General features: G+C 64.9%; 107 protein-coding genes and 1 pseudogene (1 of these 108 running past the window's edge). 45 read left to right on the forward strand and 63 right to left on the reverse strand.

The genetic code is table 11. The annotated features are described in order from the left end of the window. Window positions 1–814: HNH endonuclease signature motif containing protein (locus K323_RS29080; RefSeq protein ID WP_022886743.1), on the forward strand; the 814-nt coding region annotated here is incomplete at its 5' end. A gap of 34 nt (window positions 815–848) precedes the next feature. Here K323_RS29080 and K323_RS0118460 read toward each other — a convergent pair. After that, window positions 849–1,064, reverse strand: coding sequence for a hypothetical protein (locus tag K323_RS0118460; RefSeq protein WP_157509501.1), 216 nt, complete (start codon window positions 1,062–1,064; stop codon window positions 849–851). 229 nt (window positions 1,065–1,293) lie between these two features. Here K323_RS0118460 and K323_RS0118465 point away from each other — a divergent pair, with 229 nt between their 5' ends. The 7 genes from K323_RS0118465 to K323_RS0118495 all read left to right on the forward strand — a co-directional run bounded on the left by K323_RS0118465 (window position 1,294) and on the right by K323_RS0118495 (window position 8,885). After that, window positions 1,294–2,796 carry a sugar ABC transporter ATP-binding protein gene (locus K323_RS0118465; RefSeq protein WP_022886745.1) on the forward strand — a complete coding sequence of 501 codons (1,503 nt, stop codon included), beginning with the start codon at window positions 1,294–1,296 and terminating at the stop codon, window positions 2,794–2,796. Beyond that, window positions 2,793–3,851, forward strand: coding sequence for an ABC transporter permease (locus K323_RS0118470; protein WP_022886746.1), 1,059 nt, complete (start codon window positions 2,793–2,795; stop codon window positions 3,849–3,851). Before K323_RS0118465 ends, K323_RS0118470 begins: the two co-directional genes overlap by 4 nt. Continuing rightward, window positions 3,844–4,956 (forward strand): ABC transporter permease, encoded by a 1,113-nt coding sequence (locus K323_RS0118475; RefSeq protein ID WP_022886747.1) that lies wholly within the window; start codon window positions 3,844–3,846, stop codon window positions 4,954–4,956. The genes K323_RS0118470 and K323_RS0118475 overlap by 8 nt, the downstream gene beginning before the upstream one ends. Before the next feature lie 39 nt (window positions 4,957–4,995). After that, window positions 4,996–6,087, forward strand: a complete 1,092-nt coding sequence (gene rhaS / locus K323_RS0118480; protein ID WP_022886748.1) for a rhamnose ABC transporter substrate-binding protein — start codon at window positions 4,996–4,998, stop codon at window positions 6,085–6,087. A 130-nt stretch (window positions 6,088–6,217) separates the two neighbouring features. Further along, entirely contained in the window at window positions 6,218–6,679 is a 462-nt protein-coding gene (locus K323_RS29085) for a histidine biosynthesis protein HisIE (RefSeq protein WP_022886749.1), read from the forward strand. Then, a complete protein-coding gene (locus tag K323_RS0118490) occupies window positions 6,676–7,437 on the forward strand; it encodes a ParA family protein (RefSeq protein ID WP_022886750.1) in 762 nt (253 codons plus the stop codon). The genes K323_RS29085 and K323_RS0118490 overlap by 4 nt, the downstream gene beginning before the upstream one ends. Next, a complete protein-coding gene (locus tag K323_RS0118495) occupies window positions 7,437–8,885 on the forward strand; it encodes an L-fucose/L-arabinose isomerase family protein (protein WP_022886751.1) in 1,449 nt (482 codons plus the stop codon). The genes K323_RS0118490 and K323_RS0118495 overlap by 1 nt, the downstream gene beginning before the upstream one ends. Here the strand turns inward: K323_RS0118495 and K323_RS27195 are convergent. From K323_RS27195 to K323_RS0118515, 4 genes are read right to left on the reverse strand one after another with little or no spacing between them, the layout of a single operon-like run. After that, complete coding sequence (locus K323_RS27195; protein ID WP_022886752.1) at window positions 8,882–11,509, reverse strand: alpha-L-rhamnosidase; 2,628 nt, start codon at window positions 11,507–11,509, stop codon at window positions 8,882–8,884. The genes K323_RS0118495 and K323_RS27195 overlap by 4 nt on opposite strands. Next, the gene (locus K323_RS0118505) at window positions 11,506–12,333 is read right to left on the reverse strand and encodes a carbohydrate ABC transporter permease (RefSeq protein WP_022886753.1); all 828 of its coding nucleotides are present in this window, start codon (window positions 12,331–12,333) and stop codon (window positions 11,506–11,508) included. The genes K323_RS27195 and K323_RS0118505 overlap by 4 nt, the downstream gene beginning before the upstream one ends. Continuing rightward, the gene (locus tag K323_RS0118510) at window positions 12,333–13,289 is read right to left on the reverse strand and encodes a carbohydrate ABC transporter permease (protein WP_157509502.1); all 957 of its coding nucleotides are present in this window, start codon (window positions 13,287–13,289) and stop codon (window positions 12,333–12,335) included. The genes K323_RS0118505 and K323_RS0118510 overlap by 1 nt, the downstream gene beginning before the upstream one ends. 57 nt (window positions 13,290–13,346) lie before the next feature. Next, window positions 13,347–14,696, reverse strand: coding sequence for an extracellular solute-binding protein (locus tag K323_RS0118515; protein WP_022886755.1), 1,350 nt, complete (start codon window positions 14,694–14,696; stop codon window positions 13,347–13,349). A gap of 104 nt (window positions 14,697–14,800) precedes the next feature. Between K323_RS0118515 and K323_RS30100 the strand changes: the two genes are divergently transcribed. Both K323_RS30100 and K323_RS0118525 read left to right on the forward strand, forming a co-directional pair. After that, the gene (locus K323_RS30100) at window positions 14,801–14,947 is read left to right on the forward strand and encodes a hypothetical protein (RefSeq protein WP_169515684.1); all 147 of its coding nucleotides are present in this window, start codon (window positions 14,801–14,803) and stop codon (window positions 14,945–14,947) included. A gap of 49 nt (window positions 14,948–14,996) precedes the next feature. Then, on the forward strand, window positions 14,997–18,362 hold the full coding sequence (locus K323_RS0118525) for a family 78 glycoside hydrolase catalytic domain (RefSeq protein ID WP_169515685.1): 3,366 nt from the start codon (window positions 14,997–14,999) through the stop codon (window positions 18,360–18,362). Between the two features lie 9 nt (window positions 18,363–18,371). On the opposite strand, the gene K323_RS0118530 is transcribed toward K323_RS0118525, so the two are convergent. Both K323_RS0118530 and K323_RS0118535 read right to left on the reverse strand, forming a co-directional pair. Next, window positions 18,372–20,111 carry an ABC transporter ATP-binding protein gene (locus K323_RS0118530; protein WP_022886758.1) on the reverse strand — a complete coding sequence of 580 codons (1,740 nt, stop codon included), beginning with the start codon at window positions 20,109–20,111 and terminating at the stop codon, window positions 18,372–18,374. 180 nt (window positions 20,112–20,291) lie between these two features. Then, window positions 20,292–21,299 carry a LacI family DNA-binding transcriptional regulator gene (locus K323_RS0118535; RefSeq protein ID WP_026851836.1) on the reverse strand — a complete coding sequence of 336 codons (1,008 nt, stop codon included), beginning with the start codon at window positions 21,297–21,299 and terminating at the stop codon, window positions 20,292–20,294. Window positions 21,300–21,483: 184 nt separating this feature from the next. Between K323_RS0118535 and K323_RS0118540 the strand changes: the two genes are divergently transcribed. The 5 genes from K323_RS0118540 (at window position 21,484) to K323_RS0118560 (ending at window position 27,764) form a co-directional block, all read left to right on the forward strand. Next, window positions 21,484–21,852 carry an L-rhamnose mutarotase gene (locus K323_RS0118540; protein ID WP_022886760.1) on the forward strand — a complete coding sequence of 123 codons (369 nt, stop codon included), beginning with the start codon at window positions 21,484–21,486 and terminating at the stop codon, window positions 21,850–21,852. Between the two features lie 154 nt (window positions 21,853–22,006). Next, on the forward strand, window positions 22,007–23,173 hold the full coding sequence (gene rhaI, locus K323_RS0118545) for an L-rhamnose isomerase (protein WP_022886761.1): 1,167 nt from the start codon (window positions 22,007–22,009) through the stop codon (window positions 23,171–23,173). A gap of 4 nt (window positions 23,174–23,177) precedes the next feature. Then, the gene (locus tag K323_RS27200) at window positions 23,178–24,080 is read left to right on the forward strand and encodes an alpha/beta hydrolase (protein WP_051147430.1); all 903 of its coding nucleotides are present in this window, start codon (window positions 23,178–23,180) and stop codon (window positions 24,078–24,080) included. Beyond that, window positions 24,077–26,113 carry a bifunctional rhamnulose-1-phosphate aldolase/short-chain dehydrogenase gene (locus K323_RS0118555; protein ID WP_022886762.1) on the forward strand — a complete coding sequence of 679 codons (2,037 nt, stop codon included), beginning with the start codon at window positions 24,077–24,079 and terminating at the stop codon, window positions 26,111–26,113. Before K323_RS27200 ends, K323_RS0118555 begins: the two co-directional genes overlap by 4 nt. A 178-nt stretch (window positions 26,114–26,291) precedes the next feature. After that, window positions 26,292–27,764, forward strand: a complete 1,473-nt coding sequence (locus tag K323_RS0118560) for a rhamnulokinase (RefSeq protein ID WP_026851837.1) — start codon at window positions 26,292–26,294, stop codon at window positions 27,762–27,764. A gap of 7 nt (window positions 27,765–27,771) precedes the next feature. Here K323_RS0118560 and pdxA read toward each other — a convergent pair whose 3' ends face one another. The 21 genes from pdxA to K323_RS0118665 all read right to left on the reverse strand — a co-directional run bounded on the left by pdxA (window position 27,772) and on the right by K323_RS0118665 (window position 49,923). After that, a complete protein-coding gene (pdxA, locus tag K323_RS0118565) occupies window positions 27,772–28,809 on the reverse strand; it encodes a 4-hydroxythreonine-4-phosphate dehydrogenase PdxA (protein WP_022886763.1) in 1,038 nt (345 codons plus the stop codon). Further along, a complete protein-coding gene (locus K323_RS27205; protein WP_022886764.1) occupies window positions 28,806–30,137 on the reverse strand; it encodes a four-carbon acid sugar kinase family protein in 1,332 nt (443 codons plus the stop codon). The genes pdxA and K323_RS27205 overlap by 4 nt, the downstream gene beginning before the upstream one ends. A gap of 18 nt (window positions 30,138–30,155) precedes the next feature. Next, window positions 30,156–31,388 carry a CaiB/BaiF CoA transferase family protein gene (locus K323_RS0118575; RefSeq protein WP_022886765.1) on the reverse strand — a complete coding sequence of 411 codons (1,233 nt, stop codon included), beginning with the start codon at window positions 31,386–31,388 and terminating at the stop codon, window positions 30,156–30,158. A 42-nt stretch (window positions 31,389–31,430) separates the two neighbouring features. Then, the gene (locus K323_RS27210) at window positions 31,431–32,459 is read right to left on the reverse strand and encodes an ABC transporter permease (protein WP_022886766.1); all 1,029 of its coding nucleotides are present in this window, start codon (window positions 32,457–32,459) and stop codon (window positions 31,431–31,433) included. A gap of 14 nt (window positions 32,460–32,473) precedes the next feature. After that, window positions 32,474–33,265 carry an HpcH/HpaI aldolase family protein gene (locus K323_RS0118585; RefSeq protein WP_022886767.1) on the reverse strand — a complete coding sequence of 264 codons (792 nt, stop codon included), beginning with the start codon at window positions 33,263–33,265 and terminating at the stop codon, window positions 32,474–32,476. A gap of 87 nt (window positions 33,266–33,352) precedes the next feature. Continuing rightward, on the reverse strand, window positions 33,353–34,948 hold the full coding sequence (locus K323_RS0118590) for an ABC transporter substrate-binding protein (protein ID WP_022886768.1): 1,596 nt from the start codon (window positions 34,946–34,948) through the stop codon (window positions 33,353–33,355). 74 nt (window positions 34,949–35,022) lie between these two features. After that, the gene (locus K323_RS27215) at window positions 35,023–35,787 is read right to left on the reverse strand and encodes an enoyl-CoA hydratase/isomerase family protein (RefSeq protein ID WP_022886769.1); all 765 of its coding nucleotides are present in this window, start codon (window positions 35,785–35,787) and stop codon (window positions 35,023–35,025) included. Beyond that, window positions 35,784–36,623, reverse strand: a complete 840-nt coding sequence (locus K323_RS27220; RefSeq protein ID WP_022886770.1) for an ABC transporter ATP-binding protein — start codon at window positions 36,621–36,623, stop codon at window positions 35,784–35,786. Before K323_RS27220 ends, K323_RS27215 begins: the two co-directional genes overlap by 4 nt. Next, complete coding sequence (locus tag K323_RS27225) at window positions 36,620–37,672, reverse strand: ABC transporter ATP-binding protein (protein WP_022886771.1); 1,053 nt, start codon at window positions 37,670–37,672, stop codon at window positions 36,620–36,622. Before K323_RS27225 ends, K323_RS27220 begins: the two co-directional genes overlap by 4 nt. Continuing rightward, window positions 37,669–38,889 carry a CaiB/BaiF CoA transferase family protein gene (locus tag K323_RS0118610; protein ID WP_022886772.1) on the reverse strand — a complete coding sequence of 407 codons (1,221 nt, stop codon included), beginning with the start codon at window positions 38,887–38,889 and terminating at the stop codon, window positions 37,669–37,671. The genes K323_RS27225 and K323_RS0118610 overlap by 4 nt, the downstream gene beginning before the upstream one ends. Further along, a complete protein-coding gene (locus K323_RS27230; protein WP_022886773.1) occupies window positions 38,886–40,367 on the reverse strand; it encodes an aldehyde dehydrogenase family protein in 1,482 nt (493 codons plus the stop codon). Before K323_RS27230 ends, K323_RS0118610 begins: the two co-directional genes overlap by 4 nt. Next, on the reverse strand, window positions 40,351–41,247 hold the full coding sequence (locus K323_RS27235; protein ID WP_022886774.1) for an ABC transporter permease: 897 nt from the start codon (window positions 41,245–41,247) through the stop codon (window positions 40,351–40,353). Before K323_RS27235 ends, K323_RS27230 begins: the two co-directional genes overlap by 17 nt. A 10-nt stretch (window positions 41,248–41,257) precedes the next feature. Next, window positions 41,258–42,040, reverse strand: a complete 783-nt coding sequence (locus tag K323_RS0118625; RefSeq protein WP_022886775.1) for an SDR family NAD(P)-dependent oxidoreductase — start codon at window positions 42,038–42,040, stop codon at window positions 41,258–41,260. 52 nt (window positions 42,041–42,092) lie between these two features. Continuing rightward, window positions 42,093–43,193: a tartrate dehydrogenase gene (locus tag K323_RS0118630; RefSeq protein ID WP_022886776.1), complete on the reverse strand. Its 1,101-nt coding sequence runs from the start codon at window positions 43,191–43,193 to the stop codon at window positions 42,093–42,095. Further along, window positions 43,190–43,621: a MaoC/PaaZ C-terminal domain-containing protein gene (locus K323_RS29090; protein ID WP_022886777.1), complete on the reverse strand. Its 432-nt coding sequence runs from the start codon at window positions 43,619–43,621 to the stop codon at window positions 43,190–43,192. The genes K323_RS0118630 and K323_RS29090 overlap by 4 nt, the downstream gene beginning before the upstream one ends. Then, window positions 43,618–44,526: an FAS1-like dehydratase domain-containing protein gene (locus tag K323_RS29095; RefSeq protein WP_169515689.1), complete on the reverse strand. Its 909-nt coding sequence runs from the start codon at window positions 44,524–44,526 to the stop codon at window positions 43,618–43,620. Before K323_RS29095 ends, K323_RS29090 begins: the two co-directional genes overlap by 4 nt. After that, the gene (locus K323_RS0118645) at window positions 44,526–45,002 is read right to left on the reverse strand and encodes a hypothetical protein (RefSeq protein WP_157509505.1); all 477 of its coding nucleotides are present in this window, start codon (window positions 45,000–45,002) and stop codon (window positions 44,526–44,528) included. The genes K323_RS29095 and K323_RS0118645 overlap by 1 nt, the downstream gene beginning before the upstream one ends. Before the next feature lie 318 nt (window positions 45,003–45,320). Beyond that, window positions 45,321–46,349: a LacI family DNA-binding transcriptional regulator gene (locus tag K323_RS0118650; RefSeq protein WP_022886780.1), complete on the reverse strand. Its 1,029-nt coding sequence runs from the start codon at window positions 46,347–46,349 to the stop codon at window positions 45,321–45,323. Window positions 46,350–46,425: 76 nt separating this feature from the next. Next, window positions 46,426–47,727 (reverse strand): hypothetical protein, encoded by a 1,302-nt coding sequence (locus K323_RS0118655; RefSeq protein WP_022886781.1) that lies wholly within the window; start codon window positions 47,725–47,727, stop codon window positions 46,426–46,428. Window positions 47,728–47,798: 71 nt separating this feature from the next. Beyond that, window positions 47,799–48,977, reverse strand: coding sequence for an enolase C-terminal domain-like protein (locus tag K323_RS0118660; protein ID WP_022886782.1), 1,179 nt, complete (start codon window positions 48,975–48,977; stop codon window positions 47,799–47,801). A 16-nt stretch (window positions 48,978–48,993) separates the two neighbouring features. Continuing rightward, on the reverse strand, window positions 48,994–49,923 hold the full coding sequence (locus K323_RS0118665) for a dihydrodipicolinate synthase family protein (protein WP_026851840.1): 930 nt from the start codon (window positions 49,921–49,923) through the stop codon (window positions 48,994–48,996). A gap of 200 nt (window positions 49,924–50,123) precedes the next feature. On the opposite strand from K323_RS0118665, the gene K323_RS0118675 reads away from it, so the two are divergent. Further along, entirely contained in the window at window positions 50,124–51,599 is a 1,476-nt protein-coding gene (locus K323_RS0118675) for an FAD-dependent oxidoreductase (RefSeq protein WP_022886785.1), read from the forward strand. Between the two features lie 40 nt (window positions 51,600–51,639). Beyond that, window positions 51,640–52,332 (forward strand): RraA family protein, encoded by a 693-nt coding sequence (locus K323_RS27250; protein WP_169515691.1) that lies wholly within the window; start codon window positions 51,640–51,642, stop codon window positions 52,330–52,332. Window positions 52,333–52,348: 16 nt separating this feature from the next. Here K323_RS27250 and K323_RS0118685 read toward each other — a convergent pair whose 3' ends face one another. From K323_RS0118685 to K323_RS0118700, 4 genes are all read right to left on the reverse strand, one after another. Then, a complete protein-coding gene (locus tag K323_RS0118685; RefSeq protein ID WP_022886787.1) occupies window positions 52,349–53,311 on the reverse strand; it encodes a Gfo/Idh/MocA family protein in 963 nt (320 codons plus the stop codon). A gap of 75 nt (window positions 53,312–53,386) precedes the next feature. Then, window positions 53,387–54,067: an aspartate/glutamate racemase family protein gene (locus K323_RS0118690; RefSeq protein WP_022886788.1), complete on the reverse strand. Its 681-nt coding sequence runs from the start codon at window positions 54,065–54,067 to the stop codon at window positions 53,387–53,389. A 95-nt stretch (window positions 54,068–54,162) separates the two neighbouring features. Further along, window positions 54,163–55,020 (reverse strand): hydroxypyruvate isomerase family protein, encoded by an 858-nt coding sequence (locus K323_RS0118695; protein WP_022886789.1) that lies wholly within the window; start codon window positions 55,018–55,020, stop codon window positions 54,163–54,165. Further along, window positions 55,017–56,003, reverse strand: a complete 987-nt coding sequence (locus K323_RS0118700) for an aldo/keto reductase (protein WP_033373617.1) — start codon at window positions 56,001–56,003, stop codon at window positions 55,017–55,019. Before K323_RS0118700 ends, K323_RS0118695 begins: the two co-directional genes overlap by 4 nt. Window positions 56,004–56,106: 103 nt before the next feature. Here K323_RS0118700 and K323_RS27255 point away from each other — a divergent pair, with 103 nt between their 5' ends. After that, window positions 56,107–57,066 carry a DUF4862 family protein gene (locus K323_RS27255; RefSeq protein ID WP_022886791.1) on the forward strand — a complete coding sequence of 320 codons (960 nt, stop codon included), beginning with the start codon at window positions 56,107–56,109 and terminating at the stop codon, window positions 57,064–57,066. A 23-nt stretch (window positions 57,067–57,089) separates the two neighbouring features. Here K323_RS27255 and K323_RS0118710 read toward each other — a convergent pair whose 3' ends face one another. Next, complete coding sequence (locus K323_RS0118710; RefSeq protein ID WP_022886792.1) at window positions 57,090–57,860, reverse strand: IclR family transcriptional regulator; 771 nt, start codon at window positions 57,858–57,860, stop codon at window positions 57,090–57,092. A 143-nt stretch (window positions 57,861–58,003) separates the two neighbouring features. Here K323_RS0118710 and K323_RS0118715 point away from each other — a divergent pair, with 143 nt between their 5' ends. The 4 genes from K323_RS0118715 to K323_RS0118730 all read left to right on the forward strand — a co-directional run bounded on the left by K323_RS0118715 (window position 58,004) and on the right by K323_RS0118730 (window position 61,712). Continuing rightward, window positions 58,004–58,876 (forward strand): transketolase, encoded by an 873-nt coding sequence (locus K323_RS0118715; RefSeq protein WP_022886793.1) that lies wholly within the window; start codon window positions 58,004–58,006, stop codon window positions 58,874–58,876. Then, window positions 58,873–59,859 (forward strand): transketolase family protein, encoded by a 987-nt coding sequence (locus K323_RS27260; protein ID WP_022886794.1) that lies wholly within the window; start codon window positions 58,873–58,875, stop codon window positions 59,857–59,859. The genes K323_RS0118715 and K323_RS27260 overlap by 4 nt, the downstream gene beginning before the upstream one ends. Window positions 59,860–59,868: 9 nt before the next feature. After that, window positions 59,869–60,723, forward strand: coding sequence for a fumarylacetoacetate hydrolase family protein (locus tag K323_RS0118725; protein WP_022886795.1), 855 nt, complete (start codon window positions 59,869–59,871; stop codon window positions 60,721–60,723). A 62-nt stretch (window positions 60,724–60,785) separates the two neighbouring features. Further along, window positions 60,786–61,712, forward strand: a complete 927-nt coding sequence (locus K323_RS0118730) for a 2-hydroxyacid dehydrogenase (RefSeq protein WP_022886796.1) — start codon at window positions 60,786–60,788, stop codon at window positions 61,710–61,712. A gap of 7 nt (window positions 61,713–61,719) precedes the next feature. Here the strand turns inward: K323_RS0118730 and K323_RS30285 are convergent, their stop codons facing one another. Both K323_RS30285 and K323_RS30290 read right to left on the reverse strand, forming a co-directional pair. Next, on the reverse strand, window positions 61,720–62,472 hold the full coding sequence (locus K323_RS30285; RefSeq protein ID WP_211219874.1) for a glycosyltransferase: 753 nt from the start codon (window positions 62,470–62,472) through the stop codon (window positions 61,720–61,722). Then, window positions 62,469–62,933 (reverse strand): glycosyltransferase family protein, encoded by a 465-nt coding sequence (locus K323_RS30290; RefSeq protein ID WP_211219875.1) that lies wholly within the window; start codon window positions 62,931–62,933, stop codon window positions 62,469–62,471. The genes K323_RS30285 and K323_RS30290 overlap by 4 nt, the downstream gene beginning before the upstream one ends. A 126-nt stretch (window positions 62,934–63,059) precedes the next feature. On the opposite strand from K323_RS30290, the gene K323_RS27270 reads away from it, so the two are divergent. After that, window positions 63,060–63,830: a FadR/GntR family transcriptional regulator gene (locus K323_RS27270; RefSeq protein WP_022886797.1), complete on the forward strand. Its 771-nt coding sequence runs from the start codon at window positions 63,060–63,062 to the stop codon at window positions 63,828–63,830. Between the two features lie 62 nt (window positions 63,831–63,892). After that, window positions 63,893–65,125: pseudogene (locus tag K323_RS27275) on the forward strand (alpha-hydroxy acid oxidase); the annotation flags it as partial. A gap of 347 nt (window positions 65,126–65,472) precedes the next feature. Here the strand turns inward: K323_RS27275 and K323_RS0118750 are convergent. The 6 genes from K323_RS0118750 to K323_RS0118775 all read right to left on the reverse strand — a co-directional run bounded on the left by K323_RS0118750 (window position 65,473) and on the right by K323_RS0118775 (window position 70,434). Next, a complete protein-coding gene (locus K323_RS0118750) occupies window positions 65,473–65,844 on the reverse strand; it encodes a type II toxin-antitoxin system death-on-curing family toxin (protein ID WP_022886799.1) in 372 nt (123 codons plus the stop codon). After that, entirely contained in the window at window positions 65,841–66,047 is a 207-nt protein-coding gene (locus K323_RS0118755; RefSeq protein ID WP_022886800.1) for a CopG family ribbon-helix-helix protein, read from the reverse strand. Before K323_RS0118755 ends, K323_RS0118750 begins: the two co-directional genes overlap by 4 nt. A gap of 62 nt (window positions 66,048–66,109) precedes the next feature. Continuing rightward, window positions 66,110–67,273 (reverse strand): glycoside hydrolase family 1 protein, encoded by a 1,164-nt coding sequence (locus tag K323_RS0118760; RefSeq protein ID WP_022886801.1) that lies wholly within the window; start codon window positions 67,271–67,273, stop codon window positions 66,110–66,112. A 61-nt stretch (window positions 67,274–67,334) separates the two neighbouring features. Beyond that, entirely contained in the window at window positions 67,335–68,231 is an 897-nt protein-coding gene (locus K323_RS27280; RefSeq protein WP_022886802.1) for a carbohydrate ABC transporter permease, read from the reverse strand. Beyond that, window positions 68,228–69,151 carry a carbohydrate ABC transporter permease gene (locus K323_RS0118770; RefSeq protein ID WP_022886803.1) on the reverse strand — a complete coding sequence of 308 codons (924 nt, stop codon included), beginning with the start codon at window positions 69,149–69,151 and terminating at the stop codon, window positions 68,228–68,230. The genes K323_RS27280 and K323_RS0118770 overlap by 4 nt, the downstream gene beginning before the upstream one ends. A 2-nt stretch (window positions 69,152–69,153) precedes the next feature. Further along, a complete protein-coding gene (locus tag K323_RS0118775; RefSeq protein ID WP_022886804.1) occupies window positions 69,154–70,434 on the reverse strand; it encodes a sugar ABC transporter substrate-binding protein in 1,281 nt (426 codons plus the stop codon). Window positions 70,435–70,588: 154 nt separating this feature from the next. Between K323_RS0118775 and K323_RS0118780 the strand changes: the two genes are divergently transcribed. Continuing rightward, entirely contained in the window at window positions 70,589–71,206 is a 618-nt protein-coding gene (locus K323_RS0118780; protein ID WP_022886805.1) for a TetR/AcrR family transcriptional regulator, read from the forward strand. Window positions 71,207–71,406: 200 nt separating this feature from the next. Here the strand turns inward: K323_RS0118780 and rocD are convergent, their stop codons facing one another. The 3 genes from rocD to ddaH (K323_RS0118795) form a co-directional block, all read right to left on the reverse strand. Continuing rightward, complete coding sequence (rocD, locus tag K323_RS0118785; protein ID WP_026851845.1) at window positions 71,407–72,654, reverse strand: ornithine--oxo-acid transaminase; 1,248 nt, start codon at window positions 72,652–72,654, stop codon at window positions 71,407–71,409. Between the two features lie 14 nt (window positions 72,655–72,668). Beyond that, a complete protein-coding gene (gene ddaH, locus K323_RS0118790) occupies window positions 72,669–73,541 on the reverse strand; it encodes a dimethylargininase (protein WP_026851846.1) in 873 nt (290 codons plus the stop codon). A 225-nt stretch (window positions 73,542–73,766) separates the two neighbouring features. Beyond that, window positions 73,767–74,624 (reverse strand): dimethylargininase, encoded by an 858-nt coding sequence (ddaH, locus tag K323_RS0118795; RefSeq protein WP_022886808.1) that lies wholly within the window; start codon window positions 74,622–74,624, stop codon window positions 73,767–73,769. A 178-nt stretch (window positions 74,625–74,802) separates the two neighbouring features. On the opposite strand from ddaH (K323_RS0118795), the gene K323_RS0118800 reads away from it, so the two are divergent. Both K323_RS0118800 and K323_RS28555 read left to right on the forward strand, forming a co-directional pair. Further along, on the forward strand, window positions 74,803–75,240 hold the full coding sequence (locus tag K323_RS0118800) for an Lrp/AsnC family transcriptional regulator (protein ID WP_022886809.1): 438 nt from the start codon (window positions 74,803–74,805) through the stop codon (window positions 75,238–75,240). 11 nt (window positions 75,241–75,251) lie between these two features. After that, window positions 75,252–75,731: a hypothetical protein gene (locus tag K323_RS28555; RefSeq protein ID WP_022886810.1), complete on the forward strand. Its 480-nt coding sequence runs from the start codon at window positions 75,252–75,254 to the stop codon at window positions 75,729–75,731. 28 nt (window positions 75,732–75,759) lie between these two features. Here the strand turns inward: K323_RS28555 and pdxR are convergent, their stop codons facing one another. Further along, a complete protein-coding gene (pdxR, locus tag K323_RS27290; RefSeq protein ID WP_022886811.1) occupies window positions 75,760–77,112 on the reverse strand; it encodes a MocR-like pyridoxine biosynthesis transcription factor PdxR in 1,353 nt (450 codons plus the stop codon). On the opposite strand from pdxR, the gene K323_RS29905 reads away from it, so the two are divergent. Both K323_RS29905 and K323_RS0118820 read left to right on the forward strand, forming a co-directional pair. After that, entirely contained in the window at window positions 77,113–77,430 is a 318-nt protein-coding gene (locus K323_RS29905; RefSeq protein ID WP_022886812.1) for a carboxymuconolactone decarboxylase family protein, read from the forward strand. It abuts the gene before it with no gap. A 28-nt stretch (window positions 77,431–77,458) separates the two neighbouring features. Continuing rightward, on the forward strand, window positions 77,459–77,818 hold the full coding sequence (locus K323_RS0118820) for a GntR family transcriptional regulator (RefSeq protein WP_022886813.1): 360 nt from the start codon (window positions 77,459–77,461) through the stop codon (window positions 77,816–77,818). A gap of 39 nt (window positions 77,819–77,857) precedes the next feature. Here the strand turns inward: K323_RS0118820 and K323_RS0118825 are convergent, their stop codons facing one another. The 4 genes from K323_RS0118825 to K323_RS0118840 form a co-directional block, all read right to left on the reverse strand. Continuing rightward, complete coding sequence (locus K323_RS0118825; protein ID WP_051147433.1) at window positions 77,858–78,817, reverse strand: MIP/aquaporin family protein; 960 nt, start codon at window positions 78,815–78,817, stop codon at window positions 77,858–77,860. Window positions 78,818–78,914: 97 nt separating this feature from the next. Then, window positions 78,915–79,883 carry an NAD-dependent epimerase/dehydratase family protein gene (locus K323_RS0118830; RefSeq protein ID WP_022886814.1) on the reverse strand — a complete coding sequence of 323 codons (969 nt, stop codon included), beginning with the start codon at window positions 79,881–79,883 and terminating at the stop codon, window positions 78,915–78,917. Between the two features lie 66 nt (window positions 79,884–79,949). Further along, window positions 79,950–82,742, reverse strand: coding sequence for an alpha/beta fold hydrolase (locus K323_RS0118835; protein ID WP_022886815.1), 2,793 nt, complete (start codon window positions 82,740–82,742; stop codon window positions 79,950–79,952). Then, entirely contained in the window at window positions 82,739–83,761 is a 1,023-nt protein-coding gene (locus K323_RS0118840) for a 3-oxoacyl-ACP synthase III (protein WP_022886816.1), read from the reverse strand. The genes K323_RS0118835 and K323_RS0118840 overlap by 4 nt, the downstream gene beginning before the upstream one ends. A 109-nt stretch (window positions 83,762–83,870) precedes the next feature. Between K323_RS0118840 and K323_RS29910 the strand changes: the two genes are divergently transcribed. Together K323_RS29910 and K323_RS0118850 are read left to right on the forward strand one after the other, a co-directional pair. After that, window positions 83,871–84,149 (forward strand): ribbon-helix-helix domain-containing protein, encoded by a 279-nt coding sequence (locus K323_RS29910; RefSeq protein ID WP_022886817.1) that lies wholly within the window; start codon window positions 83,871–83,873, stop codon window positions 84,147–84,149. Next, complete coding sequence (locus tag K323_RS0118850; protein ID WP_022886818.1) at window positions 84,146–84,535, forward strand: type II toxin-antitoxin system VapC family toxin; 390 nt, start codon at window positions 84,146–84,148, stop codon at window positions 84,533–84,535. The genes K323_RS29910 and K323_RS0118850 overlap by 4 nt, the downstream gene beginning before the upstream one ends. A gap of 29 nt (window positions 84,536–84,564) precedes the next feature. Here K323_RS0118850 and K323_RS0118855 read toward each other — a convergent pair whose 3' ends face one another. Then, complete coding sequence (locus K323_RS0118855) at window positions 84,565–88,254, reverse strand: bifunctional proline dehydrogenase/L-glutamate gamma-semialdehyde dehydrogenase (RefSeq protein ID WP_026851850.1); 3,690 nt, start codon at window positions 88,252–88,254, stop codon at window positions 84,565–84,567. 187 nt (window positions 88,255–88,441) lie between these two features. Here K323_RS0118855 and K323_RS0118860 point away from each other — a divergent pair, with 187 nt between their 5' ends. Beyond that, window positions 88,442–89,368 carry a LysR family transcriptional regulator gene (locus tag K323_RS0118860; protein ID WP_022886820.1) on the forward strand — a complete coding sequence of 309 codons (927 nt, stop codon included), beginning with the start codon at window positions 88,442–88,444 and terminating at the stop codon, window positions 89,366–89,368. A 143-nt stretch (window positions 89,369–89,511) separates the two neighbouring features. Here the strand turns inward: K323_RS0118860 and K323_RS0118865 are convergent, their stop codons facing one another. The 3 genes from K323_RS0118865 to K323_RS0118875 all read right to left on the reverse strand — a co-directional run bounded on the left by K323_RS0118865 (window position 89,512) and on the right by K323_RS0118875 (window position 93,167). Beyond that, complete coding sequence (locus K323_RS0118865) at window positions 89,512–92,223, reverse strand: DNA methyltransferase (protein WP_157509507.1); 2,712 nt, start codon at window positions 92,221–92,223, stop codon at window positions 89,512–89,514. 74 nt (window positions 92,224–92,297) lie between these two features. Next, window positions 92,298–92,567 (reverse strand): hypothetical protein, encoded by a 270-nt coding sequence (locus tag K323_RS0118870; RefSeq protein ID WP_022886822.1) that lies wholly within the window; start codon window positions 92,565–92,567, stop codon window positions 92,298–92,300. 186 nt (window positions 92,568–92,753) lie between these two features. Beyond that, a complete protein-coding gene (locus tag K323_RS0118875) occupies window positions 92,754–93,167 on the reverse strand; it encodes a RidA family protein (protein WP_022886823.1) in 414 nt (137 codons plus the stop codon). A gap of 156 nt (window positions 93,168–93,323) precedes the next feature. Between K323_RS0118875 and K323_RS0118880 the strand changes: the two genes are divergently transcribed. From K323_RS0118880 to K323_RS0118920, 9 genes are all read left to right on the forward strand, one after another. Next, a complete protein-coding gene (locus K323_RS0118880) occupies window positions 93,324–94,604 on the forward strand; it encodes a type III PLP-dependent enzyme domain-containing protein (protein WP_022886824.1) in 1,281 nt (426 codons plus the stop codon). A gap of 4 nt (window positions 94,605–94,608) precedes the next feature. Then, entirely contained in the window at window positions 94,609–96,222 is a 1,614-nt protein-coding gene (locus K323_RS0118885) for an N-acyl-D-amino-acid deacylase family protein (protein WP_022886825.1), read from the forward strand. Between the two features lie 107 nt (window positions 96,223–96,329). Further along, window positions 96,330–97,511, forward strand: coding sequence for an ROK family transcriptional regulator (locus K323_RS0118890; RefSeq protein ID WP_022886826.1), 1,182 nt, complete (start codon window positions 96,330–96,332; stop codon window positions 97,509–97,511). Window positions 97,512–97,565: 54 nt separating this feature from the next. After that, on the forward strand, window positions 97,566–98,918 hold the full coding sequence (locus K323_RS0118895) for an extracellular solute-binding protein (RefSeq protein WP_022886827.1): 1,353 nt from the start codon (window positions 97,566–97,568) through the stop codon (window positions 98,916–98,918). Between the two features lie 2 nt (window positions 98,919–98,920). Continuing rightward, window positions 98,921–99,925 (forward strand): carbohydrate ABC transporter permease, encoded by a 1,005-nt coding sequence (locus K323_RS0118900; RefSeq protein WP_022886828.1) that lies wholly within the window; start codon window positions 98,921–98,923, stop codon window positions 99,923–99,925. After that, window positions 99,922–100,821, forward strand: a complete 900-nt coding sequence (locus K323_RS0118905; RefSeq protein ID WP_022886829.1) for a carbohydrate ABC transporter permease — start codon at window positions 99,922–99,924, stop codon at window positions 100,819–100,821. The genes K323_RS0118900 and K323_RS0118905 overlap by 4 nt, the downstream gene beginning before the upstream one ends. A gap of 1 nt (window position 100,822) precedes the next feature. After that, complete coding sequence (locus K323_RS0118910) at window positions 100,823–102,094, forward strand: 6-phospho-beta-glucosidase (RefSeq protein WP_022886830.1); 1,272 nt, start codon at window positions 100,823–100,825, stop codon at window positions 102,092–102,094. Next, the gene (locus K323_RS0118915; protein ID WP_033373662.1) at window positions 102,091–103,110 is read left to right on the forward strand and encodes an N-acetylglucosamine kinase; all 1,020 of its coding nucleotides are present in this window, start codon (window positions 102,091–102,093) and stop codon (window positions 103,108–103,110) included. Before K323_RS0118910 ends, K323_RS0118915 begins: the two co-directional genes overlap by 4 nt. 108 nt (window positions 103,111–103,218) lie before the next feature. Then, on the forward strand, window positions 103,219–104,898 hold the full coding sequence (locus K323_RS0118920; protein ID WP_022886832.1) for a phytoene desaturase family protein: 1,680 nt from the start codon (window positions 103,219–103,221) through the stop codon (window positions 104,896–104,898). Window positions 104,899–105,016: 118 nt separating this feature from the next. Here the strand turns inward: K323_RS0118920 and K323_RS0118925 are convergent, their stop codons facing one another. Further along, window positions 105,017–105,877 carry an SDR family oxidoreductase gene (locus K323_RS0118925; RefSeq protein ID WP_022886833.1) on the reverse strand — a complete coding sequence of 287 codons (861 nt, stop codon included), beginning with the start codon at window positions 105,875–105,877 and terminating at the stop codon, window positions 105,017–105,019. A 100-nt stretch (window positions 105,878–105,977) separates the two neighbouring features. Here K323_RS0118925 and K323_RS27300 point away from each other — a divergent pair, with 100 nt between their 5' ends. After that, window positions 105,978–106,589 carry a GNAT family N-acetyltransferase gene (locus K323_RS27300; RefSeq protein WP_033373621.1) on the forward strand — a complete coding sequence of 204 codons (612 nt, stop codon included), beginning with the start codon at window positions 105,978–105,980 and terminating at the stop codon, window positions 106,587–106,589. Here the strand turns inward: K323_RS27300 and K323_RS27305 are convergent. Further along, window positions 106,586–107,479, reverse strand: coding sequence for an aminoglycoside phosphotransferase family protein (locus K323_RS27305; RefSeq protein ID WP_022886835.1), 894 nt, complete (start codon window positions 107,477–107,479; stop codon window positions 106,586–106,588). The two genes, K323_RS27300 and K323_RS27305, sit on opposite strands and share 4 nt — an antisense overlap. A gap of 101 nt (window positions 107,480–107,580) precedes the next feature. On the opposite strand from K323_RS27305, the gene K323_RS0118940 reads away from it, so the two are divergent. Further along, window positions 107,581–108,087, forward strand: a complete 507-nt coding sequence (locus K323_RS0118940) for an SRPBCC domain-containing protein (protein ID WP_022886836.1) — start codon at window positions 107,581–107,583, stop codon at window positions 108,085–108,087. 15 nt (window positions 108,088–108,102) lie between these two features. Here the strand turns inward: K323_RS0118940 and K323_RS0118945 are convergent, their stop codons facing one another. The 4 genes from K323_RS0118945 to K323_RS0118960 form a co-directional block, all read right to left on the reverse strand. Continuing rightward, window positions 108,103–108,660, reverse strand: coding sequence for a thioesterase family protein (locus K323_RS0118945; RefSeq protein WP_084697485.1), 558 nt, complete (start codon window positions 108,658–108,660; stop codon window positions 108,103–108,105). Between the two features lie 102 nt (window positions 108,661–108,762). Then, window positions 108,763–109,905, reverse strand: coding sequence for a bifunctional 2-methylcitrate synthase/citrate synthase (locus K323_RS0118950; RefSeq protein WP_022886838.1), 1,143 nt, complete (start codon window positions 109,903–109,905; stop codon window positions 108,763–108,765). Between the two features lie 9 nt (window positions 109,906–109,914). After that, on the reverse strand, window positions 109,915–110,814 hold the full coding sequence (prpB, locus tag K323_RS0118955; protein ID WP_022886839.1) for a methylisocitrate lyase: 900 nt from the start codon (window positions 110,812–110,814) through the stop codon (window positions 109,915–109,917). Then, entirely contained in the window at window positions 110,814–112,349 is a 1,536-nt protein-coding gene (locus tag K323_RS0118960) for an MmgE/PrpD family protein (protein ID WP_022886840.1), read from the reverse strand. The genes prpB and K323_RS0118960 overlap by 1 nt, the downstream gene beginning before the upstream one ends. 95 nt (window positions 112,350–112,444) lie before the next feature. Between K323_RS0118960 and K323_RS0118965 the strand changes: the two genes are divergently transcribed. Together K323_RS0118965 and K323_RS0118970 are read left to right on the forward strand one after the other, a co-directional pair. Beyond that, entirely contained in the window at window positions 112,445–113,080 is a 636-nt protein-coding gene (locus K323_RS0118965; RefSeq protein WP_022886841.1) for a LysE family translocator, read from the forward strand. Between the two features lie 93 nt (window positions 113,081–113,173). Next, a complete protein-coding gene (locus K323_RS0118970) occupies window positions 113,174–113,827 on the forward strand; it encodes an alpha/beta fold hydrolase (RefSeq protein WP_022886842.1) in 654 nt (217 codons plus the stop codon). Window positions 113,828–113,930: 103 nt separating this feature from the next. Here K323_RS0118970 and K323_RS30570 read toward each other — a convergent pair whose 3' ends face one another. The 4 genes in view from K323_RS30570 to K323_RS0118985 are tightly spaced (at most 43 nt apart) and all read right to left on the reverse strand, a layout consistent with a single transcriptional unit that may run on beyond the window. Next, complete coding sequence (locus tag K323_RS30570) at window positions 113,931–114,095, reverse strand: pyridoxine 5'-phosphate oxidase C-terminal domain-containing protein (RefSeq protein WP_245571026.1); 165 nt, start codon at window positions 114,093–114,095, stop codon at window positions 113,931–113,933. Window positions 114,096–114,098: 3 nt separating this feature from the next. Further along, on the reverse strand, window positions 114,099–114,578 hold the full coding sequence (locus tag K323_RS28560) for a pyridoxamine 5'-phosphate oxidase family protein (RefSeq protein WP_245571027.1): 480 nt from the start codon (window positions 114,576–114,578) through the stop codon (window positions 114,099–114,101). Further along, complete coding sequence (locus K323_RS0118980) at window positions 114,575–115,012, reverse strand: DUF1622 domain-containing protein (RefSeq protein ID WP_022886843.1); 438 nt, start codon at window positions 115,010–115,012, stop codon at window positions 114,575–114,577. Before K323_RS0118980 ends, K323_RS28560 begins: the two co-directional genes overlap by 4 nt. A gap of 43 nt (window positions 115,013–115,055) precedes the next feature. Next, window positions 115,056–115,343 carry the 3' end of an alpha/beta hydrolase gene (locus K323_RS0118985; protein ID WP_022886844.1) on the reverse strand. The gene runs 711 nt beyond the window's last position, so only the last 288 of its 999 coding nucleotides appear in the window; its start codon lies beyond the right edge, outside the window; it ends in the stop codon at window positions 115,056–115,058.

Genomic DNA, 115,343 nt, shown 5'->3' on the forward strand with positions numbered 1-115,343 from the left:
CGACCAAGACATTGAGAACCGTGAAGGCATCGAAGCCGGGGAGATCATCCCCGGCGCTGAACTCGACACCGAATACGCCGGCACCGCCCGGCCCATCGGCGAGAAAAGGGCAGACATCCTCCGCGCCGCTTTGGAACGCATCACCCGCGATGCCGACACTCCCACCCTCGGCGGTGCAGCCCCCACCGTCATGGTCCACGTCAACGCCCAAGACCTGGCCTCAAACACCGGTGTCGGCTGGATCGACGGTGTCGAAGACCCCATCAACCTGAAGACCGTGCGGCAAATGATGTGCGCCGGCGGCTACCAAACCATCATCTACGGCGATGACGGCGACATCCTCCACCTCGGCGGCAAACAACGCTGCTTCACCACCAACCAACGCAAAGCCATCATCGCAAGAGACGGCGGCTGCATCATCCCCGGCTGCAACGCACCCGTTTCCTGGGTCGAACTCCACCACGTCACCGAATGGGCCAAAGGCGGACCCACCGAAATCTCAAACGGCGTCGCCCTCTGCTGGTACCACCACCACAGCATCGAAACCTCCGGCTGGAAAATCCGCATGGTAGGCGGTGTCCCGCAGATCAAGGCCCCCTACTGGATGGACCCCACCCAAATCTGGCGGCACACCAACGGCCACCGCGCCAACCACACAACTGACCCGAGCAACAGCCGACCCGGCACACTCGGAAACCTCACCGCGTATCGCAACAACCTCGCCACCTACCGCGACAACCTCGCCCAAGGCGACCCTGATCGCACCGGTCAAGGCACAACTGCGCCTACCGACGGCCCACCCCGCCGCGAATAGGCCCCGCCCGCGCTGAGTCTCGGTTGTGTATCGTTCAGCCTGCCGCAGCGCCGCCGCTGCTGCTGCTGCTCACAGCTTGCCGTAGAAAACTGCCCTGGTCGATGTCCCGAGAGGCTTTGCGCAATGCCTCTGCAATCTCGGGATCGCTGCCCTCAAGATCCCTGGCCCGACGATCGATGGCTGCCCGGCGCGACAACAGGGTGATCAGCAGAACAACGCCAACCGAAACGATGCCCACTATCCACTCCATCGCGCGCCCCCCTCTCGGCGTGGTCCTCAGGCCATACCGCATTCGGATCATGAAGAAGCTGTCAGAAAGGGCCTCCGCGCCTTGACCGGCGCGATCGCCCGGTCATAGAGTGCAGTCGCCCGGATCGTCTTGAATCGATTCAGCATTGCACGAGAAAATACACCAAGCACCACGCACCACGCACTCCAGCACCCACAGCAGCACCTCACCGCGGAGGACCCGGCCCCCAATGTCACAGCCCCTGCTCTCCCTCACCGGAGCAGCCAAGACCTTCGGCCCCGTCGTCGCCCTCGCCGATGGAACCATCGAAATCCTGCCAGGTGAGATCCACGCCCTCGTCGGCGAGAACGGCGCGGGCAAGTCGACCCTGGTGAAGATCCTGGCCGGGCTCTACCACCCAGACGCCGGCGCGTTCACCGTCTCCGCCGCATCCGTCGCCTTTCGCAACGTCGCAGACAGCAAGGCGGCCGGCATCTCCGTCATCTACCAGGAGCCGACCCTCTTTCCCGACCTCACGGTCGCTGAGAACATCTTCATCGGTCGCCAGCCCAAAGGCGCCCTCGGGCTCATCAGCAAGAACCGCATGCGCCAGGCCGCACGCGATCTCTTCGCCCGCCTCGGCGTGCCGATCGACCCAGACCGCATCGCAGAGGGTCTCTCCATCGCCGACCAGCAGATCATCGAGATCGCCAAGGCGATCTCGCTTGACGCCAAAGTCCTGATCATGGACGAACCGACCGCCGCGCTCTCCGGTGTCGAGGTCGAGCGCCTGTTCCAGGTCGCCCGCAGCCTGCGCGAGGCCGGCGCAGGCATCCTCTTCATCTCCCACCGCTTCGACGAAGTCTTCGCCCTCTCCGATCGCATCACCGTGATGCGCGACGGGCGATACGTCGCCACGCACACCACGGCAGACGTGACGACGGATGCCATCGTGCGCGAGATGGTCGGCCGAGACATCGGCGCCCTGTTCCCAAAATCACACTCCGAGATCGGCGACGTTGTGCTCCACGTCGAAGACCTCGGCCGAGCCGGTGTCTTCACGAACATCAGCTTCGAGGTCAGGGCGGGCGAGGTCGTGGCCCTCGCCGGCCTCGTCGGCGCCGGCCGCACCGAAGTCGCCCGCGCCGTCTTCGGCATCGACCCCTATGACAGCGGCAGCGTCAGTTTCCTCGGCACCAGGCTGAAGCGGCACGACCCGCAAGCTGCCATCGACGCCGGCATGGGATTCGTGCCAGAAGACCGCCGCAAACAGGGTCTCGTCATGGACCTCTCCGTCGCCCGCAACGCCACCCTCACCCTGCGCAACTCGCTCGCCCGCTTCGGCATCATCAGCGCCGGTGCAGAGCGCCGCGCCGCCGAAGAGTGGACCGCCAGGCTGCAGGTCAAGACCGGCTCGCAGGAGTACGCGGTCTCCACCCTCTCCGGCGGAAACCAGCAGAAGGTCGTGCTGGCCAAGTGGCTTGCGACCGAACCGAAGTTCCTCATTGTTGATGAACCGACCCGCGGCATCGACATCGGCACCAAGAGCGAAGTGCACCGTCTCCTCTCCGACCTCGCCGCACGTGGCATCGCCATCCTGATGATCTCGAGCGAACTGCCAGAAGTGCTCGGCATGGCCGACCGTGTTCTCGTGATGCACGAGGGGCGCATCACCGCCCAGCTCGACAGGGCGGATGCGACGCCGGAGACCGTTATGCACGCAGCAACAGCATCCCTGGAGGGCGCGAAGTGACCAATACGCCCACAACTCAGTCCCCCGCCCCGCAGGGCCAGACCGTAGCACGGCCTGAGAGCAGGAAATCTGCACTCGGCAGCCTCATTCGACTCCGCGAAGTGCCGGTGACGGTCGCACTCATCGCGCTGGTACTCATCACCTACGCGGCGAACCCGCTGTTCCTCGGCGCGCAGGGGGTGAAGGACCTACTGCTGAACGCCACCATCATGATCATCCTCGCCGTCGGCCAGACGCTGGTCATCGTCACCAGGAACATCGACCTGTCCGTCGGCTCGATTCTCGGCCTCGTCGCTTTCTTCACCGGAACCCTGTTCGCGACGGTTCCCGGCATCCCGATCATCGTCGTCTTTGTTGCCGGCATGGCGCTCGGCGCCGTGCTCGGCGCGGTCAACGGCCTGCTGGTCACCGTTGCCAAGGTGCCCGCCTTGGTGATCACCCTCGGTACCCTCTACATCTACCGCGGCCTGAACAACGCCTGGGCCGGAGGAACGCAATACTTCGCCGACGACCGCCCGGATGAGTTCGGAGCGCTGTCGGTCGACACCGTGCTCGGCTTCCCGCTGATCACCCTCATCGCCATCCTCGTGGTCATCGCCGTTGCGGTGTACATGGTCGGCACCAGGCCGGGTCGCGACCTCTATGCGATCGGCTCCGACCCGGCGGCGGCCGAACTCTTCGGCATCCCCGTCGCGCGGCGCGTCTTCCTGGCCTTCCTGGCCAACGGCGTGCTCGCGGGGCTCGCCGGTGTGCTCTACGCCAGCCGCTTCAACTCTGTCGGTGCCACCACCGGCACCGGCATGGAACTCGACGTCGTCGCCGCAGCGGTCGTCGGTGGCGTCGCAATCTTCGGCGGCAGCGGCTCCGTTGCCGGAGCGGCCATCGGCGCGGTTCTGCTGACCACCATCACCAGTGCCCTGACGGCCCTCAGGGTCGACAAGTTCTGGCAGCAGGCGATCGTCGGCGTGCTGATTCTGGCGGCCATCGTCATCGACCGGCTCGCCGGCATCCGAACAGCCAGAAAGCTCAGAGAGAGCGAGGCGCGCGATGTCTGATTCCACCCGCACTGCCGCCGCCAATGCCAATGCCAATGCCAATGCTGCCGCCGCTCCGGCTGCAGACACCACCAAGACCATCTCCACGCTCGGCAAGGGCCGCACGGGGGCCGCGCGCATCCTGCTCGGCCGCGACGCCATCATGATCTACGCCGTTGTCGTGTTCGTGCTCTACGCGTGCATCGCCATCCCCCGGTTCGCGTCTCCGGTCACTGTGGGCTTCCTGCTCCTCGACGTGATCCCCGTGCTGCTCATCGCCCTGCCGATGACGCTGGTGATCATCACCGGCGAGATCGACCTGTCGGTCGCCAGCATCGCCGGGCTCACCAGCGCGCTGATGGGTGTGCTGTGGGAGGCCGGGCTCGACATCGGCACCGTTCTGGTACTCAGCCTGGTCGCCGGGGTGCTCGCCGGCGCCTTCAACGGATTCCTGATAGCGGTGGTCGGGCTTCCCTCGCTCGCGGTCACGATCGGCACGCTCGCCCTGTTCCGCGGGCTAGCGCTGGTCGTCATCGGCGACAACGCGGTGGCCAACTTCCCGCCTGAGCTGACCGGTCTCTTCACGTCGAAGCTCGGCGCAACCGGCATTCCGACCGTCATGATCGGCGTGGTCGTCGTCGCCCTGTTCTTCGGGGTTCTGCTGCACATGACGCCGTTCGGTCGTGGCCTGTACGCCCTCGGCTTCAGCAAGGAAGCGGCGACCTTCGTCGGTATCAAGGTGAACCGGGCCAAGTTCTGGCTGTTCGTCGGCACAGGTTCCGTCTCGGCACTCGCCGGCATCTACTGGACGCTCCGCTACTCGAGCGCTCGCAGCGACAACGCGAGCGGCCTCGAACTCACCGTGATCGCAGCCGTACTCCTCGGCGGGGTATCGATCTTCGGCGGCAAGGGGTCGATCCCCGGGGTCATCGCGGGTGTGCTTCTGATCGGCACGATCAACTACGCACTCCGACTCGGCCGCATTTCGGATGTCGTACTGATCATCGTCACCGGAACGCTGCTCATCGCATCCGTCGTCGCCCCCAGCATCTTCGCCGCATTCACCCGCTGGCAACACGACAGACGGGTGCGAAGAAGTCTTCCCCAGGCAGCACCTCGGGAGTAACCAACGCCTGCACCAGGGCGTTCTATGAAAGGAAAGACAATGGAGTTGATTCGCAATTACACCAAGCGAGGCAACACAGGGAAGCGTAGAGCCGCGCGCCGCATCGCGTCGTTCGCCGCCATCGCCACCTCGCTTGCCCTCATCGCCACCGGCTGTGCCAGCGGCGCCGACACATCAGGCGGAGGCGAAACCAGCGGCGACGCAGGCGGCGACCTCAGCATCACGTTCATCCCGAAGCAGTTGAACAACCCGTACACCGATGTTGTCCTCGGCGGCGGCGAAGAAGGCGCTGAAGAGGCCGGCTTCGCAGCGACCGAGATTGTCGGCCCGCTCGAGGCGAGCGCCTCCAGCCAGGTGTCGTTCATCAACGCTGAGACGCAGGCGGGCACCAACGTCATCGTCATCGCCGCGAACGATCCGGATGCCGTCGGCCCGGCACTCGAGGAGGCTCGCAGTGCGGGCGCCAAGATCGTGGCGTTCGACTCCGACACCAACCCGAAGTACCGCGACGTCTTCATCAGCCAGGTCGTGGCGAAGGGTGTGGCACTGATCCAGGTCAAGCTGATCGCGGAGCAGATCGGCGGTGCGGGCGAGATCGCCATCCTGTCGGCGACGGCAAACGCGACCAACCAGAACGAGTGGATCAAGTTCATGGAGGAGGAGTTGGCCTCCAACCCCGAGTACAAGGACATCAAGCTGGTCACCACGGTCTACGGCGACGACGACGACACCAAGTCGTTCCAGGAGGCCCAGGGCCTGATGCAGGCGTACCCGAACCTGAAGGGCATCATCTCGCCCACGACGGTCGGCATCGCGGCGACGGCTCGTTACCTGTCCACGTCTGAGTACAAGGGCAAGGTCGCGCTGACCGGTCTCGGCCTGCCGAACGAGATGCGTCCGTTCGTCAAGGATGGCACCGTCACCGAGTTCGCGCTCTGGGACCCGGCACAGCTCGGCTACGTTGCCGCGTTCGCCGGAAAGGCACTGGCAGATGGCACCATCACCGGCGCTGAAGGCGACACCTTCGAAGCCGGAGAGCTCGGCGAGCGCGAGGTCGGTGAGGGCGGCGTCGTCATCGTCGGCCCGCCGACCCAGTTCACGGCAGACAACATCGACGAGTACGACTTCTAATCGGCTGCATTTTCCGATAGTGAGTCACCGGTCCGGTGTGGCGAGTGCGCATGCATTCTCCATACCGGACCGGGTGTTTACTACTGTGGAGGAATGATCGATCGCGGTCGACCCATTGGAGGTTCACAGAATGGCGCAGGCGAAGACAGACAAGAAGAAGTCGGCTCCGAAGAAGTCGGCTCCGAAGAAGACAGCCCCGAAGAAGGCCACAGCGGGGAAGAAGGCAGAAGCGAAGAAGGCCCTCGCCCGCGCTGAGAAGTCGGTGCAGGCGGCCAATAAGGCTGTGAGCGTTTCAAGCAAGAAGCTGCGCAAGAAGGCAGTAGCACTGTCGAACCAGACCGAGAAGCTGGCGGCGAAGCACGCGAAAGCGGCACGGCAGCTTGCAACAGAGGCAAAGAAGGCAGACGCCGAGGCTGCGTCGGCACCGAGGACGGCACCGAAAACGGCACCAAAGACGGCACCAAAGAAGTCGCAGCCCGCCACCCCGACCCTGGTCGAATTGCGGCAGCAAGCCAAGGCGAAGAAGATCACCGGATACTCCCGCCTCAACAAGGCTGCCTTGCTCACGGCACTCAATTCGTCGCAGCCGTGAAAGTCGTCGCTGTCTACAGCACCAAAGGCGGTGTCGGTAAAACAACGGCGGCCGTGAACCTGGCGTGGGAGGCGGCAAAGGAGTTCCGGGTGCTGCTCTGGGATCTCGATCCCCAGGGGGCGGCAACCTTCCTGCTGCAAGTGAAGCCGAAGGTGAAGGGTGGCGTTGGCGCTCTCGTCGCCGGCAAGAACAAGGTGGCCGGCGCCATCCGCTCGACCAGTCACAACAACCTCGACGTGCTTCCGGGAGATGCGAGCTACCGCGATCTCGATCTCGTCTTCGACCACGCGAAGAAGTCGGAGCAGAGGGTCGCTAAGGTCCTCGAGCAGGTCGCCGACGATTACGATGTGGTCATCCTCGACTGCCCGCCCGGCGCGGCGCTGGTCGCTGAGAACGCGGTGTTCTCCGCGAACGCGGTTGTAGTGCCGCTCGTGCCATCGCCGTTGTCGATGCGATCACTGGAGCAGGTCACCCAATTCGTGGCGGAATCCGTGTCGACTGCTCCTGTCGTGGCGTTCCTGTCGATGGTCGATCGTCGAAAGAAGCTTCACAGGGAGGCGGTCGAACACTTGCCGCTGGCGCAGGCGTCGGTGACGGATGTTGTGGTTCCGGCCACCGTTCAGATTGAACGGATGGGCGCAGCGAGAGCACCGATCGCGAGCTACGCACCGGCCGTCGAGGCAGCTCTCGCGTACGGCGAGCTGTGGAAGCGCGTCCAGGCGACCGTGAAAGCCAAAGTGCGGAAGCGCAAGCACTGATGCTGAACCAACTGAGCGAGCTACTCGCGCCGAAGAAGCGTCGGCAGACCCGCATCGGTCTGGTCTCCGGCGGACTCGGCGCATACTGGCCGCAGTTCCCCGGCTTGCTGCCACAGCTGCAAGAGTCTGCCCGTTACGTGACCGGCCGGTTCAATGAACTCGACGCCGAGGTCGTTGACGCCGGCTTCATCTCCGACGCCCGCGAGGCCCAGATCGCCGCCGAGAAGCTGCGGATCGCCGACTGCGACATCATCGTCGTCTTCCTCGCCACCTACCTGACCTCGTCGATGGTGTTGCCGATCGCCCAGCGCGCGAACACCCCCGTGCTGGTGCTCGACCTGCAGCCGACAGAGTCGATGGACCACGCCACCTTCGACACCGGCGCCTGGCTCGCTTACTGCGGGCAGTGCCCTGTGCCAGAGGTCGCCAACGTCTTCCGCCGTGCCGGCATCCCGTTCCGTTCTGTCTCCGGTTACCTCCGCCAGGAGAGCGCATGGAACCGCATCGAGCGCTGGGTGCACGCCGCCGGAGTGCGCGGCACGCTTCGTAACGCCCGACACGGCTTGATGGGCCACCTCTACCCAGGCATGCTCGACGTCTCCACCGACCTCACCACCGTGTCGACGACGTTCGGTTCACACGTCGAAGTGCTGGAGTTCGATGACCTGCGCGAGCGGGTGAACGAGGTGACGGATGCCCAGGTCGCCGACCGCAAGGAGCTCGCCAGATCGCTGTTCACGCTTGACGACTCGGTGAACGACGAAGACTTCGAGTGGGGGGCGCGTGTCTCGGTCGGCCTCGACCGGCTGGTCGACGACTTCGATCTCGACTCCGTCGCCTACTACCACCGTGGGCTGAACGGCGAACTGCACGAGAGGCTCGGAGCCGGGATGATTCTCGGCTCGTCGATCCTGACGGCCCGCGGCATCCCGATGGCCGGTGAATATGAATTGCGAACCTCGATCGCGCAGCTGGCGGGCCAGGCGATCGGAGCCGGCGGTTCGTTCACCGAGATCCAGGCGCTGAACTTTTTCGACAACGTGGTGGAGATGGGCCACGACGGTCCAGCTCACCTCGCCGTCAGCGCCTCAGAACCGCTGCTGCGCGGTCTCGGTGTCTATCACGGCAAGCGCGGTTGGGGAGTGTCGGTCGAGTTCGACGTGAAGCATGGCCCGGTGACCACCTTCGGCGTCGGCCAGGACCGTGACGGCAGCTACACCTTCATCACTTCAGAGGGCACCGTTGTTCCCGGCCCGCTGCTCGCGATCGGAAACACCACCTCGCGTGTCGACTTCGGCGGCGACCCCGGCGTCTGGGTCGACGAGTGGAGCCAAACCGGCGTCGGCCACCACTGGGCACTCTGCGTCGGTCACCGCGCCGACGACATCCGTGCCGCGGCGAGCCTGCTCGGCATCGAGCACCGCCACGTTTCGCTGGGCCAGCTCTAGCTCTGGCGCCAGGCGCCCTCGAACTCGTGCGTGCCGTGGCCGACGGTCACAGCACTCGCGGCGCCGGGCATCCACACTTCGGCAGTGACTCCGTACGGCGCGGCGAGCGTGAGGGTCATTCTTACGCCTTCGAGCCGCCACGCAACGGCGATCTCACCGTACGGTGACAGATGCCTGACCGACGCACTGCTGAGGTCTCCGGTCACCAGCGGTCGCACCTCGATGGTGCGATACCCGGGCGAGGTGGGCGCCAGACCACCGACACAGCGGTGCATCCAATCGGCCACGGCACCGTAGGCATAGTGATTGAAGGAGGTCATCGTGCCCGGGTTGATCGATCCATCCGGCAGCATGGAGTCCCAGCGCTCCCAGATGGTGGTCGCGCCCATCGACACGGCATACAGCCAGGACGGGCACGACTCCTCAAGAAGCATCCGGTAGGCAAGATCGGCTCTGTCGACCTGCGACAGGGCGTCGAGTATGAGCGGCGTGCCCACAAAACCCGTGCTCACCCGGTATCCGGCGTGCACCACGAGTTCGGCAAGACGCCGCCCCGCGCCATCGCGTTGACGGTCACTTTCAAACAGCCCGCCGGCGATGGCGAGGGCGTAAACGGTCTGGCAATCGCTCTGCACAATCCCGGCGTCACTGACGTACGCCGACACGAACGCCGCGCGCACCCGCTCTGCGAGACCGGCGTATTCGTCGGCATCGTCCTGGCGCCCGAGGCGCGCCGCTGCGATCGCAAGGATTCGCGCAGAGCGCGCGAAGTACGCGGTAGCCACGACATCGGTATCCGCCTGCGCCTGCGCCGCGTCTTCAGGTGGGGCGGTCGGGTCGAGCCAGTCGCCGAACGGTCCGCCTGTGGTCCAGAGCAGGCCCTCCCCTGCCATCGCCCGCACCTTTTCGACCCACGCCCTCATCGACGAGTACTGCCGTTCGAGCACGCCGACGTCACCGTAGGCGAGATGCACCGCCTCAGGCACGATCGTTGCTGCATCACTCCAGGCAGCGGCGGCCGGGTCGACGTCACGCAACACATCCGGGATCACAAACGGCACTCCGCCGTCAGGCTTCTGTTCCGCAGCGAGATCGTCAAGCCAGCCCGAAAGGAATCCGGCCGTGTCGAACAGGAAAGTGGCCGTAGGGGCGAAGACCTGGATGTCACCGGTCCAGCCGAGGCGCTCATCGCGCTGCGGGCAGTCGGTTGGCACATCGAGGAAGTTGCCGCGCGTGCTCCAGACCACGTTCTCGTGAAGCCGGTTGACCCGATCGTCTGACGACTCGAACCAGCCGGTGCGTTCCAGGTCGCTGCCGAGCACGAGCGCTTCGACGTCGCCCTGCGCAAGACCGGGGACGCCGTCGATCTCTGCGTATCGGAATCCGTTGAAGGTGAAGGTGGGCTGAAGTACCTCTTCGCCGCCGCCGGCAAGAATATACGTACTCGTCGCCAGCGCACTGCGCAGCGGCCTCGTGCCGAGCTCGCCGTCTTCGAGCACTTCTGCGTGCCGTACGGAGACCTCGGTTCCGGCCGCGCCGCGCACACTCAACCGCACCCAGCCGACGAGATTCTGCCCGAAGTCGACGATCGTCTTGCCCGTGGGAGACGTGATGAGTTGCACGGCCTGGAGGGAGTCGACGACGCGCACAGGCGGCCCGGACGGCGCGACCAGACGTTCGAACCCTCCGGGTAGAACGTCGACGGTGTCGACAGGCTTGCCCTCCGGAGAGTCGGTGATGTGCAGGTCCTGCCGCTGACCGTCGTAGAAGTCGTCGAACAGGATACTGCTGTGCACGGCCCCCCAGCCGGCATCCGTTCCAAAGGTGGCCATCGTGCCGTCCGCGTAGACGACCTCGAGCTGGGCGAGCAGCGCCAGGCGATCGCCGTAGCTCGAGCGGTTGCCCGGCCAGACCAGCTGGCCTCGATACCAGCCATTGCCGACCAGCGCCTGCAGCCGGTTCTCACCAGCCTGCAGGAGCCCGGTGACATCGTAGGTGCGGTAGCGGAGCCGCTTCTCGTACGCAGTCCACCCTGGCGCGAAGTAGTCGTCGCCGATCCGCTCGCCGTTAATCGTGAAGTCGAGGATGCCGTGCGCCGTGACGTACAGCCGGGCAGACACCGGTGCGTTAGTCAGGCGGGCCGTGCCGAAAAGCAGCGGCGCACCATCCGTCAGCCCGCCGATGGTCGAGGGGCTCACAAGGTCTTTGACCCAGTCGTTCTGCTCGAGAAGTCCGGCCTCGATGTCGAGGGGAGCGCTGAAGTCGGTCCAGTCGCTTCCGCTTGCGCTTCCACGTCGACTACCGACGCGAACACTCACGCGCACTCGTTGACGGGAGACAAGGGGTGCGAACGGCCACGGTACGAAGAGCTGTTCGGCGGATTCAATGACTGCCGCCTCGCGCCGCCCGTCGTCCGTCTCGAGTTGTAGCTCGTAGCGTTCAGAGACCCAGTCGTCTGGTGCGGATTCGAGGCGCCATGACAGCCGAGGCCTGGCGGTGCCGATTCCCAACACGCCGGAACCGCTGAGATCAGTGAGGTACTCGGCCCGCGGTCTTGTGACAAGCGCACTCGAACGTGCGCTGACTCCAGGTGTCCCCGGCTGCGCCTGGAGCTCCCGCGTCACTCGAGCCCCGTTCCGGCGATGCCCTTCAGGTACCACTTCTGGAACACGATGAACACGATGAGAACGGGCAGCATGGCGATCACGGCGCCGGCGAGACCGACGGCAGGCGAGATCACGGAGTTCTCGCCGCCTGCCAGCGGTGCGAGGGCGACGTTGATCACGCGATTGACCGGGTTGGGGGCGATGACCTGCGGCCAGATGTACATGTTCCACGCGGTCAGGAAGCTGATCGAGCAGAAGGTGGCGAGCGCGGGCTTCGCCAGCGGGAGCGCGATGGAGGTGAGCACCCGGCCCCAGCTCGCCCCGTCGATGCGCGCCGCCTCGATGAGGCCGGCCGGCATGGTCGCGAAGAACTGCCGGAAGAGCAGGATCGCGAACGCACACTGTGCCGCCATCGGAATGATGAGGCCGGCATAGGTGTTCAGCCAGCCCAGCTGGAACGTCACGATGAAGAGCGGAATGAGGGTGAGGTTGCCGGGGATGAACATCGGAACGATCAGGGTCCCGAGCACGGCCGCGGACCACTTGAACGGAATCTTCGCAAGGGCGAAGGCGGCCGGCAGCGAGAGCAACAGCTGAAGGCCCACGATTCCCAGGCTGAAGATGAAGGTGTTGCCGATCACCTGGGGTGTCAGAAAGTTCCAAGCATCGACGAAGTTCTGCCAGATCGGAGTTTCGGGCAGGAGCTTCGGCGGAAAGGCAGCGACCTCTGCGGCGGACTTAAGCGAGCCTGAGACCATGAAGAGCAGCGGCGCGGCCATGATGAAACCGGCAAGCACGATCGCCACGTAACGCATGGCGGCGTGCAGAGGAGAAGTACGCATCAGCTGCGCTCCTTTCGGAATCGCACGATCATGCGCACGAGAATAACGATGACGATCATGAGGACGAGTTGGAATAGCGAGAGTGCACTCGCATAGCCGATGTCGCGCTCGGAGAACGCAACCTTGTATGAGTACAGTGCGATCGACTGGGTGCTTCCGAGTGGACCGCCGTCGGTCATGATGAGCGCGACCTCGAACGAGCCACTCACGAAGCCGACGACCTGGAGGACGGCGATGAGGATGGTCGTTCCCCAGACGTTCGGCCAGGTCATCGACCAGATCTGGCGCCACTTGCTCGCGCCGTCGAGTGAGGCCGCGGCGTAGATGTCATCTGACACCCGCTGGAGTCCGGCCATATATAGGATGATGACGATCGGGAGGCCGCCCCAGATCATCATGATGACGAGCGCGGGCCTGGCCCAAGTCAGGTCGGAGAGCCAGATCGGTCCATCGATTCCGATCCACGAAAGTGCCTGGTTGATGAGTCCCCTCTGACTGTACAGGTTGACCCAGATCAGCGAGGCGACGGCGGCCGAGGCGATCATCGGCGCAAAGAAGAAGACCCGGATCGCGGCGATTCCCGGCAGCTTCGTGTTGATGAGAACCGCCAGGACGAAGCCGATGAGGATCGTCGGGACGACACCCATCAGAACGAACAGCGCGGTGACCCAGAGTGCCTGCCACATGTCTTCGTCACCGAAGAGGCGGGTGATGTTGTCCAGCCCCACCCACTGCGGCGTACCGAAGAGGTCCCATTCAAAGAAGGTCAGAACTAGGCCGCCCACCGCGGGGAGGATCACGAATGCCGCAAAGGCCAACAACCCCGGTGTGAGGAAGGCGGCGGCCGTCAGCGCGTCGACACGTTTGGCGCGTCGGCTTCCTGGCCTTTCGGCCGGGACCGGTTTCTTCTCCTCGCCTTGTCGAGGCAATGGCATATCAAGGATTGGGGTCGACACGACGATCTCCGATGGTCGGGAACCGGGTGGGGCGCTTGGCCCCACCCGGACATCCGGTTACTTGCTTTGCTTCTCGATGGCGTCGTTGACGGTCTGCTCAGCCTCACCGAAAGCGTCTTCGATGGACTTCCCGTTCAGCAACACCTCCTGCGTCGCCTTCTTCGTCGCTTCGCTCATGGTGGTCGACGACGAGCCTGGCATCTGCGTGAGGAGCACAGCGGTGCGAGCCGACTCACCGAAGATGGCGATGCTGGCCGGCGGCGGGGTGCCGTCCTTCCAGATGCCGTTGTCGATGCCGTCGTCGGTCGGCGGGATGACACCGCCCACTTCCTGGGCGACCTTCATGCCGGTATCAGTGTCGTAGAACCAGCTCAGGAACGCCCACGCGGCATCCTGGCTCTTGCTGGTCTGCGCAATCGAGAGTCCGTAGGATCCGCCGCCGGCCGTCGAGTTGCCGTCAATCGTCGGGAGAACCTGAACGTCCCAGTTATCGTCGGTCATCGTCTCCTGCAGACCGGGGACCCCGCCACGAGACGCGATGGCCATTGCGACGTTGCCCGAATCGAACTTGAGCGTCGGGTCATCTGTTGTCGTCGTGTATGGGCCGGACGCCGTTCCGTACGCGCCAAGGAGCAACTCCCACGCCTCAAGGGCTTCTGGCTGACCGATGCCGGACTTGCCGGTCTCGGCGTCGTAGACCGTTCCGCCGAACGCCTGGATGACGGGGCCGAAAACGATCTGCGCTGTGCCGTCTGCGAGGGGAGCAGCAAGCCCAGTAATGCTTCCGCCGCTCTTCGTCTGGATCTCTGTTGCGACCCTGTACATGTCGTCCCAGGTCCAGTCAGCTTCCGGGTACTCGGTGACGCCGGCCTTGTCGAACGCTGTCTTGTTGAAGAACAGCCCGACAGAGTCTGCGCTCACGGGAAGACCGGTGATCTGGTCTGGGTTGTCGAGCGGGCGATACTGGCCGACGAACTGCGGGAGGAAGGACTCCTCATCGAGGTCGCCGAGCTTGCCCTCGGCCAGCCCCTTGGTCATGTCGAGCGTGACGTTGTTTGTCGCGAGCGTGTCTGCCAGGAAGTCCACGTTGAAGAAGACGTCGGGCAGTTCACCGCTCAGCCGGGCCGTTGCCAGCCCCTGTGCGTACTCTGCCGCGTCGTCTGTGGTGCTGCGAACCTCGACCTTGCGATCGGGGAACGCCTCCATGTAGGCGTCTGCGTACTGTTGGAACTGGGGCTCGAGGCCGGTGATCGTGTTGAGGACGATGGAGCTGCCGTCGACTTCGCCGGCAGCGCCGGCATCAGATGCGGATGCTCCGCCACAGGCCGAGAGCACGAGTGGAAGTGTGGCGACCACCGCGAGGGCTGCGAGTACTCTGCGAGGCTTGCCCGCTTGATGAGACATCATTGTCGTTCCTTTCATCGATGTGATTACAGAAGAGGTGATTACAGAACAAGTGATTGCAGTGCAAGTTTCACAGCGCTACGAGCTTCACAGCGCCGAGTGAACAGATGGTCGCCCTGACCGTGGCGGTCATGACCGTCTCTATTGAAACCTTTCAGATCATAATGTGGGAGTCTTTTCCGGTTGTCAAGCGCAATGCCGGAACGGATGATCACGATTATGATACGTTTCAATATCTTGCGCGAGCCGAGTGAGCTGAAAGAGCTGAGAGGCTTGATCGATCGACACGACGAAGGAGTTCTCGTGCCAAGTCTGGCCCCCACCACGCTGCGCGTTGACGGACGCGCAGCATCAGCTGTGTACCCTGACCGCTTCGTTGCCCTCGCGAGCGAGGGGGCGCCGCGATTGTCGTGGGTCGTCCCTCTGGTGCGCACCGGCCAGGCCCAGTCGGCGTTCGAGGTGCGGGTCTCCCGGGCGACCAGCGACCCCCGCGACCCCGACAGCGCCCTCGTCGACTCGACAGGATCGGCTGGGCCAACCGAATCGACAGGCGGCGTCGGCGGCAGCGGCAGCGGCAGCGGCAGCGATCCATTCACCGAACTGACAACCGCACTCGACCCCGATTCTGAGTATCTGTGGACCGTTCGCGTGCAGGGCGAGTTCGGCGATTGGTCGGGCTGGTCGGAGCCGTCCATCCTCGAAACCGGCCCATGGGCCTACGACGACTGGTCAGCCGAGTGGATTTCGCATCCTGCGTTGTCGACCCTGCGCCGAACGTTCCGCGTCGACGGGGCGATCCAACGAGCGAGGCTTCACCTCACAGCGCAGGGCCTGGTTCGGGCATCCGTCAACGGCGTCGCCGTCAACCCGGATGCCTCCGACCCGTCGCGCACAGACCTCGGCCGCGCCCTATACCGCAGCTATGACGTGACCGATCTGCTCCGTACCAATCAGGCCGGCACCACTCAGGACGGCACGGGCGAGAACACACTCGACCTCGTACTCGGCTCCGGCGAGTGGGAGAGGACCGGGCTCGACCCACGCGTGCTCGCCGAAGTGGTGGTGCACCTGGAGGGCGGCACCGTCGTGCGCGCGGGCACGGGCCCTGGCATGCTCTCCGCCGCGAGTGAGGTGACGGTTGAAGAGCCGTTCTATCTGGAAAGGCACGAGCGGGCTGGTGCTCCCCTCAATTTTCGCCAGGCAACGGCTGCTCGCGTACTCGAGCCCGCACTCTCGCCGGAGTCTGCCGTCACCCCTCCCCGTGACGTCGCTCCGGACCCGTCGCCGGCTGTGCACCGGGTTGCCGAGCACGGCGTCACCCTTCTCTCGCGCACGGGTCTCTCACGCACGGGTCTTTCGCGCGCTGGTCTCTCACGCACAGACGAGAGTCGCGTGTACGACGTGGGAACCAACATAGCTGGACGCACCAGGCTCAGAGTGACAACCGCGTTGCCGGGCGAAACCGTCATCCGTGTTGTCCACGGCGAGCACCTGGGCGCCGATGGACGACTCGACACCACCAACCTGACGATGCCATACGACCACGGGCGCGTTCGCCAGGCGGTGGAGTACGTCGTCGGCGGGCTGTTGGGAGCGGGAACTGCAGGCGCGATCCTCGAACCGTGGTTCTGCTATCACGGCTTCCGGTACGTCGAGATCCTGGGCCTGCCGGCCGACGCGGAGGTCACCCTCGAGGCCTGGAGCCTCCACTCCGACCTCGAGTCGACCAGCGGCCTGGAGACCGACGACCCGCAGGTCAACGCGCTGGTGCGGGTCGCCAGTCGCACACTGCTGAACAACGTGCACGGGATCCCTGAGGACTGCCCGACGCGCGAGCAGTCCGGGTGGACGGGAGACACGGCATCCGTCGCCGAGTTCGACTTCTCGGCGTTCGACATGCAGAGCTTCTTCACGAAGTGGCTCGGCGACCTGCGCACCAGCCAGCAAGTCGACGGCAGCATCCCGGCGATCTCGCCAGACATCCGTTCGCCCAGGATCACTCCTGACCCAGTGTGGGGCGCAGCACTCCAGCGAGTGCTGGTCGGTCACTGGCTGCACTACGGCGACGCCCGCGTGGTGCAGGACACGCTTCCGGCGCTGCGCCGCTGGGTCGACTACCAGCTGACGCTCCGCACCGAGGAGGGCGTAATCGGCAACTCGCAGATCAGTTACGGCTCAGACTGGCTCGCGCTTGTGCAGACCCCACCGCCCCTGCACCACACCCAGGCGACCATCGACAGCCTCGAATCGCTGGCAATTCTTGAAGAAGCGATTGGTGAAACGGATGCTGCGGCAGAGCGTCTCCGGGCCGCCGACGACCTTCGTGCGGCCGCGCGTTCCGCCTTCTTCGACGAGCAGCGCGACGCCTTCGGCAACGGAACCCAGGCGGCCGATGCGATCGGCATCGAGGGCCGGATCCTGGTCGGGAGTGAACCAGAACGCGCCGCCGATCGAATCGCCGTCGATGTGCGCGCACGAGGCAACCGGGTGACATCCGGCTTCGCCACCACTCGAACCGTCGTTCGGGCACTGGCACGGAGCGGACACTCCCAGGCGGTCTTCGACACCCTTCACCAGCTGGCCGAACCGGGGATCGGCGCCATGCTCGACCATGGGCCAGGCACGTTCTGGGAATGCTGGTGGATCGATCCGCTGAACACGGGAACGGGATCGCTCGACCACATCGGACTCGGCGGTCCGTTCGCCGGCTGGGCGTGGCAGTGGCTCGCCGGCGTGCGTCCGACGGGAGCCGGCTGGTCGACCTTTGTCGCCGAGCCGCAGTTTGTCGTCGGAGTGGATTCGCTGGCCCTGTCATCGCGCACCGTGCGTGGTGTGGTCGGCCTCGGCTACGAGATCGATGGAGAGGACATCTCCCTCACCCTCACGGTGCCGGTCGGCGCGCAGGCCGCGCTACGGCTGCCGGGGCGCCCCGAAGAGCTAGTAGGTTCTGGCGTTCACACCCGCACGATTCCCGTGTCTGCAGTGCGCGCGACGCATCAGTCACCGCCGCCGTTATCTCAGCCGGGCGAAGAGCCGTGGGCGCCGCCGTACCGCCCGGCGCCATCGCCGGACGTCGTCGGCGAGCGCGACTGGGCGGCGCGAAGCCTCGCGGCCGAACTGATTGTCGGCGACGGCGCCCTGCGGGTCGAGACCCTGGCGCACGGCCTCCGCTGCATGCCGGTGCCGCACGAGCAACCCGCTGGGCCGGTCGCACTCGTGCGTTCGCGTCACACCACTCCGGCCGGGGTGTCCGGCGAGGGAGCAGCTCTGACGGTTCGGGTGTCCCCCGGAGATGACGGCAACGAAGCTGACGGCAACGAAGCGAGCTCCGGACGGCAGCTGCCGAACGCCCGTTTTGTTTATGCATCCCTCGATCTGTGTCTTGAGAACCCACCACGCCCTCTCGAGAGTGTCATCACCGTGCACGGGGCGGATGGCACGAGCGTGCACGGCACCGGCATGCTCTGGCCAGCGGGGTGGAATCGTGTGACGGTGGATGTCTCCCATCTCGCGGCCCGCACGGCGATCGTGAGCGTTGAGGTCGGCATCCGGGTACGCGCATCCGGTGCAGACGCGACCAACGCCGGGCCATACGACGCCGCCCGGCAGACGCCACTCGCGTTCCACCTGGGAGAGGTCGGCTACAGCTCGGTTCGTCGCACCTGGTGACCACTCGGGTCAGAACGACTGGGCGCGATGGAGCCGGGCGTAGTATCCGTCAATCGCGCTGAGTTCGTCGTGGGAGCCGACCTCCACCACTCGTCCGTGATCCATCACCACGATGCGGTCGGCGTTGCGGATCGTGGACAGGCGATGGGCGACCACGAGTGAGGTTCGCCCCGTCATGAGGGTGTCGAGAGCGGCCTTGACCTTCGCCTCCGACTCGCTGTCGAGCGCACTCGTCGCTTCGTCAAGTAGCAGGATGCGGGGATCACGGATGAGGGCGCGCGCGATCGCGAGCCGCTGGCGCTGACCACCGGAGAGCCTCGCTCCCCGCTGGCCCACCATGGTGTGCCAGCCGTCTGGCAGCTCGTCCACGATCTCCGCCGCGTTCGCGTCGATGAGCGCACGGCGCACGCGATCCTCATCGACGTTCTCGAGGCCATACGTGACGTTGTCGTAGACGGATCCCTCGAACAGCACGGATTCCTGCGGCACAACCGACATGAAACGCCGCGATGTACGCAGGTCGAGGCGCTCCATATCGCGCCCGTCGAGCAGGATGCGCCCCTCGGTCGGACGGATGAAGCCGAGCACGAGGTTGATGGTGGTCGACTTGCCAGACCCTGATGCGCCGACAAACGCGACCGTCTCGCCTGGAGAGATGTCGAGGTCGATGTGGTCGATGGCAGGCCGGTCAGATCCCGGGAAGTGGAAGCCGACCCCCTCGAAGCGAATGTGCCCGATCACACGGTCGATGGTGGTCTTACCCTCGTTGAGTTCCAGGTCAGGGTCTTCGAGAACCTCGGCGATGGACTTCACAGACTCGAGTCCCTTGCTCAGGATGGGCGTCAGGTTCACGAGCTGCGTCACGGCAGAGGTGAGGGTGGCGAAATAGGTGCTGAGCAGCACCACCTGGCCGGGGGTGATGGGAACGATCTGTGACATCGCGGCCCAGCCGGCCAGGCCGAGGCAGAGGGTGGAGAGCACATTGAACGACACCCAGGATGTCGTCTCGAACCGACTGTTCAAGCGATCGAGCTGGAGCCCCGCTTGCTTGACGTTCTCTGACGTCTCAGCCACCCGCCGAAGCGCGGTGGTCTCGAGGCCGTGCGCGCGGGTGAGGGGAATGAGCGTCGCCATCTCACCGACGCGCGACGAGAGATCTTCCATTCGAAGGCGGAACGACTCGTTACGACGAGCGGCGCGACGGCGCATGCCGGCGACGAGCCCGACGCCGACCGGCACGGTGAAGGCGAAGACGACCAGGAACGCCGGCGCCTGGATCGCGGTCACCGTGATGGAGCCGATCAGGATGCTCGCTGAGACGGCCAGCACGGGGAAGATCTGTTGCATCAGCAGCTCGACGTTCTCCACGTCGCGCACAACCTTGTTCTGAATCACCGATGCACTCTTGCGGCTGTGGAAACCGATGGAGAGTCCCTGGAGACGAGCCGACAGGGTGTTGCGCAGGTCGGCCGCGACCGAACGGTACACCCTGCTGTACATGCGCACGTAAAGGATGTGGTTCGGGTAGTTCTGGGCAAGCACGACGACGGCGATCCCGACAAGAGTCCACAGTTGGAGATAGTCGGTGCCACCGATCACCGTGTCGATGATCTTTGCCGTGACCACCGGGATGAGCCATAGCGGGCTGTCTTTGAGGGCGATGAAGAACAGGGCCGCGAAGACTCGACGCCGGTACGGTCGAACCGCACTGCCGAGGGAGCGGACGGGGTGGGCCGCGCAGATGTTCACGATTTCTTTCGATCAGGTTGTCGAGCGGTTGGAGAGCGAACGAGCGAGCACGGCGCGGCTCACGATCCAGTGGCTCAGGGCGCGACAACACCGATTCTGAAAGGTTTCATGTCTGGCATCCTGTGCCATCCGGATTCGCCTGTCAACCCACACGGCAAAAGAACCGTTCGAACAGCGAACTCAGCGGGCGGTGCTCGCCCTCACGATTAGCCTGGGTGGCAACAAGAGGTGCTCATGTTCGTGCACGCCCCCGTTGGCCGCATGGTCGAGCACCAGACGAACTGCCTCTGTCGCAAGGGCTTCCCTCGGCTGGTGGATGGTCGTGAGCGGAACGATCGCCGATGCCGCGTAGTCGATGTCGTCGTATCCGACGATGGCGATGTCGCGAGGCACGTGCACGCCGTCTGCGAGTACGAGTGACTGCATCGCGCCGAGGGCCAGAAGGTCGTTGGCGCCGAAGATGGCGTCAGGGCGGGAGTCTCCAGGCAGGCCGGCGATCAGGTCGCCCATTGCCCGGCCGTCCGCAATCGTCTGGTCTGCGGTGTCGAAGTGCGTCAGGGTTGCCCCGTCGACCTCGTCGATCGCCCTGAGCGCTCCCTTCCAGCGGTCTTCGACCTGGTGGAGCGGGCCACCGAGGAAGGCGACCCGGCGGCGCCCGGTGTCGAGGAGGTGCTTGACGGCGAGATAGCCGCCGACATCACCATCGAGGGCAACGGAACAGACGTCGCCGTCGGCCGCGTGGATGTCGAAGAGCACCAGCGGCATCCCCCGACGCGTGAGCCGGTTCATCCGTTCAGTGGCACCATCGAGTGGGGCGATCAGCATTCCGCGAACCCGCTGTTCCTCGAAGAGGTCGATGTAGCGGTCTTCTCGCCCGTCGAGTTGGTCGCTGCTGCCGAAGATGACCGTGTGGCCGTGGGTCTCCGCAGCGGCTTCGCAGGCGTGGGCGAGTTCGGCCCAGAAGGGGTTGGCCACGTTGAGCACGATCATGCCGAGGGTCGTTCCGCCGCCCATGCGCAGCTGCCTGGCCAGGTCGTTGCGCACAAAACCGAGCTCGTCCATGGTTGCCTGCACGAGCTCCAGGGTGCGGGCCGACACGAGCTCCGGCTTGTTGAGCACATTGGAGACGGTGCCGACGGACACCTGGGCGCGCGCGGCCACCTCACGAATTCCTACGGGCCCGGTCACGTGCACCTCATCCAAGTTTCTCGCGCGACGCGCGGTGGATTCCATCATATGGATGCCGGCCGCACCGGCAGGACAACGGTGCCGCGCCATCCGCTGCTTGACGACGGTTCCGGGCCGGGGATAGTCTCTGATAGTCACTTTTGAAACGATTCACGATCCCCTCGTGGAGATGAGGTCCATCCGCATGAGCACGACCGCGCACCGCGTTTGCTTCCAGTTGCAGGTCAAACCGGAGAGTATTCCCGAATACACGCGCCGCCACGCAGCCGTCTGGCCAGACATGCTGCGCGCCCTGAAAGAGACCGGTTGGAACAACTATTCGATCTTCCTGCGGCAAGACGGCCTCTTGATCGGCTACTTCGAAACGGAGTCGCTTGACGCCGCGCAGGCCGGCATGGCGGCCACCGGGGTCAACGAGCGGTGGCAGGCCGAGATGGGCGAGTTCTTCGCCGATCTGGACGGGGCTCCAGACGAGGGCTTCCTGCAGCTCACCGAGATCTTCAACCTTGAGGACCAGCTGGCCGCGGTCGACGCGGGCGCGGCATCCGCATGACGGATGCCGGATTGCGGAGCCTGACCGTGGATGCCTTGTTGCGGATGCCCGGCTCCATGACTCGGCTCCGTGACTTAGCGCCGTGACTTGCCCAGTTTGAAACGATTCACCTATACTGTGTCAACAGATCATTAGCGAGAAAAACGAGACGACGATGACGACATTCGAATCCATCTCCTCCCAGCTCGAGGCACAGGCCATCGAGCTGCCCTCCTGGGCGTTCGGCAACTCTGGCACCAGGTTCAAGGTGTTCACCACGCCCGGCACGCCGCGCAGTGTCGAGGAGAAGATCACCGACGCGGCCAAGGTCAATGAGCTCACCGGGCTCGCCCCGAAGGTGGCGCTCCACATTCCGTGGGACAAGGGCGACGACTACGCCGCCCTGTCGGCGTTCGCCAGCGAGCACGGCGTCGCACTCGGCACCATCAACTCGAACACCTTCCAGGACGATGCCTACAAGTTCGGCAGCCTGACGCACACCGACGCATCCGTTCGCCAGATGGCCATTGACCACCACTTCGAGTGCATCGACGTGATGAACGCGACCGGTTCGCAGGACCTCAAGATCTGGCTCGCCGACGGCACAAACTACCCGGGCCAGGGCGACATCCGCGGACGGCAGGACCGGCTGGCAGACTCGCTCGCGCAAATCTACGCGCGCCTCGGCGACGACCAACGTTTGGTGCTCGAGTACAAGTTCTTCGAGCCGGCTTTTTACCACACGGATGTCCCTGACTGGGGCACCTCATACGCCCAGGTCTCGGCGCTCGGCGACAAGGCGATGGTGTGCCTCGACACCGGCCACCACGCGCCTGGCACCAACATCGAGTTCATCGTGGCCCAATTACTGCGCCTCGGAAAACTCGGCTCATTCGACTTCAACTCCCGCTTCTACGCCGATGATGACCTCATCGTCGGCGCGGCAGACCCGTTCCAGCTGTTCCGCATCCTCTACGAGGTCATCCGCGGCGGCGGCTACGGGCCCGGCAGCCCTGTCGCGTTCATGCTTGACCAGTGCCACAACGTCGAAGACAAGATCCCCGGCCAGATTCGCTCGGTGCTGAACGTGCAGGAGATGACGGCGCGAGCACTCCTCGTCGACGGCGATGCGCTCTCCGCAGCGCAGGAGGCGGGCGACGTGCTCGGAGCCAACGGCATCATGATGGACGCCTTCTACACGGATGTGCGCCCAGACCTGGCGGCCTGGCGCGAGTCGCGCGGCCTGCCGGCCGACCCCATGAAGGCTTACGCGGCATCCGGTTACCAGCAGAAGATCGCCGACGAGCGCGTCGGCGGCGCCCAGATGTCGTGGGGAGCGTAAGCGCATGACAGAGGCATACGGCGCCGCGGACGGACTCGTGCGGGTGTACCCGGCGGATTCTCACGGCGAGGCGGGCCAGGCAGGTCAGGTAGGCCAGACGCCGGCACTGGTGTGGGCGCACGGCGGCGGTTTCCGGGGCGGTGACCTCGACATGCCGGAAGCGCACTGGACCTCCGGCGCGCTCGCGGCGCGGGGCATCACTGTCGTCTCGGTCGACTACCGGCACGCGGGCGACGGTTTCCGCTATCCGTTGCCTTCCGATGACATCCTCACCGCCTGGGCCTGGACTCTGGATCACGCCGACGAGCTCGGCATCGACAAGAGCCGCCTCGCGATCGGCGGCGCGAGCGCCGGCGCCAATCTCGTGACGGGGGCTGTGCTGCGCATGCTCGCAGACGATACGCGGAGCCTGCCGCTGCCTGCCGGCATCTTTCTCGCCTACCCGACCCTGCTCGCCGAGCAGCCGGCACCGGATGCCGAGCTGGCGGCGCTGTTGGCCGCGAACCCCGCGGCCGCCCATGGCCCCTCCTACGTGCCCGATATGTACGAGAACTACTTCGGGGGTCCGGTCGATGACGCCCCGCTCGCGGTGGTGCCCGGCCGCGCCGTGGCATCCGACCTCACTGGCTTCCCGCCGGTGCTGATGATCAACTCCGAGATCGACCACCTGCGGGTCTCCGGTGAAGTGTTTGCCGCGACCCTCGCGAACGCCGGCATTCCGCTCGAGCTCGCGACCGAACCCGGGGCCCTGCACGGTCACCTGAACCGGCCGGATGAGTCAGCGGCATCCGACTCGATCGAGCGCATCGCGCGCTGGATCGCGCGCGGATTCGTTCCAGATACCTCGGTCAATCAGACCACTCCCAGCACCACCGCTCCCAGCACCACCGAAGGAAACCCCTCATGACGAACCAGGCCGCTGCCGACCTCATCGCGCGGTCGAACCGCCTCGGCGCGAACCCGCGCAACACGAACTACGCGGGCGGAAACACGTCGGCGAAGGGCATGGAGACCGACCCGGTTACCGGCGAGCCGGTTGAGCTGCTCTGGGTCAAGGGCTCAGGCGGCGACCTCGGCACGTTGACCGAGAAGGGCCTGGCGGTTCTTCGCCTCGACAGGATGCGCGCCCTCGTCGACGTCTATCCGGGCCTCGACCGCGAAGACGAGATGGTTGCCGCGTTCGACTACACGCTGCACGGCAAGGGCGGCGCTGCCCCCTCGATCGACACCGCCATGCACGGGCTCGTCGACGCCGCGCATGTGGACCACCTGCACCCGGACTCCGGCATCGCCATCGCGACGGCAGCCGACGGCGAAGCACTCACGACCACGATCTTCGGCGACCGCGTGGTATGGGTGCCGTGGCGCCGCCCCGGCTTCCAGCTCGGCCTCGACATCGCCGCCATCAAGGAAGCGAACCCGCAGTCCGTCGGCTGCATTCTCGGCGGCCACGGCATCACCGCGTGGGGTGAGACATCAGAGGAGGCCGAAGCCAACTCCCTCTGGATCATCGACACCGCTGCGGCCTACATCGATGAGCATTGCAGGGCAGAGCCGTTCGGCCCCACGCTCGAGGGCTATGGCGCCCTGCCGGAAGCCGAACGCCGCGCGAAGGCGGCCGCCCTGGCTCCCGCCATTCGTGGCCTGGCCTCAACCGACCGCGTGCAGGTCGGTCACTTCACGGATGACCAGGTCGTCCTCGATTTCCTGTCGAGCACCGAGCATACCCGGCTCGCCGCGCTCGGCACCAGCTGCCCAGACCACTTCCTGCGCACCAAGGTGAAGCCGCTCGTGCTCGACCTGCCGGCATCCGCCTCGATCGAGGACTCGATCGCGCGCCTGCACGAGCTGCATGACGAGTACCGTGCCGACTACCAGGCATATTACGACCGCAACGCCGATGACGGGTCGCCGGCCATCCGTGGCGCAGACCCGCTGATCGTGCTGATTCCGGGTGTCGGCATGTTCAGTTACGGTGCGAACAAGCAGACGGCGCGCGTTGCCGGCGAGTTCTACATCAACGCCATCAACGTCATGCGCGGTGCGGAAGGTCTCTCCAGCTACGCGCCCATCGACGAGGCGGAGAAGTTCCGCATCGAGTACTGGGCGCTGGAGGAGGCCAAACTTCAGCGGATGCCGAAGCCCAAGCCCCTCGCCACCCGCGTCGCCCTCGTCACCGGTGCGGCATCCGGAATCGGCAAGGCCATCGCCACCCGCCTCGCCGCTGAGGGCGCCTGCGTCGTCATCGCCGACCTCGACCTGGCCAAGGCTCAGGCCGCAGCGGCCGAGATCGGCGGCACCGACGTCGCCATCGGCCTGCAGGCGGATGTCACAGACGAAGCGCAGGTGCAGGCATCCGTCGACGCCACGGTTCTCGCCTTCGGCGGACTCGACCTCGTGGTGAACAACGCCGGGCTGTCGCTGTCGAAGTCGCTGCTCGAGACCACCGTCGCCGACTGGGACCTGCAGCACAACGTGATGGCCAAGGGCTCGTTCTTGGTGTCGCGGGCGGCGGCGCGGGTGCTCATCGACCAGAAGCTCGGCGGCGATATCGTCTACATCTCGTCGAAGAACTCGGTGTTCGCCGGGCCGAACAACATTGCGTACTCGGCGACGAAGGCAGACCAGGCGCACCAGGTGCGGTTGCTGGCTGCCGAGCTCGGCGAGCACGGTGTGAAGGTGAACGGCATCAATCCAGACGGTGTGGTGCGCGGCTCTGGCATCTTCGCCGGCGGCTGGGGCGCCAAGCGCGCCGCCGTCTACGGTGTGCCCGAGGAGGAGCTCGGCAAGTATTACGCGCAGCGCACGTTACTGAAGCGCGAGGTTCTCCCCGAGAACGTCGCCAATGCGGTGTTTGCCCTCTGCACCTCAGACCTCTCACACACCACCGGCCTGCACATCCCCGTCGACGCCGGGGTCGCGGCGGCCTTCCTGCGATGAGCATGCCGGCGGGGTACGGTCGGGCCGGCGGCGTTCCACTCGCCCAGAGTCGCCGTTCGCGCCCACAATCGCCGGCAGAGCGGCGACTCCCGGCGCAAACGGCGACACTCGGCGCGCGACGAGCCGCCAGCGTGCCCCCATCGAACACCCACGCGGCAGCGGCAGCGGTGGCCACAGCATGAGCGGCGGCAGGAGCTCCAGCGGCATCGTCGCAGCCGTCGACCTGGGCGCGACCAGCGGGCGCGTGATGCTCGGCCACGTCGGGCACAACGAACTGCAGCTGCGCCCGGTGGCGCGGTTTCCGAACACGCCGGTGCGCACGATCGACGGACTGCACTGGAACGTGCTCGACCTCTACCGCAATGCCGTCAGCGGCCTGGGCGCCGCCCTGCGCGACGAACCGGGAGTCTCGAGCATCGGCGTGGACTCCTGGGCCGTCGACTACGCGCTCCTTGCCGGGCAACGGATGCTCGGCAACCCGTTTCACTATCGTGACGAGCGCACGGCGGCGGGCGTTGAAGCCACCCACGCGGTCGTTGGTCCTGAAGAGCTGTATGCCGCCAACGGCCTGCAGTTTCTGCCCTTCAACACGCTCTACCAGCTCTCCGCCGAGCGTCTCGCCGATTCACTCGAGGGCGCAGACACCATGCTGCTCATTCCCGACCTCCTGAACTTCTGGCTCACAGGAGAGCGGTTCGCCGAGCGCACTAATGCGTCGACGACCGGGCTTCTTCGGGTCTCGGAGGACGACAGTTCGACGAGTGAAGCCCGGTGGGACGACGCACTCATCGAGCGGCTCGGATTCCCTCGCCACCTCTTTCCAGCATTGATCGATGCCGGCACCAGTGTGGGAAGCCTGCTCCCCTCCGTTGCCGAGTCGATTGGCGGCGCTCACAGAGCCGGGCGCTCGCTCGACGTGATTGCCGTCGGATCGCACGACACCGCATCCGCTGTCGTCGCCGTGCCCATGCGGAGTGAGGGCGCCGCCTACATCTCGTGCGGCACCTGGGGGCTGGTGGGGGTTGAGCTGGAGCGCCCGGTGCTCACCGAGGCCAGCCGCCGCGCGAACTTCACCAACGAAGGCGGAGTCGACGGCCGCATCCGTTTTCTGCACAACGTCATGGGACTCTGGCTGCTCAGCGAGTCGGTGCGCACCTGGGAGCAGGGCGGCGAGAGCATCGATCTGCCAACCCTGCTCGGGCAGGCTGCAGCTGTCACGACGCCGGTCACGGTGTTCGATGTCGACGACCCCGAATTCCTTGCGCCGGGCGACATGCCCACGCGCATCGCAAACTGGCACTCGTCGCACGGGTTGCCTGCACCGACAACCCGTGCCGAGTTCGTGCGCAGCATCATTGAGAGCCTCGCGGATGCCTTCGCTCGCGCCGTGCAGACTGCTGCAGAACTCTCGGGACGACGCGTCGATACCGTGCATATCGTCGGTGGTGGGTCGCAGAACGAGTTGCTCTGCCAGTTGACTGCCGATCGCACCGGCCTGCCCGTGCTTGCCGGCCCTGTCGAGGCGACCGCCATCGGAAACGTTCTTGTGCAGGCGCGGGCCCAAGGTTTTGTGTCCGGTGACCTTGAAGCTCTGCGTGCGCTTGTGGCCCAGGCGTTCTCGCCCCGCCGCTACGAGCCGCAGGCTGCCTGATCGGGCGTCAGCCCGCTTTCCGAGCGGACTGGGCCGTTCGCCACACGTGGTCCCAGCCAGGGGCGAGCTGTGCTGCGCGCTCCATTGCGAGAACCAGGCTCGCCTCCCGCGCAATCCCAGTCCCTGCGATGTCGAACGCGGTCCCGTGGTCGACAGACACTCTGACGACCGGCAACCCGACGGTGATGTTGACCCCGTCATCGCCATACACAGCCTTGAACGGCGCATGACCCTGGTCGTGATAACACACGACAACCAGGTTGTACTTGCCGCGCACCGCGGCGGGAATAAGCGCGTCGCCAGGCAGTGGTCCAACAACATTGAGCCCGCTGGCTCGCGCTGCAGCCACGGCAGGCGCGAGGATGTCGGCGTCCTCCGTACCGAACAACCGATTCTCGCCCGCGTGCGGATTCAGCCCGGCCAGACCGATCAACTCGTCCGGCTTCCCCATCGACTTGGCGAATGCGCCCGCGAGGTCGAGCACCAGGCGGGTCCGCTCGAACGTGATGTCCTCGATGGCCCTCCGCATCGAGACGTGCGTCGTCAGGTGGAAGAAATAGAGGTCTCCGGCGGAGAGGACCAGTGAGAAGTCCCTGACCCCGAACTCGTGCGCAAGCAGCTCTGTGTGTCCGGGCCAGGTGTGTCCACCCGCGTGCATTGCCGCCTTGTTCAGCGGGGCTGTGACAATCCCGTCCACTTCACCCGCGCGAGCCAGTCGGCACGCTTCCACCACGAAGCGGTACGACCCGTCGCCGGCTGCTGCGCTCAGTTCTCCGATCCGAACGTCTCGGAGCGAGGGTCCTGTCTGGATGAGGTCGATCGTGCCCGGTTCATTCCTGGCTTCCACCACGGACCCGATCACCCTGACTGCAGACGGGTCACCGCCCACATCGGCGACACCACGCCGAAGGGCCGCTTCGTCACCGATCACGACGGGAACACAGGTGGCGCGCAGGTCATCGTGCCACAGCAGTGACTTCGCCATGATCTCCGGACCGATTCCGGCCACATCCCCGAGTGTGACGGCGAGTTTCGGGCGTTTCATGTGTTTCTCCTTGTTAATGGTGATGGGTCGACCGAGCCGGAAATCAGTTCGGGGACGATCCCGGCAAGGATCTCCGATGCTCCGAAACCACCGGATTTCGTGACGACGGTGATGCCGTCCGCCCCGCCGCCCTCTACGACGCCGACAGGGAGACCCTCTCTGATCGATTCACGGACCAGGATGGAACGGGCACCGAGTCTGCCCAGTACTGCGCGTGCGCCCTCGCCGCCCACCAGCACCATTGCCGCGACGCGCGAAATACCAAAGACGGAGGCTGCCGCTTCGGCCAGCCCATCCGCCACTCTCCCTGAAATCGGGGCACCATCATCCGTTTCGTGCCCCCTGGCAGAGGACGATTGCAGAAGGGGAGCAACAACGATGATGACGGATGCCCGGGACGGCTGTTCAGCCAGCTTCCGTTCGATCCAGGGGGCGATTGCGTCGTCATCGAGCACAATGTCGAGCGGTGGCTCAAGGACCGATACGGAACCGGCAGGCAGGGAATTGACCAGCGACCTGTACTGAATCCGTGAAGCCTCATGCAGGGAACTGACGACGACCAGTACGCAGCCGACTGCTACACCATGAGTTGCGCGCGCGGTATGGTCGCGCCCCTCGACACCAGGCCACACTCGCGCCAGTGCCCTGGCGAGCCCTGCAGAACCCACCGGAATCGCCCTCGGCCCGCAGGCATCCACGAGTCGAGCGAGGGCAGCAAGATCCTCGTCTGCCGCGGCATCAACAACGATTGTGCGCCCGGCTCGGAGTGCGCGCTCCACCTGTTCCACATGCTCGGGTGTGGTTCCGCGCCCCAGCGTGATGCTCGTGCTGCCGGGAATCAAGTCCCCTAAGCGGTCGGAATCCACCGGAGTAACCGGATCCCGCCCAGCCTGAGTCGTTTCCACTCCTACCCCGTCGACAAGGAGCCGTCCCCCTCTGACCAACCGCCCCATTGACGGATAAGCGGGGCAGATGAGAGCGAAGGCACCCCGATGATGCGCACCCCAGGCATCGAGAGCGCCGATGATCTGGTCGGCCACAGATCCCCGCATCGTCGAGTCAATCTTGAGGAACAGGCGATCAGCACCGAACGCGGTTACCACGTCGACTGCCGACGAGGTCCTGGAACGTGCCGCGTGCGCGTCCAGGGCTCTGGCGTCGCTCACGACGGCCAGAGCAGAGCGCTTTTCGCTCAGGTCGGGCAGCCAGTCACCAAGCGCAATCCGAACCCGCCATCCTGCGGCCGCCAGATGCACGGCAGAATCGTTTGCGCCGGTGAGGTCGTCGGCGACGACGCCAACGACGTCTGGCCCGTGGTTGCTTCGCATCAGGTGCCCTGACCGGGCCTACACCGCCTGCCGCTCGTGCAAACCAGCGATCTCGGTATCGCTGTAACCCGCTTCCCTGAGAACCTCATCCGTGTGCTCTCCGTGCAACGGTGGCGCACTCCGCAGGGTCGCAGGGGTCTTGTCGAGTTTGTACGGCACGCCGAAGAACTTCATCGGCCCGATCGGGGTCGGCAATTCGACGATCATCTCGTTGTGGAGTGCTTGCGGATCGGCGAACGCCTGAGCGAAAGTGTTCACCGGCGCAACGTACATGTCCTCCGCCTCCATGAGGTCAACCCATTCGGCCGTTGTCCGCTTCGAGAGGGCGTCCTCGATGATCCTGCTGAACAGTTCCCGGTTCTCCAAGCGCGGCCAGTAGGTCGAGAAGCGTTCGTCGACGCTCAGGTCGTCGATGTCGAGGATTCGCGACAACGTTGCGATCTGCCGCCCGCTCGACAACGCAATATGACCGTCCTTGGTCTGGTAGAAGCCGTAGGGCGGCGGGCTGTATGGGCTCGCGTGAGTGGCAGGTCTGCGTACAGGCTCCCCCACGTCGGTGTTCATATAGTGCAGGCCCCACTCGGCCAGTGCGGCAAGGGCGCTGTCGAAGAGACAGACGCGCACATGCTGGCCTTCTCCGGTCATGGCCCGGTGATAGAGGGCGGATGCTACGGCGAAGGCGCCATTCATCGCCCCGAAAGTATCGGCGATCGCCGTGCCGACCGGGACAGGCCGCGCCTCTGCATCGCCATTGATCCTCCCCCAGCCCGTAAGCGCTTCGACAAGCACGTCCTGGCCCGGCTTCTTCACATACGGCCCGTCTGGCCCGTATCCGGTTGCCGACGCGTACACAATGCCAGGGCTGAGCTCTTCGCATCGTTCGTAACCCACCCCCAGCCGTTCCATAACCCCTGGGCGGAAGTTCTCGTAGACGACATCGCACGTTGGAAGCAGGCGCTCCACGACGGCGAGCCCCTCAGGTGATTTGAGGTCGATCGTGATGCTGCGCTTATTGCGGTTGGAGGCGAGAAAACCCGCAGAGTACGATTTGGAGTCCTCATGATCCTTGCCGTACCGGCCGTTCTCGCCATAGCGGTCGTCAGGACGGCCATCCGGGGTCAGGGAATTGCGCCGTTCCACTTTGATCACGTCCGCGCCCATGTCGGCGAGCATCTGCGTGGCGTACGGCCCCTGCATCCTTTCCGTGAAGTCGAGGATACGGATTCCGCTCAGCGGTCCGGGGTTGGTCATGGTGTCCTGATTCCTTTCGTCGCAGTGATGGTGGTCGGTGGGTCATCGTGCCGACTTGCCGAGCCCGAGTGTCCTGACCGACTCGGTCTTCGGCGGGAACGGCCGAGCAGTACGCCGCAACATCCGGCGGTTACGGCGGGCGGATGCTCCTCCGACGAGCGATGCGCGCGGATCTATCCAGGCGTACGCGAGGTCGATCAGCAGGTTGACGATGATGACCATCGTCGCAATCACGAAGACGCATGCCAATACCAGCGGCAGATCCCGCCGCTCGATCGCCTGAATGAACAGGGCGCCGACACCCGGCCAGGCGAAGATCGTCTCGATGACGACGGCCCCGTTCAGGAACGACGCGAGCTCATCGCCGCCAACCGTGATGATCGGGATAAGGCTGTTCTTGAGAGCGTGACGACGCACAATCTTCGCTTCCGACATTCCCTGGGCACGAAGAGTGACAATGTACGGCTTCTGCATCTCCTCAACGAGTGTCGACCTGGCGACCTGCGCAAGCCGGCCGATAGGCCTGAACGCCAGGGTCGCCGCCGGGAGGATCGCGTACTCCAGACCGCCGTACCCCGAGGTGGGGAGCACGCCAAGCTGAACGCCGAAAAACAGGATGAGCATCAGCCCGAGCCAGAAATCGGCGATCGATACACCGGCAAGCGAGATCGTCGTGAGAACACGGTCGAGGATGCTGGTTGGGTAGAGAGCGGAAAGCACACCAAGCGCGAGGGCGATCGGAACCGCAATCGCCAGGGTGCACGCCGTGAGCAACAGCGTGGCAGGCAGCCGCCCGAGCACCAGGGGAAGCGCAGGGACGTTCTGCCACACCGAGTTGCCGAAGTCACCGACGATCCAGCCGGAGAACGAGTTCCAGAACTGAACCAGGAGGGGCTGGTCCAGACCCATCGCCGCACGCGTGTCGAGGTAGAGCTGATGGCTCGCAGACGGTGGCAGGATGAGCCTGGCCGGGTCGCCGATCTGGTTCACGACGAACCAGACCAGAACCAGTACGGCCAGCAGAACGAGAACGGCGTGCGCAAGACGCTTTGCTATGTACTTGCCCAACATGGAAAGTGCTCCTGTCAGTAGACGGTGGGGGCGTCACCGGCCGCTGGCGCAGCTCCGGCGAGCGCAGCGTCGAGTTGCTGGCGGACGGCCCAGGCCAGCAGACCGGCGTCGGAGAACACCGTGACGAAGTCGAATCCCCGTTCCCGGTACCCGCGAGCGACATCCCCTGACCCGGTATGGATTCCGACGGCGACGCCGTGTTTGCGGCACGAGTCGACGATCTTTCCGATCGCTTCCTCGAGGACAGGCGATGTTGTACCCGGCTTCTCGCCCAGGGCCAGCGCCAGATCGCTCGGTCCGATGTAGATGCCGTCGACACCGGGGACGGAAACGATCTCATCGAGGCGCTCGAGCGCCTCCGCCGTCTCCAGCATCACGATGCACGCCACATTGTCGAGGACATCCGGATCGGTGCTATCGAAGACATCGCGCACCCTGATCGGTCCGTACGAACGCTGCCCGCGAGGCGGGTACCGACAGGCGCGCACAGCGGCGGCGGCGTCCTCCGGCGTCTCGATCATCGGGACGACGACCCCGAACGCTCCTGCGTCGAGCGCAGACATGATCGCGGCCGGCTCGTTCCAACGCACGCGCACGATTCCGATTCCGCCTGCGGCGGTGATGCCCTGCAGCATGGGGAATGCGGTCGAGTCATCGATCATGCCGTGCTGTTGATCGATGCAGACGTAGTCGAGTTCCTGGCGACCGATGATCTCGGCGGCCAGAGAGCCGGGCAGCGTGCACCACCCACCGAGGGTCGTTTTGCCGTTCTTCCAGGCTTCAAGCAGCGGATTGGTGAATGTCATGTCGACTCCTCGTCGGTGTGAAGTGTGATGTATCGGTTGGGGCGGCCTGCCAGGTGGCTCACACCACCTGGCAGGCCGCTGGTCGGGTTACGAGGCGTCGGAGAGCGTCATCTCCTTGAGCAGGATCAGACCATCGGTCCTTGGCGTCCAGTCGATGCTCTCTGCCATGCCGAAGTTGAAGCTCGGCTGACCGATCGGAACAACAGGAATCGTCTCGTAGACGTACTCCGCAATGGCGGCGAGCTTCTCTTGGCGATCATCTCCGCTAGCGGTCGTGGCTTCCGCGTACATCGTTTCCAGGGTCGGGTCACAGTAGGCGGAGGTCTGGCCTTCGCAGCTGTAGTACCCATTGATGCTGCCCGAGTAGTCCATCAGCTCGTTGCCGTGCTGCTGGAGGCCGATGAGTCCGCGATCGGCCGGAATGTTCGGGTAGCCGATCGTCCACTGTTCTTCGAACGCGGCCGTCTCGAACACTCCGGACGTGGCGCCGGTGAGTCCGATCGCCTTGAGTCCCTCTGCGATGACCTGCACCATCTCGTTCGCGCGAAGGATGTACCCATCGCGTGCATTCACGTGAAGCGGGACCGTCACGTCGATACCATCGGCGGCTGCCTCTTCAACAAGGGACTTGGCCTTTTCGATGTCATACGGGTACGGCTCGAGGTCTGCGTAGCCGGTAGCGCCGGGGCCAACGATCTGACCGCGGGTTTCACCGCCGCCACCGATATCGTTCATGATCTGGCTCTTGTCGAACGACAGGGCGATCGCCTCGCGGATGCGATGGTCTGCGAGCGTGGGGTTCGGCGTGTCCAGGCGGAGGATGATTGTCTCGACAGTCGGAGTGGCCTCACATTTCGGCGCCTGCTCACACTGGTCCGAGGTGAGCCGGTTGGCGAAGTCTGCTTCTCCCGTGCTGACCATTGAGGAGCGAACCTCGGTCTCCGGGCGGAAGACGTACGTCGCCTTTGTGACGTTCTGTGCGCCGTTCGCGTCGTCCGAGTCGATTCCCCACCAGTCTGGGTATGCCTCAAGGACGATGTTCTGCCCTCGCTCCCACGACACGAACTGGTACGGCCCTGTGCCGATCGGATGCGTCTCATAGGCCTCCGGATCCTCCTCGATCTGAGTGGGCGACGGGATCGTGACGAAATACAGGCGTGTCGGAAGGATCGGGTCAGTCGATTCCGTCGCCACGTTGAGGGTGAACTCGTCGACAGCGCTGGCCGTCACGTTCGGCCCAAGGAAGGTGCGCATCGGGAACGCATTCTCCGGATCGAGTACGTAGTTCAGGGCGTCGGCGGCGGCCTCAGCGTTGAAGTCAGTGCCGTCCTGGAACTTCACCCCTTCACGCAGCGTGAACTGCCAGTTGAGATCGTCGACCTGCTCCCAGGAGAGCGCGAGCTCTGGAACGAGCTCGTTGGAGTCAGGGTCACGATTGAGCAGCGCCTCGCCCACGTTCCTCAGGATCGGATGCCCGTCATTCGAGTAGGCGTTCCAACTGGCGAGCGAACGGGGTTCCTCTCCCAGTGCCAGGGTGATTTCTGAACCAGAGTCACCCGATGTTGCCGTGCCGCCACCGGTACAAGCGCTGAGCGCCATCGCGGCGACGGCCAGAACGGCCATCACCCCGACCCGCGTTCGACGGATGCCGGCATGCGGCTTCTTTGCCGTTATTCGATTCATCACTTTGCTCTCTTCTCTCGGTGCGATCCGGTCATCTCTGGCCGGGTCACGTGGTGTATTACTGCGTTCGCCTGTCATACAGATGTCTGTGCAAATCGTTCGGTTGCTTTCGAATACGAGGGTTGGGCGTGGCTGGCGTCACCGGCGAGCATCTGGAAGACCGCGACGATACCGCGATCGGCGATCGGCTCAGGGGTGAGTGCGACCTTGGCCAGGCGCAAGGCGAGGGGACTCTTCCCGGCCAGCTCCCGCGCAAGCTTCTGGGCGGCGCTGATGAGGTCATCCGGCTGAACGACCAGGTTGACGAGTCCTCTGAGGTATGCCTCTTCGGCCGCGACCCGTCGTCCGGTGAGGATCCACTCTGTTGCGATTCCGACACCAACGACCCGCGGCAGCCGCTGCAGCCCGCCGGAACCCGGCAGGCTTCCCAAGCTGACCTCCGGCATCGAGAAGAGCGCATCAGTGGCGGCGATTCTCAGGTCGCACGCGAGTGCGAGTTCGACACCCCCGCCGACACAGTGACCATGCACTGCAGCGATCACCGGCTTGGTGCAGGTCGCAATCCGGTTCTTCGTCGCGAAGTCCAGCGCAACGTACTCTTGCTCGGCGCGTCCGGATATCTGGCCGATCTCCCGGAGATCAGAGCCGGAGCAGAAAGCCTTGCCGGCACCTGCCAGCACGATGGCGCCCACCGAGTCATCCCCCTCGAGCATGCCGATGGCACTGGCGATTGCCCGATGAGTCTCGGAGTCGAGTGCGTTCAGCACGTCTGGGCGCTGCAGGGTCAGAGTTGCGACGCGCTCATCGATCGCGACGGAAATCGTGCGGTAGTCACTCATGGGGTCGCTCCAGTCAGTGCCGCGCGGCGCGCAGCAAGTTTTCGCCGCTCCTCGATCGGGTCAGGCCGCGGGACGGCCGCCATGAGCGCCTTCGTGTACGCAGCCTGCGGATCGTTGTAGAGCTGGTCCCTGGTTCCGATCTCGCGGATCTGACCCTGCTCCATCACCGCGACGCGATCGCAGAGGTGGCGTACCGTCGCCAGATCGTGCGCGATGTACAGCAGTGTGAGGCCGAGTCGTGCCTTGAGATCCTGAAAGAGGTTCAATATCTGTGCCTGAATCGACACGTCAAGCGAAGCAACCGGCTCGTCGCACACCAGCAATTCGGGATTCACCGCGAGTGCACGCGCGATCCCGATGCGCTGGCGCTCGCCGCCGGAGAACGCCGCGGGCTTCCGGGTGAGGTGATCAGGGCGAAGGCCGACCACCTCAAGTAGCGCGACGATCTCGTCGCGCACCTCGGCATCCTTCACTCGCGGCCGATGGATACGGATGCCTTCCGCGATGATCTCCTCGACACGCATTCGTGGATTCAATGAGGAGTACGGGTCCTGGAAAACCAGCTGAGCTTTCGCCCTGAACTCGCGAAGCTCCCTCCCCCTGAGGGAGGTGATGTCTACTCCGTTCAGCCTGACGGTCCCACTCGTCGGCTCGATGAGCCGAAGTACACATCGCGCCGTCGTGGATTTGCCCGACCCCGACTCGCCGACAAGGCCAAGTGCCTCGCCACGCGCGATCGTGAAGCTGACGTCATCGACGGCCTTGACGTTCTGGTGGCGACCCCGAACGGCAAATTCGCGAACGAGCCCTTCGACCTCGAGCAGATTGTCGGTCATCTCAGCACTCCGGGTTCTTCGGTAAGCCAGTTCGCAAAGTGACAGGCGCTCGGGTGGGTTCCGTTCTCTGGGGTCTCCAGTGGCGGTCTCTCAGCAGTACAGATGTCCTGTGCGTAACGGCATCTCGGATGGAACGAGCATCCGCCTGGCAGGTTCGACGGCGACGGCGGGCGGCCGCCGATCGCAGTCAGCGTCAGTGGGATCGGACCGTCGATTCGCGGAAGCGATTGGAGAAGGCCGAGCGTGTATGGATTGATCGAGCGATAGTAGAGCTCGTCAGTCTCCGCAGCCTCCATCACCCGACCGGCGTACATCACCATCATGCGGTCAGCGAATCCGGCCAGGATTCCGAGGTCGTGGGTGATGAATACCACCGCTGTCCCTTGTTCCTCGGTGAGCGAGTACAAGAGGTCGATGACCTGCGCCTGCACGCGAACGTCGAGTGCGGTTGTGGGCTCATCGGCGATGACGAGGCGCGGTTCCCCGATCAGGGCCATGGCGATCATCACCCGCTGCCTCATCCCCCCGGAGAACTGGTGCGGATAGTCCTTGTAGCGTCTGGCGGGTTCGCGGATTCCGACCTTGGCGAGCATTTGGATGGCCCGCGTCTTTGCCTCCTTCTGATGCACGCCTCTGAGCCGGAGTGGCTGGCTGATCTGGTCGCCGATCGTCCGCACCGGGTCAAGCGCAGACAGCGGATCCTGAAAGATATAGGAGATGTCCCAGCCGCGGAGGGCCCGCAGGTCGCTCTTCGGCATGGACAGGATGTCACGACCGTCGAAGAGGATCTGCCCGGTGACCGTTGCGGTGGGGAGCAGTCCGAGCAGCGCCTGCGCCGTCACGGACTTTCCTGAACCTGACTCGCCGACGATTCCGACGCGTTCGCGCGGAGAGACGCTGAAGCTCACACCGTTCACGGCCTTCACAAGGCCGTGCGGTGCGTTGAAGGAAACGGTCAGATCGCGTACTTCCAGCAGCGGCCGGGAGACGTCGGGGAGTGACTGGCCGCCTGCTTCGCCGGCGGCCGCGAGCTTCTGTACGCTACTCACGCTGTGACTCCTTCCGGTTTACGGGGTGAGAGGTAATCAAGCGCCAACCCGAGTTCGGCTAGGACGTCCATGGTGTGTTCGCCGTGACGGGGTGGAACGGTCCGGATGAGTGCGGGGGTCCGGGAGAACCGAGTGGGAGGGGCGATCAGGTGAAGCGGCCCGTCCGGCGCATCAAGAGTCTGCACGCGCCCTGTAGCCCGCACCTGCGGGTCGTCGAGTGCCTCCCCAAGCGAATTCACCCTGGCAACGAAGATGTCAGCCGGTTCGAGGATGTCGAGCCACTCCTGTGTCGACCGCGCCTTGAGCGCGGACTCAAGCAGCTCCTCCATCTCCGCGCGGTTGGCGTTGCGCTTGTCGAAGCTTTCGAACCGTGGATCAACGGTGAGATCCGGAAGGCCGATCAGTTCACACAGTCCAGGGATGTCCCTCCCGCTGGACAGCGCGATGTATCCATCGGCGGTGGCATAGAACCCGTACGGCGGAGGGATGTAACCGTGTCCGTGCATGACCGTGCCCCTGACCGGTTCTCCCACGTTGTTGTTGAGCAGATGCACCGCGTGTTCACCAAGCGCGGCGAGCGCGCTTCCGAGCAGGTCGACGGCTACCTGCTGCCCTTCTCCTGTGCGCTCGCGGTGCACAAGTGCGGCAAGAACCGCCGCCGCACCATTGATCCCGCCGAGGACATCGGTGATGGACATTCCGATCGGTGTCGGTCGCCCCGATGCCGACTCGTTCATCGCGCCCATTCCCGCTATGGCCTGAACGAGGACGTCTTGTCCGGGCTTGTCCGCGTATGGGCCTTCTGCGCCATACCCGGACGCGGAGACATAGATGATTTCCGGATTGAGCTGGACACAGTCCGCATATCCCAGGCCGAGGCGGTCCATCACACCAGGCCGGAAATTCTCGTAGACAACGTCGGCTTTCGCAGCCAGGGACCTGGCGACCTCGATTCCCCGCGCCGTCTTCAGATCGAGGGCGACGGAGCGCTTGTTGCGGTTGTTCGCGAGGAACGTCGCACGGTACAGCGTGCCAGGACGGCCTTCCTCCTCGTCTGCATAGCGCTCATCGGCACGGCCATCTGGCGTCAGCGCCCGTTCTCGTTCGATCTTGATGACGTCCGCGCCCAGGTCGCCGAGCATCTGCGTGGCATACGGCCCCTGCACGCGTTCGGTGAAATCCAGGACGACGATCCCGGCAAGTGCTCCAGAGCTCATTTGCCTGCTCCTTCCGCGGAGCTCGCCTGGAACGAGACGAAGCGTAGTTCCGTCATCTCCCGCACGGCGAAGCCTGGGCCTTCCCTGGTGTTGCCTGATTCACCGAGGCCGCCATATGGCTGCTGATCGAGGCGCGTCGTCGGAATATCGTTGATCAGGATGCCGCCGAACTCCAGTTCTCTCGACGCACGCATGGCCAGGTCGAGGTCGCGGGTGAAGATGCCGGCTTGCAGCCCGTACACCGTCTCATTCGCCACGGCGATCGCCTCATCGAATGTCTCGTATGGAATGACGGTGAGGACCGGGCCGAACGCTTCGGCTTCCCGCAGCCTGGTCCCGAGGGGAGCACCGTCGACGACAGTGGGACGGAGGCACCCCTCGGTCATCATTCCACCGGCGATGATGCGCCCACCCGCGACTTCTGCCTCGTCGATCCATTCCTTCACGCGTTGTGTTGCAGCCGGAAGGATCAGGGGACCGAGGTCGGATTCCTCGGCAAGCGGGTCGCCCACAACGAGGGCATCCGCTTTCTGCGCCAGCGCGTCAAGGACTGCAGCATGCAGCGAGGAATGCACCAGGACACGCTGAACCGAGATACAACTCTGGCCGGACAGGGAATACGCGGCTCTCGTGATCTTCGTCGTAGCGTCGTCCACATCGGCATCCCGTTCGATGATGACCGGTGCGTTCGAGCCGAGTTCCAGCGCCACGCGCTTCCTGAAGGCCTTCTGGGCGATACCCCAGCCGACCCCCGTGCTGCCGGTGAAGGTGATGAGCTTGGGGATGGGATGGTCAACCAACGCCGGACCGGCACTCGTTCCATCATCGGTGACGATGGTCAACCAGTCCTGTGGCATCCCCGCTTCAACGAGCAGTTCCTTGAGCAGGAACGCGCTGAGTGGGGTCTGGTGTGCTGGTTTCAGAACCACGCTGCACCCGGCGGCGATCGCTGGAGCGATCTTGTGGAGGACCGTGTTGAGAGGGAAGTTGAATGGTGTGATCGCGGCGACGACACCGAGAGGCACATGGAAGACGATGCCGATCTTCCCCACGCCGGTCGGTGTCGCCTCCGTTGCCACCACTTCGCCGGAGAGCGTGCGGGCCTCGGCTGCCGAGAAGCGTGCCGTCTCCACCGCGCGTCCGACCTCGCCTCGAGCATCCTTCAGCACTTTTCCGGTTTCAAGTGTGATCACGGTTGCCAGACGGTCAGTGTTGGCGACGAGGAGCTGCGCGAGCCTGTCCAGAATCAGCGCGCGTTCGAATTGCGGCAGGCCACGATCGAATGCCGCCTGCGCAGTGCGGCACGCGAGGTCAACTTCGGCGGCTCCGCATTGGGCAACCTGTGCGATCACCTGGCCGGTGAACGGATCAACGACGTCGACGCGCGGATGTGCGGGGTACTGCGTCAGGTTGGTCGACAGGGCACCGACGGCGACGTCCCGGCGCTGCTGGGGGGATGATTCAGATTTCGACTTCACTGGTGATCTTCTCCTCTCCGCCACGAACGGCGCTCGTGCTCGCCGTCCTGGCACGGAACCAGGTGGCGATGATGTTGACACTCAGGGTGGTGAGCAGTATGGCGATACCGGGGACGGCCACCAGCCATGGCGCGCTGGTCAGGTATTCGCGGCCTTCCGCGAGCATCAGCCCCCAGGAGGACTCCGGCGGTTGGATGCCAAGGCCGAGGAAACTCAGCGACGCTTCGGTAAGCATCATGACTGCCAGCTCCAACGTGGCGAGCACCAGGATGGGAGCGGCGAGGTTGGGAAGGAGATGGCGCACGATGATCCGGAAGTTCGACGCACCAAGCGATCGAGCCGCCTCGACGAAAAGTTCCTCACGCAGGGCGAGCATGAGGCCGCGACTGACGCGCGCGTACACCATCCAGCGGGTGACGGCGAGGACGAGGACGATGTTCACAAAGCTCGGACCGAGGACGTAAAGGACGAGGAGGGCGATCAGAAGCGAAGGCACGCTCATCTGCAGGTCGACCAGTCGCATCATGATGTCGTCGAACCAGTTGCGGTAGTACCCGGCGATCAGGCCGACTGTCGTTCCAAAAAGCCCGGAGATCACCACGCTCGCGACACTCACGGACAGTGAGATCTGCGACCCGAGCATGAGCCGGGCAAGCTCATCTCGTCCGAGTGGATCCGTGCCGAGCAGGTGAATGCCGCCACCGGGCGCCGGTGTCAGCGGTGGCTTGTTGCGCAGCACGAGATCCTGCGCATAGGGGTCGAATGGGGCAATGAGGTGGACCAGGAGTGCGCTGGCAACGACGGCGACAAGAATGATGATGCTGAGGGTGACCAGCTTCTGGTTCCAGACGAACCTGGCGATGCGGGTGAGTATCTTCATGGGTTCGTCCTCAGCCCAGCATCGAGACGCCGCCATCGACGTAGAGCGCCGTGCCGGTGATGAATGAAGCATCTGCAGAGAGGAGGAACTCGGCGGCGGCGGCCTGTTCCTCCGGCAGGGCGAGGCGTCCGAGTGGAATCCCAGGGCGGAAGGCTTCGAGGGACCCTTCGACCTTTTCTTTCAGGAGATTTGGTCCATCGGTACGGATGGCCTCATCGATCATCGGTGTCGCGGTCACACCCGGGCAGAGTGCGTTCACCCTGACCCGATGGGGCGAAAGCTCAAGGGCGATTTGTTTCGTCAGATGCATGACCGCCGCCTTGCTCGTGCAGTAAGCCGATTGGTTCATCCGTGCGGCGGTGGCGGTGACGGAAGAGACCGTGACGATGGCGCCTGTGCTCTCGATGAGGGCAGGTGCGGCGGCCCGGATGGCGATGAACGTGCCGGTGACGTTGACCTCCTGGATCTTTCTCCAGAGCTCGAGCTTGATGTCGAGGAACCCGGATGCGGTCTGCCGAATTCCAGCGGCGGTCACCAGCCCATTGAGAGAACCGAACCGTTCGATCGCGGCGGTGACTGCGGCGGCCATGGAGTCCTCATCCGTTGTGTCTGCCACAACTCCAAGGGCCTCATGTCCCTCTGCCGCCAGGCTGTCGACCACCCGGTCGACGGCTTCTACCCCGAGGTCACACACCACAACGCGCGCGCCATTACCCGCGAACCGACGGGCCATGGTCTCACCCATTCCACCGGATCCGCCGGTGATGAGGATGGTCTCTCCGTTGAATCTCATCGCAAACCTCTTTGTCTCTCGATGTCGTTTATCTCGATCTCGGTGACGCGCTCTAGTGCCGGGACGCCGTAGCAGTCAGCTGCGCAATACAGGCAGCGGTGACGTCGGCCGTCGTTGCCGACCCGCCAAGGTCAGGGGTCTTGATTCCCGCAACGAGCACGGCCTCGACCGCTTCCATCAGATGTTCCGCTGCCGCACGCTCGCCGAAGTGCTCGAGCATGAGGGCTCCTGACCAGATCTGCCCAATCGGGTTGGCAATGCCCTTACCCGCGATGTCAGGAGCCGATCCGTGCACCGGCTCGAACATCGACGGATGGTCGCGTTCCGGATTGATGTTCGCGCTCGGAGCGATACCGATACTGCCTGCGACCGCCGCGCCCAGGTCGGTGAGGATGTCACCGAAGAGATTCGAAGCGACGACGACATCGAATCGGCCCGGGTCCAGGACGAACAGGGCGACGAGCGCGTCGATATGGTACTGCTGCGTGTCGACGGATGGATGCGCGGCGGACCGCTCGGCGAAGATCTCGTCCCAGAAGGGCATCGTGAAGACGATTCCATTCGATTTGGTGGCGGAGGTGAGATTGCCGCTTCGGGTCGTGGCGAGTGCGAATGCGTAGTTCATGACTCGCTCGACACCGCGGCGCGTGAAGATCGATTCCTGGATGACGAGCTCTGAAGGTGTCCCTTCGTAGAGGCGACCCCCGATCCGCGAATACTCGCCCTCGACGTTCTCCCGAATGACGATCATGTCGAGGTCTCCCGGATTCGCCCCGACGATCGGGCTCGGCACCCCGGCGAGCAGTCGCGCCGGCCTGAGGTTCACGTATTGATCGAATGCTCGACGAATCGGGATCAGCATTCCCCAGAGCGACTCATGATCCGGGACACCTGGTGCACCGACCGCTCCGAGGAAGATGGCATCGTCTCCGGCGATCTGCTCGAGGGCGTCATCCGGCATCATTTTGCCGGTTCGAAGGAAATAGTCACAGCCCCATTCCTGGTGCTTCCAATCGAATTCCATACCGTGGACTGTGCCGAGCACGTCGAGGATCTCGATTGCCGCCGGCACGACCTCGTTGCCGATACCGTCGCCAGGAAGGGTCGCGATCGAATAGCTGCGTGTGCGGGTGTTGTGGGTGCTCGCTGTCATGTGAGGTCTTCTTCTCCCAGTTGCAATTGACCTGTCGCGGTCGTGGTCCGCGCGCCTTGTGCGTTCTCTGTCCACAATTCGAGTGAGACTTGACGCTCGTCGATCCGAATGCCGGTCACCCGCCCGCGGCACACGATGGGGGCGCCGACGACATCGATTCCCTGATAGCGCGTGGCGAATCGACGCAGCCAACTTCCTGGTCCCGCCCAGTCACAAGCGAGTTCGGCAAGGAAGGAGGCCTTCAGGAACCCATGGACGATGACATCGGGGAAACCACGTTCATGCGCGTACCCGAGGTCGTAATGGATGCCGGAGTAGTCGTTGGCCGCGCCCGCGTACCTGACCAGTTGAGCTGTTGTCGTGAATTGCACGGCGGGGGTGAGCTCATGCCCCTCTTCGAGCATTCGAAGGTCAATGGCCGTGGTCACGACGTCACCCCGCGCGCGATCGCCATGTCGAACGCCAGGACGTGCCCGCATCGGGTCGTTGCGACAAGCTCGCCGTCGGCATCGCGGAGTTCATTCTCGCGCACTCGGAACAGGAGAGTCCCCGTGCTCCCCTCTTTTTCGTAGACTTCCGTGTACCGCGTAGTCACCGTGATCACGTCGCCTTTCCGGAGTGGTCGCTGATACTCCACCTCGTTGAAGGCATTGCCCCCACCGATTTTCGGGAACGGCAGATTCTGGACGAAGCCGTCGAGGTCGAGGTCACGCCGTTCGACGGGATCAAGCGCCGCGTAGAAAGTCGCAGGGGCGATGTCGGCCTCTGGCCCGGTCCGGCGTTGCCCTCCGATCGCGTCAACGAAGCGGTCGACGTCATTCCCGTCGATCCGGTAGACGAAGGTACCGGCGGGTTCGCCGAGTCGTACGCTGTCCATCACCCGCTGAAGGGGAAGATCCGTCGCCGCTTCCGCTCCGTCATCCGTGGTGGCGACGCAGGTTGCGGTTACCGTCTTGACGCCGTCTGATCGCGTCGCCCACAGATCGCAACGCACAATTCGCCTTCCATGCCGACTCGCCTCGATTGCCGCGACCTCACCCCCAAAAACCATCGCATCGCCGACGAAGTCTGGAGCCAGATAGCGAACGGAGAACTCCGGGATGTTGACAGCACCGAGCCAGGACTCCACGAGGGATCGGAGGACGGCCGCCTTCCAGGGGCCATGCACAACCGGAGCCGGAAATCCCCGTGCTTCCGCCTCGTCCTGATCGAAGTGAAACGCCGTGTAGTCCCCGCTCGCAGCGGCCCACCGGACCATGTCTTCGAGTTGGACCGCGATCGGTCCATGGTCCGGGAACCGGAATCCGACGTCAACAGTTTTGATGTCAGGCATCATTCGGCCCCTTCCACGTCGAGGCTGAAGCCCCTCGCCCGGCCGACGAGCACTCCGCGAGTACTGCGGAACTCTGTCTCGTAGCACGTCCGGATCAATCGGCGCCCCGCCGAACTTGTGCGCCCGACGATCTCCGAGATCCGCGAAACGGCGGTCAGGGAGGACGGAATCGACGCGGCAATCAGCTCCCAGTCGCTTCCGCCGTCTATGACACGGTCGAGCAGACGCAGCCGGGGAAGGCCGGACTCGAGGGCGAAAACCAGCGGGTCGGGACAGATGTCTGCGAGCGCAACCGCTGCGGCGCTCGCAGATTGATCGGTCGCCCGCGACACAGCGTTCCTCAAGAGTGCGAGACGAGCACCGCTCTGCTCGACCGTGCGAATGTTACCGACAGCTCCCACATGGTGACGGAGCTCTGCAGGCGCAGCCGCGCTCCACCGGTTGTCGCCGTCACCGACAACAATCGCCCTACTCATGGTGCCCGCTTTTTGCACCGCGAGTGCAAAAGATTTGGGAAACGATTTCAATAGATCGAAAAGAAAGAGGGTTGCCGCGGGCGGTACCGGCCTGAATCGATCTATCGTTCCCGCGAAACGACAGGGAAGCCGGGCTCAGCAAGGAGAATCGCGCAGTGACTGTGTAAAACGAAAGCATCGTTGCTTCCTCCGGAACCGATTTCAATTTGTAGACCACTTAGAGCCCTGTTTCATTTCCTGAGATTAGGTCCAAGGCTAGGTCATACACCAACGCGGTGCAAGTACTTTCCAGAACCTCGTCACCGCTTCCGTCGTGGTTCAGTGAAGCGCGGGCGCAGGCAGCGTCCAGTCCGTCGACTCCCGAATGACAAGTCGCGTGGGAAGAACGATTGTCTGGGCGCGCAGCGTGTCTTTTGCCAACTGTGCGAGAACCATTCGCGCTGCCCTACGTCCCAGATCGATGATGTCGCGCTCAACGGCAGTGATGGCCGGCGTGTACAGAGAAACCAACGGGCCATCTTCAGCCGCCGCAATCGCGATGTCGACTCCGATCTGCACACCGCGCCGTCGTAGCTCGTGGAGTACTCCGACGAGCGCGGCCGTGTTGCCGTTCCCGATGATGATCGCAGTCGGAGGTTCCGGCTGATCCATGATCGACGACAACGAACGGGATGCGAACTCCTCAGACCCGCGACCGCTGACTTGGAACTCGGGGCGCACAGGCAGGCCGCGTTCCCTCATCACATCGAGCACGCCGGTTACGCGCTCCCTGCTTGGATACGCCGATGTCGCGCCACTGATGATCGCGATCTGGCGATGACCGTGATCAATCAGATGATTCGCGAGAGCGCGCGCTGAGTATCGATGATCACTGAGAACAGCGCTGAGATTCTCAAGCTCGATCTGCCTGTCGAGAAGCACAACAGGGATCGGCAGGCCGGCCATCGTCGCGATCAGGTCCGGGTTCGTGTCGTCAGCGACGGAAGCGATGAGGCCGTCAACACGCCTCTGATGCAAAAGCCGCAGATTCACGAGGTCGTGTGCGCTCTGACCGTTCGAGTTGGCCAGTATCACGCCGTACCCGGCGACCCGCAATTCATCCTCCACCACATCGACCATTTGCGCGACGACGGGGTTCAGGATGTCGTTGACGATCATCCCGATCGTTTTCGTGTATCCCCTGCGCAATCCTGCTGCAACAAGGTCGGGCTCGTAGCCGACCTCACGGACCGCGGTAAGGACGCGCTCCCTGAGCTCGTCACTCACATTCGGATACCCGCCGAGAACCCTGGTCACCGACGCGGGCGCAACACCGGCCTTGTCCGCGACTTCGCGAATCGTTGCCACGGTATCCCCTTGTGATCGAACGCCCTACTGACCTGTGTGGTCACGGGACGTCTGTTCTGAAAACGATACCGGAAAGTCAGGCCAGAGTGGCACAGAGCTGTAATACCGGCCAGGCGAGGATCATCACCACCCCGAGGTATGGCAGATTGCGCCGCATCAGCGCGAAGCTGTCGGTGCCGAAGCGCCCGTTGAGATAGATGTTCAGCCCGGAGATCGGTCCAGCTGCAGCCGAGGCGCCCCAGGCGATCATCGAAGCCATGGCGTACAAGCTCGGATCTGGATCCATCGGTGCGATGAGGGTCGCGACAGCCGCAATCGAAATCACCGGGTGCACACCGACGAGCGACAGCATGGTCATCCCAAGGGTGCACAGCCACGCGAAGCCAACGGTGAACTCGGAGAGCGGGAGGGTGAAGTCGATCACACTGAAGTAGGCGCCCAGCCCCACCGCGAGGACACCGGCGGAGGCGAACAGCGTGACCTCTCCCTTCATGCGCGGCAGCACCTGGAACAGGTGCCGGAACATGATCGTCGGCGCCGTCCTGAACTGCCGCACAAGGAGGACACCGATGGTCATGCCGAGCGAACTGACCAGTACGACGTTCGGAATCGGCAACTGTGGGAGCACACCGTGGGCGATCAACACCACGGCAACCAGCACAAGGGGAACCCTGAGCACCCGCCAGGACAGGACATATCCGTGATAGTCGGCCAGATCGGGACCGAACGCCCTCACCACCCCGCTGATGCTGTACACCATCGCCGCCAGCGCGAGACATCCGCCCGCGATGATCAGTACGTTCACCTTTGCACCTGGCGCGTAGGCGATTGCGGCAGCCGCTGCTGCCCAGAACGGGGACCAAAATGCTCCGGCAGAGAATGCTCGTGACAAGAGCAGCGTATTCGGAATCGACAGTCGGCCCCGCCGGCCAAGGTGATCCCCAATGATGTTGAGTGCGCTCACATTGATGACGGCACCGAGAAGGTGCACGGCCGCTGCGGTCCGCCAGACCGCCATCCGCCCCGAGAGCCTCGAGGCCGAGGTTTCAGCGGAGATGGTAATGAGTTGGATGAAGGAGACGGCGGCCAACATGCTGATGAGGTCCTGGTTCAGCGAAAGAAGTTCGGCCGGGCGGGCCGAATGCCCAAGTATGGACGCCAGAATCAGGGCTGAGACTCCGACGAAGAGCAGGATCACGGCGACCAGTCGCTGAGTCCTGGGGATCAGCAACAGCCCGGTCAAAGCCGAGGCAAGCGTCAGCGCCCCTGCCACGAGAGTGGCCTCCGGCACGACGATGGACACTGCGACCGTCACGATCAGCAGGCCGAGCAGCAGCGCGAGCGTGGTGTTCAGAGCCTTAGTCGTGTTATCCCCCATCCTCTGGCGCCGGACCCGCCGGCCGCGTTGGACGGCCGGCGGGCGAGACAGGACGAGCCTGCCGCCGTCCTTCAGTTCGAGTTGCCCAGCTGCGCAAGGACCGGAGCCAGGGACGACTTCTCTTCGAGTCCGATACCGGGGACGTCAGGCAGGGTGATGAAGCCGTCCTGGACCTCGTCGCCGTCGGCAAAGCCCCCGAACGGTTCGAATATCCCCGGATACGACTCAGAGCCACCCAGCCCGCACCCTGCTGCGATAGCAAGATTGAACTGGTGCCCGCCATGCGGAACGCACCTGGCCGCATCCCACCCGTATCCGGTAAGCATGCTAAGGGTTCTCTGGTATTCCGTGAAGCCGTAGCTCAGCGCCGAATCCATCTGGAGGACATCCCTGTCCGAGCGCAGGCCTCCGTACCGGATGAGGTTGGTCGCCTCATGCCTCGAGAGCAGGTTTTCCCCTGTCGCGAGCACTCCGGTGTAATTCTCCGCGACGATCCCCAGGGCCTCATAGTCCAGCGGATCGGTCGGCTCTTCGTACCAGTGGAGCGGCAGCTGTTCCAGTGCGCGCGCGTATTCGACTGCCTGCTCAGTGTCGAAGCGACCGTTGGCATCGACCGCCAGGGTTGCCCCATCAGGAAGAATCGACAGGACGGCCTCGATTCGACGGATGTCGTCCGCGAGGGATGCGCCGCCGATCTTCATTTTGACTGTGCGATATCCCATTGCGAGATAGCGCTTCATCTCGTCTTGTAATGCGTCGATACCGCGGTCTGGGTAGTAATAGCCGCCTGCCGCGTATACCCACACCTTCTTATTCGCCGTTCCGATACCAGCGGGCGATCGCTCGGCGATCAGCTGTTGAACGCTGATGCCGGCAAGCTTTGCGGCGAGGTCCCAGGACGCCATGTCAAGGATTCCGACCGCGACTGCTCGATCCCCGTGGCCGCCGGGCTTTTCGTCTCGCATGGACGCGGTCCAGATCAGCCCAGGATCGAGGTGACCGGTCTCCGGATCGACGAGGGTGTCAGGCTCCGAATCGAGCACTCTCGGGATGATTCGGTGCGAAAGGATACCCGGTTGGGCATATCGACCGTTCGAGTTGAACCCGTATCCGATAACGGTTCTGCCGTCTCGCACCTCGTCCGTCACAATGGCTAGAACACTGACATCCATCTTCGAGAAATTGATGAAGGCGTTGGCCATGTCCGACTGGATGGGCACGGTGATGTGCCGGATATCGACGATCTTCATAGCCTGTCCGCCCCGGTCATGCGTCTGCCAGGCTGACGCCGGCCGCCGCCAGAGTCGCACGGATCTGTGCCGGTGCGCCATCCTCGAGCGGCATGAGCGGAGAACGCACTGTGGCGGTCCGGATAATGCCGCGCTGTACCAGTCCGATCTTCATTGCAATGGTCGACTCGATGTGTGATGCGCGGTGATAGACGGCGCGAGTGATCGGAATCATCCGGTCGTACGTTGCCTTCGCAGCGTCGTAATCGTGCGCCTTCGCCTTCTCCAGAAGTTCGACCATGAGCTCGGGAATGAGGGCGGCGTACCCGACCAGAGCCCCGTCCGATTCCCACATGGTGTGGAGGAGGAACTCGTCCTGGCAGGTGAGCATCTGGATCTCTGGGAAGTGCTGCCGGATGATCGGAGTCTCTACATCCCATCGAATCATGTCGCGCCCGCCGTCCTTGATGGCGAACACCCCGTCCATGGCACAGAGCTCCAGGAGAAGCTCGAGTGAGTACGTCGCCTTCGTCGCGTTCGGGAACTGGAACACCGTGATCGGAAGGGAAGACGCTGACCAGACGGCGCGGTAGCGGTCCTGGATCGACCCGTGCTGGTATCCGAAACGCAATGCAGCGAGCGAAGGGAAGACGAGCAGAGAGTCTGCGCCGGCCTCTGTGGCCAGCTCGGCCTCTCGGGCGACGACCCGCGTGCCGTCTCCGCCGACACCCGCAACGATGTGAAGGTCTGGCAGCTCGGCTTTGATGGCGCGCGTGATCTCCGACCGCTCCGACTCGCTGAGCGAGGTCCCTTCTCCAGCGTGCGCATTGACCACGATTCCCGTGACCCCTGGTATCGTTTTCAACCAAGAGCAATAAAAAAGCAGGCTTTCGAAGTCAACATCGCCCCGCTCGTCAAACGGCGTGACGATGGCAGGTGTGACTCCTCGTAGGTTCGGTACAGGCATCTTCGCCTCTCGTTTGTGGGTGGACTTGCCCACTATTCAAGCGCGAATGCGTGTGATCCGCAATAGTCTCTTGACTTTCCGATCATCCTGGGAGCCGCTCGGGACCTTGCCGATCTCGTTCGGGTGAATCAACATCCGGTGCTGGTCTGCGCCAGAAAAGTGAGCTATCTTGAAAACGATACCGAAGATTTGGGGAGTCAATGACGAATCCTTCCGACCATTCCGCCGACGTCATCGTGGTCGGCGGCGGAGGCTCAGGGCTGTCAGCCGCCGTCGCCGCAGCCGAAGGCGGTGCCCGCGTGGTGCTGCTCGAACGCCGGCCATTCGTCGGCGGGACGACCGCCCTCTCGATCGGGTCCCTGACGGCAGCCGGCACCAGTTTCCAACGCAGGCGTGGCATCACTGACACCGCAGACGATCTCGTTGAGGACATGTGGAAGTTCGACACTCCGCTTCTCACCGGCGACGCACCGAAGCTGCGGCGCCTCTACGCCACGGAATCGGCCACGACGCTGGACTGGCTGATGCACCACGGCGTGTCTTTCGCGGGACCGTTCCCCGAACCACCGCACCGCGTGCCACGCATGCACAACGTCATTCCGAACTCACGAACGTACATTGTTCGACTCAAGGAAGCGGCGCGGCGCCTCGGGGTCAGGACCATCACCAGCGCCGAAGTGGCAGAGCTGATGAGCGAAGGCGATGCCGTCGTCGGAGTGACCGCGACCGTGGATGGAGAGCCGCTCCACTTCCTCGCCACCAGGGGCGTCGTGCTCGCCACGGGGGATTTCAGCGGGAATGCGCAGATGCGCCAAGCGCATCTGCCGCAGGGGGCCGTCACTGCTCTCCCGATCAATCCCGATTCGCTCGGGATCGGGCACCGATTGGCCGCGAACGCCGGCGCGGAGTTGAAGCACATGGACACGCTCTTCGGACCACAACTCCGCTTTCCCCCCTCGCCGAAACCTGGACTGCTCGACCGGTTACCGACCTGGCGTTGGCTCTGCCGGATCGAAGGGCTAGTGGCCAACTCTGTGCCTCCGGCGTTGCTGCGACCCGTCGTGAAGTCATTGCTGGTGTCGCATATGTCCCCCACTGACTCCCTCTTTCGCCGGGGGGCCATCCTGGTGGATTCGACAGGGGAACGTTTCGGCGAAGAGCAGAGCCCGGCGGAAGAATTGTCGGCACGTACGGGAGGGAGCGGATTCCTGATTCTGGATGAACGCATCGCCGCGGAGTTCGACATCCCCCCACACCATGTATCGACTGCCCCGGGTATTGCTTTCGCCTACTTCAAGGACTACCGCAAGGGGCGACCTGACCTCATTACTGCGGCGAAGACGCCTGCCGAGCTGGCCGGCCGACTCGGGCTCGACGGGTCCGCGCTCGAGGGTGCCATCGCGTCGTCTTCCCTCCGACCCGGATTTGTGGCGATGGGTCCGGTCTCCAGCATGCTCACGGTCACCGAGGGATCCGTTGCGGTCGACGAACAGCAGCGTGTCCTGCGTCCGAATGGCACGGCGATCTCCGGGCTGTTCGCCGTCGGCGGCGTCGGCCAGGGCGGCATGATGCTCAAAGGCCACGGCCACCATATCGGCTGGGCGATGACGTCCGGACGGCTCGTCGGTCAGGCACTGGCCGGATCGAGACCGGACCGAGCTGCTGCTGCCCGCTGATTCCGCTCAACCAGTCCGATAGCAAAGAGAAAGGATGACGATGAGTTCGTCACGAGCATTGAGCACCGCAGAACAGAAATTCCTGGCCGGGGTCGACAGTCCGACGGTCGCCAACGCGATCGAACGGTTTGCCGTCCGCGACCGCACAGAAGGGTTCATCGGCGGGGCCGTGCAATGCACATTCCCCGACCTGGGATCCATGGTCGGCCGCGCGCTGACGGTCACCATGTCGAACGCACCGGGCGAACCGGCCCAGCGCGATGGCTACTGGCGCATGTGGGACGCCCTCGAGCAGATGGAAGGCCCGGTAGTCCTGGTCATCGCAGATGCCAGCGGTGCTCCGGAACGCGTTGCATACTCTGGAGAGATCATGTCGCGCCTGGCGCAACGCCTCGGCGCCGTCGGCATGGTGACAGATGGCGGACTCCGCGACATCGAAGAGGTCCGTGCGATCGGCTTCCACTATTTCATGCGCTTTCCCGTGGTATCGCATGCCAACTACGAGATCGTCGCCGTAGGCGAGCCGGTGAACGTCAATGGCCAGCGCGTGAAGACGGGGGACCTTCTCCACGGCGACCGCAATGGAGTCGTCGTCGTCCCGTGGGAGGTCCTGGACCGCCTCCATGACGAAGTCGAGAATGTGCGCAGGATCGAAGCAACGGACATGGACCTCATCAAGAGTGATGGCTTCACGCTGGCCGCTTACAAGGCGCACCGCGGTTACGGATCCTGAAACGGCAGGAGACTTCTCAGCGTCGTCTGACGTCGGCGAGGATCTGATCCATGACACGGGCCGTCCGCATTGCGGTCGTGCCCGTGCTCGGACAGGACCCGACACCGTTCACTTCGTCGACGATGGTCTGTACAAGCGGCTGGTGGACATGCGGCGGATCATCCACGCTGATCTGCTCGACCCGCCTCCCCCTGACGATGTGGATGGGTTCTGGAGCGGAAATCGAGAAACTGATCGTCCCCTCAGAACCGACAACGGTCGTGGTGTCCACGTCCACATCTGAATCAAAACACCACGTACCGCTGCCGATTACTCCCGACTCGAAGCGGTACGAAGCCGCGACAGTGTCCTCGTGCGCCCTCGCCGGACTGTGATTCGTCGCCAGGCCGGCGATATCCGTCATCTGGCCGAAGAGGGAGTCCAGATAGTCGAGTGTGTGGCAAGCCGCGTCGAAGAAGTATCCTCCCGCGGACAGGCCAGCCTGATTCTGCCATGCGCGCGAGCTGACCGTCTGGTACCGCAGGGAGTTCACCGCCCGCACTTGGCCGATCGCACCGTCGGCGATCAGAGTGCGAATCCTCTCGAATCGGGGAAGCGCCCTCCGATAATAGGCGACCCACAGGGCGACGCCGGCAGCGTCGCACGCAGACTGCATCTGACGGCATTCGTCTTCACTCATCGCCATCGGCTTTTCGACGTACACAGACTTGCCGGCCGCTGCGGCACGCAGTGCGTACTCTCGGTGCGTGTTCGGGTGAGTCGCGATGTAGACCGCATCGATGTCGTCAGATTGAAGGATTCCGTCGGCATCGTCGTACCACCGTGGCACCCCGTGTCGTTTCGCGTAATCCTCTGCGAGTGACGGAGTGCGACGCATCACAGCGACGAGCTCTGAGCCGCTCGCTCTCTGGAACGCCGGGCCGCTCTTGACCTCGGTAACGTCCCCGCATCCGATGATTCCCCAACGTACGTGTGCCATCAGTATCCCTTCACCGAACGCCCGGCCGGCGTCGGAAACGATTTCAATTGAAGTTAAACGCTGTCACCGATTCGCCTATGCCTCCAGCCCTGAACGCACCAGCTCTGCCAAATTCTCGACTCCGACCTTCGGGCTTGCCAGCACGGGGATCCCGGTCAATTCCCCCAACGGGCCGGCGAGGCGCGCCATCGATGCCTGTGCGAGCACAATCTGATCAACGCCCCTGTCGACAAGCTCGAGGGCGCTCTGTCGAACCATCTCATCGTGAGCTTCCCTGTCGCCGTTCATCAGGACGTCGAACGCGCCGGCCGCGAGTTGTTCGAAGACCTGGATCTCCCTTCCTGCATCACGGGCGTGCAGTCGGATGAGATCCGCGGTCGGAGCGAGGGTTGTCGGAACGGTGGCGAGCACACCGACTGTGCCTCCAGCCATCGCTGCGTCGCGTGTCATCGCATCATCGACCTTGACGATGGGAATACCGACGTGTGCTTTCGCCGCATCCATCGCGGGCCCAAGAGACGAGCAGGCTGAGAAGATAACGTCAGCGCCCGCGCGTTCCGCCGCCTGCGCGAGATGGAGCATCCGTTCCTCGCTGGACGGAGAGATCCCGCCATCGCGCACCACAGATGCGAGAACATCCGAGTCGACAAAATGAATCAACTCATCTTCGGGAAGCAGTGAACCGATGAGGTCCTGAATCTGGGTATCGACGTTCAAAAACACGAAGCTCGTGTGCAGCATTGCGATCTTTGCCATTTGTTTTCCCTACCTTCGAGGTGAGAGACCCACAGTATATGTCCACGTTTCGCGGGGTCTGGCGCGGGTAATATTCCGCGTGGACGCGGAGGCGTTTATAAGCCTGGTCTGGCCAGATGCAGATCCGGCAGTTCGCTGATCCAGGCCAGGGACTCGCTTGTTGTGCGCGATGGGATGTATTCGCAAGCAACAAGACCGGAATATCCCGCGCGATCCAACGCGGCGAAGACGGCTGGAAAGTCCACACGGCCGGTCGTCGGCTCGCCGCGCCCGGGGTAATCGGCGACTTGGACATGGCCGATGAACGGGCCATATTCGTCGATGACACCGACGAGGTTCTCGCCGTTGCCTGCGAGATGGAATGTGTCGTACAACAGCGAGATCTTCCCCCGACCCGTTCGAGCTCTCACCTCCTCGATCACCGTGATCGCCTCAGCGATGGTTCGCACCGGGAAATCGGCAATACCGCTCAATGGCTCGACCAGCACCGTCCCTCCGACAGCGGCGAAGGCTTCTGACGCGAGAACGAGATTGTCGACGGCAGCGGCATCTTGTCGCTGGGGCGTGCTCGTGGCGTCCCTCCTGCCGTACAACGCGTTGAACAGGCGGCATCCGGTGCTTCGTGCGACCTCCACCACGACGTCGAGGTTATCTATGAGTTCACGCGTGCGGTCGGGTGACGAGATGATTCCACGCTCACCAGCCGCCATGTCGCCTGCGAATAGGTTGAGCGCCGTGAGCCGGCAAGAGGATGCGGTCACCGCGGCGAGGAAGTCGTCGACTTCGCGGCCCTTCGGCTGCGCCTCTCTGAACGGCCACCACAATTCCACCGCTCGAAACCCCGCGTCTGCGGCCGCCTGGAATCGATCAAGGAGCGCGTGTTCGGTGAACAGAAGCGAGAGATTGGCGGAGAGCTCAAAGCGCGATTCGATGACACCGTGTGCCTCGTTCATCGGTTGTATGCCGGCATCGAACCACGCAAGGCGTCTCCGACCGCATCGATTCGATCGACCACATCGGTGTCTAAGGGACCGTTCGCGAGCGCCTGGATGTTGGTATCCAGCTGGGCTGACCGGGAACCACCGAGGAGAATGCCGGCGACATCCGATCTGCTGAGTATCCAGCGCAGGGACAGCTCAACGAGCGAGACGTTCTCGAGCTGTGCGATGTCCTGCAATGTGTCCAGCGCTGCGAAGACGTTCCCGTCCCAGTAGCGGTCCCGGTACATGCCCGCGACGCGGGAGTCGCCGTACCGGCCGGATGACGGCTGTTCCTCGAAGGAATGCCTGCCGGTGAGCAGTCCCCCCGCGAGTGGGTTGTAGACGACCGTGAGAATACGATGCGTGCGCGCGAATTCGAGGTATTCATCTTCGATCCGTCTGGCGACGGCGTTGTACAACTGCTGGGCGAGCTGCGGTCGTGGTGCTCCGACCTGCTCCGCCACCCTGATCACGTCACCGATCTGCCAGGCGGAATAGTTCGAGACTCCGAGGGCGCGGACCTTGCCCTCTGCGACGAGCTCAGCGACCGTCGTGAGGGTCTCGCTCAATTCGGCGGACCGATCTGGTGCGTGCAGGTAGAGGATGTCAATCGCCGGGACGGCCAGTCTTCTGAGGCTCCCCTCGACGCATGATCGGAGCCCGGCGGCCGAAAGCGGCGAGGAGTTCCCCGCGTCTGGGTGGGGCATGCCGGCCTTGCTGGCAAGAACCAATTCGCCCCACTGGTCGGCCAGCAACTTGCCCAGCATCGTCTCCGTCGCACCGCCCGCATAGGCGTTCGCGGTGTCGATGCTGGTGATGCCGGCCGCTACTGCGCTATCGAGCATCGCTGCCGCCTCGCGCTTGTCCACCGTGTCGCCGAACGTCATCGTCCCCAGGGTGAGCGCCGACATCGGAACAGGCACGCCAGTCAGATTGTGGGCCGTAATAGCTGTCATTGGTGCTCCTCATCGAGCTCAGTACATGCGTCTGGATGGAGTATAGGCTCGGGGCCTGACCCCGCGCGAACTGCCGGGACGGCACGGGAGAGAAGTCACACGAATGAGAACCATCGCCGGCGCTTACGCCTCTTCGCCCCGACCGACCATGTCAGCGGACGAGTTCCGTGCATTCACCGATGGCGTGCTCAGCGCCCCTGGATTGGGCGGCCTTGAGATTCCGTTCGTCGATAGTGGCTCGCCATGGCAGTCGCAGGAATACCTCGGTACCGCACCGCGACACGCCCGACATGTGCTGACCCTTGTCCCTGCGATGGTCGCCGGGCTCGTCTCCCGAGCCGCATTCGGCCTCGCCTCCGTCGATGAAGGAGCACGGGCCGCTGCCGTTGAAACAGTCCGAGCGGCATGGACGTTCGTTCAAGAAACGAATTCACAAGCCGGCGGAACGATTGCTGATATCGAACTGCACACCGCCCCAGGAGGAGGATCTTCTTCAGCGGTCGCGTGTGCCCGCTCACTCCAGGAGATCTCCGGCTGGGACTGGGCCGACGTTGCCCTTGCGATCGAGCACTGCGATTCAGAGTCGACTGATCATGTGCCGGAGAAAGGCTATCTCCCGCTCGAGCAGGAACTGCAGCTCGCCGAGGACCACGGGCTGGGCATCGTGATCAACTGGGGCAGGTCTGCCATTGAGAGGCGCGGTGCGGAGGGCGCTTTCGACCATATCGACACCGTAGCCACTCGCGGTCTGCTTGCCGGCGTCGTGTTCTCCGGATGCTCCCCTGTCGCTTCGGAATACGGCGAGGCATGGGCTGACCGGCATCTCCCTGTCCGCGCCTGGTCGAGCAGCGACCTCGCGGGGGCCGCACGCACCAGCCTCCTCACTGTCGGGGAACTGGACAGATGCGTGCAACGAGCGGTCGGGGCGCCTGAACTGCGCTTCCTCGGGATCAAGGTCGGATCGCCCACGGGTGCTGTACTCGACGAGCGTGTGGGCCTCGTTGCAGCGAACCTCGCTATTCTGCGCGATTCCATCGAGAGATCAGCGACTCCCACAAGCTGAGTGCGCGCCGTTGAGGTTCGAGGTCACAGACCAGCCGCCACCCCGGCATGCTCCGCGAGGAAGTCGTCCATCCCGTCGCGGAGTTCTTCGCCCCGACGGATGAGTTCCGGCAGGTCGACGAGGGATCCGGAAATGCTGACGGCATAGACATCTCCGTCGATGCGGAATGCCGAACCGACGCAGCCGAAGCCGATCTGATATTCCTGCTGTTCAACGCTGAAGCGTCGCCGCTGCGTCTCATCGATGTCTGCCTGAAGGGTCGGCGGATCGAGAATCGTCTGCGGCGTATGTGCTCTCAGCGGTTCATCCCACAGCTGGGTCATCAGGGATTCTCCGACCAGCGCGAGCGCCGCCTTTCCGATGGCGGTCGCGTGCAGCGGCATTCGTGCGCCGAGAAACGAATACCGCACGACCGGATCGATCGGATCGACTTTGTCGATGACGGTCATCGTCCCCCCGCGGAGCATGCCGATGTGCGCCGTCGCGTTGTACATCTGCGAGAATCGCGCTGCCAGCGGGCGCAACTCCTGCGCGATGTCGATGGATGCCAGAGCCGCTTGTCCCAATTCGACCAGTCGCGTTCCGAGCAGATATTCGACGTCGGAGCGGCCCCTTCGAACGAAACCATGTCGCTGAAGGACCCGGAGCGCTCGCAGGACCGTGCTTTGGTTTGCCCCGAGTTCAGTGCTGAGCTCACCCAGACGGATGCCTGGACGCCGGGAAAGGATCGTCAGGATGGTGAGCGCCCTGTCGACACTACTGAGTTCGTAGGTCTCGCGCGGTTCTGAGTTCATGGGGACGGGAATCCTTTCGCTTGCCACAGTATCCCGCCAATCCCTTGAGTGACTTGGCGCAGCGGTATAGGCTTCACTATGCGTAAGTAGGTTTCATATAGCGAAAGCTCTCAGTGAAGCCGGGAGCCGAAGGAAGCAGCTCAATGACGATTGCGGCAAAGCGGGGGGAGCAACGCACTGGCGTTGATCTCGATGAAACGGCCACACTGATCCGTCGATCAATCATCGGCATGCTCGAGCGCGCAGGGAGCGGACACAGCGCAGGGCCATTGGGAATGGCCGACCTGCTGACAGCGCTGTACTTTCACATCCTTCGGCACGACCCGAAGAATCCGGACTGGGCAGAGCGAGACATCTTCCTGCTCAGCAACGGCCACACCGCACCGGTGCTGTATGCCGCGATGGCCCATTCCGGCTACTTTCCCGTCGAGGAACTCGACACGCTCCGTCGATACGGATCCCGCCTTCAGGGACATCCGGAGCGCGGCGCGCTGCCTGGCCTCGAAAACACGAGTGGCCCACTCGGCAGCGGACTCTCCCAAGGCGCGGGGTGCGCATATGTGCTGCAGCACATCGATCGTGACCCGAAGAGATTCGTCTACGTCATGCTGGGCGACGGCGAACTGAATGAGGGCAACGTGTGGGAAGCCGCGATGTTCGCCGGCAAGTACAAACTCGGCCAGCTCGTCGGAATCATCGACCGCAACAACATCCAGATCGATGGATCGACCGAAGATGTCATGCCATTGGAAGATCTCAGGGGCAAATGGGAATCGTTCGGATGGCATGTCCTGGAAGTCGACGGTCACAATATCCGAGCGATCATCGATGCAGTCAACATGGCGAAGGCCGTCAGCTACAAACCAACAGTGATCATCGCCCACACGATCCCCGGCAAAGGCGTCGGTTTCATGGAGTATGACTTCCGCTGGCACGGCAAGGCGCCCTCGAAGGCCGAGGCCTCGCTGGCCCTCGCCGGGCTGCATGCTGCCGGCGGATCGGAGAGTCCGTCATGAGCGCGTACCAATTGAACCCCAACGTGTTCTCGGATGACGTGGAGCGCGAACCGATTCGAGCCGGATTCGGTCGGGGCTTGGTCGAGGCCGGGATACGCGACAACCGCGTCGTCGCGCTGTGCGCCGACCTGACCGACAGCACTCAGATGAGTTTGTTCAAGGAGGCATTCCCCGACCGATTCATCGAGGTCGGAGTGGCGGAGCAGAATCTGGTGACGGTCGCAAGTGGAATGGCGCTGATGGGCAAGATCCCGTTCACGAGCAGTTATGCCGCCTTCAGTCCTGGACGCAACTGGGAACAGATCAAGACCACAGCCGCACTGAACGACCAGCCGGTCAAGATCATCGGCTCACATGCCGGACTCAACGTCGGCCCGGACGGCGCCACGCACCAGATGCTGGAAGACATCGCTCTCATGCGGGTGATGCCAAACATGGTCGTCATCGCTCCTGGCGACAGCGTCGAGGCTGAGAAGGCGACAATTGCGGTCGCCGTCAACGCGAAGCCGTCCTACCTCCGACTCGCTCGCGACAAGACTCCGATATTCAGCTCGTCGGCGGCGCCGTTTGAGATTGGCCGTGCCTACGTGCTGAGGGAAGGAAGCGACGTGACCCTCGCAGGTACAGGCACGATGACCTATGAGCTTCTTATCGCAGCGCGCATCCTGGCAGAGCACGGCACAGATGCCGAAGTACTTCATGTGCCGACGATCAAGCCTTTGGACGAGTCCACAATCCTCGTGAGCGTGCGCAAGACCGGCCGGATCGTCACTGCGGAGGAAGCCCAGATCGCCGGCGGCCTCGGTGGTGCTATCGCTGAGTTCCTGGGATCCGCGCTTCCGCGTCCGATTCTTCGTTGCGGTGTCGATGACCGGTACGGTGAGAGCGGAACGCCGCGGGAGCTCCTCGACGCATTCGCACTCACCGGGGCCCACTTCGCGGACCGCGTCAGCGCGTTCATCTCACAACATTCATCCGACTAGAGGACAACCGTGGAATTCATGCGACTCGGCGAACCCGGCAGTGAAGTGCCGGTGCTCCGCGACAACGACCGTTACTACCGCCTTGATTCCCTCACCCGCGACATCGATGGCGCCTTCCTGTCCAGCGACGGAATCAATCGCGCGCGCTCGGCCCTCGCGTCAGGCCAGTTGGCAGAGTACGACGCTCCAGTCGGCATCCGGATCGCCGCGCCGATCGCGCGCCCCATGGCGGTGTTGTGTATCGGCCAGAACTACGCTGCCCACGCCGCAGAATCCGGCAATAGCGCTCCGGAAGTGCCCATTCTTTTCTACAAGCACCCCAACACCGTCGTCGGTCCATTCGATGACGTCTCGATACCTCGCGGTGCTACGAAAGTGGACTGGGAAATCGAACTCGGCGTCGTCATCGGAAAGCGGGCCAGGTACCTGGCGTCTCCTGAGGAGGCGCTCGACTACGTAGCGGGATACGTCACCTCGAACGACGTCTCTGAGCGGGACTTCCAGAAGGTGCATTCCGGGGGTCAATGGTCGAAGGGCAAGAGTGCTGAGACGTTCAACCCCGTCGGCCCCTCACTCGTGCCTGCGTCCGAAGTGAACCCGCAGAACCTGCGTCTGTGGTCGACGGTCAACGGTGAGCCTAGACAGGACTCCAACACAGCGGACATGGTATTCACCGTGGCAGAACTCGTCCACAACCTCTCTCAATACGTCGTTCTCGAACCAGGGGACCTCATCAACACCGGAACCCCGGAGGGCGTGGCGATGTCCGGTCGCTTCCCTTACTTGGTGGCAGGCGATGTCATGGAAGTGGGGATCGACGGACTCGGTTCCGGGAGCCAGAGGCTCGTCCCTGCAGCCGACTGATTCGTCGCCTGTGCGGAATCCCACCGCACGGCTCGGCCTGTCGTGCTCGATAGGCTCGAAGAATGAACCAACCCCGCCTCCTCGTCAGTGTCCCAGGTACCACTCTGCGCGAAGCGCTCGGTGATGTTCCAGACGGTGTCGAGTTCATCGAATGGGATATGACCGGCCGGGCCCCGTTCGAATCCGCCGACATTGTTGTACCTCCTTATATGGGGAGCTTCGACAAACTGCGGAACCTCGCCGGAGTGAAGGCACGACTCGTTCAGAGTCAGTCAATCGGAAGCGATGGGGTCGAGAGGGCCCTCCCACCCGGCCACGTCTTCGCGAACGCCGCCACCGTGCACGAGACGTCGACCGCCGAACTCGCCTTGGCACTGATCCTGGCATCACAGCGTGGCATCCCCGATTTTGTGCGTGCCGCCGAGCAAGGCCACTGGGCGCCTGCCCGCCACCAGAGCCTCGCCGACCGTACCGTGCTGCTGCTCGGTTTCGGCGGCGTCGGACAGGCGATCGAAGCGAGGCTCCTCCCCTTTGAAACGAACGTGGTGCGCGTCGCATCGAGGGCGCGCACCGACGAGCGCGGTGCAATCCACGGCATCGACGAACTCCCCGAGCTGCTGCCGACGGCCGACATTGTCGTGGTCGGCGTACCGCTCTCCCCCGCGACCACCGGACTCGTCGACGATGCATTCCTTGAACGGATGCCCGACGACGCGCTGCTGGTGAACATCGCACGCGGCAAGGTGGTCGACACCGACGCCATGCTGAAGCACGCAACATCCGGCCGCCTGCGCTTTGCCCTCGACGTGACCGACCCGGAGCCACTCCCCGATGACCACCCCCTGTTTGCACTCCCGAACGTGCTGATCAGCCCGCACGTCGGCGGCGCGTCCACCGCGATGATGCCGCGGATGGCACGGCTGCTGCGCGAACAGATCGAACGGATGCTGCGTGGCGATGACCCGGTGAACGTGGTCGTGCGCAGCTAAGACGCAGCTAAGACGCACCCACCTTTTCGAGCTCGTCGATCAGCACGACGCCGGTGGCGTCGCGTGCCACGGTCTCACCGAGTTCCGCGGCAGCACGGCGGTAGCCGGGGTCGTCGAGGACCTTGGCGATAGCCCGTGCGATCTTTTCCGCGGATGCGCGGCGCGAGACTGCGATGCCTGCTCCGCGAGTCGTGACTCGCACCGCGTTGTCGACTTGGTCGCGGCCGTGGTGGAGGATGACGAGCGGCAGTCCCGCCGCGAGCGTCTTGATCACGGTGCCGTGACCGCCGTGCGTGACGACCAGGTCAGCCTGGCGCATCACCTCACGGTGCGGCGCCGACGCCACCACCGTCACGTTCGCCGGGGCATGAATCGCATTGGTCGCGACCGCGGGCCCGGTGGTCACCACGCCGCGCACCGGAAGACCCCCCAGTGCGTCGGTGATGCGTTTCAGGCAGTCGACGTGGTTCTGGAATGTCGAGGACATCGCCACGAGCACGAGCGGCCCGTCGCCCGCGGGCGCCATCCAGTCGGCGTCGGCCGCCCAGGCCGGGTCGTCGAGGATCGGCCCCACGTAGCGAGCGTTGTCGGGCATGGTCGCCGGGAAGTCGAACGCTGCGGAGGTGATTATGAGCTGGCGCCGCGCGCCCTGCAGTTGGCCCCAGGTCGTCGCGCTCGGTTCGAGACCGTACTCGGCGCGCACCTCGTTGACCCGCACGAGTGCGTAACGGTCGAGGAGCCGCGGCGTCATGGAATTCATGGCGCGGTCACGCAGGCGACCAAGGGGCCCGCGCGCTGGCGACAGTCCGACACCCAGCGGCGGCAAGCCGTCCGCGGGCAGAAGGAGGCCAACACGAGGTCGGGCCGAAGCGCATCGATAGCGGCGGTCGTGTCGCGCGCCTGATCGGGCGCAGGTCCGGAGATCATGTGTTCGGCCATGCCTCGGGCCAGACTCGTCGGCATCCGTAGTTCCCAGTCGCGATACTCGTCCACGGTGCCCGACGTGCCGGGCAGGTATGCCGCGCCGGTGCGTCGCACCTGGTCTGCGATCGATTCCTCGGCGAGCACGGTGACGCTGTGACCCCGGTCGACGAGCCGACGGGCGACGCCGAGTTCGGGGGGAATGGTGCCGCCGGCCGCCGTCAGCGCGAAGAGGTAAGTGCGAGGCGTGGCGGACGACGCGAGTCGGCCCGTACGGGATGCCGACTCGTCGTCGCTCATGCCGGTCATCATACGCATCCGTCGCCCGGCGCACCAGATGGCGCGTAGACTGTGGTCAGACCACAGGTATTGCTGCACCACGCCGTATTGCCGCACCACAACGGATGCCGGGGAGGCTGACTGCACATGCCCGCCGACACCCGACGCGCCTGGGAAACCGTGCTGCGCTCCATCGAGGCCGACCTGCTCTCCGGGGTACTGAAGCCCGGCGACCACCTGCCTCCTGAGCGCGCCCTCGCCGCCGAACAGGGCGTCGGCCGCTCGAGCGTACGCGAGGCCCTGCGCGTGCTCGAGGTGCTCGGCCTCATCCGCACGGCCACCGGCTCTGGGCCGTCATCCGGCGCGATCATCGTCGCGCTGCCCGGTGGCGGAATGAGCGCGCTCATGCGGCTGCAGGTCGCGGCACAGGGCTTCGCGGTCGCCGACGTCGTGAAGACCCGCCTCGTGCTTGAGGCCTCAGTTGCGAGCGAACTCGCCACGGCGTGCGCCAGCGATCATCCAACAGATTCCGGCCCCACGGCCCCCGACCTCAGCGTCGCCCGCCAACTGCTTGACGCGATGGACCGGCCTGCCCTCACCGAAGCGGAGTTCCTCGCCCTCGACGCGCAGTTCCACCTCAGCCTGGCCGAAGCGTCGGGCAACCAAGTCGTGACCGCGATGATGGCCGGGCTTCGCAGCTCGATCGAAAGCTACGTTCAGGCCGCCGTACCGAATCTGCAGTCCTGGCCCCAGACATCCGTTCGGCTGCGCAGCGAGCACCGCGACATTCTGGCGGCGATCGCGGCCGGTGAGCCGACGGATGCCGCGGCGCGCGTTCGAGCGCACATCGATGGTTACTACGAGGAGTCCCGCATCACTCCCGGGCCCGCAGCGCCGGAACGGGCCCTCTCCGCCTGACCACAAGCGCACACCAGCCAGACCAGACAAGACAAGACCAAACCAAACCAGAAAGTGATCCCATGGTTCAAAGACGATTCCCCAAGGTGCGCGACCTCGCGCCGCTGATGAAGTTCAAAGCTCCTGAGCTCAACGCCAAGAAGCGCCGCCTGGCCGCCGCGCTCACCATCGACGACTTGCGCAAAATCGCCAAGCGACGCACTCCGACAGCGGCGTTCGACTACACCGAAGGCGCGGCAGAGGCGGAGATTTCGCTTGGCCGTGCCCGCCAGGCCTTCCAGGACATCGAGTTCCACCCGTCGATCCTGCGCGACGTCTCGACAGTCTCCACCGGCTGGGACGTGCTCGGCGCCCCGGTCGCCCAGCCGTTCGGCATCGCGCCGACCGGCTTCACGCGCATGATGCAGACCGAGGGCGAGATCGCCGGCGCCCACGCTGCCGCGCGCGCCGGCATCCCCTTCGCCCTCTCGACCATGGGCACAACCGCGATCGAAGACGTGAAGGCGGCCAACCCGAACGGTCGCAACTGGTTCCAGCTCTACATGTGGAAGGACCGCGACCGCTCGATGGCGCTGGTTGACCGGGCCGCGAAATCGGGCTTCGACACCCTCCTCGTCACCGTGGACGTTCCGGTCGCGGGCGCGCGCCTGCGCGACAAGCGCAACGGCTTCTCGATCCCGCCTGCGCTCACGCTCGGCACGGTTGTCAACGCACTCCCCCGCCCGGAATGGTGGATCAACTTCCTCACCACCGAGCCGCTGGCGTTCGCCTCGCTCGACCGCTGGAGCGGCACCGTCGCCGAACTGCTCGACACCATGTTCGACCCGACCGTCGACTTCGAAGACCTCAAGTGGATCAAGGAGCAGTGGCCCGGCAAGGTCGTCGTCAAGGGCGTGCAGAACCTTGAGGACGCCAAGCGCCTGGTCGACATCGGCGTAGACGGGATCACCCTGTCGAACCACGGCGGACGCCAACTCGACCGCGCACCGATCCCGTTCCACCTCCTGCCGGAGGTCGCGCGCGAAGTGGGAGCGCACACCGAGGTTCACCTCGACACCGGCATCATGTCTGGAGCCGACATCGTCGCATCCGTCGCCCTCGGCGCACGGTTCACGATGATCGGGCGGGCCTACCTCTACGGCCTGATGGCCGGCGGCGAGGCGGGTGTCGATCGCACCATTGAGATCCTCTCCGAGCAGGTCGCGCGCACCATGCGGTTGCTCGGCGTCAACTCGCTGGAGGAGCTTGAGCCGGGCCACGTGACCCAGCTTGCACGGCTCACTCCGATTGCCAGGCAGGCCACGGATGCCGCTGCCGCCGTTCCCGCCCGCAGGTCGCCCGCGTCCGTCGGCGCGTCGAGCCCCGCTGCCGTGTCGGTCGCGAAGGCGACTGCAGCCCCGAAGAAGCCCGCGTCTCCGAAGAAGCCTGCTGCCGCGAAGCGTGCGCCTGCCAAGGCAGCGACACCGGCAGCGACACCGGCCAAGCGGCCTGCTACCGCCAAGGCGTCCAAGCTGCCGTAGGGGCCCAGCGTCAGTCCATAATCGCTGTTTGCGCCGAGTGTCGCCGCACCACTGGCGACGCTCGGCGCAAACGGGTCAACTGGGAGCCCGTTGGCGCCCCGCGTCAGGATTCCGCCGTAATCTCAGGATCGGAGAATGCGGTGGGCGGCGATACGGCTTTCGCTGCCGTCGAGGTCGATGATGCCTTCCGCAACACCGACAACAAGGTCGAATCCCTCTTCGGTCGAAAAGTTGTGCTCGTAGCCATTGATCCAGAGGAACAGCACCATGAGTGTCCAGCCGGTGCGCTTGTTTCCGTCGACCAGAGGGTGGTTTCTCACCAGGGATTCGAGCAACGCTGCAGTCTTGCGGTCAAGCGTCGCGTAGGCGTCGGTTCCGAACATGGAAGCGGAGGGCCGAGCGAGAGCCGACGAGAGGAGGCCAGCGTCCCGCACAGGGAAGCCGAAGCGCCCGGTCACCTGAAGCGCGTCGTCCTGTTCCAGGTAGAGCGTCACGCGTCTTCGAGGCGCTTGAGCAAGTCAGCGTCATGGTTGAGGACAAAATCCAGACCGGACTTTATCTCCTCGCGGCGCGAGTACCGCGCAACAACATCTCCGGCCGCCTCAACGAGGAGCGCGTGCTTGGACGTGTGCCTCACTCTCGCGATCGCCTCAAGCGCCGAGTCGAGTTCTTCCGGGAGTCTCACCGTCATGGCCATGCGCTCATGGTATCACTGTGGTATCACACCGGTCTCACTCTGCGGCGAGGATCCGACGCCCGTCAGCGCAACGCGTTTCGCCGCGCGACGCCTCCGAGCCAGGCGAGACTCGGCTTGGGGCTGCGTTCGAACGTCTCCGGGTCCCAGCCGATCAGCCCGAATGTCGGCCTGAAGCTGCCCCACTCATAATTGTCGAGCGCACTCCAGTGAAGATAGCCACGCACATCGATTCCGTCTGCGAGCGCACGCTCGACCCCCTCAAGGGCCCCCGCCGTGTAGTCGATCCGACGCGCGTCATCCGCCGTCGCGATGCCGTTCTCTGTCACGTACACGGGCACGCCGTTGCGTTCCCAGCTGCGACGGATGCCGAACTCGAGTGCTCCAGGGTAGTACTCCCAGCCGGTGAGGGTTCGCTCCGCGCCAGCGGGGATCGGCACCGGGCCGTCGGCCCCGATCTTCGTTCGGGTGTAGGCCTGGATACCGATCCAATCGTCACCGGCCGCCGCATCGAGGAACACGTCTTCCCGCGAGCGCCCGTGCTCTGCTGCCGCACCCTCGAACCCTGGCTCCGCCTGATAGGCCTGCGTCGCAACCGACCAGCCCGCCTGCTTTCCCGCCGACCGGAGGATCGAGGATGACACTCGATGCGCGCCGATCAAGTTCTCTGTCACCACCGGATGCCCGGACGGCAGCCCTCCGGACAGGAACGCGTCTCTCTCCTCGGAATTCGCCATGATGGCGACCATGTTGGGCTCGTTGATCGTGCAGACGAGTTCGACGTCCGTGAGCACCGGCAGCGCCGTCTCAGTGAACCGACCGAACAGGTCGACGGCGCGCGGCGAGTGCCAGCCCACCTCGCGCGCGAACCAGGCCGGATTTGTGAAGTGGTGCAGTGTCACCATCGGAGTGAGCCCGAGATCTCGCGCCGTGTCGACCATCCGCCGGTAGTGATCGAGCTGCGCAAGGGAGACACACCCCTTCTCCGGTTCGATGCGCGCCCACTCGATGCTGAAGCGATAGCTGGTCAGACCGGCGTCAGCGAGCATCCGCATGTCTTCTGGGTAGCGGTGATAACTGTCAGCGGCATCCCCGCTCGGTGACTCGATCGGGCTGGGACTCGGTGCGTGCCCGTGCTCCCTGAGCCACCAGTCGCTTGACACATTGTTGCCTTCGACCTGGTGCGCTGCGGTTGAGGCGCCCCAGAGGAACCCGTTCGGGAAGGTCATTCGTCTCTCCTTGGATTGTGACTGGTCGTTGGATTGTGACTGGTCGCCGCGCGACACGCGGTCATTTGATGCCGGTCAGCGCGATGCCCTGTACGAAATAGCGCTGCAGCACGACGAACACCAGCAGCACCGGGATGACCACCACAACGGCGCCGGCCATCATCAGCCCGTACTGGGCGGCGTTCTGCCCGACGGAGTAGAGGGCCAGCGCCACCGGAAGTGTGTACTTCTCCTCGCTGGTGGCAACCACCAGCGGCCAGAGGAAGTTGTTCCAACTGCCGAGGAAGGTCAGGATTGTCAGCACGGCGACCGCCGGCCCGCAGAGCGGCATGATCACCCGCAGGAAGATCCGCCACTCACTTGCGCCATCGATCCTGGCTGCCTCAATGATGTCGTCTGGCAGGCTGCCGATGAACTGTCGCATCAGGAACACTCCGAGCGGGGTGATCAGGAACGGCAGGATCAGTCCCGGATACGAATTGACCAAACCGAGGTTGCTGGTCAGGACGAACAGCGGCACGAAGGTGACAACGCCGGGAACCATCAGCGTGCCGAGCACCATCCCGAACAACAGTCGCTTGCCTGCGAACTCCAGCTTTGCGAGCGCATACCCGACCATGGAGGAGAACACGATGTTGCCGAGGGTGACGAAAACCGCAACGATCACGCTGTTGGTGAAGAAGGTCGTGAAGTCGAGCCGGCCGAACAGCTGGGCATAGTTGTCGAGAGTCGGGTTCTCCGGCAGGAAGCCAAGCGGCGACCGCCTGATCTCCGCGTTCGTCTTGAATGAGCCGAGCACCATCCAGATGAACGGAAACACCATGGCGACGACGCCCAGTGTCAGTACAACGTAGAGAACCGTTTTGCGCGTGGTGTTCGAGCGACGGCGCGTGCGGTGCCCATCCGTCGGCCGACCGACATCCGTCGGCTTGCGCGCATCCGTTACCTGGCTGGTCATGGCTTCTCCCTCAGCAGGCGGAACTGCACCAGCGACAACACCACGATGGCCAGGAAGAGCACGTAACTGGCGGCGGATGCGAACGAGTAGTTCCCGAAGCCGAACTGGTTGAAGGTGTACATGGCACCGGAGAGTGTGCTGTCGAGCGGGCCGCCCCGTGTCATGACGAATGGTTCCTCGAAGAACTGCAGAAAGCCGATTCCGGTGATGACAGCGGCGAACAGCAGGGCCGGTCGGAGTGCGGGGATGGTCACGTTGGCGAACCGTTTCACGGCACCTGCACCGTCCATCATGGCCGCCTCGTGCTGCTCCTGCGGCACGCCCTGCAGTCCGGCGAGGAAGATCACCATCAGTGTGCCGATGTTGCGCCACACCGCCATCAGGATGAGCGACGGAAGCGCCCAGGTGGTGTCTTCCAGCCAGTTCGGACCAGTGATTCCGAACCACGACAGAAAGCCATTGAGCAGCCCATCCGGTTGCAGGATGAATCGCCAGACGATGGCGATCGCGACGATGCTGGTGACGACGGGCGCGTAATAGCCGACCCTGAACACGGTGCGAAACTTCGTGATGCCGGTATTCAGGGCCAGTGCGACCAGCAGGGCAACGACGATGGTGAGCGGCACTCCGACCACGACGAAGATGCCGGTGTTCAGCATCGACCTCAGGAACCGAGGATCCTCGAACAGGTGCACATAGTTCTCGAACCCGACCAGGTTCACGTTGAACGGAGTGCGCAGGTCGCGGGTCGTCAGGTCGGTGAAGCTCATCAGTAACGACGCCACGATCGGCCCGGCCATGAACACCAGGAACAGGATCAGGAACGGGGTTGCGAACCCCCATGCCGTCCAGGTCAGCTTGCGGCGCCCCGGCGAACGTCGGCGGGGCGCCCGTCCGAGCGCCGGGTTGACGGCGACCACGACTACTCGCCTGTGCCGATCGATTCCGCCTGTTGCTGGATTGCCTCGAGCGCTGCGTCAACGCTCTGGTCACCTCGCGTGACCTTCTCGAGTTCCTGGTCGATCACGGCCGAGACTTGGGCCCACGTCGGGATGGCGGGCGGCGCCTTGGAGTCCTTCAACTGCTCGGCGAAGACGCTGAGGTACGGATCTTCTGAGAAGGTCGGGTCGTCAAAAGCGGCTTGCACAGACGGCAGGTCGGTGGAGATGTCGTACCACTTCATCTGGGTCTCCGGCTGGCTGAGCCAGCGCACGAACTTCCACGCGGCATCCCGGTTCTCGCTGTCATTGAACACCGCGAGGTTGCCTCCACCGGTGAAACTGGTGCGCGTCTTGTCGCCGGGCACCTCGGCGACGGCGAACTTGTCTGCGAACTCTGGGCCACCCTGCTCACGCAGAAGGCTCACGTGGAACGGTCCGCTGAAGAAGGAGCCGATCTCGCCGTCGATGAACTTCTGCTCGATCTCGCCGCCCTCCAGTCGAACCGGCTCAGAGATCCCGTCGGTGAAGAAGCTCTGGTAGAACTCGAACGCGTTCTTCCACTCTTGGCTGGTGAAGTCGAACTCGCCATCGTCGTTCAGAATGTCGCCGCCCTGCTGCCAAACCAGCGGCGTCACGTAGATCCAGGAATCAAGGCCTCCAGGTGGCAGTGAGACTCCGGATGCTGCACCTTGCTGCTTCAATGCCGCCGCGAAGGCTTTGTACTCATCCCAGGTCGTCGGTGCTTCGACGCCGGCGGCTTCGGCCATGTCGGTTCGGTAGTAGAGCACGCGTGTGTCGACGTACCACGGCACGCCGTATGCGACATCGTCAACAACAGCGGTCTCCCACGATCCCTCGAAGAAGGAGGACTCGTCGACGACGCCCTCTGGTGTGGGCTCGAGCGCGCCGGTTGCCGCGAATTCACCGACCCAGGTAGTGCCGAGCATCGAGATGTCGGGCGTCTCACCTCCGGCAATCGAGGTGGCGATGCGATCGTGGGCGCTCTCCCACGGAACGGCGGTGACGTTGACGGTGGCATCGGGGTTTTCCTTCTCGAACTGCCCGGCAAGATCGCCAAGCACCTCCCCCTCGTTGCCCATCGCCCAGATGGTGATCTCGCCCGAAGCGGGCTCGTCGTTGATCGCCTCTCCTGCCCCGGCATCCCCTGTGCCTTCGCCTTCGCCGCCGCCGCGGCCACAGCCGGTGAGTGCCAGGGCTCCGACGACGGCGATGATTCCGAGTGATCTCCAGTGTGTGCTCATGTCCGGCCTCCGTTGGTCAGCGTTCAATTGGTGCGTGCGTTCATTTGGTGCGTGCGGTGGTTCATTTGGTGCGTGCGGTGTGCGTTGCGCCTGTCTTGCCCCCCGACAAAGGGACACACTACTCTAGAAACCGTACAGGGGGTAGGTTTTAGTCGTGAGTGAAAACAAGCGGGATGATTCGGGTAAGCGCGGCAGCTATCCGAAGGGCAAAGCACGGCGGCAGCAGATCGTCGACGAGGCCTTCGCCGTTTTCGGCCGCAGCGGGTACCACAGCGGCTCACTTCGTGAGATCGCCAAGCGGGTGGGGCTCACGCCCGCCGGGGTCATGCACCACTTCGCCTCGAAGGAGGAACTGTTCACCGAGGTACTACGCCAGCGCGACTCACTGGTTCAGCACGCTGCGGGCGACTTCATCGAAGATTCCCTCTTCGACCAGACCCGCAACGTCGTCGCATACAACCAGACGACGCGCGGCCTGACCTCGCTCTACACGGTGATTGCGGCGGAGGCGACGGATGCTGGACATCCGGCGCATGAATATTTCAAGGAGCGCTATGCGACACGCGCGTCATCCGCACGTGAGGTGCTCGCCGACGCCCAGCGCGACGGCATCATCAGGACAGACCTCGATGTGACGCATGCTTCACGCCTGATTGCCGCGGTCATGGATGGACTGCAACAGCAGTGGTTGCTCGACGAATCGGTCGACATGTCAGCCACATTCGAGGAGTTCCTGCGCGGGTACCTCTTCGCGCCCCGCAGCGACGCGTAGTTTGATGTTCAACGAGGCGACGCGGTACGGAAGCCGAGCTCCTGAGCGGAGGTCAGCATCCGCACGTCGTAGGCGACGACCAGACGGCACGCACCAGTTACGCGCGCATGCGCCATGCGCGCCTGGTGCATACGCGCGCAACTGGCGCGTCGGGATCCACGCCGCAGGGCGACGTCACTGGCCAAGCCACGCCGACGAAACTACTTCGCGGCGGCGAACTCCCCGAGCACGATGGTCAGCTGCTCGACGGCCCAGTCGATGTCGTCGTCTGAGACGACGATCGGCGGTGCCAGGCGAATCGTGGAGCCATGGGTATCCTTCGCGAGCAGCCCCCGAGACATCAGCGCTTCGCAGACCTCGCGGCCAGACGCAAGCGCCGGGTCGATGTCGATTCCCGCCCAGAGTCCGGCGCCGCGCACCGCCACCACACCGCGCCCGACAAGCTTCGTCAGCCCATCGTGGAGACGTGCACCACGGATGCGTGCGGTCTCCTGCATCTCACCCGTCGCCAGCATCTTCACCACGGCCAGGCCGACGGCAGCGGCCAGCGGGTTGCCACCGAAGGTCGACCCGTGCTGCCCTGGCTGAAGCACCCCGAGCACGTCGCGGTTGCCGACAACGGCGGATACCGGAACGATTCCCCCGCCGAGCGCTTTCCCGAGCAGATAGAGGTCTGGCACCACGTCCACAAGATCACACGCGAACGTTGCGCCGGTGCGCCCAAGCCCCGACTGGATTTCGTCGGCAATGAACAACACATTGTGGCGAGCGGTGATCTCGCGCACCGCAGGCAGGTACTCGGCCGGCGGAACAACGACGCCGGCCTCACCCTGGATGGGCTCGATCAACGCGGCGACGGTGTTCTCGTCAATCGCCGCCTCAAGCGCCGCAGCGTCGCCATACGGAACCGTACGGAAACCCGGGGTGAACGGACCGAAGTCGGCGCGCGCGTCCTGATCGTCGCTGAAACTGATGATCGTCGTGGTTCGACCGTGGAAGTTTCCGGCGGCGACGATGATGTTCGCCTGGTCAGGCGCGACACCCTTCACCCGGTATCCCCAGGCTCGGGCGACCTTGATTCCCGACTCAACGGCCTCGGCTCCCGTGTTCATCGGCAGCACCAGGTCTTTGCCGGCCAGTTCGGCGAGCGCGGTCACGAACGGGCCAAGCTGGTCGTTGTGGAACGCGCGGCTGGTCAGCGTGATGCGACCTAGCTGCTCGCGCGCCGCGTCGAGTAACACCGGGTTCGAGTGCCCGAAGTTCACGGCAGAATACGCGGCCAGGCAGTCCAGATAGCGGCGACCGTCGACATCCGTCACCCAGGCGCCGTCACCGGAGGCGACAACCACCGGCAGCGGGTGGTAATTGTGGGCAGCGTGCTGGTTCTCGAGGTCGATCGCGTGCGCCTGGGCAGCGGATGCCTTGGTGTCCGTTTCGGTCTGGGTCATGGTCATCTCCTCGCTCATCGCCGCAACTCAAGGGTGCAGCATTTCACGCCGCCCCCGCCGAGCAGCAGCTCAGACAGGTCGACGCCGATCGGGTTGAAGCCGCTTGCACGCAGCTGGCGTTCGAAATCCTTCGCGCGGGACGCGATCACGATGTTGTAGCCGTCTGAGTATGAGTTCAGGCCGAGGATCGCCGCGTCTTCCTCCGTGACGATGATCGCGTCGGGGAACCGCTCGCGCAGGATCGCCAGGCTCGGCTCGTCGAACGCGCTCGGCAGGTAGGCGATCTCGCCGGTCGTTGAACCGCTGCCGCCGTCCAGGCCGGCATCGAGCACGGCAATGGCCGTGTCGAGGTGGTAGAAGTTCGGGTTGACGAGATTCAGCGTGATCACGTCGCGGCCGTAGATTCTCGCCAGTTCCTGGTGGCTGTTCGAGTTGCTGCGGAAGCCGGTGCCGGCCAGGATGACGTCGCCGACCAGCAGGAAGTCGCCCTCGCCCTCGTTGATCTCTTCCGGCACACGCACATCGAAGCCCGCTTCACGGAACCAGTCCATGTAGGCCGGACCTTCCGGCTGGCGCTCTGGATAGGTGAAGTTCGCACCGTATGCGATGTTGTCGATGACAAAACCGCCGTTGGCCGCGTAGACCATGTCTGGGAGGCCGTCGATCGGCTCGATGAGCTGCACGTCGAAGCCGAGGCCGATGTAGGTGTCGTAGAGGGTCTGCCACTGTTGCACGGCGAGCGAGGTGTCGGTCGGCAGCGCCGGGTCCATCCACGGGTTGATGCGGTAGACGACGGTGAAGTACTCGGGCTTGCACATGAGCACGGTGCGTGCGGTTGGCGTACGCACGGGCGTTGCGGCCGGCGCTTCAACCGGTGTTGCAGACATGGCGGGTCGGGCACCCGACTCGAGATCTGTCGACATGGAAACTCCTTCATCGGTACTGAGTCGATGGCGGACCAGGTCACTCACACGAGCCCACCGGCCAGGATGTTCTCCCCGCCGACAAGACGCCACTTCCAGTGTCACACAGCATGATTCGACGTTTCCCACTTCTCTACGCAGTTAATCTGCTTGGGTACCGCTGGTGACGCAAGAATTAGCTGGGGTCGCTCAGCGCCGAAGCTCCTGGGTGACGCACTTGACGCCGCCGCCGCTCTTCAGCAGCTCGGAGAGGTCGACGGGTACCGGCGTGTAACCGGCAGCGGCGAGATCGTTGATGTAGTCGTGGGCATCCTGTGCGACCACCACGTTCCGCCCGTCGGAAACAGAGTTCAACGCGAGAATCGCCGCCTCGGCCTCCGAAACCAGGATCGAGTCGGGGAAGCGGCTTGCGAGCGCAGCCCGACTCTCGTCGTCGAACGCGCCTGGCAGGTAGGCGATTCGGGCTGGCCCCTCTGTGGCTTCCGAATCGAGCACCGTCAGCGCGACATCGAGATGATAGAACCGCTCGTCGACCAGCCGAAGGCTCAGCACTTCGCAACCGAACACGCGCCTGAGGTCGTCGTGGCTCGCCAGGCTCGAACGGAATCCATGCCCGGCGAGAATCACCCCGCCGACAAACGCGAAGTCGCCTTCGCCCTCGTTCACCGCCGTTGCGGCGTGCGTCTCGAACCCATTGGTGCCGAACCAGGCCTGGAACGAGAGCGCCTCCGCCTGGCGCTGGGAGTAGGTGAAGCTCGCGACGAACGCCCGGTTGTTCAGCGTGAAGCCGCCGTTGGCGGCGAACACCATGTCGATGAGGCCTGGCACCGGATCGAGCAGGTCTACGTCGTGACCCAGAGAGCGGTAGGTGCCTTTCAGGATCTCCCACTGACGGATGGCGAGTCCGGTATCGGTGGGCTCACCTGGGTGCATGAACGGGTTGATGGCGTAGGCGACCGTGAAGTGGTCTGGCCGGCACATCAGGTAGCTGCGCTTCGTTGCGCGGCGAACGGATGCCGAGGCAGTGGTTTCGAGCAGAGTGGTCACCGCGGTGGGCTCCTTCGTCGTGGCACGGGGCACTGAAGCCCGCCGTTTGATCAGCGACGGGGCGGGGCGCCGATTGGGTTCAGTTTCCCACGCAGGTATCCGGTGATTTCCACCACGATGCGCGCATAAGATGCGTAAATCACGGCGGTAACGCAACGATTGCGCCTAGACTCTCAGGATGGACAATCTAGACCGTGGCATCCTCGACCTGCTGCGACAGAATGCCCGTGCCGGCTATGGAGATATCGGATCGGTGATCGGCCTCTCGGCATCCGCGGTTAAGCGTCGTGTCGATCGCCTCGTGGCAGACGGCGTCATCCGTGGCTTCACAATCCAGGTCGATCCGACAGTTGATGGCATGGGCACAGAGGCCTATGTCGAACTGTTCTGCCGAGGCACGGTGGCCCCAGAGGAGCTGTTTCGACTCCTCTCCGGAATTCAGGAGGTGGTGGACGCGAGCACCGTCAGCGGCAGTGCAGACGCGATGGTGCACATCCGTGCGCGCGATATCGCGGGGCTGGAAGCCGCACTCGAGAAGGTTCGACTTGCTCCGAACGTCGACCACACCCGCAGCGCGATCGTGCTCTCCCGCCTGATTCAACGCGCCGCCGACTGACGGAGCGATCGGTGCGACGCGAGAAGACGATCAGCCCTGTCGGCGCAGAGCGCGTCAGCGCGGGAGCATACGGATCCCTCATCGCCGCCAGCACCCTGATCGGCGTCGGTGGACAACCGATCGGCACGATCATCGGGATTGTCGTGTTAACGAACCTCGTCTACTACGCCACCCATGTCTTCGCCTACTCGATCGGCCCGGGTGACGGCGCAGTCGGCTGGAAGAACGTGAGCCATCACCTGCGGGTGAGCGCACCCATGCTCTCTGCGGCTTTCCTTCCGGTAGTGGTCGTGGTGATCGGGACCGCATTCGGACTCAGCACCGTAACGGCGACACAGATCGGGGTCATCGTCGCGACCCTGGTTCTCTGCGGCGTGGCCGTCACCGGAGCCCGGCTCCGCGGCATCCGTGGCTGGCCGCTGGTCTTTGTCGCCACCGGCACCGCCGTACTGGCCGCCGCCCTGATCCTCGCCAAGTACTCGCTGCACTAGGCGAGAACGGATGACTCCGACCGCTGCATTAGGTCGCGGGCCGGCCCGCCCTCGCCCGGTCGATCGCGCCGGCCAACAGCCTCAGGCCATCCGGGATGTCTTCGAGGGCGATGGTGCCGAATCCGAGCGCCAGTCCCCGAACACCGGGCGACTCTGCGCAGAATCTCCCCAGAGACTGCACCCGGACACCGAGCACACCGGCATTCGCGACCACCTGACCGACGTCGACCAGGTCGTCGATCACTCGAGCGCTCACATGCAGCCCCGCAGAAGACGGAAAGAGCTCAAGTACATCCGCGAAGTCGGATCGCACCGTGCGGACTATGCACTCTCTCCGCGCCGCGTACTCCCGGCCGGCTTTCCTGATGTGCCTGGCGAGGTGGCCCTTGTCGATGAATTCCGCCGCGGCAGCTTGCGTCGTTGACTCCCCCTGCCAGTCCGCGAGGAGCTTGGCACGCCGCAGCGCGGGCTGGAGCATCAGCGGTGCTATCAGAAATCCGATCCGGATCATCGGCAGCATGGTCTTGGAGAACGTCCCCACGTACACGACTCGTCCGTCACGGTCCAGGCTCTGCAACGGGTCCAGCGCCCGGTTCCCGTATCGGAACTCGGTGTCGTAGTCGTCCTCGAGAATTGCCGCGTCGTGACGGCCGGCCCACGCAAGGAGTTCCCTTCGTCGCCGAAGAGTCATGACCGTGCCGAGCGGAAACTGGTGCGACGGCGTGATGTACACGAGTTTCGTGCGGGCGGGAATGGCGGACACGACCAGGCCCTCGGCATCGACCGGCACCCCGACCACCCGCGCTCCCATCGATTCGAATAGCCCGCGCACCGGCGGATAGCCCGGTTCCTCCACCGCGACGACGTCCCCCGGCTCGATAAGCACCCGGGCGACCAGATCGAAGGCCTGCTGCGCCCCCTGGGTGACCAGCACGTCGTTCGCACCAGCCCGCACGGAGCGGGAGACGCCGATGTGGCGTGCTATCGCCTGGCGCAGAGTGCCGCTGCCTGCCGGGTCGCGGTACCCACCGGTGCCGATGATCGCCGGTCGGATGGCGTGCGCCACCGATCGCCGCCAGGTGTCCAGCGGGAACACGGCTGCATCCGGCGTTCCCATACTGAAGTCGAAGGCGATGGGACCGGGTGGCGGCTCACTGTCATCGAGGACTCCTCTCCGCTCGCGGCGCGGCTTCAACCCGGTGACAGGTGCTTGTCGCCCGCCTCGCGACGGCGCCGCGTTGACCGAAAGCGCTGCGTTGGCCGAAACGAACGTACCCGAGCCGACGGCGCTGTCGAGGTACCCCTCTACTGTCAGACGCTCGTAGGCGATCGCGACGGTGTTGCGCGAGACGGCGAGCCTGTTCGCGAAGTCCAGAGTCACATGCACTCCGTCGATCTGCAGAACGGCGGAGTGCCATTGCGGAAGATCTTCTCGGTCACCACGTGGAAGGAATCGAGCTTCTACAGCAAGAGGGAGAAGCTCGCCCTCGAGCTCACGGAACGGATCACACTCATCTCCGAGGGTGGTGTTCCGCAGGAACTCTGGACCCGCGTACGCAATGAGTTCAGCGAGCGCGAGGTCTCTGACCTGATCCTGCTGATCAGCACGATCAACGTCTGGAATCGCATCGCCATCAGCACTCTGCTCGAGACCCCGGCACTCGAGGAACAGGCCGGCGAGGAGCAGCTCACGGCCTGATTACCAGCGTGATGACTACCCTGAGAGCATGAAGTTCGCCATCAATCCAGACTCGGCGGTCCCTCCGTTCGAACAGCTCCGCAGGCAGGTCATCAATGCTGTGCGCTCGAAGAAGCTCGCCGTTGGCGCTCGGCTGCCGCCGGTTCGCGCGCTGGCCACAGAGCTCGGACTCGCCGCGAACACCGTAGCCCGCGCCTACCGCGAGCTGGAGCAGGACGGCGTCATCGAGACTCGCGGACGCAACGGGTCTTTTGTGGCCGCAACCGGCGACCCCACCCACCAGCAGGTGCAACTCGCCGCGGTCGCCTATGCCGACCGGGCGAAGTCGCTCGGTGTGGACGCAAACGAGGCGCTGTCGATCGTGCGCTCAGCCCTCGGCATCCGTTAGTCGCCAGGAAGACGGATGACGCACGGTCTATTCGTCGGGCTACTCGTCGTCAGTGGTTCCCGCCACCGGCTCCTCGCGCGTGCGGCCAGCGGGTTCGAGCTTCGGCCCGCGGGCGTGCAGGATGTCGCCGATGAACCAGTCATAGAGCAGCACACCGATCACTCCACCGATCAGCGGCCCGAGTATCGGCACCCAGAAATACCAACTGAATGAGCCCTCGACCGTGCCGGGCATCGCGACATCACCCCAGCCGGCCAACCAGGCGAACACCCTCGGCCCGAAGTCACGCGCGGGGTTGATCGCGTATCCGGCGTTCGCACCGAACGAGATTCCGATCGCGGCGACGGCGAAGCCGATCACGAGTGGACCAAGGTTCGCTTTCACCGCGGTGTTGCGCATGTCGACAACGGCCACGATGATCATCACCAGGAACATCGTGCCTACGATCTGGTCGACGAGCGGAATGATCATGTTCCCCTCGAAATACGGGGCGGGGAATGTCGCGAAGATCGAGAACGTCACGTTGCCGTCCGGGTCGGTCCTCGTGGTGCCGAGCGCGTCGTTGAAGGCGTTGATGGCATCGAAGTACAGCAAATAGACCAAGGCCGCGCCGACGAACGCACCGAGCACCTGGGCGATAATGTACGGCCCAACCTTGCGCCAGGGGAACTTGCGCCTGACCGCGAAAGCGAGGGTCACTGCCGGGTTGATGTGCGCACCGCTGACGCCGCCGGCCACATAGACGCCGAACGCCACCGCGAATGCCCAGCCCCAGGCGATCAGCAGCCAGTCGCCTGCGCCCTGGAAGATCGTCGTCGGGTCGGCGGTACGGCCTGAACCCGGCAAGCCGGCGACGGCCATGGCGACCACGCCGTCACCGAAGGCGATCAGCACGAATGTTCCGAGGAACTCGGCGAGCGCCTCCCCCCACGTTCCGCCTAATCGCTTCAGTCCGCTGCCGTTTCGCACCGCGTTCCGAAGTGGAGAAATGTCGCTCATGAGAACCTCCTCGTCACCACATGGTTTCCTGTGAACTGACCGTACGCCTGCCCGTTTCATTCCACAATGGGCCACCCTCCACAATGGGGGTGTCGCCTCAGCGCGCGAAGGATGCTGCGAGGCGTCGAAATCCTTCATCCAGCGAAACCGCGGGAGCCCAGTTCAGGTCGGCGCGGGTCTGCCGCTGGTCGAACCAGTGTGCCGTCGAAAGCTGCTCGGCCAGAAACTGCGTCATGGGCGGCTCGTCGGCACCCGGTCGGATGCGCCACACCGCTTCGATCGCGGATCCGGCGACCCTGGCGAGCCCGGCCGACACCCGCCAGGCCGGGGCGCGAACACCGGCCGCCGCGCAGATTCCGGCCAGCAATTCTGCCACCGGCCGCGGCTCACCATTGGTGACCACGTACGAGCGCCCGTGCACATGGTCGACTCGCTCAAGCGCTGCGGCGATGGCGGATGCCGCGTTGTCGATGTAGGTCGTATCGATGAGCGCGGCCCCGTGGCCGAGTAGCGGCAGGCGTCCGGAGCGAGCCCGGTCGACGATGCGAGCCACGAGCTGGGTGTCTCCTGGACCCCAGACCAGGTGCGGCCGCACGGCGACGACCCTGAGCCGCGGCGAGTCCGCGTCGAGCGCGAGGAGTTCGGCCTCGGCCTTCGTGCGCGCATAGTCTCCCCTGGCAAGGCCGGGATCTGCCACAGCGGCGCCCTCCCCAACAATGGATGCCCCGGCGTGAGCCACCGACGGCGAGGAGACGTAGACGAGGCGGCGCACGCCGGCATCCGTTGCCGCATCGATCACCGCTCGTGTGCCACCGACGTTCACGAGGTCGAACTCCGCCGGGTCGCCGGCCAGCGACACTTTCGCGGCGAGGTGCACGATCGCATCCATGCCAAGGGCGGCGCGAGCCACGGCCGCGCGGTCGGTCACCGACCCGAGCGAATCTGTGGCTCCGGGAACCCCCGACGGCCGCCGCTGGAACGTGCGTACCTCGTGGCCGGCCGCCACCACTGCCTCGGCAACGGAACGCCCCAGGAGGCCGCTCGCACCGGTGACCAGCACTCTCATGCCGCTGCCCTCGCGCCTCTGGCCTCGCGCCTCTGGCCTCACGCCTCTGGCCTCACGCCTCTGGCCTCACGGCCGAATCATCCGTCCGCCGGAGAGAATTCCCCCGGCCCAGCCGGCCAGGCGGGTGCGGTCGATCTTCGAATTGTGACGGATGTCTGTCGGCAATCGTGGCACGACGAGAACCGCAGCGATCGGGTGCCGGACTGCTCCCCGCACGACGCTGGCGAGGTCGGCAGAGGCGAGGCTCGCAGTGGCAAATCTGGCAGTGGCAAATCTGGCGCGACGCTCGCGCGGTGTGGTTTCGACGATTGCCACCACCTGTTGCGTTCCAACCGGGCCGACCCCGACGATAGCGGCGCGCTCAATACCGCCCACGGCTTCGATCTGTTGTTCTAAACCGACCGGCGTGACGACGCCGTCAGGGCTCGTGATCACGTGGGGCAGGCGGCCTTCCACCCACAATCGGCCCACGTCGTCGAGGTGGCCGACATCGCCGGTGCGATGCCACCGCTGACCGGGCGCCGTACCCCGCGCTGATTCCCGGTTGGTGAGCCACAAGCGGTCATAATGGTCTTTCAGGTGCGGTGCAGAGACCACGATCTCCCCGGTGACGTGGGGAACCTCGTCAGGCCGACCGGTTGCCTCACCGTTCTCATCGAGCGCGCTGATGCGCACTCGAGTCGTGGCGGCGGGAACGCCGACGCAGACTCCGCCCGGGTCGGTGCTGTCCGGGTCAGTGCTGTCCGGGTCAGTGCGAGCATGGCTGGATTTGTCGGCACCGAGCGCCGCCCGAATCCCGTCGAGGGTGATATCTGTCATGAGCAGACCCTCGGTCATCCCGTACGGGGTGTGGGCGGTGGCGCCCGGCATCAGCGCTGCGGCCTCACCGAGGAGCCGTTCTGACACCGGCGCCCCGGCAGAGAGAAAGGTCTGCACGCCGGCCAGGGCACGCCGATCCGCTGTCGTCAGTGACACGGATGTCGCGACCACGTTCGTGAGTGCGGCCGGAGAGAGGAAAACGACTGTGGCGTTCACAGCCAGGGCCGCCTGCGCGACGGATGCCGCGGTCAGCGTTCGCGGACTGGTCACGTCCATGTCTGGGGTCACCGACGTTGCGCCGAGTGCGGGCCCGAGGAGCGCGAAGGGTGCGAACCCCGCGACCAGCCCGGTGCCGACCCCGATTCCGTACTGCACGGCGAGCGCGTCACGCAGCGCCGACAGTTGCGCATGGGTGTACGCGACGCCCTTTGCCGGTCCGGTAGACCCTGAGGTGAAGAGGATGGCGGCGATCTCGTCGACATCGGGGCGAGCAGGAAGCGCCTCATCGAACGACCTGCCGAGCCCGGCAATATCGCCGAGCGTAAATGAGACGCCGAGCGCGCTGGCGAGCGGGGGCGACAGGCGCACCGTTGAGATCTTCTGACCAGGCCAGCCCAGCGCGCGAGCGGCGAGCAGACCAGGCAGCGCGCCGATGACGTGGTCTGGGCGGGCGCCACGCACTGCCCTGGTCAGCCCACGAAGTCCGAGTCCGGCATCGGCGACGACAACGACCGCTCCGATTCGCAGGCACGCGTAGAGAACCGCGGTCAGATCGGCACCCGGTGGCACGAGCAGCGATACGCGGTCGCCCCGCTTCACGCCGATGCCGATGAGACCCGCCGCGATCTCACGCACGCGCCTCGACAGCAGCCGCCAGCTGACCACGCGAGGCCGTCGACCACCTGGGGGAGCCATCTCGATGAGCGCCGTTCCAGAGTTGTCCTGCAGCTCTTCGAGGTAGTGCCAGAGCGGGAGGCGCGGCACTTCTGTTTCGACGGTCTCGGCGGTCTCGGTAGTCCCGGCGGTCTCAGCCAGCGACGCACGCTCGCCCACGCGCTCACCCAGCCAGCCCAGCACCACCGGCGGGTAGTCGACGTCTTCGGCAATCAAGTGCCCGGCGCCCTCGAAGCGGTGCACGTCGGCTTGGGGCAGCCGATCGACCAGGTCATCGAGGTAGCGATCGCTGAAGATCGGGTCGCGTGGGCCCCAGAGCAGCAGCGCGGGAACGGCGAGGGTTCGAGCGCTCTCGGCGATCCGATCGAGTTCCGGTGCGCTCTCGTGCGCTGAATCGACGGGGATGTCGGCGACGAACGCGCCGATTCCGCCGCGCCGCGCCGCGCCGCGATACGGAGCGCGAAACCCGTTCCTGACTTCAGTCGAAAGCGACGGATGCGCCAGGGCGAGTGTCGTCTCAAGGAACGCCGGCGTGCTGACGGTTGCCGGGCCGAGCACTCCGCCCCGCAGCGCCAGTCGGAGCGCCGCAGGAATCGGGCTGCCCTCCGGCTGGTGCACGGCCGTGTTGAGCAGCATGACGCCCGCGAGCAGTGGTGCATGATCGACGGCCCAGCCAAGCGACACGACTCCGCCCCAATCGTGTCCGAGGGTGATGACGGGGCCGCTTAGATCGATGGCGTCGGTGAAGTCCGTGAGGTCGCGCACGCGCGTCGCGAGAGACCGCGGGGTGCCGGTGCGTTCGGAGAACCCCATCTCGAGCTGATCGACGGCGATCACCCGCCACGCCGCAGCTTCCGTTCTCGCATCAGCTGTAGCATCCGTCGCCGCAGTCAGTAGGCGGCGCCACAGGTACGACCAGGTGGGGTTGCCGTGCACGCACAGGATCGTGCCGGTCGGTCGAACGCCGCGCCGCTCGAGTTCAGCGCCGTTGTCGAGTACGTGCCAGGTGCGTGTGACACCGGTCGCACTGCTGCGCTCCGGCACCTCCACCAGTCGCGAGAACGCCGGATCGAGTCCGGCGAGCCCGGCGAGCGGGAGTGTGGCGGCAGCGGGCGTGCTGGCCGTGCGCGGGAGGCGGGAGGTCACCAGGCGATTTCCATCATGGCCGTGTTGAGGCCGGAGCCCACGCCCATCAACAGCACGCGGTCGCCCTTCTTCAGGCTCTTCGCCTCGTCGGCAAGGGTGATCGGGATCGACGCCGGACCGACGTTGCCGAACTTCGGATAGGTGAGCGGAACTCGCGAACGGTCCATGTGCGTCGCCTTCAGGATGGCATTGGTGTGCACGTCGGAGACCTGATGCAAGATGTAGCGGTCCATGTTCGACCAGTCCCAGTCGCGTTTCGCTTCTGTCCAGGCCGAGACGACGAGTTGCATGCCGCCTTTCAGGAGGGCCTTCGCGTCAGTGAACATACCGTCGACGCTGCCGACGCAGAGGGCGTTGAACTCGGTGGCCGCGCGGGTGACGCCGCCCAGCATCCGATGGGCGGACGGATGCGCGTCGGCACGGCCCAGCACGGCCGCCGCCGCCCCGGAGCCCAGCGTGAGGCTGGCGAACTCGCTCATGAAGTCCTTGCGACCGATCTCACCATTGCTCAGGCGTTCGATCGTGTTGACCTGGATGTCGTCGGCGTCTTCTCCGTCGATGACCACCGCGTAATCGATCTGGCCGGAGTCGATGAGTTGACCGGCCAGGGTCATGCCGTTGACGAAGCCGAGGCAGGCGTTGGCGATATCGAAGTTGGTGGCAGACGACGGAAGGCCGAGGCCGTGGTGAATACGCACCGCCACGGAGGGTTCCAGATGTTTGCGGGTCACCGACGTGTTGATCAGCAGTCCGACCTGGCCGGGCTCGACTCCCGCCTCGTGCAAGGCCCTCTTTCCGGCCGATACCGCTGCGTCGTCGAATTTCTGGCCGTCGTCCCAGTTGCGGCGCTCGTGCACTCCAGCCACTCGCTGGAGCAGTCCCTGCGGAAGCCTGAGCCGTTTGAGCACCGGAGCCAGCTGCTGGTCGATCTCGTGCGATGTCGTGATGCGGGGAGCGATGGTGCTCGCGACCGCGAGCAGCGCAACGTTATTGTGCCTCGTCGTGGCGTTTCCGTTCAACGGAACCCCCTGTCGAATTATGCGGGCTGTGAGGATGCCCCACCCTTGATTATCCGCCTTAGGACGCTGGGTATTGTCCGAACGGGAACTTGTGATGTAATGTTACATCATGAAACGCACGCAGATCTCGCTGACGGATGACGAGCGACGAGCGCTGGATGCAGCGTCGGCCCACTCCGGACGCTCGATGTCCTCGCTCATCCGCACTGCCGTGCAGAGTGTCTATGGCGTCGAACGCTCCGCCGATGACGACCTGACCGCCATGCGCGCCGCGTTCGGGTCGTGGGAGGAGCGGGAGCAGGGCGGGAGCGCCTGGGTCGACCAGCTGCGCTCGGGATCGCGCCTGCCCGGTTCCGAGCCGGCGGAAGGTTCGAGCCGCAACTCGTGAGCGCGACATCACCGGCGTTCGTCGACACATCGGTGCTGATCGACTACTTGCGCGGCCACCGGGGCGCTGCCGAGACTCTTGAGCGGGAACGACTCGCTGCGCCGCTTCACTCCAGCGAAATGACGCGGCTCGAGGTTCTCGCCGGAATGCGGGCGGGCGAAGAGAAGGCAACCCGGCTGCTGCTGTCGACCCTCGTCTGGCACCTCGTTGACGCGGATGTTGCGGAGGAGGCCGGCGCGTTGGGCAGGAGATGGCTCCCCAGCCGTCGCGGCATCGACGGCGCCGACCTTGCCATCGCGGCCACAACCATCCGTACCGGGGCTCGGCTGCTCACTCTCAACGTCAAACACTTCCCCATGTTTCCGGGCCTCCGCGCCCCCTACTGATTCAAGGAATGCGCTCAGATCACGTCGCCTTAAATCACGTCGTCGGAGAGGGTGCTCGGGTTGCCGAAGCGGTGAGCGGTGATCGAGATCGCCTGCTCCCGCAGGAACGGCAGCACCTCGACCCGCCCGGCTTGCGTGACGGGGTGTGAGTACACCGCGATATCAGGGCTTCCGCCGAGCGCCGTGGCGAGAGCGGATGCCGCTGCCGCCGCGCCGGCGAACCGGTCTCCACCGACAATGCGCACCCTGCTGGTCGTGATTCTGCCCAGAGCGGCACCCTTCAACCACTCCGCGTCGCTCTCGACGGTGACCGGGATCTCCCGCTCATCGAGGAGGTTCCGAACAGCGGGCGGCACCGGCACAGCGCTCGACACCACAAATCGTGATTTCGACAGCGTCGCCGCCACGATCACGCGCAACAGGTGCGACAGCGTGCCGTCTTCGGTGAGTCGCACCGTGACCGGCAACGACCGGTAGCGGAAGACATTGCGCTCAAGGCCGAGGGCCGAGACGTCTCTCACCGCACCGAACTCGTCGTTCCAGGCGATCGCGTCACTGAGCGCTGACCGACGAAGGATGTCAAAGTCGGCGTACTCGAGCGACGGTTGTGATGCCTCGATCAGGTCTGTCACGCTCTGTTCGAGCCCGCGCAGGTGGAGGGTTGCGCTGTTCTTACCCGGATCGGTGACCCAGTTGCCGAGGCCGAACAGGTAGTTCGGGCCACCGGCCTTGGTTCCCGCACCCACAGACGAGCGCTTCCAGCCGCCGAACGGCTGCCGTCGCACGATGGCCCCTGTGATACCGCGGTTCACGTAGAGGTTGCCGGCTTCAACAGAGCCGAGCCACTCGTCGAGTTCGTCTGCGTCGAGGGAGTGCAGGCCGGCGGTGAGCCCATAGTCGACCGCGTTCTGGAACCGGATGGCTTCCTCCAGGTTGCGGGCGTGCATGACCCCGAGCACCGGGCCGAAGAACTCGGTGAGGTGGAAGTACGAGCCGGGAGCGACACCGGTGCGGATGCCTGGCGACCACAGCTTGCCGCTCTCATCGAGCTGCCTGGGTTCAACGAGCCAGCTCTCCTGGGCGCCGAGTGTGGTCAGCGCGTGCAGCAGCTTGCCGTTCGCGGGCTCGATGATCGGGCCCATCTGGCTCGCTGGATCGGCGGGGTAGCCGACCTGAAGCGAGGTCGCGGCATCCGTCAGCTGGCGCAGGAACCGTTCCGACTTGGCGACGGAGCCGACCAGGATGACCAGGCTCGCGGCTGAGCACTTCTGGCCGGCGTGGCCGAACGCGCTCTTGATCACGTCGGCGGCGGCGAGGTCGATGTCGGCGCTCGGTGTGACGATGATCGCGTTCTTGCCGCTGGTCTCCGCCAGGAGCGGAAGGTCTTGCCGGAAGCTGCGAAACAGTTGCGCCGTCTCGTAAGCGCCGGTCAGGATGACCCGGTCGACCGACGGATGCGAGATGAGTCGCGTGCCGAGATCGCGGTCGGCGAGATCGACGAGGGCCAGCAGTTCACGGGGTATCCCCGCCTCCCAGAGTGCTTCGACCATGATGGCGCCGGTGCGCTGCGCGAGCTTGGCCGGTTTGATGATGACGCCGGCGCCGGCCGCGAGCGATGCGAGTACACCGCCGGCCGGGATGGCGACCGGGAAGTTCCACGGCGGGGTGACGACAACGAGCTTCGGCGGTACGAAGATGGCGCCCTGCACGGAGTCGAGGTCTTTGGCGCGCTCGGCGTAGTAGTGCGCGAAGTCGATCGCCTCGCTCACCTCTGGATCTGCCTCCGCGATGGTCTTGCCGGTCTCGGCCGCCATCACTTCGATCAACCGATCGCGGTTTGCCGCCAGCGCGAGGCCTGCGCGATGCAGCACCGCGGCGCGCTCGGCACCGGTCTTCTGACCCCACTCGTTGCCGCTGCGTGCGACGGTGTCGACGACGCGGTCGAGAATGCCCGCGTCGTCGATTCGGGCAGAGGCGACCGTGTTGACGCCGAGCTGTGACTGAGCGACACGGCCAAGAATGCGTCGGCCCCAGGCACGGTTCGCCGGCAGCGCCGGGTCGGTGTCCGGCTCATTGTCGAAGCCGGACAGAACAACGGATGCTTCTGGCAGCCGGGGCCGCGTGGTCTGTTCGAGATCATCCGATTCGTTCGCGGGCGCCTCGTCACGCGACCCTGAACCGCGGCGGATGCCGAGCACCAAGGCCGTCAAGTGCGGATCATCATCTTCCGCGGCATCCTGAACCGGCTCTGGGCGGGCTGAATTCCGCGGCGTCGTGACGGCCGACTGCAACTCGGAGGCGGCGGAGCGGTCCTGCGTGCGGTTCGGGGCGGGCACGGTGATGCTGGATGAGTCGAGGGCTTCAAGGGACGCGAGGAAACGCTGCTTCTCGCGGGCGAACAGCGCGGGGGAGCTGGTCAGTTCGAACACCGCAGACATGAAGTTCTCCTGGCTGGCGTTCTCCTCGAGGCGACGGATCAGGTAACTGATCGCGACGTCGAACTCGGCAGGGTTCACGACCGGCGTGTAGAGCAGAAGTCGGCCGACGTCTTTCTTGACCGCCTCTGCCTGGCCGGTGGCCATACCGAGGAGCATCTCGAAGTCGACCCGATCGTTGACGCCGCGCTTCTTCGCGAGGAGGTGCGCGTATGCCACGTCGAACAGGTTGTGGCCGGCGACGCCGATCTTCACGGCATCCGTGTTCGCCGGGGTGAACGCCCAGTTCAGCACCCGCTTGTAGTTCGTGTCGCTCTCCTGTTTGGTGGGGTAGGTGGCGAGCGGCCACCCGTGCACGGCGGAGTCGACGTGCTCCATGGCGAGGTTCGCGCCCTTGACGACGCGCACCTTGATCGGCGCGCCACCGGTCGCCCGACGCTCCTGTGCCCAGCGGGTAAGTCCCTGCAGGGCGCCGAGCGCGTCTGGCAGGTAGGCCTGGAGCACGATTCCGGCCTCGAGGTTCTCGAGCCCCGGCTGGTCGAGAATGCGCTCGAAGACCGCGACGGTGAGGTCGAGGTCGCGGTACTCCTCCATGTCGAGGTTGATGAACCTCGACGTCGGGCTCGCGGCGGCCAGCCGGAACAGCGGGGTCAGACGTTCAACAACCCGGTCGACGGCCTCGTCGAACGACCACATCGAGAGCTGGCTGGCGACCCCGGAGACCTTGATCGACACGTAGTCGACGTCGTCACGTTCGAGCAGGGCGCGGGTTCCCTCGAGGCGGCGGAGTGCCTCCTTCTCGCCGAGAACGGCCTCGCCGAGCAGGTTGATGTTCAGCCGGTTGCCCGACTCCGCCAGGTGCGCAAGCGCCGGTCCGAGCTTGGCCGGTGTGGCGTCGACGACGAGGTGGCCGACCATCTGGCGGAGCACCCTGCGAGCCACCGGGATGACCACCCAGGGGATGACCGGGCCGAGCACGCCGCCAAGCCAGATCGCCCCGCGCATGTACCAGGGCAGGAAGGCCGGCACCAGTTTGGCGACCTTCTGCAGGTTGTAACCGGCGACCATCACGTCTTCCGGTCGCATGACGCCATCGACGAATCCGACCGTGAAGTCAAGACCGTTCGGGTCTTTCAGCACGCCGGCGAGGCGTTCTGCGGCGGCATCCGCCGGAATCTCCTGGCTCTGTGCTAGCCATTTGCGCACGAGGGCGATGACTTCTGCGCTGAAATCTTCTGTCGGCGCGGCACCGGCCTGGAGGTCGGGGGTGAGGGGGTTGGTCATGGTCACGAGGGTAGTCTTCCGTTCGCTCTGGCTCCTGAATTCAACGCAGCCAGTACCATTTGGAGGAGGAATCCACTCTCAGTGTGCAGTCTGCAGTTCGTTAGCAAAAGCGATTCTTTCTGAAGGATATTGATTAGAGTTGCTGATGTATCAAGTGGCGAGGCACGGCGCGAGGACGGGTGAACGGATGCTGGATGTCAGGCGGTTGCGACTGCTGCGCGAACTGAAGATCCGCGGCACCCTCGCCGGGGTCGCGGAGGCACTCGCCTACAGCCCGTCTGCTGTGTCGCAACAGCTCTCACTGCTGGAGAAGGAGGCGGGGGTCGAGCTTCTCCAGAAGGTCGGACGCCGCGTGCAGCTCACGCCACAGGCCGAGATCCTGGTGGCGCACACCACCCACCTGCTCGACCGTCTGGAGGTGGCCGAAGCCGAGGTGGCGGCATCCGTCACCACCGTCTCTGGCACGGTGCGTGTCGCCGTGTTCCAGTCGGCCGCGCACGCCGTGATTCCCCAGGCCCTGACGCTGTTGGCCGACGAGTTCCCAGAGCTGCGGGTCGAGATCACCGAGCGCGAGCCGGAGGCCGGGCTGTTCGAGGTGTCGGCGCGCGATTTCGACCTGGTGATCGCCGAGCAGTACCCCGGTCACACCAGGGCGCACCTGCCGGACCTCGACCGGGTGAACCTGGCGACGGATGCGCTCAGGTTCGCGGTTCCGCGGAGGAACGTGGGGCGGCTCACCGCGGCGACGCTGCAGGATGCTGCCGCGGTGCCGTGGGTGATGGAGCCGCTGGGAACCGCGTCGCGGCAGTGGGCGACGCAGCTGTGCCGGTCGGCAGGGTTCGAACCGGACGTGCGGTTCGAGACGGCGGACCTGGTCGCCCACATCCGTCTGATCCAGTCGGGAAATGCCGTCGGCATCCTGCCAGACCTGGTCTGGGCAGGGCAGAAGCCAACGGTGCGACTGCGCGCACTGCCAGACAACCCGCACCGCACGGTGTTCACTGCCGCGAGGCGCTCGAGCGCCGGTCGCCCCGGAGTGCTGGCGGTGCGCGATGCGCTCAGTCGAGCTGTTGCCTTGGTTGCGTTGTCGCCCGCCGTCATCGCCGGCACCTGAGCGCGCCCTTTCGGGTTGCCCCGTGCCGTTGGGCACTGGGTGCTGGGGTGCGCTCGCTGAACCCATTGCGCGCACGCGTGCGGTCAAATTGTCGGTTTGAGCGCTGAAACCGACGATTTGACCGCACGCGTGGGTCTTCGGAGCTACGCAGGCGTGGGGAACGGCGAGTAGGTGCGCCTGCCCTCGGCGATCTCTCGGTTCAAGCTGGTGAGACGGACGACGAGCTGCGCCGAGTCTTGCGCGATCGACTTCGGCCAGCCGTACGCCGCGGCGACGGATTCGTCGAGCCGCTTGTGCAACGCCGCGAGATCAGTGAAGGCGCCATCGTCCATCAGGTTATAGAGCTTGGTGAGGCCGAGTCTGTGGTCGAGACAGAGTGCGCTGCGACGCTCATAGAGGGCGACGGATGCCGCGGCGACGGCCGCGCGCTGCTCCGCCGTCACCGGGTCTGGCCAGGGGAACGTCTCGAAGACCGTCGTAGGCGTGTATCGAAGGCGGGTTTCGAGTGTGGACGAACGCGCCCACGCCCACGCGTCGTGCGCCCGCGACAGCAGGATACCCATGCTGTAGTCGTCGTCAAAGGCGAAGACGTTGGTGGCGTCACTTGCCATCGTCCATGGCTCAACCCAAGTGATTCCCATGCGCTTTCCGTGACGACCAACTGCCGCGTAACGCGCTAATGGCGCCAGCGCCTTTCGCATTGGGACGCGGGGCCGACCGAACTGCCACCATTTCGATTTGAATCCGGGATCGCTGTTCGTGTCGCGCTCTGGTTTCACGCTCGCACGTACGATCGCGAGCACCTCGGGGAACTTTCCAGCTTGCTCGAGCGGCATACTGCCGAAGTCGATCACCCAGCGGCCCGGTGACTGATCAGCCCGGTCATTAATGTCGTCGCTGTCAAGGTAAGGCCGAATCACCGACCGGTTCTCGCCGTCCTTCAGGAGCCTTGAGGCATTGACGTCGGTGAGTACGAACCCCTTACCGACTGGGATCGGCCCTTGGAAGCCCTTGCCCCTATTCACCGGCAACGCGACCGGTGCCCATCCATCACTGGCCCCAGCCGTCAGCGACGACGTAATCCCCGCCACCCGCTCACCGTCGAGCTCGAACTCGGTCGGCTCGACGTCCGGCTGCTTCACCCAATTCACGATGCTCACGTGCACCTTCGCGTCGCCCGGCCACTTCTGAGTGGAAACGGCATCCGTGATCACTCCACCGGTCGCGATGATGTGGTCGAGTGAGGCCTCGCGGCCGCGGTTCTGCATGATCGAATTCGTGCCGACCAGACCGGCGCGCTGACCGGGCTTCAATTGCGCCTGCGCGCGGCGGAACCAGTAGACACAGAGGTCACGAATTCCAACGCTGAAACTCTTGCTCAGCCACTCGACATACGGGCCGCCGAGACTTGCGCGCAACAACTGCGACCCAAGAAACGGCGGGTTTCCGATGATCGCGTCGACCTCCGGCCAGTCCATGCGCAGTGCATCTGCCGCGCGGATGCCGGACAGGTCGACCAAGGGGAGAACCGGTTCTGCCGGTCCGTACCGTTCGACCATCTGCCGGTGGCCCATCCACAGCGTGACCCGCGCGATGAGCACGGCGATGCGTTCGATCTCGATTCCACGGATGTTCGCGAGTGGGTAGTACGGCAGCTGCCCCCCCCGTTCAGGCATGCCAGTTTCCTGCGCGAGCCGCGTCATCCGTTGCTTGATCTCGAATTCGAGCCCCCGGAGTTCGCGATAGGCGACATAGAGGAAGTTGCCGCAGCCGCAAGCGGGGTCGAGCACGGTGAAAGCGCACAGCTCATTGAGCAACGCACGTGCGTCGGCGGGTGTCGTCGTTGCTTCGATGCGTTCGCGCCAGGGCCGCACGATCGTGGGCGTGACGATCTTCATGATGTCGGCCTCGTGCGTGTAGTGCGCCCCGAGCTCGCTGCGGCGCTCATCACCGAGCACACCTTCCATCAGCGAGCCGAAGATCGTGGGGTTGACTTCGCGCCAGTTGAATTCCGCTGCGCCGCGCAGGTGCAGGAGTTCGTCACGATTGAGGTAGACGGCCGCAGGCTTCGCGAAGAGCTCGCCATTGACGTAGCGGGTTCCGGCGTAGCGGCCCTTGCGGTTGTGGTCGCCCTTCTGGTTGAGCAGGTTGAACAAGTAGCCGATGTCGCGGGCGGAGTCCGGGTCTTTCTCGGCCAATAGCGCATCAACGGTGTTCTGCAGCGGGTAGCCTTCGAGCATTCCGAGATCTTCGGCGAACAGGCACCAGACGAGTTGCATGGTGAAGCGGTGGATCTCGTCGATGGGCGCGGCCGAACGGTCGGCCATCGAGGTGTACAGCTCAGCGATGTGCCGTGCGGCATCCGCCGTCAGCTCGCGGCGGTGCTCGGAGAACACCGGATCGAGAGCGTCCGACTGCAGGAAAAGCAGCGAGTCGTAGTGGTCTGGCAGCTCTTGGAGGCTGAACCGGATGCGCGGCTCGTTGGGGAACCGACCCGGCTCCCACACCTCGAACTCCCGGAAATTGCAGGCGATCACCCAGCGCGCGGCCGGGATGTTCTCCTTCGAATCCGATGACTCCTGCCAATAGCGGATGCGCTGTTCCTTAGCCTTCTCCAGGCCGACATTCGGGCCTTTCATCTCCACGATGAGAATGCCGGACCAGTGCAGGTCCATGAAACCCGCAGACGACTTGAAGTCTTCGAACAGCGCTCCGACGGCGGTGCGATCTGAGCCGTAGGCCTCGAACAATTCGTTGAGAAACGTTTGGGCTTCGGCCTTCTCTGTGCCGGCGAATCCCGACCACTTCTTGACGAACTTCTCGAGTGCGGCCTGGATCTCTGAACCGCTACGCACGCGCACTCTCCCTCGTCGGTGCTCGCCGACACCAACGTCTACCCGGTCGCGCCGGCACTAGAGCAACCGCAGCACTAGATCAGCCGCAGTGAGTCGCCGGCGTAGTAGGTGTCTTGCATCAGGCGCTTGTGGGTACGGGCCATGTCTTCGATCGCGTCGGCCAGGGCGAGTTCGACGTTCTGATGGCCGCCGGATTTCTTGACCTGCGCAAGAGCCTTTTTTGCTCGTGTCTGGGTGTGCTCGAGGTTGAGCAACACGTCAGAGATCTCGCCCATCGCCCGTTCCTGCGCGACCTGATGCGGGGTGCGGTCGTCGGCGTGCGCCGCGTTCGTTCCTGCACCCATTTCCTGCCCCTTTTTCATCGCCGGTTGTGGCCTCCACACTACTCTGGGCCCGCGACATCCGTCGCCCGGTAGACGCGGAAGTGCACAACCCACTGAGTGCATCAGCTGTGGAGGACGGCGCGATTGCGGCATCCGTCCCTGACCCGCACGGACCCCGCCGATCTGACCGTTCGCGGGTGTGGTGACTTACCCGTCGGTCGACACGATCGCCAGGCCGTCGATCTCCACCAGCATCTCCTCGCGCGGCAGGCCGGTGAAGACGGTTGTGCGGCTCGGCAGCACTCCACTTGGCGAGTAAGCAGAAACGAACTCGCCGTAGGCGTCGTTCATCGCGGCGAAATCCTCACGCTTGGTCAGGTAGACCCGCAGCATCACCACATCGTCGAACCTCGCGCCGGAGGCCTCGACGATCGCCCGCACGTTCTCGAGCGTGCGTGTGGTCTGCGCGGCGACATCCCCGCCGTAGAGGTACTCTCCGGTCGCCGGGTCGACGGGGCCCTGCCCCGAAACCTGCACGAACGGCCCGGAGCGAACACCCTGAGAAAAGGTGTGCGCGGGCGCCGGTGCGCCGTCGGTCTGGATTCGGGTCTTCGTGGCCATGGGCATCCTCGTTCTCATCGTTGTCGCCGGCTGTTGTCGCTGACTCGCGCTTTGACGGGGCAGGTCACGGCGGGTTACTTTGCCAGTATCGGCGCGGTCAGGCGTGCGGCCACGGGACCTGCCCGTATTGGCCACAGGCCGTGCGGAAGGAGTTCCGTGTCAGACGTCTTCCTCAGCCCAGAATACAAGTCGATTCCTCCGGAGGCGTGGGGCCTCCGTACCGCCGAGTACCTCGCGCACGGGCGTGAGCTCAGGGACTTTCAGACACCGCTCCTCACCCTCGACCGCGGCGCGCTCACCGGCAACGCCGACACGATGTTCGAGTGGCTCCGCAGCGCCGGCCTGACGCTCGCCCCCCACGGCAAGACCACCATGGCACCTGCGCTGTGGCAGGAGCTACTGGACGCCGGTGCGTGGGGCATGACCTTCGCCACCGGCTGGCAGGTGCAGCGCGCATACTCACTGGGATTCACCCGGCTGATGCTGGCCAACACCCTCGTAGATCCCGTCGCTCTCCGCTGGCTTGCCCGTGCACAGGATGCCGACCCGGCGCTCGAGGTGACGTCGTGGGTCGACAGTCTCGAAACCGTCGAACGGATGACGCGGATCCTTGACGACGCCGGCGCGAACCGGCCGGTCGCCGTCATCGTCGAACTCGGCGCGGCAGGCGGTCGCACCGGAGCGCGCAACACCGGTGAGGCGCTGCGGATCGCGGAGGCGGTGGCCGCTTCCCCGCAGCTCGAGGTCGCCGGCGTCGGCGGCTACGAAGGCGCCCTCGCGCACGATCGCGGTTCTGCAGGCCTGTCTGCGATTGACGTGTATCTCGATGAGATCGTGCGTCTACACTCCCAGGTGACAGATGCCGGCTGTTACGGCGAGCGCACGCCGATCGTCACCGCCGGCGGCAGTGCATACTTCGACCGGGTTGCCGAGCGCTTCACGCCGATCGCCGGGGCGGCAACGCTGCTGCTGCGCTCCGGGGCATTCCAGGTGCACGACGACGGCTTCTACCGCGGGATCTCACCGATGGGCACTCTCGTCGGCACCCGTCCGTTCCGTTCCGCGATGCACGCCTGGGTGCGGGTCGTCTCGCGCCCGGAACCGGGATTGGCGCTGTTCGACGCGGGCAAGCGTGATGTTCCCTTCGATGAGGGCCTGCCGACCGCGCAACGCGTCGTCGGCCTCGATCCAGAGCAGAGCTCAACGCTCCTCGCCGGCAGCACGGTCACCGCACTCAACGACCAGCATGGCTTCCTTCGCTTCACCGAGCCCGTTGGCGCAGCTGACGGTCCGGCCGTCTTGCCGGTCGGCTCCGTCATCAGACTCGGGCTGTCGCATCCGTGCACGGCGTTCGACAAGTGGAAGCTGGTTCCCGTCGTCGACGATGCGGATGCCGAACGGCCACTGGTCGTCAACCTCGTCGAGACCTGGTTCTAGACCGGTGGCCTCGACCCTCTTTCGCGCAGCCACCGTCATCGACGGAACCGGCGAACCGCGATACCTCGCCGACGTGCTCGTTCAGCGCGGACGAGTCGAACGCATCGCTGGAGCGCGTCAGCTGGTGCCGACGGCATCCGATCGGGTGATCGATGCGACCGGGAGTGTTCTTTCGCCGGGCTTCATCGACATGCACGCCCACTCCGATCTCGCCGTCCTGACCGATACGGCTCATCTGGCCAAGCTCGGCCAGGGCGTGACCACCGAGGTGCTCGGACAGGACGGGATCTCCTATGCCCCGGTTGACGAGACGGCGCTGGCACAGATCGAGCGCCAGATCGCGGGCTGGAATGGAATGCCTCCGCCCGGGACCGTGATCTGGCGAACCGTCGCCGGGTACCTCGAGACGCTCGACCGCGGTGTGCCGACGAATGTCGCATACCTGGTGCCGCAGGGCAACCTGCGGATGCTGGTGGTCGGCCACGAGGACCGCCGGTCGTCCGGCGTCGAGCTGGAACGCATGCGCGCACTGCTCGCCGACGGGCTGGACGCGGGCGCCGTCGGCATGTCGAGCGGCCTGAGCTACGTGCCTGGCATGTATGCGGACACTGCCGAGCTCGAGGCGCTCTGCGCGGTGCTCGCCGAACATGGCGGGTACTACGCCCCGCACACCCGCTCGTATGGCGTCGGCGCACTCAACGCCTACGCCGAGGTGATCGGCATTGCCAGGCGAACCGGATGCGCGTTGCACCTGACCCACGCCACGCTCAACTTCGCAACCAATCGCGACGCTGCCCCTGAGTTCCTGGCGATGATCGACGAGGCCGTCAGCGACGGGGTCGACCTGACTCTCGACAGTTATCCGTACCTTCCCGGAGCGACCACCCTTGCTGCCCTCCTGCCGAGCTGGTTCGCGTCCGGCGGGGCAGACGTGCTCCTGGATCGGTTGCGAAGCGGCGAGGACCGCGATCGGCTGGCCGCCTCGTTCGAAGTGCTGGGGTCCGACGGATTCCACGGCGAGATCGCGGACTGGTCGGCCATCCAGGTGGCGGGGGTGGCTAACCCCGTACTAGCGCCGTACGTGGGCCAGACGATCGCGGAGATCACCGCGTCCGCCGGCCGCGAGGCGACGGATGTCGTGATCGACATCCTGCTCGCCGATGAACTGGCCACCGGCATCCTGATGCACGTCGGTCACGAGCACAACGTGCAGTCGGTGATGCGTCACCCTCGGCACACCGGCGGGAGCGACGGCATCCTGGTCGGCAATAGGCCGCATCCGCGCGGCTGGGGCACGTTTCCCCGGTATCTCGCCCGTTATGTACGGGAACTCGGGGTGCTGCCGCTGGAAGAGGCGGTGCGACACCTCACCGGTTCGGCAGCGCACCGCATCGGGCTGACAGACCGAGGTCTCGTGCGCGAAGGTTTCGCGGCCGATCTCGTGCTGTTCGACCCTGAGTCGGTACGCGACACCGCGACTTTCGAGAAACCTCGCCAGCAGCCAGAGGGCATCAGCCACGTGATGGTCAACGGCGATCTCGCCATTGACGGCGGGCGCCGCACGTCCGCCGTCTCCGGGTGCACCCTGCGCCGGGATGCGCCACTCGACCGCCGGTAACACGCAGCGCGAAGACCGGCCAGGCAGTGATCTTCCCTTAGCGCTTTACTAATAGGAAACTTTCCTGATAGGTTCTGTTCTCAGATCCACGAGGAAGAGGACGCCGCATGGTGACGAAGGTGCTGCCGGGAACGCCGGCCTGGCTGGGCGCGACGAATGACCGCGCCGCACTCTCTCTACTACTCGAACACGGTGCCCTCACCCGCAACCAGCTTGCCGAGCTGTCTGGCCTCTCGAAGCCGACCGCATCACAGATGATCGCTCGCCTGGAGGCGATCGGCGTGATCGAGCCGGCCGGCGCGCACTCCGGCGGCAGGGGCCCGAACGCCGTCTCATACGGCGTCTGCCGCGGCCGCACCTGGGGCGTCGCCATTGACGTGCAACCCGAGGTCGTGCGCTCGACACTGATCGACGCCGTCGGTGACAGCGGCCCAGTCGTCGAAGAACACCGTGGGCGCGGAGACCACGCGCCCAGCGCCGCCGACGAGCTCCGCCTGGCCGTGAAGCGCGCCAGCAAGGCCGCGGGGGCAGACGCGCAGGCCGTCCGGGTCGCCGCAGTCGGCATCCAGGGCGCGGTCGATCCTGAATCCGGCGAACTGGTCTTCACCGACGATCTGCCCGGCTGGCCGCGCCAGCACATTCGCGAGGAACTAGAGTCCGCGCTCGGCCTCGAACTCCTCATTCACAACGACGTCAACCTCGGGGCCGTCGCCGAACGAGCGACCGGCGCCGGACGGGATGCCAGTAGCTTTGTGCTGTTCTGGGTCGGCAACGGGCTCGGCCTCGCCGTCGACATCGGCGGAACCCTCCATCCCGGCGCCACCGGCGGTGCAGGCGAGATCGGTTATCTCGAAGCACCGCGGCGTGCGGCAGCCATCGACCCGGCCGCCGAGACCTTCGAAGACCTGATCAGCGGCGAAGCCATTGCCCAGGTTGCCCGCCGGCACGGCATCCAGGCGCAGACGTTCGACAACACGATCCTCGCCATCCAGGCGTCCCCAGACGGGGACGCGGTCCTCGCTGAGTTGGCGCCCCGCATCGCACTCGGCGTCGCGCCCGTGCTAGCGGTCCTCGATCCCGAGATCCTCATCCTCGGTGGGCCGATCGGCAATGCCGGCGGCACCTTCCTCGCCGACCTCGTCCGCACCCACGTAGCCGAGAACACCCGCTGGAATCCGACCATCGTCACGGCGGGAGTATCCGATTTCCCCGTGCTGAGCGGCGCCAGCCACCTCCTCACAGACCGCCTCAGGGAACTCCTGTTCGCCGAGGTCTCCACGGGTCGCTGACCGAGTCGCGACTCTTCCACACCATCCATCCACCCAGAACAGCGAGGTTCCATCATGAAACGACAGCATTCCTTCCGTCGGCGCGGGCTCATTCCACTTGCGATCGTCGCCAGTGCGGCGCTCCTCTTCAGCGGCTGTTCCGGCGGCGAACAGGGTTCGGCAGACGTCGCCCAGACGGCACCGAAGACCCTCGAGGGAACCGTCTCCCTCTGGCACTTCTTCTCTGATCGCGAAGCCGATGTCATCCAGACGGTCGTCGACGACTTCGAAGCCGCGAACCCCGAGGTCACCGTCGAGGTGCACACCGGGCAGGATGACGAGAAGCTGCGCAAGGTGATCTCATCCGGCGGCAACATCGACGTCGGCCTCTCCTACTCGACCGACGTGGTCGGAAGCTTCTGTTCAAGCGGCGCCTTCCGAGACCTGGAACCCTACATCGAGCGCGACGACGTCGACATGGACAACTTCTCCGACACGGTGAAGAACTACACCGCTTACGACGGTGTGCGCTGCAGCATGCCAGTGCTCTCCGACGTCAACGCCCTCTACTACAACCAGGACATGTTCGATGCGGCCGGCATCACGGCACCGCCGCAGACTCTCTCCGAGCTGGAGCAGATCGCGGAACAGCTCACCACCTACAACGAAGACGGTTCCATCAAGACGCTGGGCTTCAACCCGTTCATGGGCATGTACGAGAACTCCCCGGGTCACTTCGGTCCCGCTGTCGGCGGCGAGTGGCTGAATGAGGATGGCACCAGCGCCATCGGCTCTGACGATGGCTGGCCGCTTTTGATGAAGTGGCAGAAGGACTTCGTCGACAAGATCGGTTACGAGAAGCTTCAGGCGTTCACCGCCGGCCTCGGCCAGGAGTTCTCAGCGAACAACGCGTTCCACACCGGGCAGCTCGCCATGCAGATCGACGGCGAGTACCGCACGGCGTTCATTGCGGACCAGGCGCCGGAGCTGCGTTACGGCACCGCGCCGTTCCCGTCCCACGACGACTTCGCTGATCTGTACGGCGCGGGGTACATTACCGGAAACATCGCGGGCATCGCCAAGGGTTCCGAGAATCCCGAGCTCGCCTGGGCGTTGCTGAAATTCCTGTCAACAGACACGGATGCGCTGGTCACCATGGCGAACGGCCTGAAGAACCTGCCCACCACCGCCGAATCGCTGAACTCTCCAGACCTCGAGGTGACCGAGCAGTACCAGACCTTCATCGACATCGCGCAGAACCCCAAAACCAAGGGCACGCCGCCCAATCCGAACGGTGGCGCGTACCAGCAGGTGTTCGGCGACTACTGGACCGAATACCAGGCGGGGAACGGTGGAGACCTCACCGAAGGCCTGGCGCAGGTGGACAAGAACATCGACGACTCCCTCGCCTTGATGGAAGCCCCGTAACGATGACGGCGATTGACAGGGTGGTGGAGCCGGCGGTGGTGCCTGCCGGTTCCACCGCCTCGGCCCCGCCGCCGGGCAGGCCGAACAGGCCCCGGGTGCGCTGGTCGATCATTGCCATGCTGACGCCGGCGCTGCTGGGACTCGCGGTGTTCTTCGTGTACCCGCTGGCGGCATCCGTCTTCTACTCGTTCACCAGGTTCGACCTGGTGTCTCCGCCTGAGTGGATCGGACTTCGCAACTACGAGTACCTGTTCACCAAAGACCCGATGGTCTGGCAGGCCGCACTGAACACCCTGTGGTTCATCGTGATCCTGGCTCCCGTCAAGATCGTCATGGCGCTCTTCGTGGCCGGCCTGCTGGCCAGGGCGAAGCACGCCTCCGGAATCTGGCGCACGTTGTTCTACCTGCCTGCCCTCGTTCCACCCGTCGCATCCGTCGTCGCCTTCGTCTTCCTGTTCAATCCCGGCACGGGGCCGGTGAACCTCGTCCTCAGTTGGGTCGGCATCGACGGCCCGCTCTGGTTCAACGACCCGGCCTGGTCGAAGCCCTCCCTGCTCTTGCTGGGTCTCTGGGTCATGGGCGACATCATGATCATCTTCCTCGCGGCCCTACTCGATGTGCCCCGTGACCAGTACGAAGCGGCCTCACTCGACGGCGCAAACGGGGTGCAGCAGTTCCGGTTCGTCACCCTGCCGAATATCGTGCCGGTGCTGGTCTTTGCCCTTGTGACGGGTGTGATCGCCGCGTTGCAGTACTTCTCCGAGGCCGCTGTCGCTTCAACAGTCGCCTCGGGCAAGGCGACAGTCGGCGAAGGGGCGAGCGTCAGTTTCGGATACCCGGGCGGGTCCCTCCTCACCTACACCCAGTGGCTCTACGTGCGCGGTTTCTCCCAGTATCAATTGGGCTACGCCTCTGCGCTGGCCGTACTACTTTTCATCGTCGCGGCCGTCTTCCTCGTGCTGCTGCTGCGCAAAGTCAAGGCATTCTCTCCGGAAGGGGCATCATGACCGCCGTCCTGGACCGCACACCGCCGGCGCTGCCGCCATCGCCAGTCCGTCAGCCCAAACGTGCCAGACGGCGCGGGGGCGCGCTCCTCGTGTGGATCTCCGAACATGTGCTGCTCACCGCCCTCGCCGTGCTCTTCATCGCGCCCGTCGTCTTCGTCTTCCTCACTTCTGTGATGTCGAGCAACCAAACGCTGACGGCTTCCCTGTGGCCAGAGACCTGGGAGTGGGGCAACTATCTGGAGGTGTTCGAGAGGGCACCGCTGGCACGCTGGTTCGGCAACTCGGCACTTTATTCGGGACTGGCCACCGCATTCATGCTGGTCTCCTCGGTGCCGGCAGCCTACGTGCTCGCCAAGATCAAGATTCGCGGGGCGAACCTCATCTTTCTCGCGATCATCGTGGCGATGCTGCTTCCTCCACAGGTCACGGCAGTCCCCGTCTACGTGATGTGGGCGGAACTGGGCCTGACCGGCACGCTCTGGCCACTGATCCTCCCCAACCTGCTTGGCGATGCTTTCTCGATCTTCCTGCTGCGGCAGTTCTTCCTGACCGTGCCGAAGGAGTATGCGGACGCCGCACGGCTCGACGGTTGCAGCGAGTGGGGTGTACTCACCAGGGTGATCGTGCCGATGGCAAAGCCGGGGATCGCGGCCGCCGGCATCTTCCTGTTCTTCCACTCCTGGAACGACTACTTCGGCCCGCTGCTGTACGCGTCGGAGAGCCCAGAATGGTGGCCGGTCTCCTACGGGTTGGCAACGTTCCGCGGTTCGCATGGCACCGACTGGGGCCTGACCATGGCGATGACCATGCTGGTGCTGGTGCCGGTTGTGCTGATCTTCTTCTTCGCCCAACGCACATTCGTCGAGGGCATCACATTGAGCGGCGTGAAGGGCTGACATGAAACTGACAATCGTGGGAGGGGGTTCCACATATACCCCAGAACTCATCGACGGGTTCGCCCGCCTTCGCGAGACGCTGCCTCTCGAAGAGGTGTGGCTGGTCGATCCTTATGCGGAACGCCGACGCCTCGTCGGCGGTATGGCGGCACGAATGTTCACCGCCGCCGGACACCCGGCGAAGGTCACGGCAACTCCTGACCTTGTGGCCGGAGTGTCAGACGCAGACGTCGTTCTCATCCAGCTCCGCATCGGGGGCCAGGAAGCTCGGAAGACGGATGAGACCTGGCCGCATGAGGTCTGCTGCATCGGCCAGGAGACGACGGGGCCAGGCGGCTTCGCCAAGGCTTTGCGGACGGTGCCGGTTGTGCTCGACGTCGCAGAGGTCGTACGCACCCACGCGAAGAAGGATGCCTGGATCATTGACTTCACCAACCCCGTCGGAATCGTCACCCGTGCCCTGCTCCAGGCCGGGCACCGCGCAGTCGGGCTCTGCAATGTGGCCATCGGCTTCCAACGTCGTTTTGCACGGATGCTGGGAGTCGACCACCAGGCGATCTCCCTCGGCCACGTCGGCCTGAACCACCTCACCTGGGAGCGGGCTGTCTATCTTTCGGACGAAAACGGTAAGCGTGACGTGCTGCCACAGCTGCTGGAGGGACACCTCGCCGAGCTGGCGCACGAGGTGGAACTGCCGGCATCGCTCCTGGCGCTCGAGCGCACGGTGCCGTCGTACTACCTGCGCTACTTCTACGCGCACGACACTGTGCTACGCGAGCAGCGTGAGTCACCGACTCGGGCGGAAGCGGTGATGGAGGTGGAACAGACACTGCTCCGGCTGTATGCCGATCCCACCGTCGACACCAAGCCGGAGGCACTCGCCAAGCGCGGTGGCGCGTTCTACTCAGAGGCCGCAGTCGACCTCATTGCCGCGCTCCATTCCACTACGGGCAGCGAACAGGTGGTCAACGTGCAGAACAACGGCATCCTGCCGTTCCTGCCGGACGACCACGTCGTCGAGGTACCGGCGCGGGTCGACGCGCGCGGGCTGCATCCGCTCGCGGCCGCACCGCTCTCGCCTGGGGATGCCGGGCTCGTCGGGCACGTGGCGGGATATGAGCGTCTTGCCCTTGACGCCGCCATCCACGGCGGACGCGACCGTGTGCTGCGGGCAATGCTCGCGCACCCGCTGGTGCAGCAGTATGACCGGGCCGAGAAGCTCACTGACCTGCTACTCGCAACCAACGCGCAGTACCTGTCATGGGCGAAGTGAACGAATCACCCAAGCGGCGCGGGATCATCGTCGCTGTCGACGGCGGTGGCTCGAAGACCGACGCCGTCGCGCTGGATGAAACTGGGGCAGTCCTCGCACGCGCACGCCGACCCGGTACCAGCCCGCACATGATCGGGCTCGCGGCATCCGTCGCCGTTGTGAACGAACTCGTCGAGGAGGTGACCAGGGCAGCGAACGACGGGCCGGTGCTGCGAGCGCACCTGTACGTCTCGGGGCTTGACCTGCCCGTGGAGATCGCTGACTTCGAACGAGCGATTCGTCGCCTTCCCTGGGCGAACGAACTGTGGGCAGCAGGCGGCATCGTCGTCGATAACGACCTCTTCGCCCTGTTGCGCGCCGGTACGAACGAGAAGGACGCCGTCGCTGTGATCTGCGGGACCGGGATCAACTGCGTCGGCGTCGGCGCCGATGGTCGAACCGTACGTTACGCCTCGCTGGGGATGATCTCCGGGGACTGGGGAGGCGGTTTTGCCCTCGGCGAGTCGGGTCTCTGGCACGCCGCTCGGGCGGAGGACGGTCGAGGGCCGGAAACGATCCTTCGCCGCGAGATTCCCCGAGCCTATGGACTCGAGACCGTGAGCGAGGTCACCGAGGCCCTGCACTTCAAGCGGGTGACCAGGGCAAGCCTGGCAGACCTCAGCCCTGTCGTCTTCGGGGCATCTGCCGGAGGCGACCTTGTCGCGGGGAGCATCGTCGATCACCAAGCTGAGGAGATCGTCACTTTGGCTGCGACAACGCTGCGCCGACTCGACCTCCTGGAGCGGGCCGTTCCGGTCGTGCTCGGCGGCGGGGTGATCGCGGCGCGTGACGCGCGACTGACCGAGGAAATGCGGCGGGGTCTGGACGCCCAAGCACCACACGCCCACCTGGAGTTGGTGTCGTCACCGCCGATTCTCGGTGCGGCTCTTCTCGCTCTCGAGGCGCAGGGTGCGTCGTCTGGCGCGCTCGCAGCGGCGCAGATCGAGCTCTCCGTCGAGCCGGCCCTGGCTGGTTGACGCCGTGCCAAATCGGCGATGCGGGGCCGAAAGGCCGGTTAGCGCGGCTCACGACGACGCTGTCGCCGGGCGGGCGGGTCGGCAGTCGGGTCGGCTAGGGTCGGGGCCATGGCACACCCCACACATGATGTCGTGATCGTCGGCGGCGGACACAACGGGCTGGTCGCCGCCGCTTACCTCGCGAAGGCAGGTAGAAGCGTCATCCTGCTTGAGCGCGATGATCATCTCGGTGGCGCGGCCGTCTCCGCCGACGCGTTCGACGGCGTCGACGCGCGACTATCGCGATACTCCTACCTGGTCAGCCTGCTGCCGAAGCGCATCATCGACGAACTGGGTCTCGATCTCCGTCTTGCCAGGCGCCGGTACTCGTCGTACACACCGAACCCCGCCGACGCGTCTGTCGGGCTGCTCGTCGACCACGGCGACCCCGGCGCTACCCGCGCCTCGTTCGACCGGATCGGAGCAGGCCCAGTCGGAACAAGCCCAGTCGGAACAGGCACCGACGCGGCCGCGTGGGACGCGTTCTACCGCGACACCGCCCACCTTGCGGCCGCGATCTTCCCGACGATGACGGAGCCGCTCCCCACCCGGTCGGAAGCGCGCCGCCTGCTCGGCGACGACTCCGTCTGGGAGCAGTTCATCGAGCGGCCGATCGGTGAGTCCATCAGAAATCGCTTCAGCCATGACCTGGTTCGCGGCGTCGTCGCCACCGACGGCCTGATCGGCACGTTCACGTCGACGGATGCCGCTACTCTCGATGCCAACCGCTGCTTGCTGTACCACGTCATCGGTAACGGCACCGGCGACTGGGACGTACCGATCGGCGGCATTGGAGCCGTCTCCGGCGAGCTTGAGAAGGCGGCGCGCGACGCGGGCGCCCACCTGGTGACCGGCGCCGAGGTCATTTCGGTCTCACCAGACGGTGAGGTGCATTACCGGCACCGCGGCGACGCCCAGGAACGCAGTGTCGATTCACGGAGTGTCGTTGGGCGGCGGGTGCTCGCGAATGTCGCGCCCTGGGTTTTGCAGGGTCTGCTCGGCGAGACTGGGCCGGAGACATCCGTCAGCGTCTCCAATGGCAGCGACCCCAACGGCAATGACCCCAACGGCACCGACCCGATCGCCCGGCCGGAAGGCGCGCAGGTCAAGGTCAACCTCATGCTCACCCGCCTGCCGCGGCTGCGCGACGCGTCGGTGTCGCCCGAGGCAGCGTTCGGCGGCACCTTTCACATCAATGAGACCCTCAGCCAGCTCGAAGTGGCGTACGAGGAGGCAACGCACGGTACGATTCCCGCCGTGCTCCCCTGCGAGATCTATTGCCACTCGCTGACCGACCCGAGCATCCTCTCGCCTGAACTCGCGGCATCCGGAGCCCACACGCTCACGGTGTTCGCCCTGCATAGCCCGAGCCGTTGGCTGACCGAAGAAAACAACGACTCGTACCGTGGGCGCCTGCAGGCCGCTGTGCTTGCATCGCTCGACTCCGTGTTGGCCGAGCCGATCGAGAACGTACTGATGACGGATGCCGCAGGCCGGCCGTGCATCGAGACCAAGACCACGCTCGACCTCGAGCACGCGCTCGCGATGCCGGGCGGCAACATCTTCCACGGGCCGCTCTCGTGGCCGTTCCTGGAAGATGATGACCCGCAGCGCACCGCGGCCGAGCGCTGGGGCGTCGCCACCGGGCACCCGCGGATCTACGTCTGCGGGGCGGGCGCCCGTCGCGGCGGAGGAGTGAGCGGCATCGGCGGGCACAACGCCGCCATGGCCGTGCTCGAGGGCGACTGAGCCCACCGCCCCGCCCGGCCGTAGCGCTCACCCGTACGGCCGAATCGTCGGTTCAACGGTGTCAAACCGACGATTCAGGCGCACTGGCGAGTCGATTGACGCTTCGTCGAAGCGGCAGTCAGGCGGCGAGCGCCGCGCGCAACCCATCTGCCAGCGGCGTGGTCGGCCGGCCGATGAGGCGGGCGAGCTCTCCTGGGGTCTCGCTGAGGAGCCCGTCCCTGATGTTTCCGTCCAGCCCGACAACGAACGTGGCGGTGCCGGCCGGCAACCCGGCGGCAGTGAGAATAGCGGTGTGCTCCTCCGCCGAGACTGGACGGTAGACGACCGGCTGTCCGAGAACCTCGGCTGCGGCGTCGGCAAGATCGGAGAACGTCCACGCCACATCGCCGGTGAGTTCGTACGTCGCGTTCTCGTGGCCGTCGCCGACGATCACAGCGGCGGCGGCATCCGCGAAGTCGATGCGGCTGGCGCTGGCGACCCGGCCGTCGCCCACGCTGGCGACGATCTCGCCGGTGTCGCGCGCCTGCTCGAGAGCCTGCCCGTAATTTTCGGTGTACCAGCCGTTTCGAAGGATCGTGAAAGCGAGGCCAGAGGAGCGGATCACTTCTTCCGTGCCCTTGTGCTCCGGCGCAAGCAACAGCGCAGAGGTGTCGGCGTGCGGAGCGCTCGTGTAGACGATGCGGGTGATTCCTGCCTGCTGTGCGGCTTCGATCGCCGCCGAATGCTGGGCGAGGCGACTGCCCGGTTCACTGGCGGAGACCAGCATCAGGGTGTCAGCGCCGGCGAAGGCTGTGGCGAGGCTCTCCTCGTCGAGGTAGTCGATCCTCACCACCTTCACACCGCGGTCGGCAAGGTCATCGATCTTCGCGATCTGTCGCCCTGTCGCGACAATCTCTCCGGGTGCCACGCCTCGCGAAATCAGTGACTCCACGATCAGTCGCCCCAATTGCCCTGTCGCGCCGGTTACAACCACAGTCATAGTGTTCCTCTCGTTGCGTGATGTTTCATATGACAACGCATGGAAGTCGAGAACCTTCCCGCCCCGCGCCGATCCGGGCATCACCCCAGATAATGGGACGATGCCCCAGATCCGCCCGTACCGCCCCGAAGACCGCGCTGCCGTGTACCGCATCTGCACTCTGACCGGTGACGGCGGCAACGACGCGACCGGACTCCACGTGAGCGACGACCTCGTCCCCGACATCTTCGCCGGACCATACGTCGACTTCGAGCCGGAACTGGCGTTCGTCGTCGATACCAGCAGCGACACCGGCACCACGATCGCGGGGTACATCGTCGCCACCGCAGACACTCGCGCCTTCGTCGAACGATACCGCTCCCAGCGCTTGCCGGCGTTTGCAGCGAAATATCCCCGCGAACCGGGGCCGGTCCCCGAGATGGTCGACCTGGGTTACCAGCCAGAACGGATGCTGGTGGCCGAGGTGGACGAGTACCCAGCGCACCTTCACATCGACCTCCTGCCCGAGCTCCAGGGAATGGGCTTCGGCCGGCAACTGGTCAGGACGCTCCTCGCGGCGCTTGCCGCCCGCGGCATCCGTGGCCTGCACCTGACCATGGCCGCCTCGAACACGCCGGCGCGCGCGTTCTACGACCGGCTCGGATTCGTCGAACTGCGCTCGAGCACGCCGGATGCTCCAGTTCTCGGCATCAGAACGGATGCCGCGGTCTAGCCTCGGCGTACGTCAGCGAGGAGTTTCTCGGCTTCCAGACCGACCGCGAGCGTGTGCCCTGCGAGCAGCCCGGCGCGCTCGAGCCAGGCGGATGAGAGTCCGCACCAGGCCACAACCCAGCGCACCAGGCGCTCGCGGTCGAGGCCCGCGGCATCCGTGATCACGTCGATCTGCCTGGCCAGCCGATCTGGTCTGGTCGCCACTTCTGCATCAGGGTTGCAGAGGATGTTGGTGAAGTCGAAGGCCCGGTCTCCGACGATGCACTTAGGGTCGATCGCGAGCCAACCGCCGGAATCGGACGCGCCTGCGCGGCCGGTGAAGTCGAGCACGTTGCCGTGGTGGAGGTCGCCGTGCAGCACAACCACCTCGCGCTGGTCCGCTAGGAGTTCCGCAGCGATGTCCGCGGCGCGCGCGTGGAAGCCGCCGCTGCGGTCGGCACTAACGGCGTCGGCACGAACGGCGTCAGCGTGCTGGAACAACTCCGTGAACCAGTCATCGAGATCGCGAATGCCGGCCGGGAGGGGACCGGCTGCGTCCGGCGTGATCGCGTGCAGTCGCCCGGCCGCGGCGCACAGGATGCGGGTGGCTGTTTCGTCATCGCCGTCCCGTGCCATCTCCACGAGGGAACGCGTGCCGAGTGCGCGTTCAAGGAGCACGGCGTTGTCGTCGTGCTCGAGCACAGAGGCCGCACCGCGCCCGTTCCACCACGTCATCAGCCGATTGCCTGCCGCCTCTTCTTCGACGAGGGCGATCTTCAGCATCGCCGGAATGCCCTGCGCTCGCACCGGAGCCAGCACGCTGCTCGGGGTCGAAAACGCCCCGCCATCGGGTTCGAGGTGCCAGCGCTTGAGGTAGTCGGCGACATCCGTTCTCGAATCGGTTTGGCTCACCCGGCCAGTATCCCAGCTGGAAAGGCTGGATACCGGTGCGAAGAAGGCCTAGCCTCGAAGAAGGGCAGCTCTTCGTTGCTGCTTCACCGCTGGAGGTCGTTATGTCAGCCAAACCAACCGGGCGCCTCGCGCATCGCGAGGACGGTCTCTACCTGATGGTGGACCGCCTGTTCGCCGCCCCGATCGCAGATGTCTGGGCCAGCCTCACCCGGCCGGCCGAACTCGAGAAATGGGTCGGCACGTACACCGGCTCACCGTCGACCGGCGCCGTGAAGTTTCGCATGTCAGCGGAGGAGGGCGCCGACTGGGAGTATGTGAGCATCCTCGAGTGCCGTGCTCCGCATCGATTCGCCGGCGACTTCGGGCAGGGTGACGATGCCTGGCGAGTGATGTTCCACCTGGTCGAAGGCGACGGGATGACGACGCTCACGTTCGGCCAGCGGCTGCGGTCGGCCGCGGAGGCCTCCACCGTCGGACCTGGTTGGGACTACTACCTCGACCGTTTGGTCGCCGCGCGCGCCAGACGTCCGCTGCCGGAATGGGAGCACTACTACCCGGCGCACGCGCAGTTCTACCGGGAGCTCATGGTTCCGATGCGGCCCGCGTAGGAGAGCGGCGCTCTGTTACTCCCAGACGCTGGGCGCGGCCGCACGCGTCGGCGGCATCGCGACATCGGTGCTCCAGCTGAGCAGCCACTCAGGGATGGTGACGGCTGCAGGTGCGACGCCAACGGCATCCGTCAGCTCGTCGATCGTCACCACGCCGCCTCCACGCTTGAGGAAGCGCCCGCGGATGAAACCCTGCGCGTAAATCTCCGGCTTGCCGTCGGCGTCTGGTCGCACAAAACGCTGCTCGACGTACATCGCTTTCGCGTCGAACCCGATGATGCGCGATTCGATGGTGAACTTCTGCCACATCTGCAGGGACTTGCGGAAGCTGATCGTCTCAGACACCACAACCGGATACCAGCCGCGCTGCTGGAAGATCTTCCAGACGCCGTTCCGCTGAAGCATGTCGAAGCGGGCGATATCCATGATCGACAGGTACACGCCGTTGTTCATGTGACGCATGGTGTCCTGATCGGTCGGCAGCGTCGTGAACTGCGTGCGCGCCACGTCGTAGTGGCCGAGGCGCGGCCCGAAGCGAGACAGGACGAAGTGGAGCATCGTTCGGAAGATCATGTGCACCCTGCGATGCTAGCCACCCCGCGTCGCAACCGGCGCATCCCCTGTGGCCTGCCACAGGCATCCGTCGCCCTGGCGTCTTAAAACTGTCGTGAACGGCTAGGCCGGGACCTCGCGCTGGTCCTCGCCGTTGTAGACCGACAGCGGACGGATCAGCGCGTTGGATGCGAGCTGCTCCATGATGTGCGCCGACCAGCCGATGACGCGGCTGGCCACGAAGATCGGGGTGAACGTCTCGGTATCGAAGCCCATCACGTGGTACGCGGGTCCGGCCGGGTAGTCCAGGTTCGGCTTGATGTTCTTCTGCTCTGCCATTCCGGATTCGAGCTTCGTGTACATCTCGAGCAGGTCGGGGCGGTCGAAGTGCTCCAGCATCGCCTCCATGGCGGCGCGCATCGTCGGCACGCGGGAGTCGCCGTTCTTGTAGACGCGGTGCCCGAAGCCCATGATCTTCTTCTTGTTCGCGAGTGCGTGCTCCAGCCAGGCCTCGACCTTGTCTGGCGTGCCGATCTCGCCGAAAGTGCGCATGACCGCTTCGTTGGCGCCGCCGTGCAGTTCGCCCTTGAGTGCCCCGATCGCGCCGGTCACTCCCGAGTACAGGTCTGAGAGGGTCGAGACGATCACCCGCGCCGTGAAGGTCGACGCGTTGAAGGAGTGTTCTGCATAGAGGATGAGCGATACCCGGAAGGCGTCGACGACTTCCGGGTCGGCCTCCTCGCCGAACGTCATGTAGAGGAAGTTCTCTGCGTACCCGAGGTCAGCGCGCGGCTCGACAATGGGCTGGTCGTGCCGGCGGCGCTGGTCGTAGGCGACGATCGCCGGCAGCTGGGCGAACAATGACTTCGCCTTGCGCAGGTTCTCGGCCGGCGCGTTGTCTTCTGCCTCGAGGTCGTTGGCCCCGATGATGCTGACCGCCGTGCGGCAGACATCCATCGGATGCGTAGTGAGCGGCAGGTCGTCGATCGCGCGTCGCACATTGGCGGCCAGCGATCTCTGCGAACGCTCTTCGTGTTCGAAGGCTTCGAGCTCGTCGGCGCTCGGCAGCTCGCCGTTCCACAGCAGCAGGGCGACCTGTTCGAAGCTGCAGAGGGCGGCGAGTTCCTGCACCGGGTAGCCGCGGTACAGCAGCGAGTTCGTGTCGGAGTTGACCTTCGAGATCGCGGTGTAATCGACCGGCACCCCGGCGAGGCCCTTGTAAATCTCTTTCTCCTGCTGCTGCTCTGCTTGCTGAGTCTGGGCCATGCTGCTCCCCTAGCGCTTGATCTGGAAGTTGAAGACGTTGGTGTCGAAGTGGTTGTACGACTCGTAGTCAAGCAGTTCATAGAGATCTGCGCGATGTTGCATTTCGCCGAGCGACGGTTCCAGGGTGCCGTGTTCGTTCAACGTGTCGAGTCCGCGCACCGCCGATCCCATGGCCAGGCGCAGCAGTGACACGGGCCAGATGACCATGTTGATGCCGACGTTCTGCAGCTGGTCGACGGTGAACAGTTCGCTCTTTCCGAACTCGGTCATGTTCGCCAGCAGCGGCACGTCGACGGCTTTTCTGACGGCCTCGAACTCGGCCAGGGTGGCCATCGCCTCGGGGAAGATCGCGTCAGCGCCGGCATCCACCAGCTTCTTGGCCCTGTCGATGGCCGCATCCAAACCATCAACCGCACGGATGTCGGTGCGCGCCATGATCAGGAAGTTCGGGTCCCTGCGCGCATCGACGGCCGCACGGATGCGCTTCAGCGCGGTGTCCTCATCGACAACCTGTTTGCCATCGAGGTGCCCGCAGCGTTTCGGGTTGACCTGGTCTTCGATGTGGGTGCCGGCCAGGCCGGCGTCTTCGAGGGTCTGGATGGTGCGGGCCACGTTCATGGGTTCGCCGAATCCGGTGTCGGCGTCGACGATCGCGGGGAGGTCGGTCATGCGGGCGATCTGCTGCGCGCGCGTCGCGACCTCAGTCAGAGTCGTCAGCCCGATGTCGGGCAAGCCGAGGTCGGCGGAGAGCACGGCGCCGGAGATGTAGACGCCGTCGAAACCCTTCGCCTCGATCAGCTTCGCCGACAGCGGATTGAAGGCGCCTGGGAAGCGCTGGATCTCACCGCTGGCCAGCCCGGCCCGCAGAACCAGTCGCTTCTCGGCCGGTGTGGTCGTGGCGTACAGCATCAGAACAGTCCCTTCGGAAGCGGGGTTTCTTTCAGAAGTCCTGGCCGGGCGGCGATCGTCAGCAGGCCGAGATCGTGCGCGTCGAGCTCCGGCAGCCGCTGGGCGAGCTCGAGGAAACGTTCGATCTCATCGGCTTCGAGAACGTCGGCGGCGAGGGTGCGGAATTTGTTCACGTATTCCGCTCGGCCAAACGGCCGTGCGCCAAGCGGATGCGCATCCGCCACCGCGATCTCGTCAGTGATCGTGCGGCCGTCGGTGAGCGTGATGACCACCCGTCCGCCGAAGGCCTTCTCCTTGACGTCGAGGGAATGGTAACGGCGAGTCCACTCCGCGTCTTCGACGGTGGTGGTCTTCTGCCACAGCGCCACCGTGTCAGGGCGGCCTGCCCGCGCCGGAGCGTATGAATCGACGTGGTGCCAGGCGCCGTCTTGCAGGGCGACGGTGAAGATGTAGGGGATCGAGTGGTCGAGAGTCTCGCGCGACGCCGTCGGGTCGTACTTCTGCGGGTCGTTCGCGCCAGACCCGATCACGTAGTGCGTGTGGTGGGAGGTGTGGATGACGACGGAAGCGACGTTGTCAGGGTTGCCGACCTCGGGGTACTCACGGTGCAGCTTTCTGGCGAGGTCGATCCAGGCCTGTGCCTGGTACTCCGCGGAGTGCTCCTTCGTATACGTGTCGAGGATGGCGCGCTTCGCTTCACCAGCCTCGGGCAGCGGCACGCTGTATGAGGCGTCCGGGCCGTCGAGCAGCCAGGCGATGACACCGTCTTCACCCTCGTAGATCGGGGTTGGGCTGGTCTCGCCGCGCATCGCCCGGTCGACGGCTTCGACAGCCATCTTCCCTGCGAAGGCCGGTGCGTGAGCCTTCCACGACGAGATCTCGCCCTTCCGCGACTGCCTGGTGGCCGTCGTGGTGTGCAACGCCTGGCCGACGGCCTGGAAGACGGTTTCGGCGTCGAGTCCGAGGAGCGTGCCAATGCCGGCCGCAGCGCTCGGGCCGAGGTGCGCGACGTGATCGATCTTGTGCTTGTGCAGGCTGATCGTCTTCACCAGGTCGACCTGGATCTCATAACCGGTCGCGATGCCGCGCACGAGGTCACGACCGGTCAGACCGCGCTCGGCGGCGAGGTGCTGGGCAACTGCCGTGATCGGGGGGATGTTGTCGCCCGGGTGCGAGTATTCAGCAGCCAGGAATGTGTCGTGATAGTCGAGCTCCCGAACGGCCACCCCGTTCGCCCAGGCCGCCCACTCAGGCGAAACCCGGATCGCGGCATCCGTGCCGAAGATATTGGCACCGTCGCCCCCGGTCGAGCGCGGATGCGAGATGGCCTGCGAGCGCGCGGACACGACGGGTTTCCTGGTGAGTGATGCCGCAGCCACGGAGGCGTTGTCGATCACCCGGTTGATGACCATGTCGGTGACCTCCGCAGAGACCTCGACCGGATCGGCCGCGACCTCGGCGATCTTCCAGGCCAACTGTCCCTCACGGGCCAGATTCTCGTCACTTCGATGCACGCGTACGTCGTGGAACTTCACATACGCAACCTACCCGCTACGGCTGGGAGTCGCGAAAGTGGAGCCGGGTCGCGTCAGGCTGGTGGAGCACGCAACCTCGGCAGTACGATTTGGGAATGGTTCCCGTGGCCAACCTCCTGACCTTCGCGCTGGCCGCGATCGCGCTCCTCGTGCTGCCTGGCCCGAGCGTACTGTTTGTCATCGGGCGGTCACTCGCTCTCGGCCGGTTCGGCGGCCTGCTGAGCGTGTTCGGAAATGCCCTGGGAATCATCCCGATCATCGTCGCCGTCGCGTTCGGACTCGGCACCATCGTGACGCAATCGGTGATCGTGTTCACGGTGATCAAGTTCGCCGGGGCCGCGTACATCGTCTACCTCGGCGTGCAAGCAATCCGACACCGCCGCTCATCCACCTCTCCGGTAGCAGTGATCACTCCACGCTCGAATTGGCGGTTACTCGCCGAGGGATTCCTGGTCGGGATCAGCAACCCGAAGTCGATCGTGTTCTTTGTTGCAGTCTTGCCTCAGTTCGTTGACTATTCCGCTGGGGCCGTGCCGTTACAGCTCCTGACTCTTGGAGTGCTCTTCGTCGTGCTCGCAGTGGTCTTCGACAGCGTCTGGGCGATCGCGGCCGGATCGGCCCGCGCCTGGTTCGGGAAGTCGCCGAAGCGCATCGAGCGCCTCACGGCGACGGGCGGCGTCATGATGGTCGGCCTCGGCGGGGCACTCGCGGTGACCGGCGCGAAGTCGTAGCCGCTGCATCCGTCACCGGCCCACCTCCATGTGGACGGCGCCCTGGTCCATCCGGTAATGTGTACATCGTCCACATAACGAAAGGGGAGGGCTATGGCAACATTTGCACTGGTCCACGGGGGCGGTTCGACCGCCTGGGACTGGCATCTCGTCGCTCCCCTCCTTGAAAGCGCCGGCCACGAAATGGTCGCCGTCGACCTGCCGATCGAGGATGCGAACGCCGGACTCGATGACTACGTTCGCACCGTTACCGACGCCGTCGCCAACCGCGCCAATATCATCGTGGTCGGCCACTCGCTCGGCGGCTTTACTGCTCCCCTGGTCTGCGACGCACTCCAGGCAGACGGGCTCGTCTATCTCGCCGGAATGATTCCGCTGCCGGGCGAGACCTTCATGGACTGGTGGACCAACACGGGCCACAACCTGGAGACCGTCGACGAAGACGAAGACGTGTCGTTCTTCAACGGCGTGCCGGAGTCGCTCGCCGCCGAGGCGCGAGCGAGAGAACGCGATCAGCAGGGTGAATGGATGTCGCGGGCGTGGCCAGGCGATCGGCACCCCGCCGTGCCGACACGTGCGATCCTGTGCCTGGATGACCAGTTCTTTCCGCCGTCGTTCATGAGACGGCACGTTCGCGAGCGACTGGGACTCGAACCGGTGGAGATTCCCGGCGGACACTACGCGACACTGACCAATCCCGACGCCGTGGCTGCAGCGTTAGACGACTTCGCGCGTGAGGTCGCTTGACCGCACGCTCGCACGCTCGATCCTCACCGAGGGGCCCGAAATGGTCCTTTATCCCTCTTTGCCCGTGAAGGTGCTTTTCGGGCCGTTCGGCGCGGTAGAGGACTCAGGGCTGAAGGCGCTCGTTTCGCCAGCCGGCGGCGTCCCGCGTGTAGTGCAGGCGACGGTGCAGCCGATTCGTGCGGCCGTGCCAGAACTCGATGTGCTCGGGAACGACCCGGTAGCCGAACCACGACGACGGGCGCGTCACGGTGTCGCCAGAGTCGAGCACCTGCTACACCATTGCGTCGAGCTCTGCCTCGCTGGCGAGCGGCTCGCCCTGGTGCGACACTGCCGTCGCGGCCCTCGCTTCGAGGGTGCGCGCCGCGAACAGCCGGTCAGACTCGCCTGCTCCGAGTCGCGGGGCCACACCGGTCACCCTCAGTTGCTGCAGCGTCTCGCGCCAGTAGAAGGTGACGGATGCCGCGGGGTTCGCCGCCAGGTCACGCCCCTTCAGGCTCTGCGAATCAGTGCTGAACAGGAGGCCCGCTTCGTCGACCCCGATGATGAGCACCGTGCGTGCGGAGACCCGACCATCAGGGTCGGCAGTAGACAGCGTCGCGGCCCGCGGCTCACGCACGCCGTACTCTTCGGCTCCCGCGAACCACTCTCGCACCAGGGCGAGCGGATCGGCCGGCGGGCTGTCGAATTCAGGCAGCTGGAGGGACTCGTCACCGCCGAGCGAATGTGCGCGCTGGGCGTCGGTGGGCGTCATCGCGTGGTCTCCCCTGTCGTCGAGCCGAGCGGTGAAGCCGCCACGGCATCCGTCTTCTTCACGGCCCTGGCGATGACCTGTGGGCCGGTGACGAGCGCCCGCTTCCACGGCGCAACCCCGTCGATCTCGACCTGCAGGGAGAAGCTGAGGATCGTGCGGATCAGAACGATGATGCCCAGCACCACGGCATCCGTCAGGGACGGTGTTGAGGTGACTGTCTTCACCAGGTCTGCCGCGACGAGGATCTCGAGCCCGAGCAGAATGACCCCGCCGAACGTCTGCCGCAGCGTGCGGAAGGCGGTTTCACCATTCTTGTCCACGATCCAGACGCGCAGGGAGAGCACGATCGCCACTAGGAATCCGACGACCATGGTCGCGACCCCGCCGACTTCGAAGACCTTTGTGACCGTCTCGAAGAGGTCATCCGTATCCATACCGCCATCATGGCAGCACGCGAGGGGCCGCGCCGCGTGATTTTCAGCCGGTCGCGGAAGCCGCCGCGAGCGGCGCGCGGAGCGTTGCCGGCAGCGCGGCCACACGGCGTACGAAGTCGCCGAGGCGTTGGTAGACCTCCTGCGACTCCGGATGCGCGGCATCCTGCTGCCAGGTATGCCTGGTGTTCACTCGATCGCGGGCGAAGACCATGGCATCGACGGGAAGGGAACGGCGCCGGAGCGCCTCGATGAAGTTGAGGTTCGCTTGGTAGAAGAAATCGCGTTCAGACGTCGTCACGAAGACCGGCGGGAAGCCTTTGTCGAGCCACTC

Origin of the sequence: Glaciibacter superstes DSM 21135, from assembly GCF_000421145.1 — a bacterium.
GTDB classification, from domain to species: domain Bacteria; phylum Actinomycetota; class Actinomycetes; order Actinomycetales; family Microbacteriaceae; genus Cryobacterium; species Cryobacterium superstes.

Bases quoted from the DNA above. Each gene is read 5' to 3' on its own strand.
- K323_RS0118950 (WP_022886838.1), bottom strand. From the start codon at position 109,905: ATGGCCCAGACTCAGCAAGCAGAGCAGCAGCAGGAGAAAGAGATTTAC.
- K323_RS0118875 (WP_022886823.1), bottom strand. From the start codon at position 93,167: ATGGCCACGAAGACCCGAATCCAGACCGACGGCGCACCGGCGCCCGCG.
- K323_RS27280 (WP_022886802.1), bottom strand. From the start codon at position 68,231: ATGACCAGCCAGGTAACGGATGCGCGCAAGCCGACGGATGTCGGTCGG.
- K323_RS0118860 (WP_022886820.1), top strand. From the start codon at position 88,442: ATGCTGGATGTCAGGCGGTTGCGACTGCTGCGCGAACTGAAGATCCGC.
- rhaI (WP_022886761.1), top strand. From the start codon at position 22,007: ATGACGACATTCGAATCCATCTCCTCCCAGCTCGAGGCACAGGCCATC.
- K323_RS29905 (WP_022886812.1), top strand. From the start codon at position 77,113: ATGCACTCCGTCGATCTGCAGAACGGCGGAGTGCCATTGCGGAAGATC.
- ddaH (WP_026851846.1), bottom strand. From the start codon at position 73,541: ATGTCTGCAACACCGGTTGAAGCGCCGGCCGCAACGCCCGTGCGTACG.
- K323_RS0118630 (WP_022886776.1), bottom strand. From the start codon at position 43,193: ATGACAGCGAGCACCCACAACACCCGCACACGCAGCTATTCGATCGCG.
- K323_RS0118755 (WP_022886800.1), bottom strand. From the start codon at position 66,047: ATGGCCATGACGGTGAGACTCCCGGAAGAACTCGACTCGGCGCTTGAG.
- K323_RS27270 (WP_022886797.1), top strand. From the start codon at position 63,060: ATGCCCGCCGACACCCGACGCGCCTGGGAAACCGTGCTGCGCTCCATC.
- K323_RS0118695 (WP_022886789.1), bottom strand. From the start codon at position 55,020: ATGAACGAGGCACACGGTGTCATCGAATCGCGCTTTGAGCTCTCCGCC.
- K323_RS0118685 (WP_022886787.1), bottom strand. From the start codon at position 53,311: ATGGCACACGTACGTTGGGGAATCATCGGATGCGGGGACGTTACCGAG.
- K323_RS0118980 (WP_022886843.1), bottom strand. From the start codon at position 115,012: ATGGATACGGATGACCTCTTCGAGACGGTCACAAAGGTCTTCGAAGTC.
- K323_RS0118540 (WP_022886760.1), top strand. From the start codon at position 21,484: ATGAGCACGACCGCGCACCGCGTTTGCTTCCAGTTGCAGGTCAAACCG.
- K323_RS27260 (WP_022886794.1), top strand. From the start codon at position 58,873: ATGAGCGCGTACCAATTGAACCCCAACGTGTTCTCGGATGACGTGGAG.
- K323_RS0118715 (WP_022886793.1), top strand. From the start codon at position 58,004: ATGACGATTGCGGCAAAGCGGGGGGAGCAACGCACTGGCGTTGATCTC.
- K323_RS0118655 (WP_022886781.1), bottom strand. From the start codon at position 47,727: ATGGGGGATAACACGACTAAGGCTCTGAACACCACGCTCGCGCTGCTG.
- K323_RS0118585 (WP_022886767.1), bottom strand. From the start codon at position 33,265: ATGACATTCACCAATCCGCTGCTTGAAGCCTGGAAGAACGGCAAAACG.
- K323_RS0118970 (WP_022886842.1), top strand. From the start codon at position 113,174: ATGGCAACATTTGCACTGGTCCACGGGGGCGGTTCGACCGCCTGGGAC.
- K323_RS0118730 (WP_022886796.1), top strand. From the start codon at position 60,786: ATGAACCAACCCCGCCTCCTCGTCAGTGTCCCAGGTACCACTCTGCGC.
- K323_RS0118460 (WP_157509501.1), bottom strand. From the start codon at position 1,064: ATGGAGTGGATAGTGGGCATCGTTTCGGTTGGCGTTGTTCTGCTGATC.
- K323_RS0118475 (WP_022886747.1), top strand. From the start codon at position 3,844: ATGTCTGATTCCACCCGCACTGCCGCCGCCAATGCCAATGCCAATGCC.
- K323_RS27255 (WP_022886791.1), top strand. From the start codon at position 56,107: ATGAGAACCATCGCCGGCGCTTACGCCTCTTCGCCCCGACCGACCATG.
- K323_RS0118675 (WP_022886785.1), top strand. From the start codon at position 50,124: ATGACGAATCCTTCCGACCATTCCGCCGACGTCATCGTGGTCGGCGGC.
- K323_RS27250 (WP_169515691.1), top strand. From the start codon at position 51,640: ATGAGTTCGTCACGAGCATTGAGCACCGCAGAACAGAAATTCCTGGCC.
- K323_RS0118665 (WP_026851840.1), bottom strand. From the start codon at position 49,923: ATGCCTGTACCGAACCTACGAGGAGTCACACCTGCCATCGTCACGCCG.
- K323_RS0118870 (WP_022886822.1), bottom strand. From the start codon at position 92,567: ATGGGTGCAGGAACGAACGCGGCGCACGCCGACGACCGCACCCCGCAT.
- pdxA (WP_022886763.1), bottom strand. From the start codon at position 28,809: ATGAAACGCCCGAAACTCGCCGTCACACTCGGGGATGTGGCCGGAATC.
- K323_RS0118660 (WP_022886782.1), bottom strand. From the start codon at position 48,977: ATGAAGATCGTCGATATCCGGCACATCACCGTGCCCATCCAGTCGGAC.
- K323_RS0118890 (WP_022886826.1), top strand. From the start codon at position 96,330: ATGGTGACGAAGGTGCTGCCGGGAACGCCGGCCTGGCTGGGCGCGACG.
- K323_RS0118690 (WP_022886788.1), bottom strand. From the start codon at position 54,067: ATGGCAAAGATCGCAATGCTGCACACGAGCTTCGTGTTTTTGAACGTC.
- K323_RS0118560 (WP_026851837.1), top strand. From the start codon at position 26,292: ATGAGCGGCGGCAGGAGCTCCAGCGGCATCGTCGCAGCCGTCGACCTG.
- K323_RS0118775 (WP_022886804.1), bottom strand. From the start codon at position 70,434: ATGAGCACACACTGGAGATCACTCGGAATCATCGCCGTCGTCGGAGCC.
- K323_RS27215 (WP_022886769.1), bottom strand. From the start codon at position 35,787: ATGAGTGACTACCGCACGATTTCCGTCGCGATCGATGAGCGCGTCGCA.
- K323_RS0118760 (WP_022886801.1), bottom strand. From the start codon at position 67,273: ATGACCTTCCCGAACGGGTTCCTCTGGGGCGCCTCAACCGCAGCGCAC.
- prpB (WP_022886839.1), bottom strand. From the start codon at position 110,814: ATGCTGTACGCCACGACCACACCGGCCGAGAAGCGACTGGTTCTGCGG.
- K323_RS27220 (WP_022886770.1), bottom strand. From the start codon at position 36,623: ATGACCGACAATCTGCTCGAGGTCGAAGGGCTCGTTCGCGAATTTGCC.
- K323_RS0118820 (WP_022886813.1), top strand. From the start codon at position 77,459: ATGAAGTTCGCCATCAATCCAGACTCGGCGGTCCCTCCGTTCGAACAG.
- K323_RS0118495 (WP_022886751.1), top strand. From the start codon at position 7,437: ATGCTGAACCAACTGAGCGAGCTACTCGCGCCGAAGAAGCGTCGGCAG.
- K323_RS27210 (WP_022886766.1), bottom strand. From the start codon at position 32,459: ATGTTGGGCAAGTACATAGCAAAGCGTCTTGCGCACGCCGTTCTCGTT.
- K323_RS0118920 (WP_022886832.1), top strand. From the start codon at position 103,219: ATGGCACACCCCACACATGATGTCGTGATCGTCGGCGGCGGACACAAC.
- K323_RS0118910 (WP_022886830.1), top strand. From the start codon at position 100,823: ATGAAACTGACAATCGTGGGAGGGGGTTCCACATATACCCCAGAACTC.
- rocD (WP_026851845.1), bottom strand. From the start codon at position 72,654: ATGACCCAGACCGAAACGGACACCAAGGCATCCGCTGCCCAGGCGCAC.
- K323_RS0118900 (WP_022886828.1), top strand. From the start codon at position 98,921: ATGACGGCGATTGACAGGGTGGTGGAGCCGGCGGTGGTGCCTGCCGGT.
- K323_RS0118905 (WP_022886829.1), top strand. From the start codon at position 99,922: ATGACCGCCGTCCTGGACCGCACACCGCCGGCGCTGCCGCCATCGCCA.
- K323_RS27205 (WP_022886764.1), bottom strand. From the start codon at position 30,137: ATGCGAAGCAACCACGGGCCAGACGTCGTTGGCGTCGTCGCCGACGAC.
- K323_RS30290 (WP_211219875.1), bottom strand. From the start codon at position 62,933: ATGAGCGACGACGAGTCGGCATCCCGTACGGGCCGACTCGCGTCGTCC.
- K323_RS27200 (WP_051147430.1), top strand. From the start codon at position 23,178: ATGACAGAGGCATACGGCGCCGCGGACGGACTCGTGCGGGTGTACCCG.
- K323_RS0118710 (WP_022886792.1), bottom strand. From the start codon at position 57,860: ATGAACTCAGAACCGCGCGAGACCTACGAACTCAGTAGTGTCGACAGG.
- K323_RS0118965 (WP_022886841.1), top strand. From the start codon at position 112,445: ATGGTTCCCGTGGCCAACCTCCTGACCTTCGCGCTGGCCGCGATCGCG.
- K323_RS0118625 (WP_022886775.1), bottom strand. From the start codon at position 42,040: ATGAGATTCAACGGAGAGACCATCCTCATCACCGGCGGATCCGGTGGA.
- K323_RS27235 (WP_022886774.1), bottom strand. From the start codon at position 41,247: ATGAAGATACTCACCCGCATCGCCAGGTTCGTCTGGAACCAGAAGCTG.
- K323_RS0118800 (WP_022886809.1), top strand. From the start codon at position 74,803: ATGGACAATCTAGACCGTGGCATCCTCGACCTGCTGCGACAGAATGCC.
- K323_RS28560 (WP_245571027.1), bottom strand. From the start codon at position 114,578: ATGACGCCCACCGACGCCCAGCGCGCACATTCGCTCGGCGGTGACGAG.
- K323_RS0118590 (WP_022886768.1), bottom strand. From the start codon at position 34,948: ATGAATCGAATAACGGCAAAGAAGCCGCATGCCGGCATCCGTCGAACG.
- K323_RS0118945 (WP_084697485.1), bottom strand. From the start codon at position 108,660: ATGATCTTCCGAACGATGCTCCACTTCGTCCTGTCTCGCTTCGGGCCG.
- K323_RS0118855 (WP_026851850.1), bottom strand. From the start codon at position 88,254: ATGACCAACCCCCTCACCCCCGACCTCCAGGCCGGTGCCGCGCCGACA.
- K323_RS30285 (WP_211219874.1), bottom strand. From the start codon at position 62,472: ATGAATTCCATGACGCCGCGGCTCCTCGACCGTTACGCACTCGTGCGG.
- K323_RS0118465 (WP_022886745.1), top strand. From the start codon at position 1,294: ATGTCACAGCCCCTGCTCTCCCTCACCGGAGCAGCCAAGACCTTCGGC.
- K323_RS29095 (WP_169515689.1), bottom strand. From the start codon at position 44,526: ATGCCTGACATCAAAACTGTTGACGTCGGATTCCGGTTCCCGGACCAT.
- K323_RS30100 (WP_169515684.1), top strand. From the start codon at position 14,801: ATGGTCGCCCTGACCGTGGCGGTCATGACCGTCTCTATTGAAACCTTT.
- K323_RS0118610 (WP_022886772.1), bottom strand. From the start codon at position 38,889: ATGAGCTCTGGAGCACTTGCCGGGATCGTCGTCCTGGATTTCACCGAA.
- K323_RS29910 (WP_022886817.1), top strand. From the start codon at position 83,871: ATGAAACGCACGCAGATCTCGCTGACGGATGACGAGCGACGAGCGCTG.
- K323_RS0118575 (WP_022886765.1), bottom strand. From the start codon at position 31,388: ATGACCAACCCCGGACCGCTGAGCGGAATCCGTATCCTCGACTTCACG.
- K323_RS0118505 (WP_022886753.1), bottom strand. From the start codon at position 12,333: ATGCGTACTTCTCCTCTGCACGCCGCCATGCGTTACGTGGCGATCGTG.
- K323_RS27300 (WP_033373621.1), top strand. From the start codon at position 105,978: ATGCCCCAGATCCGCCCGTACCGCCCCGAAGACCGCGCTGCCGTGTAC.
- K323_RS0118825 (WP_051147433.1), bottom strand. From the start codon at position 78,817: ATGAGCGACATTTCTCCACTTCGGAACGCGGTGCGAAACGGCAGCGGA.
- rhaS (WP_022886748.1), top strand. From the start codon at position 4,996: ATGGAGTTGATTCGCAATTACACCAAGCGAGGCAACACAGGGAAGCGT.
- K323_RS0118940 (WP_022886836.1), top strand. From the start codon at position 107,581: ATGTCAGCCAAACCAACCGGGCGCCTCGCGCATCGCGAGGACGGTCTC.
- K323_RS0118830 (WP_022886814.1), bottom strand. From the start codon at position 79,883: ATGAGAGTGCTGGTCACCGGTGCGAGCGGCCTCCTGGGGCGTTCCGTT.
- K323_RS0118555 (WP_022886762.1), top strand. From the start codon at position 24,077: ATGACGAACCAGGCCGCTGCCGACCTCATCGCGCGGTCGAACCGCCTC.
- K323_RS0118925 (WP_022886833.1), bottom strand. From the start codon at position 105,877: ATGACTGTGGTTGTAACCGGCGCGACAGGGCAATTGGGGCGACTGATC.
- K323_RS0118700 (WP_033373617.1), bottom strand. From the start codon at position 56,003: ATGACAGCTATTACGGCCCACAATCTGACTGGCGTGCCTGTTCCGATG.
- K323_RS0118645 (WP_157509505.1), bottom strand. From the start codon at position 45,002: ATGAGTAGGGCGATTGTTGTCGGTGACGGCGACAACCGGTGGAGCGCG.
- K323_RS0118515 (WP_022886755.1), bottom strand. From the start codon at position 14,696: ATGATGTCTCATCAAGCGGGCAAGCCTCGCAGAGTACTCGCAGCCCTC.
- K323_RS29085 (WP_022886749.1), top strand. From the start codon at position 6,218: ATGGCGCAGGCGAAGACAGACAAGAAGAAGTCGGCTCCGAAGAAGTCG.
- K323_RS0118895 (WP_022886827.1), top strand. From the start codon at position 97,566: ATGAAACGACAGCATTCCTTCCGTCGGCGCGGGCTCATTCCACTTGCG.